The sequence below is a fragment of the uncultured Tenacibaculum sp. genome (assembly GCF_947502995.1).
GTDB lineage: Bacteria > Bacteroidota > Bacteroidia > Flavobacteriales > Flavobacteriaceae > Polaribacter.
Genome location: NZ_CANNBW010000005.1, coordinates 1 through 115343 on the forward strand (window position 1 = coordinate 1; position 115343 = coordinate 115343).

General features: G+C 29.9%; 103 protein-coding genes and 6 tRNA genes (1 of these 109 running past the window's edge). 62 read left to right on the forward strand and 47 right to left on the reverse strand.

Features of this window, described 5'->3' with window-relative positions:
- The 26 genes from Q1A46_RS04965 to Q1A46_RS05090 all read right to left on the reverse strand — a co-directional run.
- The coding region (locus Q1A46_RS04965) for a beta strand repeat-containing protein (RefSeq protein ID WP_373456496.1) at positions 1–4913 on the reverse strand (4913 nt) is incomplete at its 3' end.
- A gap of 592 nt (positions 4914–5505) precedes the next feature.
- Positions 5506–7470 (reverse strand): OmpA family protein, encoded by a 1965-nt coding sequence (locus Q1A46_RS04970; protein ID WP_299674747.1) that lies wholly within the window; start codon positions 7468–7470, stop codon positions 5506–5508.
- A gap of 383 nt (positions 7471–7853) precedes the next feature.
- On the reverse strand, positions 7854–8165 hold the full coding sequence (locus Q1A46_RS04975) for a DUF3467 domain-containing protein (protein WP_299674750.1): 312 nt from the start codon (positions 8163–8165) through the stop codon (positions 7854–7856).
- A gap of 54 nt (positions 8166–8219) precedes the next feature.
- The gene (gene rpoC / locus Q1A46_RS04980) at positions 8220–12491 is read right to left on the reverse strand and encodes a DNA-directed RNA polymerase subunit beta' (protein ID WP_299674753.1); all 4272 of its coding nucleotides are present in this window, start codon (positions 12489–12491) and stop codon (positions 8220–8222) included.
- Positions 12492–12588: 97 nt separating this feature from the next.
- Positions 12589–16398 carry a DNA-directed RNA polymerase subunit beta gene (gene rpoB / locus Q1A46_RS04985; protein ID WP_299674756.1) on the reverse strand — a complete coding sequence of 1270 codons (3810 nt, stop codon included), beginning with the start codon at positions 16396–16398 and terminating at the stop codon, positions 12589–12591.
- A gap of 243 nt (positions 16399–16641) precedes the next feature.
- Positions 16642–17016, reverse strand: a complete 375-nt coding sequence (gene rplL, locus Q1A46_RS04990) for a 50S ribosomal protein L7/L12 (RefSeq protein ID WP_299674759.1) — start codon at positions 17014–17016, stop codon at positions 16642–16644.
- A gap of 45 nt (positions 17017–17061) precedes the next feature.
- On the reverse strand, positions 17062–17580 hold the full coding sequence (gene rplJ, locus Q1A46_RS04995) for a 50S ribosomal protein L10 (RefSeq protein ID WP_299674762.1): 519 nt from the start codon (positions 17578–17580) through the stop codon (positions 17062–17064).
- Between the two features lie 20 nt (positions 17581–17600).
- Entirely contained in the window at positions 17601–18293 is a 693-nt protein-coding gene (gene rplA, locus Q1A46_RS05000) for a 50S ribosomal protein L1 (protein WP_299674765.1), read from the reverse strand.
- Between the two features lie 17 nt (positions 18294–18310).
- A complete protein-coding gene (rplK, locus tag Q1A46_RS05005; RefSeq protein ID WP_299674768.1) occupies positions 18311–18748 on the reverse strand; it encodes a 50S ribosomal protein L11 in 438 nt (145 codons plus the stop codon).
- Between the two features lie 67 nt (positions 18749–18815).
- A complete protein-coding gene (gene nusG / locus Q1A46_RS05010; RefSeq protein WP_299674771.1) occupies positions 18816–19364 on the reverse strand; it encodes a transcription termination/antitermination protein NusG in 549 nt (182 codons plus the stop codon).
- Between the two features lie 2 nt (positions 19365–19366).
- On the reverse strand, positions 19367–19558 hold the full coding sequence (gene secE, locus Q1A46_RS05015) for a preprotein translocase subunit SecE (protein ID WP_299625778.1): 192 nt from the start codon (positions 19556–19558) through the stop codon (positions 19367–19369).
- 15 nt (positions 19559–19573) lie between these two features.
- Positions 19574–19646: transfer RNA gene (locus Q1A46_RS05020), tRNA-Trp, on the reverse strand.
- A 52-nt stretch (positions 19647–19698) separates the two neighbouring features.
- Positions 19699–20886: an elongation factor Tu gene (tuf, locus tag Q1A46_RS05025; protein WP_299674774.1), complete on the reverse strand. Its 1188-nt coding sequence runs from the start codon at positions 20884–20886 to the stop codon at positions 19699–19701.
- Positions 20887–20947: 61 nt separating this feature from the next.
- Positions 20948–21020 (reverse strand) — tRNA-Thr (locus tag Q1A46_RS05030).
- A 68-nt stretch (positions 21021–21088) separates the two neighbouring features.
- Positions 21089–21161, reverse strand: a tRNA-Gly gene (locus tag Q1A46_RS05035).
- A 22-nt stretch (positions 21162–21183) separates the two neighbouring features.
- Positions 21184–21266: transfer RNA gene (locus Q1A46_RS05040), tRNA-Tyr, on the reverse strand.
- 42 nt (positions 21267–21308) lie between these two features.
- Positions 21309–21382: transfer RNA gene (locus tag Q1A46_RS05045), tRNA-Thr, on the reverse strand.
- A 98-nt stretch (positions 21383–21480) separates the two neighbouring features.
- A complete protein-coding gene (hpf, locus tag Q1A46_RS05050) occupies positions 21481–21789 on the reverse strand; it encodes a ribosome hibernation-promoting factor, HPF/YfiA family (protein ID WP_299674777.1) in 309 nt (102 codons plus the stop codon).
- Positions 21790–21794: 5 nt separating this feature from the next.
- A complete protein-coding gene (locus Q1A46_RS05055) occupies positions 21795–22682 on the reverse strand; it encodes a tyrosine-type recombinase/integrase (protein ID WP_299674780.1) in 888 nt (295 codons plus the stop codon).
- Between the two features lie 87 nt (positions 22683–22769).
- Positions 22770–22967 (reverse strand): 30S ribosomal protein S21, encoded by a 198-nt coding sequence (rpsU, locus tag Q1A46_RS05060; RefSeq protein ID WP_095070384.1) that lies wholly within the window; start codon positions 22965–22967, stop codon positions 22770–22772.
- 140 nt (positions 22968–23107) lie between these two features.
- Positions 23108–24493: an alpha-amylase gene (locus Q1A46_RS05065; RefSeq protein ID WP_299674785.1), complete on the reverse strand. Its 1386-nt coding sequence runs from the start codon at positions 24491–24493 to the stop codon at positions 23108–23110.
- 202 nt (positions 24494–24695) lie between these two features.
- On the reverse strand, positions 24696–25853 hold the full coding sequence (locus Q1A46_RS05070) for an acyl-CoA dehydrogenase family protein (protein ID WP_299674788.1): 1158 nt from the start codon (positions 25851–25853) through the stop codon (positions 24696–24698).
- 34 nt (positions 25854–25887) lie between these two features.
- Positions 25888–26784 carry a helix-hairpin-helix domain-containing protein gene (locus Q1A46_RS05075; RefSeq protein WP_299674791.1) on the reverse strand — a complete coding sequence of 299 codons (897 nt, stop codon included), beginning with the start codon at positions 26782–26784 and terminating at the stop codon, positions 25888–25890.
- 16 nt (positions 26785–26800) lie between these two features.
- On the reverse strand, positions 26801–28396 hold the full coding sequence (locus tag Q1A46_RS05080) for a sodium:alanine symporter family protein (RefSeq protein WP_299675221.1): 1596 nt from the start codon (positions 28394–28396) through the stop codon (positions 26801–26803).
- Between the two features lie 131 nt (positions 28397–28527).
- A complete protein-coding gene (locus tag Q1A46_RS05085) occupies positions 28528–29532 on the reverse strand; it encodes a TrkA family potassium uptake protein (RefSeq protein ID WP_299674794.1) in 1005 nt (334 codons plus the stop codon).
- Complete coding sequence (locus Q1A46_RS05090) at positions 29529–29750, reverse strand: PspC family transcriptional regulator (protein WP_095070375.1); 222 nt, start codon at positions 29748–29750, stop codon at positions 29529–29531. The genes Q1A46_RS05085 and Q1A46_RS05090 overlap by 4 nt, the downstream gene beginning before the upstream one ends.
- A 106-nt stretch (positions 29751–29856) precedes the next feature.
- On the opposite strand from Q1A46_RS05090, the gene uvrA reads away from it, so the two are divergent.
- The 6 genes from uvrA (at position 29857) to Q1A46_RS05120 (ending at position 35220) form a co-directional block, all read left to right on the forward strand.
- The gene (gene uvrA, locus Q1A46_RS05095) at positions 29857–32676 is read left to right on the forward strand and encodes an excinuclease ABC subunit UvrA (RefSeq protein WP_299674800.1); all 2820 of its coding nucleotides are present in this window, start codon (positions 29857–29859) and stop codon (positions 32674–32676) included.
- 258 nt (positions 32677–32934) lie between these two features.
- Positions 32935–33135, forward strand: a complete 201-nt coding sequence (locus Q1A46_RS05100) for a hypothetical protein (RefSeq protein ID WP_299674803.1) — start codon at positions 32935–32937, stop codon at positions 33133–33135.
- Between the two features lie 329 nt (positions 33136–33464).
- Positions 33465–33680, forward strand: a complete 216-nt coding sequence (locus Q1A46_RS05105; protein ID WP_299674804.1) for a hypothetical protein — start codon at positions 33465–33467, stop codon at positions 33678–33680.
- A gap of 264 nt (positions 33681–33944) precedes the next feature.
- A complete protein-coding gene (locus Q1A46_RS05110) occupies positions 33945–34217 on the forward strand; it encodes a hypothetical protein (RefSeq protein ID WP_299674807.1) in 273 nt (90 codons plus the stop codon).
- A gap of 270 nt (positions 34218–34487) precedes the next feature.
- On the forward strand, positions 34488–34670 hold the full coding sequence (locus Q1A46_RS05115; protein WP_299674810.1) for a hypothetical protein: 183 nt from the start codon (positions 34488–34490) through the stop codon (positions 34668–34670).
- A gap of 298 nt (positions 34671–34968) precedes the next feature.
- Positions 34969–35220 carry a hypothetical protein gene (locus Q1A46_RS05120; RefSeq protein ID WP_299674813.1) on the forward strand — a complete coding sequence of 84 codons (252 nt, stop codon included), beginning with the start codon at positions 34969–34971 and terminating at the stop codon, positions 35218–35220.
- A 191-nt stretch (positions 35221–35411) separates the two neighbouring features.
- Here the strand turns inward: Q1A46_RS05120 and Q1A46_RS05125 are convergent, their stop codons facing one another.
- Positions 35412–36197, reverse strand: coding sequence for a tetratricopeptide repeat protein (locus Q1A46_RS05125; protein ID WP_299674816.1), 786 nt, complete (start codon positions 36195–36197; stop codon positions 35412–35414).
- Entirely contained in the window at positions 36194–36754 is a 561-nt protein-coding gene (locus Q1A46_RS05130) for an RNA polymerase sigma factor (RefSeq protein ID WP_299674819.1), read from the reverse strand. Before Q1A46_RS05130 ends, Q1A46_RS05125 begins: the two co-directional genes overlap by 4 nt.
- A 106-nt stretch (positions 36755–36860) precedes the next feature.
- On the opposite strand from Q1A46_RS05130, the gene Q1A46_RS05135 reads away from it, so the two are divergent.
- The 20 genes from Q1A46_RS05135 (at position 36861) to Q1A46_RS05230 (ending at position 60364) form a co-directional block, all read left to right on the forward strand.
- The gene (locus Q1A46_RS05135; protein WP_299674822.1) at positions 36861–37265 is read left to right on the forward strand and encodes a hypothetical protein; all 405 of its coding nucleotides are present in this window, start codon (positions 36861–36863) and stop codon (positions 37263–37265) included.
- Between the two features lie 39 nt (positions 37266–37304).
- Complete coding sequence (locus tag Q1A46_RS05140; protein ID WP_299674825.1) at positions 37305–40040, forward strand: CHAT domain-containing protein; 2736 nt, start codon at positions 37305–37307, stop codon at positions 40038–40040.
- Between the two features lie 9 nt (positions 40041–40049).
- Positions 40050–42746 (forward strand): CHAT domain-containing protein, encoded by a 2697-nt coding sequence (locus Q1A46_RS05145; RefSeq protein ID WP_299674828.1) that lies wholly within the window; start codon positions 40050–40052, stop codon positions 42744–42746.
- Between the two features lie 75 nt (positions 42747–42821).
- On the forward strand, positions 42822–43394 hold the full coding sequence (locus Q1A46_RS05150; RefSeq protein WP_299674831.1) for a hypothetical protein: 573 nt from the start codon (positions 42822–42824) through the stop codon (positions 43392–43394).
- Entirely contained in the window at positions 43381–46107 is a 2727-nt protein-coding gene (locus tag Q1A46_RS05155) for a CHAT domain-containing tetratricopeptide repeat protein (protein ID WP_299674835.1), read from the forward strand. The genes Q1A46_RS05150 and Q1A46_RS05155 overlap by 14 nt, the downstream gene beginning before the upstream one ends.
- 575 nt (positions 46108–46682) lie before the next feature.
- Positions 46683–46910: a hypothetical protein gene (locus Q1A46_RS05160; RefSeq protein ID WP_299674837.1), complete on the forward strand. Its 228-nt coding sequence runs from the start codon at positions 46683–46685 to the stop codon at positions 46908–46910.
- A 22-nt stretch (positions 46911–46932) separates the two neighbouring features.
- Complete coding sequence (locus Q1A46_RS05165) at positions 46933–47097, forward strand: hypothetical protein (RefSeq protein ID WP_299674840.1); 165 nt, start codon at positions 46933–46935, stop codon at positions 47095–47097.
- Positions 47098–47191: 94 nt separating this feature from the next.
- Positions 47192–47386 carry a hypothetical protein gene (locus Q1A46_RS05170; protein WP_299674842.1) on the forward strand — a complete coding sequence of 65 codons (195 nt, stop codon included), beginning with the start codon at positions 47192–47194 and terminating at the stop codon, positions 47384–47386.
- Positions 47387–47584: 198 nt separating this feature from the next.
- Positions 47585–47746, forward strand: coding sequence for a hypothetical protein (locus Q1A46_RS05175; RefSeq protein WP_299674844.1), 162 nt, complete (start codon positions 47585–47587; stop codon positions 47744–47746).
- A 143-nt stretch (positions 47747–47889) separates the two neighbouring features.
- Entirely contained in the window at positions 47890–48117 is a 228-nt protein-coding gene (locus Q1A46_RS05180) for a hypothetical protein (protein ID WP_299674847.1), read from the forward strand.
- Positions 48118–48200: 83 nt separating this feature from the next.
- On the forward strand, positions 48201–48350 hold the full coding sequence (locus Q1A46_RS05185; RefSeq protein ID WP_299674850.1) for a hypothetical protein: 150 nt from the start codon (positions 48201–48203) through the stop codon (positions 48348–48350).
- A gap of 737 nt (positions 48351–49087) precedes the next feature.
- Positions 49088–49225: a hypothetical protein gene (locus Q1A46_RS05190; RefSeq protein WP_299674853.1), complete on the forward strand. Its 138-nt coding sequence runs from the start codon at positions 49088–49090 to the stop codon at positions 49223–49225.
- Between the two features lie 84 nt (positions 49226–49309).
- Positions 49310–49546, forward strand: coding sequence for a hypothetical protein (locus tag Q1A46_RS05195; protein WP_299674856.1), 237 nt, complete (start codon positions 49310–49312; stop codon positions 49544–49546).
- Positions 49547–49928: 382 nt separating this feature from the next.
- Positions 49929–50066 (forward strand): hypothetical protein, encoded by a 138-nt coding sequence (locus Q1A46_RS05200; protein WP_299674853.1) that lies wholly within the window; start codon positions 49929–49931, stop codon positions 50064–50066.
- Between the two features lie 84 nt (positions 50067–50150).
- Positions 50151–50378: a hypothetical protein gene (locus Q1A46_RS05205; protein ID WP_299674859.1), complete on the forward strand. Its 228-nt coding sequence runs from the start codon at positions 50151–50153 to the stop codon at positions 50376–50378.
- A gap of 285 nt (positions 50379–50663) precedes the next feature.
- Entirely contained in the window at positions 50664–51470 is an 807-nt protein-coding gene (locus tag Q1A46_RS05210) for a hypothetical protein (RefSeq protein WP_299674862.1), read from the forward strand.
- Positions 51471–51589: 119 nt separating this feature from the next.
- Positions 51590–52297, forward strand: coding sequence for a TIGR00730 family Rossman fold protein (locus tag Q1A46_RS05215; protein WP_095070359.1), 708 nt, complete (start codon positions 51590–51592; stop codon positions 52295–52297).
- A gap of 100 nt (positions 52298–52397) precedes the next feature.
- Entirely contained in the window at positions 52398–55214 is a 2817-nt protein-coding gene (locus tag Q1A46_RS05220; RefSeq protein ID WP_299674867.1) for an aminopeptidase, read from the forward strand.
- A 124-nt stretch (positions 55215–55338) separates the two neighbouring features.
- Complete coding sequence (locus Q1A46_RS05225) at positions 55339–57792, forward strand: thiamine pyrophosphate-dependent enzyme (protein ID WP_299674870.1); 2454 nt, start codon at positions 55339–55341, stop codon at positions 57790–57792.
- A 139-nt stretch (positions 57793–57931) separates the two neighbouring features.
- Positions 57932–60364 carry a zinc-dependent metalloprotease gene (locus Q1A46_RS05230; protein WP_299674873.1) on the forward strand — a complete coding sequence of 811 codons (2433 nt, stop codon included), beginning with the start codon at positions 57932–57934 and terminating at the stop codon, positions 60362–60364.
- 60 nt (positions 60365–60424) lie between these two features.
- Here the strand turns inward: Q1A46_RS05230 and Q1A46_RS05235 are convergent, their stop codons facing one another.
- From Q1A46_RS05235 to Q1A46_RS05245, 3 genes are all read right to left on the reverse strand, one after another.
- The gene (locus tag Q1A46_RS05235) at positions 60425–61177 is read right to left on the reverse strand and encodes an SH3 domain-containing protein (protein WP_299674876.1); all 753 of its coding nucleotides are present in this window, start codon (positions 61175–61177) and stop codon (positions 60425–60427) included.
- A gap of 103 nt (positions 61178–61280) precedes the next feature.
- A complete protein-coding gene (gene ppk1 / locus Q1A46_RS05240; RefSeq protein ID WP_299674879.1) occupies positions 61281–63287 on the reverse strand; it encodes a polyphosphate kinase 1 in 2007 nt (668 codons plus the stop codon).
- A 108-nt stretch (positions 63288–63395) separates the two neighbouring features.
- Positions 63396–64667 carry a DUF2851 family protein gene (locus Q1A46_RS05245; RefSeq protein ID WP_299674882.1) on the reverse strand — a complete coding sequence of 424 codons (1272 nt, stop codon included), beginning with the start codon at positions 64665–64667 and terminating at the stop codon, positions 63396–63398.
- 38 nt (positions 64668–64705) lie between these two features.
- On the opposite strand from Q1A46_RS05245, the gene Q1A46_RS05250 reads away from it, so the two are divergent.
- The 9 genes from Q1A46_RS05250 to Q1A46_RS05290 all read left to right on the forward strand — a co-directional run bounded on the left by Q1A46_RS05250 (position 64706) and on the right by Q1A46_RS05290 (position 70493).
- A complete protein-coding gene (locus tag Q1A46_RS05250) occupies positions 64706–65533 on the forward strand; it encodes a redoxin domain-containing protein (RefSeq protein WP_299674884.1) in 828 nt (275 codons plus the stop codon).
- 95 nt (positions 65534–65628) lie between these two features.
- Positions 65629–66264, forward strand: a complete 636-nt coding sequence (locus Q1A46_RS05255) for an NAD(P)H-dependent oxidoreductase (protein ID WP_299674887.1) — start codon at positions 65629–65631, stop codon at positions 66262–66264.
- A 106-nt stretch (positions 66265–66370) separates the two neighbouring features.
- Entirely contained in the window at positions 66371–67813 is a 1443-nt protein-coding gene (locus Q1A46_RS05260; RefSeq protein WP_299674890.1) for a sodium:solute symporter, read from the forward strand.
- Positions 67806–67988, forward strand: coding sequence for a hypothetical protein (locus Q1A46_RS05265; protein ID WP_299674893.1), 183 nt, complete (start codon positions 67806–67808; stop codon positions 67986–67988). The genes Q1A46_RS05260 and Q1A46_RS05265 overlap by 8 nt, the downstream gene beginning before the upstream one ends.
- Positions 67966–68466, forward strand: a complete 501-nt coding sequence (locus Q1A46_RS05270; RefSeq protein ID WP_299674896.1) for a cupin domain-containing protein — start codon at positions 67966–67968, stop codon at positions 68464–68466. Before Q1A46_RS05265 ends, Q1A46_RS05270 begins: the two co-directional genes overlap by 23 nt.
- 2 nt (positions 68467–68468) lie before the next feature.
- A complete protein-coding gene (locus Q1A46_RS05275) occupies positions 68469–68960 on the forward strand; it encodes a hypothetical protein (protein WP_299674899.1) in 492 nt (163 codons plus the stop codon).
- A gap of 11 nt (positions 68961–68971) precedes the next feature.
- Positions 68972–69538, forward strand: a complete 567-nt coding sequence (locus Q1A46_RS05280) for a Crp/Fnr family transcriptional regulator (RefSeq protein WP_299674901.1) — start codon at positions 68972–68974, stop codon at positions 69536–69538.
- 74 nt (positions 69539–69612) lie between these two features.
- Complete coding sequence (locus Q1A46_RS05285) at positions 69613–69984, forward strand: hypothetical protein (RefSeq protein ID WP_299674903.1); 372 nt, start codon at positions 69613–69615, stop codon at positions 69982–69984.
- Between the two features lie 53 nt (positions 69985–70037).
- A complete protein-coding gene (locus Q1A46_RS05290; RefSeq protein ID WP_299674906.1) occupies positions 70038–70493 on the forward strand; it encodes a hypothetical protein in 456 nt (151 codons plus the stop codon).
- Between the two features lie 36 nt (positions 70494–70529).
- Here the strand turns inward: Q1A46_RS05290 and Q1A46_RS05295 are convergent, their stop codons facing one another.
- From Q1A46_RS05295 to Q1A46_RS05305, 3 genes are all read right to left on the reverse strand, one after another.
- The gene (locus Q1A46_RS05295) at positions 70530–70787 is read right to left on the reverse strand and encodes a hypothetical protein (protein ID WP_299674909.1); all 258 of its coding nucleotides are present in this window, start codon (positions 70785–70787) and stop codon (positions 70530–70532) included.
- A gap of 2 nt (positions 70788–70789) precedes the next feature.
- Entirely contained in the window at positions 70790–71098 is a 309-nt protein-coding gene (locus Q1A46_RS05300) for a co-chaperone YbbN (protein WP_299674912.1), read from the reverse strand.
- Positions 71099–71166: 68 nt separating this feature from the next.
- The gene (locus Q1A46_RS05305; protein ID WP_299625898.1) at positions 71167–71808 is read right to left on the reverse strand and encodes a peroxiredoxin; all 642 of its coding nucleotides are present in this window, start codon (positions 71806–71808) and stop codon (positions 71167–71169) included.
- A 292-nt stretch (positions 71809–72100) separates the two neighbouring features.
- On the opposite strand from Q1A46_RS05305, the gene katG reads away from it, so the two are divergent.
- From katG to Q1A46_RS05340, 7 genes are all read left to right on the forward strand, one after another.
- Positions 72101–74302 (forward strand): catalase/peroxidase HPI, encoded by a 2202-nt coding sequence (gene katG / locus Q1A46_RS05310; protein WP_299674915.1) that lies wholly within the window; start codon positions 72101–72103, stop codon positions 74300–74302.
- Between the two features lie 138 nt (positions 74303–74440).
- The gene (locus Q1A46_RS05315) at positions 74441–74794 is read left to right on the forward strand and encodes a hypothetical protein (protein WP_299674918.1); all 354 of its coding nucleotides are present in this window, start codon (positions 74441–74443) and stop codon (positions 74792–74794) included.
- Between the two features lie 134 nt (positions 74795–74928).
- The gene (locus Q1A46_RS05320) at positions 74929–75624 is read left to right on the forward strand and encodes an ABC transporter ATP-binding protein (protein WP_299674921.1); all 696 of its coding nucleotides are present in this window, start codon (positions 74929–74931) and stop codon (positions 75622–75624) included.
- 19 nt (positions 75625–75643) lie between these two features.
- A complete protein-coding gene (locus tag Q1A46_RS05325) occupies positions 75644–78136 on the forward strand; it encodes a TonB-dependent receptor (protein WP_299674924.1) in 2493 nt (830 codons plus the stop codon).
- Between the two features lie 3 nt (positions 78137–78139).
- Positions 78140–79588: a DUF3526 domain-containing protein gene (locus tag Q1A46_RS05330; protein WP_299674927.1), complete on the forward strand. Its 1449-nt coding sequence runs from the start codon at positions 78140–78142 to the stop codon at positions 79586–79588.
- A gap of 1 nt (position 79589) precedes the next feature.
- A complete protein-coding gene (locus Q1A46_RS05335; protein ID WP_299674930.1) occupies positions 79590–80930 on the forward strand; it encodes a DUF3526 domain-containing protein in 1341 nt (446 codons plus the stop codon).
- Between the two features lie 6 nt (positions 80931–80936).
- A complete protein-coding gene (locus Q1A46_RS05340) occupies positions 80937–81989 on the forward strand; it encodes a M14 family metallopeptidase (protein ID WP_299674933.1) in 1053 nt (350 codons plus the stop codon).
- Positions 81990–81995: 6 nt separating this feature from the next.
- On the opposite strand, the gene Q1A46_RS05345 is transcribed toward Q1A46_RS05340, so the two are convergent.
- Positions 81996–83027 carry an AI-2E family transporter gene (locus Q1A46_RS05345; RefSeq protein ID WP_299674936.1) on the reverse strand — a complete coding sequence of 344 codons (1032 nt, stop codon included), beginning with the start codon at positions 83025–83027 and terminating at the stop codon, positions 81996–81998.
- A gap of 185 nt (positions 83028–83212) precedes the next feature.
- On the opposite strand from Q1A46_RS05345, the gene Q1A46_RS05350 reads away from it, so the two are divergent.
- The 3 genes from Q1A46_RS05350 to Q1A46_RS05360 are packed head-to-tail and all read left to right on the forward strand — an operon-like array spanning position 83213 to position 84124.
- Entirely contained in the window at positions 83213–83575 is a 363-nt protein-coding gene (locus Q1A46_RS05350) for a YtxH domain-containing protein (protein ID WP_299674939.1), read from the forward strand.
- Positions 83575–83937 carry a hypothetical protein gene (locus Q1A46_RS05355; protein WP_299674942.1) on the forward strand — a complete coding sequence of 121 codons (363 nt, stop codon included), beginning with the start codon at positions 83575–83577 and terminating at the stop codon, positions 83935–83937. The genes Q1A46_RS05350 and Q1A46_RS05355 overlap by 1 nt, the downstream gene beginning before the upstream one ends.
- Positions 83921–84124, forward strand: a complete 204-nt coding sequence (locus tag Q1A46_RS05360) for a hypothetical protein (RefSeq protein ID WP_299674945.1) — start codon at positions 83921–83923, stop codon at positions 84122–84124. Before Q1A46_RS05355 ends, Q1A46_RS05360 begins: the two co-directional genes overlap by 17 nt.
- 120 nt (positions 84125–84244) lie before the next feature.
- On the opposite strand, the gene Q1A46_RS05365 is transcribed toward Q1A46_RS05360, so the two are convergent.
- The 6 genes from Q1A46_RS05365 to Q1A46_RS05390 are packed head-to-tail and all read right to left on the reverse strand — an operon-like array spanning position 84245 to position 89686.
- Positions 84245–85408: a sigma-54 dependent transcriptional regulator gene (locus Q1A46_RS05365; protein WP_299674948.1), complete on the reverse strand. Its 1164-nt coding sequence runs from the start codon at positions 85406–85408 to the stop codon at positions 84245–84247.
- Positions 85401–86018, reverse strand: coding sequence for a hypothetical protein (locus tag Q1A46_RS05370; protein ID WP_299674951.1), 618 nt, complete (start codon positions 86016–86018; stop codon positions 85401–85403). The genes Q1A46_RS05365 and Q1A46_RS05370 overlap by 8 nt, the downstream gene beginning before the upstream one ends.
- A gap of 21 nt (positions 86019–86039) precedes the next feature.
- Positions 86040–86564 (reverse strand): hypothetical protein, encoded by a 525-nt coding sequence (locus Q1A46_RS05375; RefSeq protein ID WP_299674954.1) that lies wholly within the window; start codon positions 86562–86564, stop codon positions 86040–86042.
- Between the two features lie 25 nt (positions 86565–86589).
- On the reverse strand, positions 86590–87420 hold the full coding sequence (locus Q1A46_RS05380; protein ID WP_299674956.1) for a mechanosensitive ion channel family protein: 831 nt from the start codon (positions 87418–87420) through the stop codon (positions 86590–86592).
- Between the two features lie 9 nt (positions 87421–87429).
- The gene (locus tag Q1A46_RS05385; protein WP_299674959.1) at positions 87430–88755 is read right to left on the reverse strand and encodes an ABC transporter permease; all 1326 of its coding nucleotides are present in this window, start codon (positions 88753–88755) and stop codon (positions 87430–87432) included.
- 1 nt (position 88756) lies between these two features.
- Complete coding sequence (locus Q1A46_RS05390; protein ID WP_095070286.1) at positions 88757–89686, reverse strand: ABC transporter ATP-binding protein; 930 nt, start codon at positions 89684–89686, stop codon at positions 88757–88759.
- Between the two features lie 410 nt (positions 89687–90096).
- Here Q1A46_RS05390 and Q1A46_RS05395 point away from each other — a divergent pair, with 410 nt between their 5' ends.
- From Q1A46_RS05395 to Q1A46_RS05425, 7 genes are all read left to right on the forward strand, one after another.
- A complete protein-coding gene (locus Q1A46_RS05395; protein WP_095070284.1) occupies positions 90097–90555 on the forward strand; it encodes a MarR family winged helix-turn-helix transcriptional regulator in 459 nt (152 codons plus the stop codon).
- 21 nt (positions 90556–90576) lie between these two features.
- Positions 90577–92985 carry a 3-hydroxyacyl-CoA dehydrogenase/enoyl-CoA hydratase family protein gene (locus Q1A46_RS05400; RefSeq protein WP_299674966.1) on the forward strand — a complete coding sequence of 803 codons (2409 nt, stop codon included), beginning with the start codon at positions 90577–90579 and terminating at the stop codon, positions 92983–92985.
- Positions 92986–92988: 3 nt separating this feature from the next.
- Complete coding sequence (locus Q1A46_RS05405; protein ID WP_299625958.1) at positions 92989–94179, forward strand: acetyl-CoA C-acyltransferase; 1191 nt, start codon at positions 92989–92991, stop codon at positions 94177–94179.
- A gap of 27 nt (positions 94180–94206) precedes the next feature.
- Positions 94207–96018, forward strand: coding sequence for an acyl-CoA dehydrogenase family protein (locus Q1A46_RS05410; protein WP_299674969.1), 1812 nt, complete (start codon positions 94207–94209; stop codon positions 96016–96018).
- Between the two features lie 112 nt (positions 96019–96130).
- Positions 96131–97828, forward strand: coding sequence for an AraC family transcriptional regulator (locus Q1A46_RS05415; RefSeq protein WP_299674972.1), 1698 nt, complete (start codon positions 96131–96133; stop codon positions 97826–97828).
- Between the two features lie 164 nt (positions 97829–97992).
- Positions 97993–98994 (forward strand): AraC family transcriptional regulator, encoded by a 1002-nt coding sequence (locus Q1A46_RS05420; RefSeq protein WP_299674974.1) that lies wholly within the window; start codon positions 97993–97995, stop codon positions 98992–98994.
- A 50-nt stretch (positions 98995–99044) separates the two neighbouring features.
- Entirely contained in the window at positions 99045–99887 is an 843-nt protein-coding gene (locus Q1A46_RS05425) for a CPBP family intramembrane glutamic endopeptidase (RefSeq protein WP_299674977.1), read from the forward strand.
- A gap of 57 nt (positions 99888–99944) precedes the next feature.
- Here the strand turns inward: Q1A46_RS05425 and Q1A46_RS05430 are convergent, their stop codons facing one another.
- Complete coding sequence (locus tag Q1A46_RS05430) at positions 99945–101600, reverse strand: endonuclease/exonuclease/phosphatase family protein (RefSeq protein WP_299674980.1); 1656 nt, start codon at positions 101598–101600, stop codon at positions 99945–99947.
- A 245-nt stretch (positions 101601–101845) separates the two neighbouring features.
- Here Q1A46_RS05430 and Q1A46_RS05435 point away from each other — a divergent pair, with 245 nt between their 5' ends.
- Positions 101846–102964, forward strand: coding sequence for an AraC family transcriptional regulator (locus Q1A46_RS05435; protein WP_299674983.1), 1119 nt, complete (start codon positions 101846–101848; stop codon positions 102962–102964).
- Between the two features lie 47 nt (positions 102965–103011).
- Here Q1A46_RS05435 and Q1A46_RS05440 read toward each other — a convergent pair whose 3' ends face one another.
- From Q1A46_RS05440 to Q1A46_RS05460, 5 genes are all read right to left on the reverse strand, one after another.
- On the reverse strand, positions 103012–103824 hold the full coding sequence (locus tag Q1A46_RS05440) for a DUF4097 family beta strand repeat-containing protein (protein WP_299674986.1): 813 nt from the start codon (positions 103822–103824) through the stop codon (positions 103012–103014).
- Between the two features lie 7 nt (positions 103825–103831).
- Positions 103832–104743 (reverse strand): DUF4097 family beta strand repeat-containing protein, encoded by a 912-nt coding sequence (locus Q1A46_RS05445; protein WP_299674989.1) that lies wholly within the window; start codon positions 104741–104743, stop codon positions 103832–103834.
- A gap of 77 nt (positions 104744–104820) precedes the next feature.
- Complete coding sequence (locus Q1A46_RS05450; protein WP_299674992.1) at positions 104821–105615, reverse strand: HEAT repeat domain-containing protein; 795 nt, start codon at positions 105613–105615, stop codon at positions 104821–104823.
- A gap of 1 nt (position 105616) precedes the next feature.
- A complete protein-coding gene (locus tag Q1A46_RS05455; RefSeq protein WP_299674995.1) occupies positions 105617–106165 on the reverse strand; it encodes an RNA polymerase sigma factor in 549 nt (182 codons plus the stop codon).
- A gap of 71 nt (positions 106166–106236) precedes the next feature.
- Entirely contained in the window at positions 106237–107091 is an 855-nt protein-coding gene (locus Q1A46_RS05460) for an alpha/beta hydrolase (protein WP_299674998.1), read from the reverse strand.
- 148 nt (positions 107092–107239) lie between these two features.
- Here Q1A46_RS05460 and Q1A46_RS05465 point away from each other — a divergent pair, with 148 nt between their 5' ends.
- From Q1A46_RS05465 to ccsA, 9 genes are all read left to right on the forward strand, one after another.
- A complete protein-coding gene (locus Q1A46_RS05465) occupies positions 107240–108088 on the forward strand; it encodes a universal stress protein (protein ID WP_299675001.1) in 849 nt (282 codons plus the stop codon).
- A gap of 67 nt (positions 108089–108155) precedes the next feature.
- A tRNA-Thr gene (locus Q1A46_RS05470) sits at positions 108156–108229 on the forward strand.
- Positions 108230–108316: 87 nt separating this feature from the next.
- Positions 108317–108922, forward strand: a complete 606-nt coding sequence (gene udk / locus Q1A46_RS05475; RefSeq protein ID WP_299675223.1) for a uridine kinase — start codon at positions 108317–108319, stop codon at positions 108920–108922.
- A 1-nt stretch (position 108923) separates the two neighbouring features.
- Positions 108924–109238 carry a septum formation initiator family protein gene (locus Q1A46_RS05480; protein ID WP_299675004.1) on the forward strand — a complete coding sequence of 105 codons (315 nt, stop codon included), beginning with the start codon at positions 108924–108926 and terminating at the stop codon, positions 109236–109238.
- Positions 109238–110587 (forward strand): methylmalonyl-CoA mutase subunit beta, encoded by a 1350-nt coding sequence (locus Q1A46_RS05485; RefSeq protein ID WP_299675007.1) that lies wholly within the window; start codon positions 109238–109240, stop codon positions 110585–110587. Before Q1A46_RS05480 ends, Q1A46_RS05485 begins: the two co-directional genes overlap by 1 nt.
- Complete coding sequence (locus tag Q1A46_RS05490; RefSeq protein WP_299675010.1) at positions 110580–111269, forward strand: hypothetical protein; 690 nt, start codon at positions 110580–110582, stop codon at positions 111267–111269. The genes Q1A46_RS05485 and Q1A46_RS05490 overlap by 8 nt, the downstream gene beginning before the upstream one ends.
- A complete protein-coding gene (gene scpA, locus Q1A46_RS05495; RefSeq protein ID WP_299675013.1) occupies positions 111262–113325 on the forward strand; it encodes a methylmalonyl-CoA mutase in 2064 nt (687 codons plus the stop codon). The genes Q1A46_RS05490 and scpA overlap by 8 nt, the downstream gene beginning before the upstream one ends.
- A 2-nt stretch (positions 113326–113327) precedes the next feature.
- A complete protein-coding gene (locus Q1A46_RS05500) occupies positions 113328–114206 on the forward strand; it encodes a phosphatidylserine decarboxylase (protein WP_299675016.1) in 879 nt (292 codons plus the stop codon).
- A gap of 106 nt (positions 114207–114312) precedes the next feature.
- Positions 114313–115343, forward strand: partial view of a cytochrome c biogenesis protein CcsA gene (gene ccsA, locus Q1A46_RS05505; protein ID WP_299675019.1) — the beginning only. Its footprint extends 2113 nt past the window's final position; the window shows 1031 of its 3144 coding nt (coding positions 1–1031); it begins with the start codon at positions 114313–114315; its stop codon lies off the right edge, out of view.

A 115343-nucleotide genomic window follows, 5' to 3' on the forward strand; every position in this document is an offset into this window, starting at 1 on the left:
GTAGTTCCTGCCTGTTTTGCTGGATCTGTATCGCCTACATAATCATCATTGGTTAAAACATTCGTAGTAACTGGTGTACCTGAAGCTACTGTAGCTGTATCATTGGCAACTGTAGTCGTTGTTGGATTTGGATCTGTAGTATCTGGATTTCCATCGCCATCATCATCTAAATCACATGCATTAGTTAATGAATCTCCATCTAAATCTGGTAAAGGAGTTCCTGCTGTTCCTTCTATATAATCTGCAACAGTATTTGTATCTGTATCAGCTGCTGTAGCTGGATATGACGCTGCTATTACTGTACCATTAAGATTTACTGGTGCAGGGTCTGTGGTTCCGTTTCCATATTGACCGCCACCACCGTCAGCATTACTATCATCGTAATATTCATTTGAATCTGAACATCCATCATCATCAGAATCTAAATCATATGGATTTCCTCTATCTGTACCATCTGTATTGGGCACAGTTAAACCTGTTCCTGCTGAAGAAGGTATACCTGTTGAAGTATTAGGAATTCCATCAGCGAAACCATCGTTATTTATATCTGTTCCATTGGCTTCAACCACATCATAAATTCCATCATTATCAGAATCTAAATCGATGCAATCCGCAAGTCCATCTCCATCAAAATCAGGATCAACAGACAATGAAAGGAAAATTGCGCTATCATCTCCAGTATCATTAGAACTAAAACTGAAATTTGTAACTCCAGCTTTAGTTGACTCCCAAGTAAATCTACTACCATTATTTGCGTTAGTAGTAGTTATATTTTGAATTTCATATTTAAGAGGATTACTAATATCATTAAAATCTCCTGTTAATGTCGTTGTAAAATCATACAAAGTTCCATCTAAACTTTCTACTACATCTGTTGCACTTCCTGCTTGAATCACTCCTCCATGTTCTAATCTTGCACGGACTCTAGAAGCTGCTGTACCTGAAATTGTAAATGTAGATGGAGTACCCGAAAAGGTATCACCTACAAATAAATTTGGATTTGTATCTGGCCTATTTAGACCTGTAGCAGAAATTAAAACACTACCAGGTGCTAAACCTAATCTAGCACTTATGTCTACATCAGTTATAGTATTGTTGGTTGTATTATCTAAAATTCCTAAATCTTCGAATGGGCGAATACTAATAAAATTAATCACACATTCGTCTACATCAAGAATACCATCATTATCATCATCTTCATCACAAAAATCTGGTACTCCATCAGAATCTGCATCTGCACTATCATCTCCTCCTGCACATATATCTAAATTATCTAAAACACCATCTCCATCAGCATCTCCAATTGCAACCGTAATCGTTACAATTGCAGTACTACAAACATCATCTCCTGTTGCTCCATCTCCTGTAATATCATTACAAACTTGATATTCTATAGTTACTGTTGTTCCTCCTTCACTTGATAACGGCAAATAGTTTAACTCACCTGTATCTGCGTCGTAAGTTATAGTCCCTCCTGCTGTAGTATTAACACCTACTACCGTGTTAATAGTCGTAATACTTGCAGGATTTATATTATCTGGATCTCCATTTCCATCTGTATTATCTGTAAAATCGTCATTTGCTAAAATTTGAACAGTTTGTAAAACTCCTGCTGTAGCTGAAGTTGAATCATCAACTGCTGTTGGAGTATTTGGATTAGTAGTGTCTGTTGTATCTGGATTTCCATCATTATCATCATCTAAATCACAAGCATTTGCTAGACTATCTCCATCAGTATTTGGTAATGGGGTACCTGCTGTACCTTCTACATAATCTGCTGTACTGTTAGTATCTGTATCTGCTGCTGTAGCTGGATAACTAGCTGCTATAACTGTACCATTTGCATTTGATGGAGCTGGATCGGTTGTTCCGTTTCCATACTGACCTCCTCCTCCATCTGCATTAGTATCATTATAATATTCATTTGAATCTGAACAACCATCGTTATCTGAATCTAAATCATAAGGATTTCCTCCATCTGTGTCTCCGTCTGTGTTTGGAACTGTTAAACCTGTACTAGCTGAAGAAGGAATACCTGTTGAAGTATTTGGCACACCATCTGCAATACCATCATTATTTACATCTGCTCCATCTGCTTCAACTACATCATAAATTCCATCATTATCAGAATCTAAATCTAATGAGTTTGGTACCGTATCACCATCAAAATCTTGTGAGAAACAATAAGAGAACTCATAGAACTGCATTGTAACATTACCACCACTTCCATTAGCTTTACCTGCAACTATAACTAATGTATCTATTGGATCTAAAGAACTTATTGAAACTGAGTTATTAGGTGCGTTAGAACCTGTAGCTGAACTTATTACAGATTGAGGACTATTTGCTCGAATAAAGCTTGTTCCTAAATTTATATCTGAAACTGTTAAAGCTACATTTGATCCTGATAAAGATGCTGAAAAGTCTGCTCTATCTTGAAAATCTAAACCACCCCATTTAAAATCAGAGATTTGAATTGGTTCATCGAATGTAAATGTATACACTGCTACACTAATTGATCCTGCATCTGCAGGATAAGAAGTTCCTACTGGGAAGTTTGTATTATTCGGTTGAACATTTACATAATCTCCGGTTATCCCTCCATTTGAAGTACTACTAACACCACCAGCCCAAGTAGCTCCATTAATTACCTCGAAACTAAAAGTTCCAGTTACACCTGCATGATTGTAAACATTATTAACTGTTCCAGAAGCAGAAGAACCTGAAGTAGTTCCTGTGCTTGCTTGTGTAAATGTTTGTCCTAAAGCTACCAATCCAGAAGTAGGACAATCAAACTCATCTGTATCTAAAATTCCATCATTATCATCGTCTTGATCACATCCATCAGGAACACCATCGGAATCTGCATCTAAAGCATCATCTCCTCCTGGACAAATATCTGAACCATCAACTACTCCATCACCATCTGAATCACCAAAAGCAATATTTATTGTTACTATTGCTGTATCACAAACATCATCTGTTGTTGTTCCTGGACTATCTCCATTTACATCGTTACAGACTTGGTATTCAATAGTTACAACAGTACCACCCTCGCTTAATAATGGTGTATAATTTAACTCTCCCGTGCCAGCATCATAAGATATTAAACCTGCTGCTGTAGTATTAATTCCTACTACTGTACTTAAAGTAGTAACACTTATAGGATTTATATTATCCGGATCTGAATTTCCATTAGTATTATCCGTAAAATCATCATTTGCTAAAATTGAAATAGTTTCTAAAATACCTGCTGTGGCCGACGCACTATCATTTACTGCTGTAGGTGTGGAAGGATTAGAATCTGTTGTATCTGGATTTCCATCACCATCTGTATCTGGATTAACTACACACCCTGTACTAACAGTGTCATCTGTTACATTACTATTTGTTCCTACGGTATAATCAACCCCAACAAATGTTACTAAACCTGTAGCACTATCAACATTAGTTTGTGGCTCACCTGTTCCAAATGAACCTCCATCACCTCCATCTGCATTGGAATCATTGTAAGCTTCATTTGCATCAGAACATCCATCGTCATCACTATCTGTATCTTGAAAATCAAATAAAGTATCTGGAGTTGGTTCTGAATTTGCTAAAGTATAGTTAATTGTACCACTGTCTTCTTGCCCTGCTGCTTGTACAGCATCAGGAATACCATCTGCTCCTACTGCCCCTAAAATTACACCGTTAGTATGCGCTATTCCATGACCAGCTTCTAAAACATCATATATTCCATCATTATCGGTATCTAAATCTACACAATTGTCTACTCCATCTCCATCACTATCTAAACCAGCAGATTCGATAGTTACAGAACCTTGCGGAAAAAAATTCCAAAGCATGGCTACTGCCGAACCAATATTTCTACTATCAAACAAATATAAAGATACTGTCGTTTGAGGAGTATTAAAGTCAAATTGAGCAGAATGTCCATTTGGATCACCTGTCATATTAAGTAACACATTAGATGGCGTAGTATCTAAAGCTGCTAAGGAATTAAAATTACCTATGAAATTTATATCATTACCACCATCTTTATCATTAACAATAAAACTACCTACATCATCTGCTGCTGCATCGTCAAAACTCACAATCGCCCCCCCAGGATTACCACTTAGAGGATCAGTATCTATTGTCCAAACTCCATCTTCACTCCAAGCATAGGAATCCCTAACATCTGTATTATTAGCAGGAGCTGTTAAACTATTAATATCATTTATAAACAATCTAGGAATATTAAAACTAGTTGCTGAGTTTGAAGTAGTCCAAATTAACTCTACATATTCATTATCTAATATAGGATCATTATTAGATATTAGACCTGTAGTTGTATTAAAAGTTACAGGATCACCAGAGCTTACAGTAGCTGCTCCTTGATAAATATCTATAGAATAATTTCCTGTAATATCAGAAATACGAAGACCTTCTGAACCATCTGGAATTGTTCCTCCTCCTGATACAAATGCAGTTGCTGGTATTGCACTAACATTTGTAAAGGAAATTGTTGTAGGTGCTGGACAACCTTCATCTGTATCAAGAATACCATCGTTATCATCATCTAAATCTGATAAATTTAAAATACCATCATTATCACAATCCGTTGGATTAGCACATTGAGAATTAACATTTATAGTTACAGTTAATGAAAGTATTAAAACTCCTAAGTATTTTAATTTATTTCCAAAAAGCAAAGAACCAATGTATTCTTTCTTTTTAGTTCTATTAAATGTGTAAGAAATACTGTGTAAAACTTTAGCAAAACCGTTAGATTTACTGTAATTTTTTCTAAATTGCGAAGCTGTAAGTTTTCGTGAAAATTCTAATATTTCTACAGATAATTTTGCTTTTATTTTTTTAAGAAATATATCATATAATCTTAAAAAAATAACCTGAAGACATTTTAACATAATGATCAGTGTATTAATTGATTGTTATATTCATGCCCTACTCTTGTTTCCGCTCGCCAAAGTGTAACAATTGTGGGGTTTTTTATTTTACGATATTAACTACTAACCTTATAATCTAAATCATTAGACTATAGGAAAAAGTTGTTTACAAAAAAATTAAATAGTAATTGGTGTTTGGTTTGTGTATCTTTTTCTACAATAAAAACTTACATAATTTATAATTACAAAAAAAGTTGACTGAGGTTTGTTTTTTAAAAGTATTTTTTTGCATAGAATCGGGGGTTACGATTTGTAATAAAATTTATACTAAAATAACTATTTGAAGTTTCTTTAACAAATTTTAACATATTAAAATTCAGTAAAACTTCAAAGAACATTCATCTATAGCCAAAGCATAAGATGATAGATATCAAATTAATATAATTATTTTTAGGGGAGCAAGTTTGTTAACGTCTTTTACTGTTTAAGCTTTAAGACATTACTAATATAATATTTTTTTTAACATACGTTAACTTTTTTTTAGAAAAATTAAAAAAATTAACATTGAAGATAAATAATAAAGGCATATAAAATTTACATGCCTTTATTTGAATTATTGATTTGTAGTAATATTTTTATCTCCTTTAATTATGTAAAAATAAGACCTTCTATTTCGTTGATGCTGTTCTTCTGTACATTTTCTCTGATTAGCATCGTTACAATCATTTAACAATTGATCTTCTCCATAACCTATAGCACTTTGGATTCTATTTGAAGCTATTCCTCGAGATATTAAATAATCTCTTGTAGATTTAGCTCGATTTGTAGATAAAGTTCTATTGTAAGCTTTAGTTCCTCTACTATCTGTATGGGATTCAATTTTAATTACCATATCTGGATGATTATTCATCACTGTAACTATATGCTCTAATTCATACTCTGCATCTTCTCTAATGTTGTATAAATCAAAATCAAAATAAATAGGATTAATTACAATTTGAGCATCTTCTTTAGGTGTTTCTACAATTAATGACTCTAATGTTAAATCTGCTTGAATTGCTTTTTTATCTATATCTTCTGTTGAAGTGTCTTTTTTATCGTTTCTGTAATCTTCTTTAGATGCAGTTACCGTATAATTATTTTCACACGCAATATCTTTAAATGTATATCTACCGTCGTTACTTGTTACTTGCTGACTAATAGGTTCACCTTTCTCATCTATTAAACGAACTGTGGCTCCTTCAATAGGTGTACCAGTTCTTGAGTCTGTAACAACTCCTGTAATTTCCTCTTTACATCTATAAATTACAAAACTGTAAATATCATCATCTCCTTTTCCTCCTTTTCTATTTGAAGAAAAATATCCGTAAGACTTATCTTCACTAATCACAAAACTAAAATCATCTAAAGGACTATTAACTGGTGTACCTAGATTAACTGGTGTTGTAAATTTTTCGTTAGAATCAATTTTAGATTCAAAAATATCTAGAGCGCCAATACCTAAATGACCATCTGATGAAAAATACATTGTATTTTCCTTATCTACATAAGGAAACATTTCTCTTCCTTCTGTATTTATTGTTCTTCCAAGATTTAGTGGAGTACCGTATGTATTATCTTCTCTAATTTCTACAGAATAAATATCTGTAGCTCCAATTCCGCCAGGCATATCTGATACAAAATATAGTGTTTTTCCATCTGCACTTAAAGCTGGATGACCACAAGAGTATAAATCGCTATTGAAAGGTAATTCTGTAAAATTTTTCCATTTATCATTTACTTTTTCTGCTTTGTAAATTTTTAAATGCGTGATCTTTTGCTTGTCACCTCTTAATTTATCACCATCATAATTGTCTCTTGTAAAATAGACAGTATTCCCATCTTCAGTAAGTATAGTATTTGACTCATGGTAACGAGTACTTATTTCATCGAACTTTTTTACTTCTCCTAACTCTAAACCTTCTGCTATATCACTAAACTGTTCTTCTGCTGTATAAACATTTAAAAAAGGTTGATTATTCCATTTATATCTTTTCTTATCGTATTTAGATCCATTAGGTTTAGTTGAAGCAAAGTATAATTTACTTCCGTAGATAAAACCTCCAAAATCTGAGTACTCTGTGTTAATTGATAAATTTTTTACATTTACAAAAGTTTTCTTTCTATTAGAATACTCTACAAAATAATTACGATTATTAACTAATTCTATAGCTCTAGAATCATTAGCGTTCATTTCTTTTAATTTCTCTAACCAAATATCTGATTCCTTAACCTTCCCATTACTTTTTAAAGTTTGAGCATATCTAAATAGGTATTCTGGAGATACTTCATTAGCATACTTATCCATTAAAAGTTTATACCACTTTTCTGCTTCTACAGATTCTGTATTATAGTAATGTGAATCTCCTAGTCTACTTATAACTAATAATGATTCATCACCTTTATCGTATAAAACTTTATATAACTCAGCAGATTTCTTGTAAGCAAATTCATTGTAATAGCGATCTGCTGCGTATCTACGTTGCGAATAACCAATTGCAGTGACTAATAATAAATAAATTAAAATAATTTTCTTCATTAATACTTTAGTTTAAATTTTAAAAGTTTGTCGACTTTTAAAGTTACTATCTATTCTTCCTTTAAAAAAGCTTATGACTGTGATCTGCATGTTTTCTCAGTTTAATTAAGAAAAGCATATGGCAAATAGCTCTTTTACATCTTAAATTAGAATTAGTTAAAAATTTACATTTTTAATCTTCTCTTTTTGGGGGAAGAACATTAAAAATAAAGTAGTATTAGTTTTGGTTTTAGAAGGTATTGCCTTAAGTGTTGCCTTAATTCAATATCATCTTATGCGGCAAATATAATTTTTTTACATAAAATGAAAAAATAATATAAACTTTTAAGTTAAAGTTTTGTGAAATAAAAAGATCGAGAAAATTCTCGATCTTTTTTAATTTGTTATGCTTCACCTGTTGTTCCTCCAAAGTTCATTGGAATCGGTGGTTGTTCATACTCTTTAATTTCACCATGAACTTGTTCGAATTTTCTAACATTATCTGCTAAAGCTTTAGTTAAGCGTTTAGCATGTTGAGGAGTTAAAATAATTCTTGACTTTACTTTAGCCTTAGGTACTCCAGGCATTATGTTTATAAAGTCTACAATGAATTCTGAAACTGAATGATTGATAATGGCTAAATTACTATAAGTTCCTTCAGCAACATCTTGATCTAATTCAATGTTAATTTGTGGGTCTTTATTTTTATCTTCCATATGTGTTTTAAATCAAAAAAGACCTCTTATAGTAAGAGGCCTTTAAGTTTGTTATTATAAACTTTGTTGGATTTCATCTTTTGGTCCAACTATTACTTGCTCATAATGTCTAAGACCTGTACCTGCTGGTATACGTTTACCTACAATTACATTCTCTTTTAATCCTTCAAGTGTATCAATCTTACCATTAACAGCTGCTTCATTTAACACTTTCGTTGTTTCCTGGAACGATGCTGCCGAGATAAATGACTTCGTTTGTAACGAAGCTCTAGTAATTCCTTGTAATACTTGTTCTGCTGTTGCAGGCTGAGCATCTCTTGCAATTACTAATTCTTTATCTGCTCTACGTAAGATAGAATTCTCATCTCTTAGTTCACGTGCTGTAATTAATTGACCTTCTCTTAAATTCTCAGAGTCTCCTGCATTCTCAATTACTTTCATTCCGTAAATTTTATCATTTTCTTCGATAAAATCGTTCTTGTGAGCTAATTGATTCTCTAAGAACAATGTATCTCCAGAATCAATAATCTTAACTTTACGCATCATTTGACGTACTACAACTTCAAAGTGCTTATCGTTAATTTTCACCCCTTGTAAACGGTATACATCTTGTATTTCATTTACTAAGTATTCTTGAACTGCTGAAGGTCCTTTAATTCTTAAGATATCAGCCGGTGTAGTAGCACCATCAGATAATGGCATACCTGCTTTAATAAAGTCATTTTCTTGAACTAAAATTTGGTTCGATAACTTTACTAAATACTTCTTAATATCTCCAGTTTTAGACTCTACAATAATCTCACGATTACCACGCTTGATTTTTCCGAAAGATACAACTCCGTCAATTTCAGCAACTACAGCTGGGTTTGATGGATTACGTGCTTCAAATAATTCTGTTACACGTGGTAAACCTCCTGTAATATCCCCTGCTTTACCAGACTTACGTGGAATTTTAACTAAAGTTTTACCTTCTTCTACATCATCTCCATTCTCTACAATTAAATGAGCTCCTACAGGTAAACTATACGAACGTAAAGCATTACCATCAGCATCTTCAATAATTAAAGAAGGAATGATCTTTTTATTCTTAGAATCTGTAATTACTTTCTCTTGGAATCCTGTTTGTTCATCAACTTCTACAGAGTAGTTAATACCTTGCTCTAAATTGTCAAACTTAACTTTACCTCCAAATTCTGAAACAATAACTCCATTAAATGGATCCCATTGACATACTGCATCTCCTTTTTTGATCGTCTTTCTTTCTTTTTCAAAAATGATAGACCCGTAAGGAATATTATTAGTACTTAAAGTAATTCCAGTTTTCTTATCTATAATTTTAATTTCAGCTGTACGAGAAATAACAATTTCTACAGGGTCTCCATTACTATCCTTCCCATTAACTGTACGTAAATCTTCAATTTTTACGTTACCGTCGAATTTAGAAATTAATTTATTTTCTTCTGAAATGTTTCCTGCTACCCCTCCAACGTGGAATGTACGTAGTGTTAACTGTGTACCTGGCTCTCCAATTGACTGTGCAGCAATTACACCAACAGCTTCTCCTCTTTGTACTTTCTTAGCCGTAGATAAACTCTTACCGTAACACTGAGCACAAATTCCTCTCTTAGACTCACAAGTTAAAGGAGAACGTACTTCTACTCTATCGATACCTGTAGCTTGAATTGCTTTAGCTAAAGGTTCAGTAATAAGTTGACCAGCATTTACTAAAATATCATCTGAATTAGGTTTATAAACATCATGTAAAGATACTCTACCTTCAATTCTATCCGCTAAAGACTCAACGATTTCATCGTTTTTCTTTAATGGCATAATCTCTAATCCACGTAATGTACCACAATCTTCTTCATTTACAATTACATCTTGAGATACATCTACTAAACGACGCGTTAAATATCCAGCATCGGCAGTTTTTAATGCGGTATCGGCTAATCCTTTACGAGCACCGTGCGTAGAGATAAAGTATTCTAAAATTGAAAGACCTTCTTTAAAGTTAGAAAGAATTGGGTTTTCAATAATCTCTCCACCACCAGCAGTCGATTTTTTAGGCTTTGCCATTAATCCACGCATACCTGTTAACTGACGAATCTGCTCTTTAGAACCACGGGCTCCAGAATCTAACATCATAAATACAGAGTTAAATCCTTGTTGATCTTCACGTAAACGTTTCATCGATAATTCTGTTAATCGGTTGTTTGTAGAACCCCAAACATCAATTACCTGATTATAACGTTCTTTTTGAGTTAACATACCCATGTTATAGTTCATTACAATTCCATCCACCTCTTTATTAGCTTCAGCAATCATAGTGTGCTTTTCTTCTGGAATAATGATATCTCCTAATGAGAAAGATAAACCACCTTGGAAGGCAAATTTATATCCCATGTTTTTGATTTCATCTAAGAATTTACCAACAGCAGGAATATCTGTAACTTTTAATATATCACCAATAATTCCTCTTAAAGATTTCTTAGTTAAAACCTGGTTTACATAACCAGCAGCTTCTGGTACAACTTCGTTAAATAAAACTCTACCTACTGTAGTTTCTATAATTTTAGTTACTACTTGACCATCTTCAACATCTTGAGTTCTTACTTTAATACCAGCATTTAAGTCTACTCTCTTTTCATTGTAAGCAATAGTAACTTCTTCTGGAGAATAGAATGTTAAACCTTCTCCTTTGATTACTAACTCTGGAGTAGATTTACGCTCTTTAGTCATGTAATATAACCCTAATACCATATCCTGAGATGGTACAGTAATTGGAGCACCATTTGCAGGGTTTAAGATATTGTGAGAAGCTAACATTAATAACTGAGCTTCTAAGATAGCTTCTGGTCCTAAAGGTAAGTGAACCGCCATTTGATCCCCATCGAAATCGGCGTTAAATGCCGTACATACTAATGGGTGTAAACGGATTGCTTTACCTTCTATTAATTTTGGTTGGAATGCTTGAATACCTAAACGGTGTAACGTAGGAGCACGGTTTAATAAAACTGGATGACCTTTAATTACATTTTCAAGAATATCCCAAACAACTGGTTCTTTTCTATCTATAATTTTCTTTGCAGATTTAACCGTCTTAACAATACCTCTTTCGATTAACTTACGAATTACGAAAGGCTTGTATAATTCAGCTGCCATATCTTTTGGCAATCCACATTCGTATAATTTTAATTCTGGTCCAACAACAATTACAGAACGCGCAGAGTAATCAACACGCTTTCCTAATAAGTTCTGACGGAAACGTCCTTGTTTACCCTTTAACGAATCAGATAATGACTTTAATGGTCTGTTTGATTCTGTCTTAACTGCTGATGATTTACGTGTATTATCAAATAATGAATCTACAGATTCTTGTAACATACGTTTCTCATTTCTTAAGATTACTTCAGGAGCTTTAATCTCCATTAATCTCTTTAAACGATTGTTACGGATAATTACACGACGATATAAATCATTTAAATCTGAAGTAGCGAAACGACCTCCATCTAATGGTACTAATGGACGTAACTCTGGTGGAATTACAGGAACAACTTTCATGATCATCCACTCTGGCTTATTCTCTCTATTCTTTTGAGAATCTCTAAAAGCCTCTACTACATTTAACCTCTTTAAAGCTTCATTTTTACGCTGTTTAGAAGTCTCAGTATTCGCCTTGTGTCTTAATTGGTAAGATAACTCATCTAAATCGATACGAGCTAATAACTCAATTAAACACTCAGCTCCCATTTTAGCTATAAACTTATTAGGATCTGTATCTTCTAAATATTGATTATCTTGTGGTAAAGAATCAGCTATATCTAAATATTCTTCTTCTGTTAAGAAGTCTAATTTCTGTAATGGTTCACCTTCGGCATTTTTAGCAATACCTGGTTGAATTACTACATAACGCTCATAATAGATGATCATATCTAACTTTTTAGATGGTAAACCTAATAAGTATCCCATTTTGTTAGGTAATGATCTAAAGTACCAAATATGAGCAACTGGTACTACCAAATTGATGTGACCTACTCTATCTCTACGAACTTTTTTCTCAGTTACTTCAACTCCACATCGATCACAAACGATTCCTTTGTATCGGATTCTTTTGTATTTACCACAAGCACATTCATAATCTTTAACAGGACCAAAAATTCTTTCACAGAAAAGTCCATCTCTTTCTGGTTTGTGCGTACGGTAATTTATTGTTTCTGGTTTTAAAACCTCTCCTTTAGATGCTTCTAAAATAGATTCAGGAGATGCTAAACCAATTGAAATTTTGTTAAATTTCTTAACAGTGTATTTTTCGTTCTTTCTTGCCATAATAGTTTGCAAAATGCTTTAAGCTATAATGCTTAAATTATAAATTATATAAACACTGAAACCAAGATTGCTAAAAAGCAATCTTGATTATCTTTTTTTACTCTTCTAATTTAACGTCTAATCCTAAACCTTTAAGTTCGTGCATTAATACGTTAAATGATTCTGGTAATCCAGGTTCTGGCATAGCTTCACCTTTAACTATACTTTCGTAAGCTTTAGCTCTACCTAATACATCATCCGATTTTACAGTTAAGATCTCACGTAAGATACTAGAAGCTCCATATGCTTCAAGAGCCCATACCTCCATTTCTCCAAAACGCTGACCTCCAAATTGAGCTTTACCTCCTAATGGCTGTTGCGTAATTAAAGAGTATGGTCCGATAGAACGTGCGTGCATCTTATCTTCAATCATGTGTCCTAACTTAATCATATAAATTACCCCAACTGTTGCTGGCTGATCGAAACGTTGTCCTGTACCTCCATCATATAAATATGTATGACCAAATCTAGGAATTCCTGCCTCGTCTGTTAATTTATTGATTTCATCTAAAGAAGCACCATCGAAAATTGGAGTTGCATATTTCTGACCTAATTTTTGACCTGCCCATCCAAGAACAGTTTCATAAATCTGACCAATATTCATACGAGAAGGTACCCCTAATGGATTTAAAACAATATCTACTGGTGTTCCATCTTCTAAGAAAGGCATATCCTCTTGACGTACAATACGAGCAACAATACCTTTGTTACCGTGACGTCCTGCCATCTTATCTCCAACTTTTAATTTACGCTTTTTAGCAATATAAATCTTAGCTAACTTTAAAATACCTGCTGGTAATTCATCTCCTACAGAAATTGTAAACTTCTCACGACGTAAAACTCCTTGTAAGTCGTTAACTTTAATTTTATAGTTATGAATTAACTCTACAACAAGAGCATTTAACTCTTTATCTGTAGTCCAAACACCACTTAAGTGAGTAAAATCATCTACTGAGTTTAACATCTTTTGAGTGAATTTCTTACCTTTTGGTAAAACTTCTTCACCTAAATCGTTAAATATACCTTGAGATGTTTTTCCACTAATTAGGTGGAATAATTTTTCAATTAACTGATCTTTTAAATCCTCGAACTTAGATACAAAAGAAGCTTCTAAAGTAGCTACTGCTTCTTTATCTCTTGCTCTTTTGTTTTTATCTTTTACAGCTCTCTTAAATAATTTCTTATTAATTACAACACCTTTTAATGATGGAGAAGCTTTTAAAGAAGCATCTTTTACATCTCCTGCTTTATCACCAAAAATTGCTCTTAATAATTTTTCTTCTGGAGTTGGATCACTTTCTCCTTTAGGAGTAATTTTACCAATTAAAATATCTCCAGGCTTCACTTCAGCTCCTATACGGATCATTCCATTTTCATCAAGATCTTTAGTAGCCTCTTCTGAAACGTTTGGAATATCGTTTGTTAATTCTTCTGCTCCTAATTTTGTATCACGAACATCTAAAGAATATTCATCAATATGGATAGAAGTAAATATATCTTCACGAACTACTTTTTCAGAAATTACAATCGCATCCTCAAAGTTATATCCTTTCCAAGGCATGAAGGCAACCTTCATATTTCTACCTAAAGCTAACTCTCCTTGTTGCGTTGCATAACCTTCACAAAGAACTTGTCCCTTTTCAACTCTATCACCTTTTCTTACAATAGGTTTTAAGTTAATATTAGTTCCTTGGTTAGTTTTTCTGAACTTAATTAAGTCATATGATTTATCATCTGAATCAAAACTTACTAAACGCTCTTCGTCAGTTCTATCATACTTAATAGTAACTGTATTTGCATCAACATACTCTACTACTCCATCTCCTTCTGCGTTTATTAAGATTCTAGAATCTTTAGCTACTCTTCTTTCTAATCCAGTTCCTACGATTGGTGCATCAGGTCTTAATAAAGGCACAGCCTGACGCATCATGTTAGATCCCATTAATGCACGGTTTGCATCATCATGCTCTAAGAAAGGAATTAATGAAGCTGATATAGAAGCTATTTGGTTAGGAGCAACGTCCATATAATTTACTACTTCTGGAGTAACTACAGGGAAATCTCCTTCCTCTCTTGCAATTACTTTATCTCTATCAATAGAACCGTCATCAGTAACTTCAATATTAGATTGAGCGAACTTCATTCCTTCTTCTTCTTCAGCACTCAAATAAATAGGTCCTTCGTCTAATACCTTACCTTCATTTACCTTTTTATATGGTGTTTCGATGAATCCCATTGGGTTTACTTTAGCATAAACCGCTAAAGATGAAATAAGACCAATGTTTGGACCTTCTGGTGTTTCAATTGGACATAAACGACCGTAGTGAGTATAGTGAACATCACGAACCTCGAAACCTGCTCTCTCCCTAGATAAACCTCCAGGTCCTAATGCAGATAAACGACGTTTATGTGTAATCTCAGCAAGAGGATTCGTCTGATCCATAAACTGAGATAACTGATTTGTTCCAAAGAAAGAATTAATCACAGAAGATAATGTCTTTGCATTAATTAAATCAATTGGAGTAAACACCTCATTGTCACGAACATTCATTCTTTCACGAATTGTACGAGCCATACGAGCTAAACCTACACCGAACTGACCTGCTAATTGCTCACCTACTGTACGTACACGACGGTTAGATAAGTGATCAATATCATCTACTTCTGCCTTCGAATTAATTAATTCAATTAAGTATTTAACGATAGTGATGATATCGTTCTTCGTTAATACTTTTTGATCAATATCTTCATTTAATTGAAGCTTAGTGTTCATTCTAAAACGACCAACTTCTCCTAAATTATATCTTTGCTCTGAAAAGAATAATTTATCTATAATACCTCTTGCTGTTTCCTCATCTGGTGGTTCAGCATTACGTAATTGACGATAAATATGTTCTACTGCCTCTTTTTCAGAGTTTGTAGGATCTTTTTGTAATGTATTATGAATAATAGCATAATCTGCCATATCATTATCTTCTTTGTGTAATAATATGGTTTTTGCACCTGCTTCAATTATTTCATCTACATGTTCTTTTTCTAAAATAGTATCACGGTCGAAAATGATTTCATTACGCTCAATCGAAACTACCTCTCCTGTATCTTCATCTACGAAATCTTCGTGCCAAGTTTTTAATACCCTAGCTGCTAATTTTCTACCTAATACTTTTTTTAATCCAGCTTTAGAAACTTTTATTTCTTCAGCTAAATCAAAAATTTCAAGAATATCTTTATCTCTTTCGTAACCAATTGCTCGGAATAATGTTGTTACAGGTAATTTTTTCTTTCTATCGATATAAGCATACATCACCTGATTAATATCCGTAGCAAATTCAATCCAAGAACCTTTAAAAGGAATTACCCTTGCTGAATATAATTTTGTTCCATTTGCATGGAAAGACTGACCAAAGAAAACTCCAGGAGATCTGTGTAATTGAGATACTACAACTCTCTCTGCTCCATTTATGATGAATGTTCCTGATCCACTCATGTAAGGTATCGTACCTAAATACACATCTTGAACAATGGTTTCGAAATCTTCATGTTCAGGGTCTGTACAATATAACTTTAACCTTGCTTTAAGAGGTACACTATATGTTAAACCTCTTTCAATACACTCTTGTATACTGTATCTTGGTGGATCAACAAAGTAATCTAAAAATTCTAAAACGAATTGATTTCTTGTATCTGTAATTGGGAAGTTATCCATGAAGGTTTTATATAAACCTTCTTCTCCTCTTTCTTCAGCTTTTGTTTGTAATTGGAAAAAATCTTGGAAAGATTTAATTTGAATATCCAAAAAATCTGGATAATCTGCTCCAATGCGTGAAGATGCGAAGTTGATTCTTTCAGTAGTTTTTATCGTTGCCAAAAGAGAAACTATTTTTGAATTAAAAATATCTTGTTAAACTAATAAAGTTTTTTTCTAACACTCTACAACTAAATTTAAAAATTAATAATTTGATAATCAATAATTAAAAGTTGTAAAAAAACACAAACGATTTGAATGTGATTTTAAGAACAAATATATACACAAAATGGTTTAGGCCTAGAACAAATAGTTCTAGAACCTAAACCTGTATTTTGTTATCCCACTTTATTGTGGGGAGTAAGCTTACTTTAACTCTACTTCAGCTCCTGCTTCTTCTAAAGACTTCTTAAGACCTTCAGCCTCATCTTTAGATACTCCTTCTTTTACTGGAGCTGGTGCGCTATCAACGATTCCTTTAGCTTCTTTTAATCCTAAACCAGTTAATTCCTTAACTAATTTTACTACTGCTAATTTAGAACCTCCTGCTGCTTTTAAGATTACGTCGAACTCAGTTTTCTCTTCAGCTGCATCTCCACCTCCTGCTGGTCCAGCTGCTACTGCTACTGCCGCTGCTGCAGGCTCGATACCATACTCATCTTTTAAGATATCTGCTAATTCATTAACTTCTTTTACTGTTAAGTTAACTAATTGTTCTGCGAATTCTTTTAAATCTGCCATTTTAATTGTTTTAATTTTTTATTATTAGTTTATTAGTGCGCTTAATTATTTATCTGATAAAGTTTTTAAGATACCAGATAACTTACTACCTCCTGATTGTAATGCTGAAACAACATTCTTAGCAGGCGATTGTAATAATGTGATAATATCACCGATAAGTTCTTCTCTAGATTTGATATTTACAAGAGCGTCTAACTGATCGTCTCCAATGTAAACAGCTTCTTCTACAAAAGCTCCTTTTAATAAAGGTCTATCTTTAGATTTCTTTCTAAACTCCTTGATAACTTTTGCAGGCGCATTTGCTGCTTCTGCAATCATCATTGAAGTATTACCTTTTAAAACTTCTGGTAATTCTCCAAAATCTTTATCTGAAGCTTCCATTGCTTTTTCTAGCAATGTATTTTTTACAACAGCCAATGTAACGTTAGCTTTAAAACAAGCTCTACGTAAGTTAGATGTAGTTGTAGCATCTAATCCAGAAATATCTGCTAAATAGATTGTACTTGTATCTGCTAATTGCGCTGTTAAATCTTGTATTACTTGTGATTTTTCCTCTCTAGTCATGATATATAGATTTTAACTGCCTATGAAACAGATTTCACATCTACAGGAACACTAGGACTCATAGTTGAAGACATAAAAATACTCTTAATATAAGTTCCTTTTGCTGCTGTTGGCTTTAATTTTAAAAGTGTTTGAACTAACTCGTTAGCATTTTCGGCAATTTTATCTGCATCGAAAGATGCTTTACCGATTGCAGCGTGAACAATACCAGTTTTATCAACTTTAAAGTCAATTTTACCAGCTTTTACTTCAGTAACTGCTTTTGCAACATCCATAGTAACTGTACCAGTCTTTGGGTTTGGCATTAAACCTCTTGGTCCTAAAATACGACCTAAGGGACCTAATTTACCCATTACGCTAGGCATAGTAATAATAACATCTACGTCTGTCCAACCTCCTTTAATCTTTTGAAGGTATTCGTCTAATCCAACATAATCAGCACCTGCTGCTTGAGCTTCGGCTTCTTTATCTGGAGTAACTAATGCTAAAACTTTTACATCTTTACCAGTTCCGTGAGGTAATGTTACAACTCCACGTACCATTTGATTAGCTTTACGAGGATCTACTCCTAAACGTATTGCTAAATCAACAGATGCATCAAACTTTACGTTTGTAATATCTTTGATTAATGCTGATGCCTCCTTTAAGTCATAAACCTTAGAGTTGTCAATCTTAGCACGAGCTTCTTTTTGCTTTTTTGTTAATCTTGCCATTTTAATTCTCTTTTAGTTTAAGCAGGTGCATCACCTGTTACTGTTAATCCCATAGAGCGAGCAGTTCCTGCGATCATTCTCATTGCTGATTCGATTTCGAAAGCATTTAAATCTGCCATCTTATCCTCAGCAATTGTTCTAACTTGATCCCAAGTAACACTTGCTACTTTCTTTCTATTTGGTTCTCCAGAACCTTTCTTAATTTTGGCCGCTTCTAGTAATTGTACTGCAGCTGGTGGAGTTTTAACAACAAATTCGAATGATTTATCAGTATATACTGTAATCACTACTGGTAATACTTTACCTTGTTTGTCCTGTGTACGAGCATTGAACTGTTTACAGAACTCCATGATGTTAACTCCGGCAGCACCTAAAGCGGGTCCAACTGGTGGCGATGGGTTCGCAGCACCTCCCCTTACTTGTAGTTTAACTAATTTACTTACTTCTTTTGCCATTGTTTAAGTTTTAACGATGCATTAATTATGGAAGCTAATACATCTAAATAAAATATATATGTAACTGTTATATTTTCTCTACTTGCATGTAGCTTAATTCTAATGGAGTTTTTCTTCCGAAAATCTTAACCATTACTTCAAGCTTACGTTTTTCCTCGTTTACATTTTCAACTATTCCGTCAAATCCATTAAATGGACCATCTACAACTTTCACAGTTTCTCCGACAGTATAAGGAATAGCTACATTTTCTTCATTAACAGATAACTCGTCTACTTTACCAAGCATTCTATTAACTTCTGATTTACGCATAGGAACTGGATCACCTCCTTTAGTTTCACCTAAAAAACCTATTACACCTGTAACAGATTTTATTACGTGAGGAACCTCACCAGCTAAGTTAGCTTCAACCATTATGTATCCAGGAAAATAAACTCTTTCTCTATTTATTTTCTTACCATTTCTAATTTGAACAACTTTCTCTGTAGGAACGATAACTTGATTAACATAGTCAGATAATCCATGTCTAGCTATCTCTGTTTCGATGTAAGACTTGACTTTATTCTCCTGCCCACCTATCGCTCTCACGACATACCATTTCATTACTGAATCAGCCATCCTTAAAATAAATTAAAAAATTTATCTAAACTTGATTGAAAAACTTTATCAATAAACGCTACAGCTAAAGCAAAAACAATTGTGAAAACTGCAACTACTACTGTAGATTTCTGTGCTTCTTCACGAGAAATCCAAGTCATGTTAGTACTTAATTCTTCAAAAGAATCTTTAATATATTGTATAAAGTTGTTCATCACTTATAAAATTTGCACGGGTTGAGAGGCTCGAACTCCCGACACCTGGTTTTGGAGACCAGTGCTCTACCAACTGAGCTAAACCCGTATTATAAAGACGTCCCGGCTGGGACGCCTCTAGTCTTATTACTAATTAATTATTAGTCTAAAATTTCAGTTACCTGACCAGCACCTACTGTTCTACCACCTTCACGGATAGCAAACTGTAAACCGATGTTTAATGCAATTGGTTGGATTAAATCAACTGTAATAGTTAAGTTATCACCTGGCATTACCATTTCTACACCATCAGGTAAACCAATGTTACCAGTTACATCTGTAGTACGTACGTAGAACTGTGGACGGTAGTTATTATGGAAAGGAGTGTGACGACCACCTTCTTCTTTCTTTAAGATATAAACCTCAGCTTTAAACTTAGCGTGTGGAGTTACAGAACCTGGCTTAACGATTACCATTCCTCTTTTGATATCAGTCTTATCAATACCTCTTAATAAGATACCTGCATTATCACCAGCCTCACCTCTATCTAAAATCTGACGGAACATTTCGATTCCTGTAACAGTAGAAGTTAACTTTTCAGTTCCCATTCCTATAATCTCTACAGGATCTCCAGAATTGATGATACCAGTTTCGATACGACCAGTAGCAACAGTACCACGACCTGTAATAGAGAATACATCTTCAATCGGCATTAAGAAATCCTTCTCAGTATCTCTTGGTGGCTCCTCAATCCAAGTATCAACAGCTTCCATTAAAGATAATACTGTATCAACCCATTTTTGCTCTCCATTTAAAGCTCCTAAAGCAGAACCTTGGATCACAGGACTATTATCTCCATCATACTCATAGAAAGATAATAATTCTCTAACTTCCATTTCAACTAACTCTAATAACTCCTCATCATCAACCATATCAACTTTGTTTAAGAAAACAACGATACGTGGAATACCTACCTGACGACCTAATAAGATGTGCTCACGAGTTTGAGGCATTGGACCATCTGTAGCAGCAACTACTAAGATAGCACCATCCATTTGTGCAGCACCAGTTACCATGTTCTTTACATAATCGGCGTGACCTGGACAGTCAACGTGTGCATAGTGACGGTTTGCAGTAGCATACTCTACGTGAGAAGAGTTAATTGTAATACCTCTTTCTTTCTCTTCTGGAGCGTTATCGATTTGATCAAATGCTCTCTGCTCAGAAAATCCTGCGTCAGCTAATACTTTAGTGATAGCAGCAGTTAATGTAGTTTTACCGTGATCTACGTGACCGATTGTACCTACGTTTAAGTGCGGTTTCGAACGATCGTAAGTTCCTTTTGCCATGATTATTAATTTTAATTCTTAGTTAAATATATTTAGTGTTATCGTAAACTCTATTTTATTGAGCCAATGACGGGACTTGAACCCGTGACCTCATCCCTACCAAGGATGCGCTCTACCAGCTGAGCTACACCGGCGTCACATTTATAATTATTACTTTGATTTATTACTCAATTTCAAAAACCAAAAATTATAAATGATTTTGAGCGGGAGACCGGGTTCGAACCGGCGACATTCAGCTTGGAAGGCTGACGCTCTACCAACTGAGCTACTCCCGCAATAATACTAATTAAGATTTTGTGGGGAGAGCAGGATTCGAACCTGCGAAGTCGAAAGACAACGGAGTTACAGTCCGTCCCATTTGGCCGCTCTGGAATCTCCCCTTTAAATCTTATCAATATTTTAATGAACTTTTGTTTTTTTTGAGCCGATAGAGGGACTCGAACCCACGACCTGCTGATTACAAATCAGCTGCTCTAGCCAGCTGAGCTATATCGGCTTTTTGTTTAAAAAAACAATCCGTTATTTCTAACGGACTGCAAATTTAAAAAGTAATTTTGAATTTATAAAACTTTTTGCATTTTTTTTATAAACTTTTTATAGTACCAAAGATACTCTTTTTTTTTCTTTTGACTTTCTTAACTGTCTTTTTAATGATTCAACCCCAAGACTGACACCCTCTTCAAAGGTTTTATTCATTTTTTTTACGATTAATTCGTTGCCTGGAATATTTATTTTAATCTCTGTAAATTTATTTTCTTTATCACTAGTTTTTTGAACTTTCAAGAAAACTTCCGCATCAACTATCTTATCGTGGAACTTTTCTAAACCTCCCACTTTCTTCTGAATGAAATTAACTAAATCTCCATCTACTTTAAAATTTACGGATTGCGTGAATACCTTCATAATCTTCAGTCTTTTTTTTTGCTCCTAGGATGAGCTTTGTTAAACACTTGTTTTAATTGTTCCAAGTTATTATGAGTATAAACTTGGGTTGAGGCTAAACTAGAATGTCCTAGTAATTCTTTAACCGAATTCAAATCCGCACCTTGATTGAGTAATTGTGTAGCAAAAGTGTGCCTAAGGATGTGCGGACTTTTTTTAGTCTTTGTCGAGACCTTACTAAAGTAGCGATTTATTACTCGATAAACAAGTGTTTCATAAATTTTATTTCCTTTCTCAGTAACAAATAAGTACTCATTATTTATATTCATTTCAGCTCTAGCAATTATATATTTTCTTATCGTTTGAATTACTGTAGCTAACAAAGGAACTATTCTTTCTTTGTTTCTTTTTCCTAAAATTTTAATCGTACCAGAACTAAAGTTAACATCTGATACTTTAATATTAATTAATTCTATTCTCCTCATACCTGTTGAATAAAATAATTCTACTATCAACTTATTTCTTAGAGAAACAAAATCTTCATCTTTTAATTCTTCAAAAACATTCTGCATTTCTTTTATTGAAAAGGGAACTTCATTCTTCTTCTGTACTTTTAATGATTTATGTTTAGAAAGAGGGTTGGCTGTGATTACATCTATTTTTTGAAGGAACTTATAAAATGTTTTTAAACTACTAACTTTTCTATTTATAGTTTTATTTGAAACACCTCGATCTACTAAAGAAACAATCCAACTTCTTATTTGATTATAATGAATAGATTCTAAATCAATTTGATCAAATTCTACTTCACAAAAATCTTTAAATGCTGTTAAATCTGTTTTATATGCTAAAACAGTATGAGGTGAATATTTTTTTTCAAGAGACAAATAATCTAAAAAAGAATCAATAAACATAAACCAACTTCAATTTTGAATAATATTAATAAAAAAATAAGCCCACACAAAATGTATGGGCTTAAATTCTTATTGTAAAAAATTGGTTTAACCAATTTCTTCTTGTGTTCTTAATCTTTGGATGTAAGAAGCTTTAATCTTTTGAGCTCTTTTAGCAACAGATGGTTTTGTATACTGTTTACGAGCACGTAAGTTTCTCATTGTTTTCGTACGATCGAATTTACGCTTATAACGTTTTAAAGCTCTATCGATATTCTCACCTTCTTTAACTGGAATAATTAACATGTTTTTGCACCTCCTCTCATACGTATCTTTTATATTTTTATATTCAAAATCAACAACTTAACTGATTTCAAAAATTATATTCTTATTTTTTCGGACTGCAAAGATACATATTAAATTATATATTCCAATTAATCAACCGTTTATTTTGGAGACCAAACAGTATAACTTTTAGGTGGTGCTTGGATCTTAACCCATTTGCCTCCTTGAGTTACTGGCTGCCAGCTTGAATTACCTGTGTAATCTTTTATTCTTGTATTAGACCAATTTGTTTCTATCCATCGTTCTTTCCAAGAATTAGAGTTATTTATGTAAACAACTAAACCTGCATTATTATATCCATTTCTTCTTGCTACGTATTCATCATTATCTACATAAAGAATTGATGTACTACCTCCAGCTAGATTATTATGAATCCATATTAAGTTATTTAATTTAGTTTTACTTAACCACTCTTCATAATCTCTATAAAAAATAGTAGGATAACCTTCATGTGTTAAAATGTAAGCATAAGCTAAAAGTTTACCATTAAATATTTCATCTGTATCATGATTAGCTACAAACGTAACTGCTTTACTAGAATTTCTTTTCCAAAGCATATCATCATTCAATCTATTTAAATTATTTCCTTGAAATGCGTCTCTCATTCTATAATAACAAGCAAAATCGAAAGCAGAAACTTGAGCTTCACCAGACCACCAATCTAAAGTTCCGGCATTACCATCCCAATATTCACCTACAGAAAAACCACCTACTGCATTTTTCCATTCTCTTACTACCCAAGGCTCAAAACCTTTTACATAATCGAATCTCCAACCATCAAATCCCATAACGTTCTTATAATATTTAGCTACACTATTAGATCTTTTCCATAACCAATCTTGAACATAAGGCTGACAATGACTCAAATCTGGAAAACCTCCAAACACTCCTGAATCACTATTACAATTAGCATTTGGATGAAAATCACTGTTACTTCTAAAAAACTTTCCTGACTTTGGATTAAAATCAGTGTAATAAGGTGTACCTGTATATGGATTATCTTCTAACTCTCCTCCACTATTATGATTGATTACAATATCAGCAATTACACTTAATTTTGCATTATGTGCTTCACTAATTAAACTTTGAAGTTCTGACTTTGAACCGAAGCGTGTTTCCACACTCCCCATTTGATCGTATTCTCCAAAATCATAATAATCAAATGGATCATATCCCATAGAAAAAGCTCCGTTTTGGGCTTTAGACACAGGAGGTAACCAGATAGCATCGATTCCGGCATCGCTCCAACTTTGAACTTTACTTTCTACTTTTTCCCACCAAGTACCGCCAGCAGGAACATCCCAATAAAAAGCTTGCATCATAACTCCTGTTCCAATTTGTTTTAAACCTTGCCTTGCAACTAAAGAGTTTTCGTTTTCATTTAATTTTGAAGTTTCACCTTCAATTGATGTTACTCCAACTTCGTTATTGGAGCAAGAGTAATTGATAAATAATATAATTATCAAAAATTTAAAAAGGGTTTTCATTTTGAATAGGTTTATTTGTTTTTTTCAAGTTATTTAATGAAAACCAAACTACGAAATCGGTGTAGATGCGAAATCGATTTCGTGTTAATAAATTGAACAATTAATAATAGATAGGCGCTAAAAAAACAATTTTATCGAAAATTAATCATAAAAAAAGAGGATGTGTAAACATCCTCTTCTATATATATTAAAGTCAACAAAATTATGTTGCTGGCTTATATTCTTTCTTGTCAATAATCATTTTTGCAATAATTTCTTTTAAGATTTCAGAAGTTCCACCTCCAATAGGTCCTAACCTACTATCTCTAAACATTCTTGCTAAAGGATAATCTTCCATATAACCATAACCACCTAACAGTTGTAGCGCATCATAAATTACTTCATCTGCAATTTTTGTAGATAATAATTTACTCATACTCGCTTCTTTTACTACATAAGTACCGTCATTTAATCTTTTAGTAATAGAGTAATTATATTCTTTACACATATCAACTTTAGATGCCATTTCTGCAACTTTATGTCTTAATGCCTGAAATTCATTAATTTTTTTACCAAAAGCTTCACGTTCATTCATATACTCTAATGCATATTCTAAAGCATAATCTGCTCTTGCATGAGCATTAACTCCCATAATTAATCGTTCTAACGCAAAATGCTGCATGATGTAAGGAAAACCTTTTCCTTCTTCACCCATTAAGTTTTCTTTAGGAATAACTACATTATCGAAAGCTATTTCACCAGTGTCTGATGCTCTCCATCCTAATTTATTTAATTTCGTAGATGAAACCCCTTTTGTATCTCTATCTACAAGGAAAATGCTCATTCCTTTATATTTGTCATCAGGATTAGTTTTGGCAGCAACTATTAGATAATCTGAATAAACTCCATTCGTGATAAATGTTTTAGAACCATTTAAAACATAATTATCACCATCTTTCACTGCGCTAGTTCTCATACCTGCAACATCACTTCCTCCAAAAGGTTCTGTGATACATAAACAACCTATTTTTTTTCCTTCTATACTTGGAGTTAAATATTCTGTTTTTATTCTATGATCACCTTCTTTTTTAAGATGTGTCATTGCTAAATAAGCATGAGCCCACATAGCAGCTGCGAAACCACCAGAATTAATTCTTTGTAATTCTTCTAAAAATATAATTGTATAAAATAAATCAAGATCTAATCCGCCATACTCTTCAGGTTGATACAAACCGAAATATCCCATCTCACCAAATTTTTCCCAAATAAAGCGATCTATAGTACCGGTTTCCTCCCATTTTTCTATATGAGGAACTACTTCTTTCTGTAAAAAGTCTCTGAAACTTTTACGAAATGATTCATGTTCTTCAGTAAAATACATACTGTAAATAAGTTTTAATTAAGTTTGTTGTTTGTTATTCTGCTTTCAAATATAAGACTATTCTGTCGTATTTGTTTTGAGGGAAATCTTTAATATTTCTTAATTCTTTTATATCTTGAAGTTCAGCAACCTCGTCTCGATAATCAAAAATCTTCTTGCACAAGTTATAATCTATATAAGGTAAATTGAGTATTTCCTTAAAAGACGCAGTGTTAACATTGATTTTCTCAATGTTAGGTTTTTCTTTAATTATAAAAGTTTTTAATATTTCATCAGCAAGTTCTTTTTCTAAACCCCAAATTTCATAAAGTTGATCTTTAAAACTAAATCCTTTTAATTTAGAACGATACTTAATAATTCTTTTAGAAATTACTTCTCCTACTCCATTTACAATAGTAAAATCATTAACATTAGCTTTATTGATATCGTTTGTAGAAATCTCTTTCTCTGCAGTCTCATTATCTTCAACAATAACAGATGTAGTTAAAGTTTGTTTTGATTTGTGTTTTTGCTTTTTAACAACCCAATCTGGAAATTTAAAGTATGGTGAAATTACATTTAATAGACTATCAGAAACTTTAGTAACACTTTGAAATTCTGATGCAGAATTCACAAACTTATTCTGTTTACGAAATGCATGTAATCTATCAATTTCTTGTAAAGACATACCTAATTTTTCTCCTTTAAAATCTGAGATATAATTTGGATTAAACGGATAGATTTTATTAAGTCTCTCTTCTTTTTCTTTTCTTAAACTATCTATTTCTGACTGTAACCTTACTATCTCTTCTGTATTTATTGGAAGTTCTGATTCAGGAGAGACATCAATAAAAAAGTATAATAATTGAAATAATATGATTAATAAAGCCAAAAATAAAATCCCATTTCTTTGGCTTTTAGAATACCAGAAATGGGATTTGAAATTTTTCATATGATAATTTTATTCACTATCCTTTGATAGCGTCTAAATATCTTTTTAATTGTTTCTTAACAACAGGCATTAAGAAATATAATCCTACCATATTAGGGAATACCATTGCAAAGATCATTGCATCTGAGAATGCCCAAATAGATCCCATACTTGCAGCTGCTCCAATTACTACGAAAGTTAAGAATAAAACCTTGTATGTTAAATCAGCTTTCTTTCCCCTACCAAATAAGAATTTCCAAGATTGTAATCCATAGTAAGACCAAGAAATCATAGTTGATACAGCAAATAATACTACTGCGACAGTTAAGAAAACATTAGAATAAGGAATATATTCTGCGAAAGCTTTAGATGTAATCCCTGCACCTTCATAGGCTACTCCATCAATTAATACAGCTCCAGTTCCATCTCCTCCATATTCGAATACTCCACCTGTATTAAATATAATAATTACTAAAGCAGTCATTGTACAAATTACAACCGTATCAATAAATGGTTCTAATAATGCTACTAAACCTTCAGATGCAGAATATTTAGTTTTTACTGCAGAGTGTGCAATAGAAGCTGAACCTGCTCCTGCTTCATTTGAGAAAGCCGCTCTTTTAAATCCTTGCAATAAAACTCCTATAAAACCTCCAACTGCTATAGATTTAGGACTGAATGCTTCGCTAAAAATCAATCCAAACGCATCATCAACTAAAGAGAAGTTACTAAAAATAATATATAAACATGCAAGAATATAAACTACAGCCATAAGAGGAACAACTTTTTCTGTTACAGTAGCAATACGTTTAATACCTCCAATAATAATGATACCAACAACAAAAGCTAATACTAAACCAATAATTGCTCCTGCACTAGTACTCTGTAATCCTAATAAATCTTTAATTACTACTGTTGCTTGATTCGATTGTGCGGCATTACCTCCACCAAAAGAACCTCCAATACAGAAAATCGCAAATAATACAGCTGAAATTTTACCTAACATTTCAAAACCTCTCTCTTTTAAACCTTTCGAAAGGTAATACATAGGTCCTCCGTAAACAGTACCTTCTTCATCTACATCTCTATACTGTACACCTAAAGTACATTCAACAAACTTTGTTGACATTCCTAACAAACCACAAACGATCATCCAAAATGTAGCACCTGGACCACCCAAAGCGATTGCTAATGCAACACCAGCAATATTTCCATTACCCACAGTTCCTGATACTGCAGTTGCTAGAGCTTGGAAGTGAGTTACCTCTCCTTCTTTACTTTCATCTCTAATCGTTTCTATAGAATCTCCTCCTGGAGTTGAATCACCATAAGCTGTTTCAACCACAGCTTTATCTAAATCGTCATATTTTCCTCTTACTACATTTATAGAAGTTAGAAAGTGACGAATATTTGGAAAACCAAAATAAATTGTAAAAAACGCTGCACTAAAAACTAATAGTACTAATACGAATGGAATATTAGGATCTTTCCAAACAGGAAAGAAAATTACTTCACTAAAGAAATTAGAAATTGGTTGAAACGCCTCATCTATTTTTTGATCTAAACCTTTCTCCTGGGCGAAAGTTAGCATCGGCATCAACCCCAATAGTAATGCCGTTAGTTTTTTATTCATCATGTGTAAATAATAGTTTTGTTGAATTAGTAGCTCGCAATATCTTAAAAAACTGAACTTTTAACAAGTTTTTCTCGTTAAAACTATTTTTTATTGCTTTAATCAAAAAGAAATAATGATTTTTTTATGAGTTAAAATAGCGCTCTTAACTTATTAATTTGTTCAGGTCTTCCTAATACAATTAAATTCCCATCTGTTTCTAACTTTAAAGAAGCATCTGGATTTATTATGTATTCGTTTTTTAAAGTTTTATAGCCTATTACAGTACAACCTGTTTTTTTTCTAAGATCTAAATCTAAGATTGTTTTATTTAAATATTCTTTAGGTAAATCATTTATAGCAATTTCTTCTAAGTTTGCTGTTGTATCGCCTTCAATTGTTAATCGATCTACAAATTCAATAACATCTGGAGTTACCACTAAAGAAGCCATATGTGCTCCTCCCAGTTTATCTGGCATTATTACATTATGAGCTCCTGCGATTTTCAGTTTACTATATGTAGTTTCTTTGGACGCTCTACTAATAATCTTACATTCTTTATTTAATTGACTTGCAGTTAAAACGACAAACAAATTATCTGCATCTGAAGGTAATGCTGTTATTAAATACTTCGCTTTTTTTATTCCTGCTTTAAGTAAAGTTTCGTCTGAAGTTGCATCTCCTTCTACATTTAAAACACGGTTTTCATCTAAATGTTTAATAAGCTCTTTATCTTTTTCAATAATAACAACCTTTCTCTTATAACTTTTTAGTTTTGCTAAAGCCTGCTTTCCATTTCTTCCAAAACCACAGACAATCGTATGCCCTTCTAATTGTTCAATTTGTTTTTGCACTCTTTTTATTTTTAGTTGTTGAAAAAAATCGCCACTTATTAAATATTCAGAAAAAGAAGATACTGCGTATCCAAAAGTAAATAAACTCGATAAAATTAAAAATGTGGTAAATACTTTTTCTTCTGTAGAAAATGGATGAACTTCTCCAAACCCAACAGTTGTAACTGTTATTACAGTCATGTAGAAAGCATCGATGAAAGAATAATTAAAAAGGAATAAATATCCTAAAACTCCGATAGAGAAAATCAATCCTGTAAAAAAGAAAGCTTTATAAAGACGAGATTTTAAAACTATTCGAATCATAAATCAAAAACAGAAGTTCGCTTAGTGTATATTTTATCTTTTAGTTTTAAAATGAAAGCTAAAATTAAATATAATCCAAAAGATAATCCTACGGTTACAAATGAAAAGTAAATAAAAAACAAACGCACATTTACCACTCGCATTCCTAGTCTGTCTCCTAATCTAGAAGACACATCAAAACCATTTCGTTCAAAAAAATGTCGTATTGAATCAACCATTACATTTATAATTTAACGCAAGATACATCGAATTTTATTTGTTATCAATATCAATTTAAAAATCAGAATGTATTCAGTAAATTTGCTCTTTGTCAAATATATTACTTTGAAAGAACAAGAATTCATTGAAGTTTACGGAGCCAGAGCTCATAACTTAAAGAATATAGATATTAAAATTCCTCGTGAAAAACTCGTAGTAATCACTGGTTTAAGCGGTAGTGGAAAATCTTCATTAGCTTTTGATACCATTTATGCTGAAGGACAACGAAGATACATTGAAACATTTTCTGCCTATGCACGACAATTCTTAGGCGGATTAGAACGACCTGATGTTGATAAAATTGATGGCTTATCTCCTGTAATTTCCATAGAACAAAAGACCACAAATAAAAGTCCGCGTTCTACCGTTGGAACAATTACAGAAATTTATGATTTCTTACGTCTTTTATTCTCGAGAGCTTCAGACGCATACTCTTATAATACAGGAGAAAAAATGGTTAGTTATTCTGATGATCAAATCAAGGAATTAATTCTAAAAGATTTTGAGAATAAACGAATTGCTGTTCTTGCTCCCTTGATTAAATCTAGAAAAGGACATTATCGTGAATTGTTTGAACAAATATCTAAACAAGGTTTTGTTAGAGTTCGTGTTGATGGAGAAATCAGAGAAATAGAAAAAGGCATGAAACTCGATCGTTATAAAACTCACGATATAGAAGTAGTTATAGATCGACTTGTTGTTAATAATGAAGCTGAAAAAAGATTAGAAGAAACCATTAAAACTGCTCTATATACAGGAAATAATATTTTAATGGTTATTGATGTTGATAATGTAAAACCAAGATATTTTAGTAGAGAGTTGATGTGTCCTACTACTGGAATTGCATACCCAAATCCAGAACCAAATACTTTTTCTTTTAACTCCCCAAAAGGAGCTTGTAAAAAATGTAACGGACTTGGTATTAACAACGAAGTTAATCTTAAAAAAGTAATACCTGACGATTCTATTTCCATTAAAAATGGAGGAATTGTTCCATTAGGTGAACAAAAAAACAGTTGGATTTTTAAACAACTTCAGAATATTGCAGAACGCTACAAGTTTAAACTTACAGACCCTATTCATAAAATTCCAGAAGAAGCATTAGATGTAATTTTAAATGGAGGAAAAGAGAGTTTTAAAATCCAATCTAAAACAGCTGGAGTTACACGTAGTTACGATATCGACTTTGAAGGAATTATTTCATTCATTACAAATCAATATAAAAATTCCGACAGTTCATCTATCAAAAGATGGGCGAAAGGGTTTATGGATGAAGTAAAATGTACAAGTTGTGAAGGAAAACGATTAAAAAAAGAAGCTTTAAACTTTAAAATCACAGATAAAAACATCAGTGATTTAGCACAAATGGATGTTAGCGAGTTAGCTAATTGGTTTGCTAATATTGAAGAAAAATTAAGTGCTAAGCAATTAAAAATCGCTTCAGAGATTTTAAAAGAAATTCGTACTCGAATTCAGTTTTTATTAGATGTTGGTTTAGATTATTTAACCTTAGATCGAACTTCAAAATCTTTATCTGGTGGTGAAGCGCAACGTATTCGTTTAGCAACTCAAATCGGATCTCAACTAGTAGGCGTACTTTATATTTTAGATGAACCAAGTATTGGTTTACACCAACGTGATAATCAGAAGTTAATTGATTCTTTAATAAAACTTAGAGATGTTGGTAACTCTGTTTTAGTTGTAGAACATGATGAAGACATGATAAAACATGCTGATTATGTTTTAGATATTGGCCCAGGTGCAGGTAGACATGGTGGAGAAATTGTAAGTAAAGGATCTTTTGAAGATTTAACCAAACAACAAACACTAACTGCAGATTATATAGCAAAGCGAAAAGCTATTGAAGTTCCTAAACAACGTAGAAAAGGGAATGGAAAAAAGATAAAATTAACAGGTGCTTCTGGAAACAACTTAAAAAATGTTTCTGTAGAATTTCCTTTAGGAAAAATGATTTGTGTTACTGGAGTTTCAGGAAGTGGAAAATCTACTTTAATTAACGAAACCCTTTATCCTATTTTAAATGCACACATATATAGAGGTGTAAAAAAACCGATGCCTTACAAAAGCATTAAAGGATTAGAACATGTAGATAAAGTAATTGATATTGATCAATCTCCAATTGGTAGAACGCCACGTTCAAACCCTGCAACTTACACAGGAGTATTTAGTGAAATTCGTAGTTTATTTGCTAAAACACCAGAGGCTTCAATTCGTGGTTATAAACCAGGACGTTTTAGTTTTAATGTAAAAGGTGGAAGATGTGAAACTTGCCAAGGAGGTGGTTTACGCGTAATTGAAATGAACTTTTTACCCGATGTTCATGTAGAATGTGAAACTTGTCAAGGAAAACGTTTCAATAGAGAAACTTTAGAAATTCGTTATAAAGGAAAATCAATTTCCGATGTATTAGAAATGACGATCAATGAAGCGGTTGCTTTTTTCGAACACATTCCTAAAATTTACAGAAAGTTAAAAACCATTCAAGATGTTGGTCTTGGTTATATAACACTCGGACAACAATCCACTACTTTATCTGGTGGAGAAGCTCAACGTATTAAACTAGCTTCCGAACTTTCTAAACGAGATACAGGAAACACCTTTTATATTTTAGATGAGCCCACTACTGGTTTACATTTTGAAGACATTCGTGTTTTAATGGAAGTTTTAAATAAACTTGTAGAAAAAGGAAATACCGTTTTAATTATTGAACATAATTTAGATGTTATAAAATTAGCCGATCATATTATAGATGTCGGTATGGAAGGTGGAAAAGGTGGCGGACAAATTCTTGTTACCGGAACTCCTGAAAAAGTAGTAAAACACAAAGAAAGTTACACTGCTAAATTTTTAAAGAAAGAGTTATAACTCTAGAAATAAAGCACATCGAAAAAAATAAAAAAACCACTAATGAAAACAATATCATTAGTGGTTTTTATCGTTATATTTACGTCATATGAAAAAGTAAAAAATTGTAGTTGCTATCCAATCTTTTATTTTAACAACATTGTATCAAACGAGATAATTTTAACGAATATCTCTCATAATATTTTTCGCGAAGAAAGACACAAACCTTGAGTGTCTATAAATGTTCAAGGATTTAATCAATTTTAAATCTTAATTATTATGAAAAAATCAATCTTAAATCTAGGTAAAACTTTAAGCAAAAACCAACAAAAAACTATTAACGGAGGTAACACTTGCGCTTCTTACCCTATTTGTTATGGAATAACTAGTTTAGGATCGCCTCAATGTGCTCCTTGTGAAGAATACAAAAACTTACCTTTACACTGCCAAAATCAGGTATTCACAACTTGTCCTTTTTAACACTCTATATAGTATAGAAACTATGTAATTAATTATTAATTCATATTATTTTTTCTTTTTAGTCTTTCCACAAGCTAAGTTTTAAAACAAACTCATTAATTATTCATAAAGATTGAATTTTATATGGAGTTTAGCCTAATTGATAGTAGATAATATAAAACTGATGATTTTTTATTACTAAAATGTTTCTTAATACATATGTTAAATAAAGTAATTTTTTAATTACATCAACCTTAGAAATATTATAAAAATATTTTTCGCGAAGAAAGACACAAACCTTGAGTGTCTATAAATGTTCAAGGATTTGATCATTTTAAATCTTAATTATTATGAAAAAATCAATCTTAAATCTAGGTAAAACTTTAAATAAAACTAAACAACAAGAAATTTTTGGAGGAGTTTCTCCTACTCCAGAACTAATTGGATGCGACTGTATAGAAGTTCCAGACCCAACTAGTTTAATTGGTGTAAGGTATGTTTTTGTAAACTTTCCATGTGATATAAATGCAGCTCCTTTGCGTTGCTTTGGAATTCTTGCAGAATAAAATTAAATAAATAAAACCTACTATAAACCTTGAATATTTGATAAATATTCAAGGTTTTCTTTTTACGATTATCATTAATTAAAAAATAAGCCGCTTTGTGTTTTAAGTTTTTTTTAACATTTAAAATAATTTCGAAGCATTTTTCAATTTATATATTTGATAAAGAAATTGCAATTCCATATGATTTTAGCTAAAATTTTAAGACTTACACTTGAGAGTCTTTAAATGTTCAAGCTTTTACAAAAAGAAAAAACACTAATTATTATGAAAAAATCAATTTTAAACTTAGGTAGGGCTTTAAACAAAGCAGATCAAATCAGAGTCAAAGGTGGAGATGATGAAATAATTTCTGCAGGTCCTTCTTCTAAATGTCATTACTCTTCTTTAAAAAAATGTACTGAAGGCTCAAATGCAGGGTGTAATCCTGGTGAAGTTTGTGTTGCAGATTCTAAAAGAATTGAAATATCTGTTAAAGATGGGAATTTTAAAGATTTTGGATTTGGACACATACATAAATTCATATGTGTATGCCAATAATATTTAATCAAATACTAGAAAAGTAGTAAAATAAAAATTTAAAAAAGAGAGCTGTTATTTTTAACAGCTCTTTTTTTATTAAAATTTATTCTTATATTCACAGTGAATATTTTCATTTACAAATTGCTTGAATCTAATAGCTATGAATTTAGTTTCAAATTACATCTTAAAGATTGCTGAATTAAAATAAAAATATTTATCGCGAAAATAGACATGAACCTTGAGTGTCTTAAAATGTTCGAGGATTTAATTATTTTTAATTTTAATATTATGAAAAAATCAATTTTAAATCTAGGTAAAGCTTTAAACAAAGTAGAACAAAAAACTATTAACGGTGGTTTCGGACCAATTAGATATTGTAGAAACATTGGAAGTTTATGTGACCCAATGCATATTTGTGAATTTAGAGGACCTGGTCTTCTTGGTGTATGTGTTAGTGTAGACTTACAATAAACATTATATTAATAATACTAGAGCCAAAATGTTATCATTTTGGCTCTTTTTATTTTTAAATCGTCTAACCTTTATTTACTTGTTTTAAAATATTATTTTAACATTAAAACAATATTCTAAAAGTAAAAATGAACTTACATTTACTTTCGTATTGCTATTCATAAAAATTTGCTAGAAAACTTCCTTTTTAGGGACTTCTTTCTTTTTAAAAACATTCTATATAAATAATTAAAAGACACAAATCTTGCGTGTCTATAAAAATTGCAAGTTGAAAATTAATCTTAAATTATAATCAATCATGAAAAAAACAATTTTAGACTTAGGAAAGGTTTTGAAAAGAGCTGATCAAAAATTAATTAAAGGAGGAAACACTCCTATTGGACCTCAGGGACCTATCGGACCTACTGGACCACAACCAATTGATAATAATTGTGGTGAACATATATGTTATGCGCCATCATCTAGTTTCTGCGGTACTTGTGCTGAATTCGCAATGCTTTCTGATGCATGTAAATTATCTGTTATTTCCCATATTGATTGCGCTATTTAAGACAATAAAAAATTGAAAGTAAAAAAATTGTTAAGCTTAAAATACTATTTCATGGTTTTTAAAGTTATCAATAAAAGAAAAATTAGATTGCAATTAACGACCAGCTCAATAAAAAGCTGAAATGCAATTTAATATTACTTTCAAAGGAGATACTATAAATAAAAAAGGAGAGTTTAAAACTCTCCTTTTTTTTACATTTTATCTAAAATTTCTTCGGCTTCTTTTGCTTTATATAATTTCTCTTTCGTTATTTTCTTGAATACTTTCTTAGCTTCTTTTTTATTATTAGATTTTAAATATAACAAACCTAAATACCATTGTCCTTTTTCCGCATCTATTAAATCACTATTAATTAATGTTTTTAAAGTGCTTTTGGCTTCATCGAACTTTTTCAATTCGATTTCAGAAAGTGCTTTATAAATAAAAACAGCACTCTTTTTATTTTCTTCTAGTTCAATAGAAAAAATTGCTAGAGCATCTTCATATCGTTTCGCTTTAAACAACTTCTCTGCATCAACTAATTTTGAGTTCTCAGTTCCACTTCTAGTAACAAATGATGGTAATTTTTCTAGTTGAATATGATTAGCATATAAAGTTTCTGCATCTACGGTTTCTTTAAGAAAGATATTTGATGCTAAAATGAAAATAATTGCAGCAGCAAAACCAGAAACTAATGCTATAACTTTACTTCTATTATTTGTCGTTTTCGTTTTAGCAGCTCCTTTAATTGCTTCTCGAATCGCTTTTACTTCTGCACTATTATATAATTCTTCGTACTCTTTAACTTCAGCATCATCGACATTATCAATAAAACTCCAACTTTCTTCATTTAAAGATTCGAACAATTGTTTTTCTAGAAGATAATGCTCTTTAAAATTGAGATCGTCTTCTAAACGTTTTAAGAAACTCAACTTTTCTTCTTCTGAAAGTTCATTTCTTAAAAAACGTTCTATTAGTATATCGTCTTCTAAATTCATAATTCTTGTAACGTGAGATATCTTTTATCTCCTTTAATTAGGTCGGTTAATTTCTTTTTGCACTTAAATACTCGTTGTCTTACTACTGTTTCAGAATTGTATTCTGTACTTTCAACAATCTCTGCATATGGTACTTTAGCAAAGAAAAGTGATAGTATTTTCTTACAATTATCTGAAATTAGATTTAGTTTTTCTAAAAACAACTCGTGTCGTTTTTGTTCCACTAAAGCACTTGCATTTTCTTTAGCTTCACTTACCAGTTCAATAACCTCCTTATTTGTTACCCTATTTTTTTTACTATTTAATTCTCTACGCCATAAATTTTTACAAACAGTAAACAAATAAGCATCGAAACTACTATTAATTTCTATACCTTCTTTTTTATGACGAACTGCGATTTGTAACAACGCTTTTTGGAAAACATCTTCAGCATCTTCTACTCCTCCTCTATTTTGAAGTATAAATCGTTTTACTTGGGTAAAGTTAGTACTATAAATTTTTGAGATAATTCTTGAATTTCCTTCAACTAGCGCATTTAAATATAAACTACTATCCATTTTTACAATCTGATACGCAAAAATAAAATTTTTATACTTTTGCGCGGGTAACATTTTAAAGTTTTATAAACAAGGGGACAACGAATATATATAAAAACAAAATATTATGAAATTATTACAATTAGTTAATCGAACAATTTTAGCTTTATTAGTGTTTGCTTGTTTTAGTTTTACTCAAACAAATTTTAATAAAACTTCAAATAAAAATAATTATTCATCAAATAATACTACTCTACAAATCAAGTATTATAATATGCATATTTATCCTAATTCGCATGCTAATTCTGAAGAAATAAGAGAATGTCTAAGTGAAAAATTTATTTTTATTAGTTTATTAAATAGCACTAATACGATAGGAGAAATTTGGAAAGTTAGGTATAAACATCACACTACAACAGGTGTATCATCTAACGATCCAGAAGAGGCAGAAATACCTTGTCATTTTCCTTATCACTTGACTCCTTATACCGATCCCGATTTTGGCACTCCTACTTTGAGATTTATTAAATAAAAATATAATCACCACAAATAACTAAAAATAAAAACCAGGATGATTTCACCTATAAATTCATTGAAAGATAGAGTAATAATCATCCTTTTTACTTTATTTATTAATACTTTATCTTTTACTCAAGAAACTTTATCTATAGAAGACATAAAAAATCTAAGCTATAATAAAAAGATAGATAACAAGCTAGTTGATTCTCTAATATCAAAAGAAAAAAACTTTAACGATAAGAAAAATTTATATCATAATTTTTCAAGGTTTTTTAGAGTGACAGGAAATAATAAACTAGCTATAAAGTATGGTAATAAAGAATTAGATTATTTTGAAAAACTCAAATTAAAAAATAAAAAATATCATATAGCACTACATTTAATTGGGTGTTATTATCATGATAACGGGCAGTATGAAAAAGCAATTGAAGCTTTGAAAAAATCAACCAATTTAAACATCTATCCTAAAAAATCAGCCCAATCATTGTGTATGCTAGGAAGTTGCTTTAGAGCTAAAGGTGATATAAAAAAATCATTAGACTACTATAAAAAAGGGATTAACTCATTAAAAAAATTAAACAACAAAAAAAGTATTATAACACATTCTATTAATCTAGCTTTAACCTGTAATTTCAGTAATAATACCTCTGAGATAAAAGATGGGGTTAATTATCTATTAAAAGCAGATTCACTAATAAAAAACTATTCAAATTCTATTGTTTTTCTAGATATTTTCAATATTAACAACTCTTTAGGAAATTTATATAGTAAATCTCAAATATTTAATTTTCAAAAATCAAAACACCATTATTTAAAAAGCTTAAAAATCTCAGAAAAAGAGAAAAATCCTTTTTTTATTTCCCTTGCAAGTATGAATTATGGTGAACTTTTATTAAAAACAAAAAGTGACAGTTCAATTTTCTACCTAAAAAAAAGCTTAAATCAAAACATTAAAAAAAATCAAAACTATACAATTTTAAGCTCGGAAATCCACAGAAATATCAGCAATTACTTTTTTTGGAAAAACGATTTAATTAAAGCTTTAGAGAGCATAAATACATCTTTAAAAATTAGCTTAGATTTAAATAAAAATGACACTTACCCTTCAAGGATACAATTATTAAAAACTACCGACAGATTAAATATTTCCAAAGCTTTAAACACAAAAATTAAAGTTTTAAATCAACTGTACTTAAAAAACAAAGATTCAAAATACTTAACACAGATTATTGAAACGGTTAATATTAGTGATCAACTTATAGAAATCATCTTAGAAGACAGTACAGAAGCTAGCACTCAATTTTCTTGGCGTAATGATGTATCAAAAATTTATAATTATGGTGTATATGCAGCAAAATTATTAGGTGATGATAATTTACAGTTTCAGTATTTAGAGAAAAATAAAGCCTTTTTACTTACCCAAAGTATAAATGATAATAACTATTCTTTAAACTTACCGAATCATATTGTTAATGAAGAATTACGCTATAAAAAGCAAATTTTACAGTTAGAAAATCAAGTTTCAAACACTGAAACAAAACAACTAAAAGATTCTTTGTTTGATATAAAATTTGCTTATCAAAACTTTAAAGATTCTATACAAAAAGTTTATCCGCAACATTTTGAAAGTAAGGCCAAAGTAAAACTAACTTCTTTACAAAATGTACGACAACAAATAGATGATAAAACTGTTGTTGTTTCTTATGCTATTCAAGATGACGAAACCACAACTATTAATATTTCTTCTGGTTTACTCATCACAAAAGATAAAACCATTCCTTTTTCTATTGCAAATGTCAAGAAATTAAAAGACGATTTACATGTTTATCGTCAACTCATTTCTAAACCTTTAAGTAGTAAAAAAGAAATTCAACAATATAATACGATTGCTAATTCTTTGTACAATAGTTTATTCCCTAGTGAAGAAGTCAAAAATTTAATTCAAAATAAAAAAGTTGTTATTATTCCAGATGATAATCTTCAGAATATTCCTTTTGAAGCTTTTATTACTGATACAACTTCAAATAGATTTTTAATTGAAGACACTGATATTAGCTACGCTTATTCTATGTCTTTCTTAAATGTAAATAACAACATCTCTAGAGTTTCTGAAAAAGATTTTGCTGGTTTTGCTCCTATTGAATTCCAGAATAAAAATCTTGCTACGTTACAATATTCCGCAGAGGAAATCAATTCAATTAATGCTAATTTAAACGGAACAACCTTTACAGGTGCAGATGTTACAAAAGATAGTTTTTTCACCAATGCCTCTAATGCTAAAATTATTCATTTAGCAACTCATGCAGATGTTTCCCAAAAACCTGTGATTCATTTTAGCAAAGATTCTTTAAATCTACACGAATTATACACTTATAAAAATAATGCGGATTTAGTTGTTTTAAGTGCTTGTGAAACCAATGTTGGAGAACTAAAAAAAGGAGAAGGTATTTTAAACTTGGCTCGTGGATTCTTTTATTCTGGTTCTAAATCGGTGGTTTCTTCTTTATGGAAAGTTAATGATGCTGCCACTACAGAGTTAATGACAGATTTTTACACCAACTTAAAAGATCATCAATCTAAATCAGAAGCTTTAAATAATGCCAAAAGAAAGTATTTAAAAACTCATTCTCTTTCAGAAAAATCTCCGTATTACTGGGCGTCTTTTATTTTAATTGGAGATACAGCTCCTACTTTTGAAAATAGTAATTTAATTTATTGGGGGTTAATTAGTGTTGCTATTTTTTCCTTGTTTTTAATTTTGTTCTTCAAAAAAATTAAGTCTAAATAGTTTTGTTATATGAATTTAAGAATATTTTTTTTCTTACTTATTTATTTTTTGAATTTTTCTTCATTTTCGCAAAACAATCTTAATATTGAAAAGATTCTTATTCAAAAAGATTTTAATGAAATTAAAACAGATAGTATTCTGAATACATTAAAGATCAGTTATGAAAAATCAAAAGTTGCTCATAATTTTTCACGTTTCTTTTATAAAAAACAAAATTATCATTTAGCATTAAAGTATGGCAAAATTGAATTAAATATTTTAAATGAATTAAATCTCATAAATAAAGACTATCATAATGCTCTTCATTTATTAGGTAAATACCTTGCTTTAAATAACGAAAGAGATAAAGCCAAAAGCATATTAAAAGAATCCTCTAACTTAAATATTTATCCTAAAAAAGCGGCTCAATCTTTATGTGAAATTGGGAAACTTCTTCGAGCAGAAGGCAACTATAGTGAATCAATTAATTACTTAATCAAAGGGATTGAATTGTTAAAAATACATGGAAAAAAAACAAGTATCTTAACCCATTGCATTAACTTATCATTTAGCAGTAATTTTTCTAATATTAAAAGCGAAATATATTTAGGTATTAAATATTTAAATTTAGCTAAACAAATAATACTTGATGACAAAATTGATCAACATAAACTAAATTTAGTTTATACTGGATTAGCTAATCATTATTCAAAAAAGCAAATATACGATTTCAAAAAAGCAAGATACTTCTACAATAAAGTAATTTCTAAATCTAAAAAAGAATCTAATATTTTTTTTCTTTCTTTAAATTACATGAATTTAGGTGAACTTTTTTTATCTAAACAAAGTGACAGTTCTATTTTTTTCTTACAAAAAAGTCTAGAGAAAAATAGAACACTAAATAACAAACCTCTAAATACTGAAATACACAGAAATATTGCTAATTATCATTTATTAAAAAACAACCTATTCGAATCTCTGAAAAACATAAACACATCTTTAAAAGCTAGTTTTCAACTTAATAAAAAAAATACAGTTCCAACTAAATTTCAACTGCTAAAAACCAATAACAGATTAAATATTTCTAAAGCTCTAAATACAAAAATCAGGATTCTTAACCAACTGTACTTAAAAAACAAAGATTCAAAATACTTAACACAGATTATTGAAACGGTTAATATTAGTGATCAACTTATAGAAATCATCTTAGAAGATAGTACAGAAGCTAGCACACAATTTTCTTGGCGTAATGATGTATCAAAAATTTATAATTATGGTGTATATGCAGCAAAATTATTAGATGATGATAATTTACAGTTTCAGTATTTAGAGAAAAATAAAGCCTTTTTACTTACCCAAAGTATAAATGATAATAACTATTCTTTAAACTTACCGAATCATATTGTTAATGAACAATTAAGTTATAAAAAGCAAATTTTACAGTTAGAAAATCAAGTTTTAAATACTGAAACAAAAAAACTAAAAGATTCTTTGTTTGATCTAAAATTTGCTTACCAAAACTTTAAAGATTCTATACAAAAAGTTTATCCGCAACATTTTGAAAGTAAGGCTAAAGTAAAACTAACTTCTTTACAAAATGTCCGACAACAAATAAATGATAAAACTGTAATTGTTTCTTATGCTATTCAAGATAACGAAACCACAGCTATTAATATTTCTTCTGGTTTACTCATCGGAAAAGATAAAACTATTCCTTTTTCTATTGCAAATATCAAGAAATTAAAAGAGGATTTACATGTTTATCGTAAACTTATTTCTAAACCTTTAAATAGCAAAAAAGAAATTCAACAATACAATACGATTGCAAATTCTTTGTACAATAGTTTATTCCCAAGTGAAGAAATCAAGAATTTAATTCAAAATAAAAAAATTGTGATTATTCCTGATGATAATCTTCAGAATATTCCTTTTGAAGCTTTTGTTACTGATACGACTTCAAATAGATTTTTAATTGAAGACACTGATATTAGCTACGCTTATTCTATGTCTTTCTTAAATGTAAATAACAACATCTCTAGAGTTTCTAAAAAAGATTTTGCTGGTTTTGCTCCTATTGAATTCCAGAATAAAAACCTTGCTACATTACAATATTCAGCAGAAGAAATCAATTCAATTAATAATAATTTAAACGGAACAACCTATACAGGTACAGATGTTACAAAAGATAGTTTTTTCACCAATGCTTCTAATGCTAAAATTATTCATTTAGCAACTCATGCAGATGTTTCCAAAAAACCTGTGATTCATTTTAGCAAAGATTCCTTAAATCTACATGAATTATACACTTATAAAAACAATGCAGATTTAGTTGTTTTAAGTGCTTGTGAAACCAATGTTGGCGAATTAAAAAAAGGAGAAGGTATTTTAAACTTAGCTCGTGGATTCTTTTATTCTGGTTCTAAATCGGTAGTTTCTTCTTTATGGAAAGTTAATGATGCAGCCACTACAGAATTAATGACAGATTTTTACAGTAACTTAAAAGATCATCAATCCAAATCAGAAGCTTTAAATAATGCCAAAAGAAAGTATTTAAACACTCATTCACTTTCAGAAAAATCTCCGTATTACTGGGCGTCTTTTATTTTAATCGGAGATACTGCTCCTACTTTTGAAAATAGTAATTTAATTTATTGGATTTTCCTAGGATTTATAGGTTTATTACTTCTTGTTTTTATCTCTAAAAAACTAATAAATAGAGGGAAATAAAATTTTTATACTTTTGCGCGGGTAACAATTTTATGTTTTTTAAACAAAGGGGAAATATATAAAAACAAAAACACAATGAAATTATTTAATTATTTAAAGTTAACTGTAGTATTTTCTATTTTAATATTTGCTTTTAGCTGTAATGATAATGAAAATTTAGACGAAATTATTGAGCCAGAACTTGAGTTAATGGGTAGAGAAAATAGTTTTACTACTGATGGTATTATTGTAAAAGATGAAAATAACAATGATGATAATAATGAAACTAGTGAAAACACAAAAGAAAAGTTTATTCAATTTTGCTTTTCTTCAAAATTAACAAGAGAACAGAAAGATGAAGCTATAAAGTGCTGGTTTTTTAATCCTAATATCCCTAAACCAAAAATTCTTTTATTAAACAGAATAAATACATTTAATAATTGTGAAGTATGGGCATATATAGAAATACGAAATCCTAGAGATGGTGATGGTTCAGATATTGTTAAAGACGATGACTTATTAGTTGGTAAAAATATTAATTTAACACCTCCTCAAAACTGTGATGACTCAATAAATATAACGCATTATTATTTGGATGATTACTACACATATGATAATAGTAATAATGATTTAAATGATAAAATCCTTTCTGAAAATGAAATTTTCTAAATTAAAGAAAATACCTTTATTTTTTTTAATTGTCCTTTTATCTAATTTGGTAAAAGGACAATCTCCTTTAAAACAAATCACTCAAAATAAGAAAATAGAATTATCAGAAAAATATGCTGATAGTCTTATTAATTCAATAAAGAACGACAAAAAAGAACTCAAAAAAACTGTATCTTCATTCGTAAAATATTTTTACAAAAAGAAAAATATTTCTTTAGCTATAAAGTATTCATTACTTGAGATAGAAACAATAGAAAAACTAAAAAAGAAAGACCCTCATTATCAACATCTAATTCTTCAATTAGGATATTTTTATTATAAAAACAAAAATTTAGAATTAGCTATCGAAACATTAAATCGAGCATCTAACCTTAACTTTGATAAAAAAAGGAAAGGTCAAGCTTTTTGTTTATTGGGAAAATGTTTTTACAATAAAGGAGATTATAGTAAATCTTTAATTTATTATGAAAAAGGAGTTAATCTTTTAAAAAGTTATGGAAAACCTACAAGTATTATTGCTCATTCATTAGATGCTTCTCTAAACTCTAACTTTACTCTAAATATAAAACATATAAAAAAATCACTTCTTTTTTTGAAACTAGCCGATTCTGTATTTGAAAAAAACAAAAAAAAATTGAATGATAATAATTTAATAACCATAATTAAACTATACACAGCTAATACTTATTCCCATAAAGTCATGAATAATTTTAGTAAAGCCAATTATTATTATAATGAAGCTTTGAAATATGCTGCATTAAATCATAACATTGGTAACTCTGCTACAATACTAAGAAATATAGGGGAACATTACTTAGAAAACAAAAATGACAGTAGCATTTATTTTCTTAATAAGAGTCTAGAGTATTGTAAAAAATTAAGTTATGAGGATTCAAGATTAACTAAAGCAAATGCTTATTTAGATTTAAGTGATTATTATTATTCTAAGAACAAATTTCAAAAAGCTTTAGAAAACTCGTATTTGGCTTTTGATTTTTTTTACACTTCAAATAATAAACAGTTTAAGAAAATATATCCGGATGTTTTACATCAAAAAAACAACAGAAAAAATAGTTCTTTAATCACTTATAAATTCAATTTAAAAGCATTAATTGCTCTAATAGAACAATCAAATCAAAAAGAAAAATATATTAATGAAGCTATTATCTCTATCAAAAACTTTAACAATTTAATCTCTGTTATACTTGATAATGATACGAATACAGAATCTCAGTTTCAATGGAGAAAAGATGCTTCTGAAATTTATAATTACGCGGCTTATATTTATTATTTAAAACAAGATTATCAATCTGCTTTTAACTATTTAGAAAAAAACAAGGCTTTTTTATTAGCTCAAAATATAGATCATAACAATGTAAATAAAGAGCTTCCTAAAGTAATTTTAGATAAAGACAAAAGCTTTAAAAAAGATATATTAAACTTAGAATATAAACTTGTTGACAAAGAAATTCAATCCACAAAAGATTCTCTATTTGATCTTAGGTTTTCTTACCAACAATTTAAAGATTCCATCCGAACTGTTTTTCCTAAATATTTTCAATTGAAAAGTAAAACGGACTTAATTTCTCTTCAGGAGGTTCAAAAAAACTTAGACGATCATACTGTTATTATTTCCTACTCTATTCAAAATAATATTGAAGAAAATTCTGTAGATACTTCTATTGGTTTATGTATCAGCAAAAACAATAGTATTCCTTTTTCTTTAAAAAGTAGTGCTATAAAAAACAAACTACAAATATTCTCTAAACTTATTTCTAAACCTTTAAATAGCAAAAAAGAAGTTCAACAATACAATTCGATTGCAAATTCTTTGTACAATAGTTTATTCCCAAGTGAAGAAATAAAGAATTTAATTCAAAATAAAAAAGTTGTTATTATTCCAGATGATAATCTTCAGAATATTCCTTTTGAAGCTTTTATTACTGATACGACTTCAAATAGATTTTTAATTGAAGACACTGATATTAGCTACGCTTATTCTATGTCTTTCTTAAATGTAAATAACAACATCTCTAGAGTTTCTGAAAAAGATTTTGCTGGGTTTGCTCCTATTGAATTTCAGAATAAAAATCTTGCTACATTACAATATTCCGCAGAGGAAATCAATTCAATTAATAATAATTTAAACGGAACAACCTTTACAGGTGCAGACGTTACAAAAGATAATTTTTTCACCAATGCCTCTAATGCTAAAATTATTCATTTAGCAACTCATGCAGATGTTTCCCAAAAACCTGTGATTCATTTTAGCAAAGATTCTTTAAATCTACACGAATTATACACTTATAAAAACAATGCAGATTTAGTTGTTTTAAGTGCTTGCGAAACTAATGTTGGCGAATTAAAAAAAGGAGAAGGGATTTTAAACTTGGCTCGTGGATTCTTTTATTCTGGTTCTAAATCGGTGGTTTCTTCTTTATGGAAAGTTAATGATGCGGCCACTACAAAGTTAATGACAGATTTTTACACCAACTTAAAAGATCATCAATCCAAATCAGAAGCGTTAAACAATGCCAAAAGAAAGTATTTAAACACTCATTCACTTTCAGAAAAATCTCCGTATTACTGGGCGTCTTTTATTTTAATCGGAGATACAACTCCTACTTTTGAAATGAACTATACAATACACTATATCATAGCTTTTTCCATATTACTTATACTTTTTTTTATTTTTTTTAAAAAAAGAGGGTAACAATTTCAAACAAGATGAACATAAGGGTGTAAATAACAAATTTCAAGAGTTATTTCTCATAACATATACATTTTGTTTGGTTTAATCAATAATTGCTAGAAAAAGAAAATAAATTGTTATGAATGTTATTCGCGGAAATTACGATGGAAAAAAGTTATGAAAAGGAAAACGTAAAAAAGTTAGTACTGAAAAAGAAGCCTTTTTTACAAAACACAAGGGGAAACAAATGTTTCCCCTTTGTTTGTTTTAACTAGCACTTTTCTTAATTATTCAAATTACTATAAATCAACTCTTCTTAATAAATTTATTAATAAAAAATATTTTTTTTAAAAAAACAGGTTAACATTTTGTTTGCCTGAGGAACGTCTTTATAAAGACGTATACTAACTATACAAAATGAGATGAAAAGAAAATTTATTGCTATGACGGTTTTCCTAATTTTTAAATAATTATGATAAACAAATTGCTTAACGAGTTAACTCCTATTTCAATAATATTTTTTCGCGAAAAGTAGACATATACCTTGAATGTCTTAAAATGCTCAAGGATTTAATTATTTAAATCATACAAAAATTATGAAAAAATCAATCTTAAGCTTAGGTAAAACTTTAGCTAAATCAGAACAAAAAAAAGTGACTGGAGGAAAAAGCTTAAATAAAGTATTTCCTGGACCTTGTAACGAATATTGTAATTCTCCAAAATTACAAGAATTATATTGGCAGCCTTTATACTGTATCTGTACAGTAATTATTGGCCCTGGAAATGGAGGAGGTGATGATGATTCTAATCCTGGACCAGTATAGTTAATTATAAACCTTCTTAATTATGAAAAAATCAATTTTAAAATCAGGTAAAATTTTAAATAAAGTAGAACAGAGAAGTATTAACGGAGGAAGATCTGGTTGTTATTCTTACCCTGATGCTAGTGTAAACTGTATAAGTCCATGGGTAATTATTCATGGATGTTACACTTGCAAAACAGCATCTTAATCATGTAATTTTTACATACTTTTTTAATATAAACTGAGTATAAACCCTGAGTATTTTAAATATTCAGGGTAACTCAATTTTAAATTTATTTACTATGAAAAAATCAGTTATAAGCTTAGGGAAAACTTTAACTAACGCAGAACAGAAACAAATTAACGGAAGTGGTCTTAATAATTGTTCAAACTATTTTGGTCCATTTTCTTTTGATGAAAATTCTTGTAACGATTATCATCAATTACCAGAAAAATATAAAGCTTGTGTTTTAGTAGACTTTTCTTGTTTTCTTTAAATCACAAAAAATTAATTAAAAAAAGTATGAATAAGATATTTTAATTAAAGCTATGAAAATTAAGAGCAATCACCATAATCGGTTAGTCGATCAAATTGAACTAACTGAGTACTAAAATATTTTTCGCGAAGAATAGACATAAAACCTCAAGTGTCTTAAAATGTTTGGGGATTTAATCGATTTTAAATCTTTTTAATTATGAAAAAATCAATCTTAAAACTAGGTACAGTTTTAAATAAGACTGAACAAAAAAGTGTTAACGGTGGAGTATATTACCGTTGTCCAGGAAGTAGTAATCCTTCAAATCAAACTTTACCTCCATGTCCAGCTTTTTGTATAGAAGGACATTGCTTATTCTAGAATAAGTATCGTTATGAAAGGATATTTTAAAAGATATCCTTTCTAAAAAGTTAAAATATCAATAATAAGTTCAATAAAAAGAAGAGAAGTTTAGATACTTAAATATCTATAAATACTGTCTTTTTAAAAAACCACAAATAATTATGAAAAAATCAATTTTAAACTTAGGTAAAGAATTAAATAAAAAAGAGCAAAAAAAAATTAATGGAGGATTATCGGATGGGTTTCCTGTTATTAGTCCTTGTTGGCATACACTAGATTTTTGTAAAATGATATTAGATTCAGCAGGACCAAACGGACCTCAACCCGTAAAATGTGAACCTTGTAAAACACATAATGGTTACCCAGGATACAGAGTAAGATATATTTAAAATCAATTCAATAAAAAAACAGACACAAACCTTGAGTGTCTTTAAATGATCGAGGTTTTTTTAAATTAAACAATATAAATTTTATGAAAAATTCAATTTTAAACTTAGGAAAAGAATTAAAAAAAGCAGAACAGCAAAAAGTGAACGGAGGAAGCCAAAGAATTTGTGGTGAATTAGAATGTAGAGAGCAAAAAAATTGGTACATCCGTCGTTGTAGCAACTGTGACTCATAAATTACAAATATTTTAAATATTTAAAATTTCTAACCCAGTATATAGTACTGGGTTTTTTCATTATAAAAACACCTAAACAAATAAAAAACAAAAACTTAACCCTAAAATAATATTTTTTAATAGCTGACTTTATTAAATCTTTTTTCTCTTTTTTTTATTTTTTTCAAAAAAAGAGGGTAACAATTTACAATCTAATGAACGTAAGGGTGTAAATAACATATTTCAAGAGTTATTTCTCATAACAATAGTGTTGGTTAAGTTTGATCATTATTGCTAGAAAAAGAAAACAAAATTGCTATGTAACGTCTTACGGGGAAATTGCGACGGGAAAAAGTTATGAAAAGGGAAATGTAAAAAAGTTAGTGATGAAAAAGAAATCTTTTTTACAAAACAAAAGGGGAAACAATTGTTTCTCCTTTGTTTGTTTTTACAGCCATATAATTCACTCATTATTATACAAACTTCAATATTTTAAAAATTTTTCAAAAAACAGGTTAACATTTCATTTATGCAAGGAACGTTATTGTAAAGATGAATATCAATCTTGCTATAATAAAATGAAGAAATGAAGATTACACATCTAGTTGCAATCGCCTATCTATTAAAAAAATCATGAATAATAAGTTGCTTAACAAACTAACTTCCATTTCAATAATATTTTTTTCGCGAAAAATAGACATACACCTTGAATGTCTTTAAATGCTCAAGGGTTTAATTATTTAAATCATACAAAAATTATGAAAAAATCAATTTTAAACTTAGGAAAACCATTAGACAAAACTCAACAAAGACATGTTACAGGTGGGCGTATGCCTATTTGTTTAATCGACAATAGTTTACCAGAATGTGATGATAACGAAGGTGCTAGATTATAATGTAATTTAAAACAGGTTATCTGGATTTAACTTCCAGATAACTTTTTTAATCATCAAAATATTAATTATAAAAACATAAAAATCATGAAAAAATCGATTTTAAACTTTGGAAAATTATTAGATAAAACACAACAACAACAAATTAAAGGAGGAAATCATTCCTTTTTTGATTTAACTGGAGGAACATCAACAGGTGCTAATCCAGTTAATAATTGTGTATGTAATTATGCAACTGGAACATGGAATGATCCACATTGTGGAAGCGGTAGCTGTTATGATGAGGAAGCTATTGAAGAAGATTTAAATGAATATAGAGAATAACCTCCATATCTTATTATTTCTAAAAAATTAATTTAAAAGGAGAAACCTAATGTTTCTCCTTTCTTTGTTCTTATAAAAAATAAGTAATCTGGTTATTTCTTTTCAAACTTCAATATTTTAAAAATTTTTCAAAAAACAGGTTAACATTTCATTTATGCAAGGAACGTTATTGTAAAGATGAATATCAATCTTGCTATAATAAAATGAAAAATAAAGATTACACATCTATTTGTAATCGCCTATCTATTAAAAAAATCATGAATAATAAGTTGCTTAACAAACAAACTTCTATTTCAATAATATTTTTTTCGCGAAAAATAGACATACACCTTGAATGTCTTAAAATGCTCAAGGATTTAATTATTTAAATCATACAAAAATTATGAAAAAATCAATTTTAAACTTAGGAAAACCATTAGACAAAACTCAACAAAGACATGTTACAGGTGGGCGTATGCCTATTTGTTTAATTGACAATAGTTTACCAGAATGTGATGATAACGAAGGTGCTAGATTATAATGTAATTTAAAACAGGTTATCTGGATTTAACTTCCAGATAACTTTTTTAATCATCAAAATATTAATTATAAAAACATAAAAATCATGAAAAAATCGATTTTAAACTTTGGAAAATTATTAGATAAAACACAACAACAACAAATTAAAGGAGGAAATCATTCCTTTTTTGATTTAACTGGAGGAACATCAACAGGTGCTAATCCTGTTAATAATTGTATATGTAATTATGCTACTGGAACATGGAATGATCCACATTGTGGAAGCGGTAGCTGTTATGAAATAAAAGCTCCAGACGCGCCAGTTCCAGCTTAGTTATAAAATGAGGGTAAAACAAGCCTTTCTTTCTCTAAAAAAACAAACTTCTTTCTAATATTTTTTGGGGAAATTAATATGAAAAGTAAAAATTGAGGGGATTAACTTTTCTATTAATGCAAAGGAGAAACATGAGTTTCTCCTTTTGTTTGTTTTAAAGCATTTTTTATCTAAAAAAAGTATATATTTGTACTAAATAAAAATTGCAATTTAATATTATTTTTAGCTAAAAAAGACATAAACCAAAAGTGTCTTTAAATTTTTTGGTATTTAATAATATTTAAAATGAAAAAAACATCCTATTTATCTATTCTATTAATATTCATCCTTTTATTATCTTGTAATTCTGAATCTGATGATATAATAATTGATTCAAATACTAAAATTTCAAATACAGTATTATTTGAGGGAGAAATTAATAGTTCGCTAACTAAAAATAAATCTATAGCATTACCAAGTGGTTGTGGTGTGATAGGTGAAAACTGTGCCAACAGAAATCAAATACTTTCATACACATATTTTTCAAGTTCACCTAGCACAAACACTATTTGGAGTATAGTCAGTGGTGATATAACTATAATAAGAGGACAAAACACCAATACAGTCACTTTAAATTTCGGAAATAATTTTTCTGGTGGTTCTGTCATGGTTTCAGGAAATGGTGTTTTAAACTGTGCTGTAATTCTTCAAATTAATAACTGTGGAAATGGTGGAACAGGATCTATCTGTGATACTTACTCCCCTGGAATAAGTGATAATTATTTAGATGGAACATTAAGTGGCGCTAATTTTATTCATCTTGAAGCTAGTGGTAACTTTCCTAGTGGAACAACATATACATGGGCCATAAAATATAAAAATGGAAATACAAGATATTACCCAGCTTCTACAGATAAATCAAGAAGAATTTTTGCTGCTATAAAGACTGATAGAATTGAAAAGGCAACAGTTACTGCCAAATACAATAATTGTGAAAAAACTTTTTCAAAAACTTATGATTGTCCTATACCAGAACATGATGAACATGGTAATTTACTTCCAGAATGTGGTGGTAATGACGGTGGTTCAGGTTTTATAGGTTTCGTGAAATAGTTAATTTTATAACGAATCAACTACAAAGGAGAAACATGAGTTTCTCCTTTTGTTTGTTTTAAAGCATTTTTAATCTAAAAAAAAGCACTAAATTAGCAAGTCCTTTAAAAATTGATAAAATGACAAACGACGATAGAAAAATCCGTGAGAAACTTCAACAAAAAACATGGAATGAGATAAAAACAAACGATTCTTGGGCTATCTTTAAAATTATGGCCGAGTTTGTAGATGGGTATGAGAGATTAAGTAAAATCGGACCTTGTGTTTCTATTTTTGGTTCTGCAAGAACAAAACCAGATCATAAATATTATAAGTTAGCTGAAGAAGTTGCTTATCAACTTACTCAAAGTGGGTTTGGTGTAATTACAGGTGGTGGACCAGGTATTATGGAAGCTGGTAATAAAGGAGCTAATAGAGGAAAAGGAACTTCTGTAGGTTTAAATATTGAATTGCCTTTTGAACAACATGACAATCCTTGGATTGATCCTGGTAAAAGTTTAGATTTTGATTATTTCTTTGTTCGTAAAGTAATGTTTGTAAAATATTCTCAAGGTTTTGTTGTAATGCCAGGAGGTTTTGGAACAATGGACGAACTTTTTGAAGCAATTACTTTAATTCAGACACATAAAATTGGACGTTTTCCGATTGTTTTAGTTGGTAAAAAATTCTGGAGTGGTTTATTAGATTGGATAGAAAATACTCTTTTAGAAGAAGGAAATATTAGTCCTGGTGATTTAAAATTATTTAGAGTTGTAGATACTGCTGAAGAAGCTGTTGAACACTTCAATAAATTCTATGCTAAATATCAATTAAAACCAAATTTCTAATCTGATTTTCTGTTAAAAAAACAGAACTGATTTCAAATTAAAAAATAAACTCTATCTTCAACTCGTTGTTTAAAAACAACGAGTTTTTTATTTAATGTAAGTGATCAAAAAAATACTACATATTATTCTTATACTATGCTCTTTCTATGCAATAGCTCAAGAAAACTCTCATTATATTTCTGCTAAATTAGATACGATACAACATACACTTACTGTACATCAAAAACTCACTTATATTAACACTTCTAACACTTATTTAGAAGAAATTTACTTACACAATTGGGGCAATAGTTTTAAAGATAACACTACTCCATTAGGAAAAAGATTAATTAAAGATTATAAGAAAGATTTTTACTTTTCTAAAAAAAATGAACGTGGTTTTTCTAAAGTACATAGTATTACCTCTAATAATCAGGAATTAGATTTTCAAGAATTACGAAAAAAAGATGATATTATTCAAATTCAATTGAATGATGCACTTGCGATTAATGATAGTATTACTTTAACTGCTAAATACACTTTAAAATTACCTAAAGCTCGTTATACAGGTTATGGTAGAACTGGAGACGGTTACCATTTAAGGTTTTGGTATTTAACTCCAGCTGTTTATAACAATAGATGGGAGTTAATGAGCAATTTAAATATGGACGATCTTTATGAAGATATTGCTGACTATACTTTAGAAATTGATATTCCTAAAACATTAAATCTAGAAAGTAATTTATATCAATATAAAACAGAAAAGGAAAATTTTAATCATTACTACCTTGTTGGCAAAAAAAAGAAAGACATTATACTAAGTATTAGTAATCGTAAGAAGTTTAGAGTTTTTAAAACTAAAAACACTCAAATAAAAACAGATATTTTCGATAAACGTATTGAATTAATACAAGCAAATGAAATTGTAAATAAACAAATAGCTTTTATAGAAGATTTTATTGGTTCTCATCCACATACAGAAATTTTAGTAGATGGAAATACAGTAAACAAAAACTCTTTAAAAGATATTTATGGTATTCCTAATTGGTTACGTCCTTATCCAGAAAATTTTAAATGGGAAATTCGATTTTTTAAAGCTCTAACTAGTAAATATATTGATGATGTTCTTTTATTAAACAATAGAAAAGATTATTGGCTTTGCGATGGTATTGAAACATTTTTAATGATGGAATACATCAATAAATATTATCCCGATGTAACTGTTTTCGGACGATTTTCAAAGATTTGGGGTTTTAAAAATTATAATCTTGCTAAACTAAAACAAAATGATAAACAAGCATTCTTTTATCAATTTAGTGCAAGACGTTTCTTCGATCAATCGTTAACAACACCTGCAGATTCTCTATCTAATTTTAATAGAAAAATCGTCAGTCCATACAAAGCTGGATTAGGATTTAAATATTTACAAGATTTTTTAGGTAATAATGTACTCAAAAAATCTTTTAAAGAATTTTATAAAAATCAATCATTACGATTAACAAATTCAGGAAGTTTTAAAAAGATTTTACAACGAAATACCGATAAAAATTTAGATTGGTTTTTTGGTGATTACGTAAAAACTACTAAAAAAATTGACTATAAAATCAAAAAAGTAACACAAATAAAATCTGAAGATTCTTTAGAAGTTACCATAAAAAACAAACGTAATATCACTGCTCCCGTTTCATTGTATGGAATTAAAGATGATTCTATAAAATATAAAACTTGGATTACAAATGTTGATAGTATAAAAACGGTAAAAATTAAAGCGGGTGATTTTGATAAGCTAGCTTTAAACTATGAACAAATTTACCCAGAATACAACTTCTTAAATAATTACAAGAAAACGAATAATGCTATAATTAGTAAACCTATCCAATTTCGATTTTTAAAAGACATCGAAGATCCAAACTTCAATCAAGTTTTCTTTAATCCGAATGTAAAATTTAATTTATACGACGGAATGATTTTAGGAGTTAACTTTAATAACAGAGCTATTATTCGACATAATTTCGATTTTAGTATTACTCCGAATTACGCTTTTAGAAGTGAAAACTTAACGGGTTCTTTTTCTTTAGGATATGATCACTTTTTCGAAAAATCTAAGATCTATAAAATTCGTTACGGAATTAGTGGTAGTAACTTTCATTACGCTCCAGAATTAAGTTATAATACAATCTCTCCATTTGTAAATATTCAATTCAGAAGAAATACACTTAGAGATGTTGGAACCAAATTTTTATTATCAAGAATTGTTAATGTCGATCGAGAAATTAACCCAACAGATACAGAAATTGAAAGCGACAAATATCAAATTGTAAACTTTAGATATATATACAGTAAACCAGATGTTGTAAAAAGATTTCAGTATGCTATTAATGGAGAATTTGCCGATAATTTCACTAAGTTCTCTACAGACATTCGTTATTTAAGATTCTTTTCTGAAAAACAGAGTTTTAATTTAAGGTTTTTTGGAGGATTCTTTTTATACAATCATTCACAAGGAGATTTCTTTAGTTTCGGATTAAACAGAAGTTCAGATTATTTATTTGAGCAAAATTTATTTGGAAGATCAGAACGTTCGGGATTATTTAGTCAACAATTTGTAGTTTCCGATGGAGGTTTTAAATCTTTTTATAAAGAACATTCTTTTGCTAATCAATTAATGCTTTCTGGGAATACAAGTGTTAGTGTATGGAGATGGGCAGAAATTTATAATGACTTTGCCATGTTGAAAAGTAAAAACACAAAAGCACGATTTTTCTATGAAAACGGAATTCGTTTAAATTTTGTACCAAACATCTTCGAATTTTACTTTCCTATTTACACAAACGAAGGATTTCAAATTAACCAACCTGGATATCCAACTAAGATTCGTTTTGTGATTACAACAAGTTTAGATCGTGTTTATAACTTTTTACGACGCGGATTATTATAGATAATTCAACAAAACACTACTTTTTTTGCTTTTTTTACGATTTATTCAAACTCTAAGGCCGATTTTTAAATTTCATTTAAAAAACCTATCTTTGCAACAATAGCCAAAACAAAACTTTTTATTTATGACTGTAAAAGTAGCTGTACCAAACTCACAACAGATATCATTCGAAGATTTTAAAAAAGAAGTATTAAATGATTATCGAATCGCCAAAATGAGTCGAGAATGCAGTTTACTCGGTCGACGAGAAGTATTAACCGGAAAAGCTAAATTCGGAATTTTTGGTGATGGTAAAGAAGTACCTCAGCTTGCTTTAGCTAAAGCTTTTAAAAATGGAGACTTTAGATCGGGGTATTATCGTGACCAAACTTTCATGATGGCCATCGGTGAATTAAGCGCTCAACAATTCTTTGCTGGTTTATATGCTCACACAGATATTGTACAAGAACCAATGTCTGCTGGTCGTCAAATGGGTGGACACTTTGCTACGCATTCTATAGATGAGAATGGAAAGTGGAAAAACTTAACACAACAAAAAAACTCATCTTCAGATATCTCTCCTACTGCAGGACAAATGCCTAGATTATTAGGTTTAGCGCAAGCTTCAAAAATATATAGAAATGTAAAAGGACTTGAAGGATTTACTAATTTTTCAAATGAAGGAAATGAAGTTGCTTGGGGAACAATAGGTAATGCAAGTACTAGTGAAGGTTTATTCTTTGAAGCAATTAATGCTGCTGGAGTTTTACAAGTGCCAATGGTAATGAGTGTTTGGGATGATGAATATGGAATTTCTGTTCACGCTAAACACCAAACAACTAAAGAAAGTATCTCTGAAATTTTAAAAGGTTTCCAAAGAGAAAACGAAAGTAACGGATATGAAATTTTCGTTGTTAATGGTTGGGATTATGTAAAATTAGTAGATGTATACAACAAAGCTGGAGAAATTGCTAGAGAAAAGCATATTCCTGTTTTAATTCATGTTAAAGAATTAACACAACCACAAGGGCATTCTACTTCTGGTTCTCACGAAAGATATAAATCTAAAGAGCGTTTACAATGGGAGCAAGAGTTCGATTGTATTGCTAAAATGAGAGCTTGGATTTTAGACTTTGAGCTTACAGATGAGTCTGGTAATATTTTACGTTTTGTAGAAGACGAAGAAGAACTTACTAGTTTAGATAAAGAAATTAAAAGAGAAGTAAGTACAGCTAAACGTAATGCTTGGAGTGCTTTCGTAAATGAAATAAAAGCTGAATTAAGTAACGCTACTAAAATTTTAGAAAGAGTTGCTGCTAAAAGTAAAAACGGTTCTTTTATTACCAAATACAAAAATGATTTAGAAGCTTTAATTGAGCCAATTAGAAAAGATATTTTAGTTGCTTGTAGAAAAACTTTACAGCTGATTGTTGATGAGAATTTCCCTGAAAAAGTTGAACTTCAAAACTTTATTAAGGAAAGAATTGACGATGCAGCAAACAAATATTCTACACACTTATACAGTGAAACTGAAAAATCTACAGTTAAAGTTCAGAAAGTTGAACCAACTTACGACGCTGAGAAAAAAATAGTAGATGCACGTATTATTATGCGTGATAATTTTGAAGCTATTTTTAATAAATATCCAGAAACCTTAGTATTTGGTGAAGATTCAGGATATATCGGAGATGTAAATCAAGGTTTAGAAGGTTTACAAGAAAAATTCGGTGAATTAAGAGTATCTGATACTGGAATTAGAGAAGCTACAATATTAGGTCAAGGAATTGGAATGGCAATGCGTGGATTACGTCCGATTGCTGAAATTCAATACTTAGATTATTTATTGTATGCTTTACAAATAATGAGTGATGATTTAGCAACACTTCGTTACAGAACTTACGGAAAACAAAAAGCTCCTTTAATTATTAGAACTCGTGGTCACCGTTTAGAAGGTATTTGGCATGCTGGTTCTCCAATGGGAGGAATTATTAATAATGTTCGTGGTATTCATGTATTAGTTCCTAGAAATATGACTAAAGCTGCTGGTTTCTATAACACTGCTTTAGAAGGAGATGATCCTACTTTAATCATAGAATGCTTGAATGGATATCGTTTAAAAGAAGCGTTACCAAATAACTTAGGTGAGTTTAAAACACCAATTGGTGTTGTGGAAACAATTAAAGAAGGAACAGATATGACTGTTATTTCTTATGGTTCTACGTTAAGATTGGTAGAAGAAGCTGCTAAAGACTTAGCTCAAGTTGGTATTAGTATTGAAATTATTGATGCACAGAGTTTACTACCTTTTGATATTAATCATGACACTGTAAAATCTCTAGCGAAAACAAATCGTTTATTAGTAGTAGACGAAGATGTTCCTGGTGGTGCTTCTGCTTATTTATTACAAGAAATTGTAGAAAACCAAAACGGATATGTACACTTAGATAGTAAACCTCAAACGTTAACAGCTAAGGCACATAGACCAGCTTATGGTACTGATGGAGATTATTTCTCTAAACCTTCAGTAGAAGATATCTTCGAAAAGGTTTATGAAATTATGCATGAAGTAAATCCTACTAAATTTAAAAGTTTATACTAATAATTTTATATATAAGATTTAAAAACCGATGAAATTTCATCGGTTTTTTTATGCTTCATTTTTTTAAAATACTAGATTAATAAGCTATTTCGTAAGTTTTTAATAATTTAGTTCCCTTATCAACTAATTTTTAAAAACCATGCGAAAAGTAGTATTGCTTCTACTCTTAATGAGTTTAGCTATTCCTAGCCAAATAGAAGCACAAAGAAAAAAAGCTAAAAGCGATAAAAAAGAAATTGCTAAAAAAACTCCCAAGAAAAAGAAACCTAAGTACACTGATTTTGTAACAAAAAAAACAAAAACTGACAATGGATTGTTTAAAGTCCATGAAACTAATGGTAAATATTACTATGAAATTCCTAAATCTTTATTAGGAAAAGAAATGTTATTAGTTAGTAGAATAAAAGCATTACCTTCTGGTTTTGGAGGCGGGTTTATGAACGCTGGTTCTAAAACTAACGAACAAGTTGTTGTTTGGGAGCATTACAAAAAGAAAATTTTATTAAAAATAAAATCCTACCAAGCTACAGCTAACGATTCTCTTCCTATCTACAAATCTGTAAAATCAAATAATTTAGAACCTATAATTCATGCTTTTGATATTAAAGTTCAGAATAATGACTCTACTGCAGTTCTTATTGATGTTTCTAAATTTTTTACTTCAGATATAAAAGCAATTAGCGGAATTGGTGCTAGAGCAAGAAGACAATACAAAGTAAGAAGATTAGACCCTAAACGTAGTTTTATCAACGCTATTAAAAGTTATCCAAAAAACATAGAAGTAGTTCAAGACTTTACTTATGATGCTGCTACTCCTCCATCACAAAGAGCTGCTGGAAGTATTAGTATTAGAATGAATCAATCTATGATTTTACTTCCTGAAAAACCTATGATGCCTCGTATATTTGACAAACGTGTTGGTTATTTTTCAGTTGGTACAGTAGATTACGGCTCTGAAGCTTTAAAAGCAGACTATAAAACATACATCAGAAGATGGAGATTAGAACCTAAAGATAAAGCTGCGTATAACAGAGGAGAATTAGTAGAACCTATAAAACCTATTGTTTATTACTTAGATCCTGCTACTCCCAAAAAACTAAGAAAATACATTAAACAAGGTGTTGAAGATTGGCAACAAGCTTTTGAAACCGCTGGATTTAAAAATGCAATTATTGCTAAATATCCTCCTACGAAAGAAGAAGATCCTGAATTTAGCATGGAAGATATTCGTTATTCTTCTATCAGATATGTAGCTAGTACCACAAGAAATGCAATGGGACCAAGTGTTTCCGATCCTCGTTCTGGTGAAATTATAGAAAGTGATATTGTATGGTATCATAATCATTTACGTTCCTACAGAAATAGATATTTATTAGAAACCGGAGCTGCTAATCCTTCAGCTAGAACTTTAAAAACTCCAGACGAAGAAATTGGAGAAATGATGCGAATGGTTATTGCACATGAAATTGGTCATGCTTTAGGATTACCTCATAATATGGCAGCGAGTTACGCTTATCCTGTAGACTCGTTACGTTCAGGAAAGTTCACTCAAAAGTATGGTATTGCTGCTACTATTATGGATTATGCACGTTATAATTATGTAGCGCAACCTGGTGACAAGAACATTCGTTTCATTCGTCAAATTGGTCCGTACGATCATTATTCTATTAATTGGGGATATCGTTATTTACCTTTTGCTGGTAAACCTGAAGATGAAGTAAAAACTTTAGATAAATGGATTACTGATAAAGCTAAAGATCCTATTTACAAATTCGGAATTCAGCGTTTTAATGGTTTTGATCCGGCTTCTCAAACTGAAGGTATAGGAAATGATCAAGTAAAAGCTAGTACTTATGGAATTAAAAACTTAAAAATAGTTGCTAAAAACTTACAAAAATGGACTTCTGATCAAACTAATAATTATGATGATTTAAATGAATTATATCGTGAATTACTTGGTGTTTGGAGTAGATATTCTGGTCATGTTGTTGGTAATGTAGGTGGTGTTTTTGAAGACAATAAAAAACCTGAACAAACAGGAAATGTATATACTGTACTTCCAAAAGCAAAACAGAAAGAATCTTTAAACTGGTTACTTAAAAATGTATTTGCTACTCAAAATTGGTTGTTAGACAAAAATATTCTGGCAAAAATTAATCATACAAAATATACTAATACAATGCTTTCTTTACAAAACAGACAACTTTCTAGTTTACTAAATACAAGCAGGTTAGAACGTATGATTAACACCGAAGTAATTAGCTCTGATTTCTACAGTGCTTCAGAGTTTATAAGAGATTTAAGAAAAGGATTATTTTCTGAAGCTAACGCTTTAAGAAATGTAGATGTTTACCGAAGAAATTTACAGAAAAGTTTTATAGGTAGAATGGAAAAATTATTAAAGAACGATAAAATTACTAATACAGATATTCCTTCTATCGTGAGAGGAGAAATTAATTCTTTAAAATATCAAGTGAACTTAGCTAGCAAAAGAGCTACAAACAAAATCACAAAATATCACTACAAAGATTGTTTAAATAGAATTAATTCAATTTTAAATCCTAAAAAATAACAAAAAAAAATCCCGATGAATTTCATCGGGATTTTTTATATCTATTATATTCTAAAAATATTATTCATCTACTTTTACATCTTGTACATCTACTGGCACATTTTTAGACTCGTAATCTTTAATTTTTTCTTGAATTAAATCAATAAATATAGACTCAGAAAAATCACTATTTCCCACAACTTCTTGTAAAGCTTTAATTCTATCTGTCATTGTTGGTTTCGTTATTGCAATACTAGCATATTTTGCAGCTGCAATATCTACTGATTTATCTGAAATATTATTTGATTTTACCCAAACCTCTTCGATATACTTTCCTGTAGCTCTTTTTCCTTTTACTTGAATCCAATCGTCTTGATTTCCAATAACAGCGATAATATCCATTGGACTAAATTCATTCTCAGTCTTGGTTAATAAATCTGGTCTTTTGTATACACTTGCATTTTTAACCATTACTCCTACTTTACCATTAACTGCTAAAAACGGAGCTCTAGACCAACCTTGTTTACCATCGATCAACTTTACTTTAAAGTAATCTTTCTTAGTTACAGAATCAATATGTTTTTCACCTGTAAAGTATACTTTTTCACCTAAACTCATAGAAGTAATCCACTTTCCTTTAGCCGTAGGAGTTTCTCTAACAGATAATTTATCTAATAAGCAAATTGCATCTCCAGATCCGTCATCTACAGAAGTACTTTCAGTTTCAGAATTGTTATTTGTTTTTACAGTTGTGTTTTTTGAAGTTCCATTCTCAGTTTTACATCCAACTACTAATAAAGAAATTGAAATAACAGCAATAAATATTTTTTTCATTTTAATTGATTTTAACTACAAATATATAATTATAACTAACATTATCTTTTTTAAGTTATTGTAAAATACTATTCAGTTCATTTTCGCTAGCAATGAAACTATTTTAGTAATAACTTTTTAAATACTCATAAATTTTATGTTGAGCACTTTCTGAGTAACTCTCGTGATGTTCTTGAACATAATTATTTTTTTGATTTTCATCAATAATTCTAGCTTTTACAGCATCATTTAATTGTAAATTAATAATCTGTTTAATTTTAAATTGAATTTCATTATCTGTAATAGGAGTTACTACTTCTATTCTATGATCTAAATTTCTAGTCATATAATCTGCTGAACCAATATATATTTTCTCTTTTCCTTTGTTAGAAAAAATAAAAACACGTGCATGCTCTAAAAAACGATCAACAATACTAATTACTTCTATGTTTTCACTTTGTAATTTTACCCCAGGAACTAAACAACAAATACCTCTACAAATAATTTTAATTTGTACTCCTTTATTACTTGCTTTATATAATTGTGTTATTAATTTTTCATCTTGTAGGCTATTCAATTTTAAAACAATGCTTGCCTCATCACCAGACTCTACAGCTTCAATTTCATTTTGAATTAATTCAGTAAAACCAATTCGTGTTGTAAATGGCGAAACTAAAATCTTTTTAGTTTTAGGAATAATTAAATTTCCTTCTAACACCGAAAAAACGTTTGCTATATCTGTTGTAATTTTCTTCTTTGAAGTTAAGAGCCCGAAATCTGTATAAATTTTTGCTGTTTTCTCATTAAAATTCCCTGTGCCTATGTAAGCAAAGTTTTGTTCTTCTCCATCTAAACTTCTTTTCACATATAAAATCTTAGAATGTACTTTTATTCCAGGATAGCTGTAATGAACTTTTACTCCTTTTTCTTCTAAAATCTTTCCCCATTTAATATTATTCTCTTCATCAAATCTCGCTTTAGTTTCAATAAAGATTGTCACTTTAATATTATTTTCTACTGCTTTTATTAATACTTGGGCAACTTTAGAATCACTAGACATACGATATAATGTCATTTTAATCTCAGTAACCGTTGTATCTGAAGCGGCTTCATTTATAAATCTTAAAAAACTATCAAACGATTCATAAGGATAAGAAAAAAGTCTATCTTTTTCTAAAACAGCATCAAACATAGAACTATACTGGTCAAGCTCTTTGATTTGAATTGGTGGTAAATCAACAAAACTTAAATCTTGATCTGTAGGATTTGGAAATGAAAAGAAATCTTTAAAGTTATGATACCTTCCTCCTACTACAATATCTGTTTCATTTACATCTAAACTTTTTTTAAGTTGTTTTAAATATGTTTCAGGAATAACTTCATCAACTAAAATTCTTGTAACTTGTCCTACATCTCTCTTAGGCAAAGACTCTTGAATTTTTTCTAATAAATTTCCAGAAAACTCATTATCTATATATAGCTCAGCATCTCGTGAAACTTTAACTTCATAAAAATTTACCTCATAATGTTTTTGAAGATTCAAACGAATAATATCATCAACAAACATAATGTAATGCTGATCTTCTTCTTTTTCTTCTGGAAGCACAACAAACCTTGAAACCCCATCAATTTTCATCCATAATTCCTGTTCTTCTTTTACAGCAAATAAATATAGTTTTTCGTTCTCTACAAAAACTTCTTCTTTAATTTCTATTTGTTTATTTTCTAGAAGTTTTTCATAAAAATTCACACAAAATTTTTCTTGAGAAGGAGTTAAGTTTTTTTCATCTATTAAATGAATACGATGACTTTTCAACTCTGGTAAAATCTGAGTTCTAAATATTTTACCGAACTCATTTTGCTGTTTATCTACTTCTTTCTTAATCTGCTTTAATAACTTATTAGGTTTAGAAACTAACTTTTTTCGTAGCCATTTATCTAACTGTTTTATTTGCCTAATATCTGAAACTCTAACTTTAAAAAACTCATCTAAATTCGATGAAAATATTGCTAAGAATTTTATCCTCTCATACAAAGGATTTCTAGCATCCTGCGCTTCTTGTAGTACTCTGTGATTAAATCGTAACCAAGATAAATCTCTATTGTAGTATTGTTTAGTATTTAAGCTCAATGAATAAGTTTTTAGTTAAAGTGAACACCTATTTCTCAGGTAAATATTTTATAAATGTATAACATTACAAATTACTGTTTTTTAACTAATTGTAAACTTTCTATTACTTTAACCTCTCAACATCGCATTTCCAAAACTGCAGGATAAACATTTTTTGTGATTACAATAGTTTGTTTTTAACTGGATTAAAGCTTGACTCTCTAAAGCATTTTTGGAGCTAATTTTTAATGATTCAAACTTTTGAATAATAGTATTTTTCTCTGGTTGAATACTTTCAAGTAATTTGAAAAAGTTAGTTTCATCAAATTCGTCTCTGTGTTTTAAATACACAAATTTTAAGGGTAAAATAGTATTGATTAAAAGTAAATCTATAAATGACTTTGTTAATTGTTTTTTATTCTTCTTTGATGATTTCAAAAACGTATAATGCTCTTCCCAAAATTCATTTACACCGGTAGAAAGTAATTCATAAAAATCATCAACATTGTCTAAATGAATCAGTTTAGAAAATAAACTTCTGTAGCTCGAATACAAAGTAGCTATTTGTGCCAATCGTATCGTTGGGAAATTATTAGGTCGCATTCTAAAAAATTGAAATTCATTTTTACCTAATGAATTTAGTTGATATTTATGTTTTAAATATTCATATTCTTTTTTAAGTTCATTTTGATATTCACTTTCCTCTATTTCATTTAAAAACCCTGCTTGACCGAATAACAAAGCTGATAATTGAAATTCATTTGCTCCAATTTTTCTAATTAAAGAAAAATCGAATGAGGTTGCTAATTTAAAAAAAGAATCTCCATTAACTTTAAGTCCGAAATTTTTGACTAACAATTGAAACAATACAGCTTCAAAATCATAATTCGTATTCTCTAGTAAAGTGAAAATAAACTTAGATTTACTTTCTAATCGTTCTAAATACAGCCGTTCTGTAAAGTTTTGATATATAAAACTATTAATCGTGTGAATTTCTTTTTCGCAAGAAATCCAATTTATTTGTTGTTGAAATATTGATGCATATTTTTCTACAATAGAATTATCTATAAATTCTTTTAACTCTAAAGTGGGAATTTGTTTGTTTCCTTTCCTATAAATATCTACATCATGTTCATAAACAACATGTAAAATTACGGCATCGTAATTTTTATCTTCCTCATGTTGATGCTGATACCAATCTGATGATTTCACATGAATTTCCACATGACCATACCATAAAATTTCATCAATAATTGCTTTTGCATTAAAAAAATCTGGACCAGAATTTTTATTAGATAATCCAGAATGTAATATTTGAAGTGTTTCTCCTGATGTCAGTTTTAAGTTAAGCGTGTTAAATAACTTGTACTGCCATACATAATGAAGGAAATTTTCTTTCATAGCTTGTAATTTCTTTTTCTTTTTTCGACAATAAATTTATGAAAAATCTACTTAAGTCAATTTTTATAAGTGCATTACCTGTTTTTGCTTTAATCATTTTTGTGAAAACACTTGTACAGTTCGATAGTAATCTTACTAATATTGGACTTTTACTTAATGCATTACCAATTATAATTTTCTTTAGCTCTTTATTTATAAAACCTGTAGCAAGAACAAGTACAACATTAACTTCTTTTACCGTTCCAGTAATAATTGGAACAGCTGTGACTTTATTTACATTAAATTTAAATGCAATCGTAATTAGTATAGCATTAGCTTTAGGATGGTTTTTATATTTGACTTGGTATTCTAAATTTGAAAAGAGAGATCAAAATACTATTCAAGTAGGAAAAAGATTACCATCATTAACTTTCGAAAATACTCAGAAACAAAAAGTGAATCTTTCAGAATTTGATAGTGATTATAAAGTTTTGCTTTTTTTCAGAGGAAATTGGTGTCCGCTTTGTATGGCACAAATCAAAGAAATAGCAAATCAATATCAAGAACTTTCCAAGAGAAATACTGATGTATTTTTAATTAGTTCACAACCTCATGAATTTACAGAAAGTTTAGCTAAAAAACATAATGTTCCTTTTCATTATTTGACTGATATAAACAACGAGAATGCAAGAAATTTAAATATTCTTCATGAAAATGGATTACCTATGGGATTTCAAGTTTTTGGATATGAATCTGATGTTGTAATGCCTACTGTAATTATTACCAATAAAGAAAATGAAGTCGTTTTTGCAGACCTTACAGATAACTATAGAGTTAGACCGGAACCAGCTACTTTCCTGAAAATCATTGATAAAAATTCACTATAAAATTCATCATTTTAACTATAGTTTTTTTCAATATTCATTTTCATTTTCAAGTAAAAGTTAATTGTAATTTTGCAATGCATTTATAAAACAAAGCAATGAGTACAACTATTGAAAGTTTAAAATGGCGCTATGCTGTAAAGAAATTTGACGATAATAAATATATATCTGATGAACAGATACAAACTATAAAAGAAGCTTTTAATTTAACTGCAACATCTTACGGTTTACAACCAGTAACTTTAGTAGTAATTAAAAATAAAGAATTACAAAAACAGTTAGTGGAACATTCTTGGAACCAACAACAAGTAGCACAAGCTTCACATGTTTTAGTTTTATGTGTACCTAAAGAACAAACAACAAAAGATGTTGAAAATTACTTCAAATTAGTAAAAAACATCAGAAATACACCAGATGAAATTTTAAATCCTTTCAAAGATTATTTAATAGATTCTTTTTCAAAAAAAACTCAAGAAGAATTACTAACCTGGAACAAAAACCAAGCCTATATTACTCTTGGTAATTTACTAACTGTTTGTGCTTTAGAAAAAATAGATTCATGTCCTATGGAAGGTTTTATTCCGGAGAAATATGATGAAATTTTAAAACTAAATGAAAAAAACTTACAATCTGTTTTAGTTTTACCGTTAGGTTTTAGAGCTGAAGACGACTATATGAAAGATTTAAAGAAGGTCCGCAAAAATATTGACCAAGTAACCTTGGACTTCAACTAACTAGAAAAATTTTAATTGGGGACTATTTTTTAAAAGTGCTGGCAATTTTATAATTGTTGGCACTTTTTATTTATTCCTATCTTAGTCTTCTAATAAATTTAAAGTAATGCAACCAATACATATTGTACTCTTAATTGTATCCTATTTTAGTGTACTTATACTAATTGCCTATTTAACAGGAAAATCCGCAAACAATCAAACATTTTTTAAAGCAAATAACTCCTCTCCTTGGTATTTAGTTGCTTTTGGAATGATTGGAGCTTCTTTATCTGGAGTAACATTTATTTCTGTTCCTGGTTGGGTAGAGAATCAACAAATGGGATATATGCAAATGGTTCTGGGTTATATATTAGGTTATGCTATAATAGGTCTTATTTTATTGCCACTGTATTACAAACTCAATTTAACTTCCATTTACACGTATTTGGAAGAACGTTTTGGAAAAATGAGTTATAAAACCGGAGCTTCATTTTTCTTAATATCTAGAACTATAGGAGCTGCTTTCCGATTATTTTTAGTTGCTAATGTTTTACAATTAATTTTATTTGATGCATATGGAATTCCTTTCTGGGTAACTGTTACTATTACCATTTTATTAATTTGGTTGTACACTTTTAAAGGAGGAATAAAAACTATTGTTTGGACAGATACTTTACAGACCTTATTTATGTTGATTGCGGTTGGTGTTTGTATCGTAGCTATTAAAGATGCGTTACAAATTGAAAGTTTATTCAGTTATGTTTCTGAAAGTAAACTCTCAAAAATCTTCTTTTTCGATGATGTAAAAGCTGGAAATTACTTTTGGAAACAATTCTTTTCTGGAGCTTTTATTGCTGTTGTAATGACTGGTCTTGATCAAGACATGATGCAAAAAAATCTTACTTGTAGAAGTTTAAAGGATGCTCAAAAAAACATGTTTTGGTTTACTTTGGTTTTAGTTATAGTTAACTTCTTTTTCCTTGCCTTAGGAATTTTACTTACAGATTTTGCAACTCTAAATGGTATCGATGCTCATAAAGATCAGTTATTTCCAACTATTGCAATGAGTGGTGAATTAGGAATTGCTGCTTCTTTATTCTTTCTATTAGGTTTAATTGCCGCAGCATATTCTAGTGCCGATAGTGCTTTAACTTCTTTAACTACATCATTTAGTATCGATATTTTAGAAATCGATAAAAAAGAAGACGAAGCTGAAAAAGAAAAAACTAGAAAAAAAATTCATGTATTATTTTCTTTTATTTTGGTAATTACTATTTTAATTTTCAAATATTTTATTGCAGATGAAAGTGTAATTGCGAAAATATTTCAGTTTGCTGGTTATACTTACGGTCCGCTTTTAGGATTATATGCATTCGGGTTATTTACCAAACTTAAAGTAAAAGATAAATTAGTTCCTTTTGTTTGTGTTATAGCTCCTGTAGCTACTTTTTTAATTAGTAATTACAGTAAAAATAGTTTAGGATTCGATTTCAGTTTTGCTATTTTAATTCTAAACGGATTCTTAACTTTTCTAGGATTATTATTCATTAAAACTAAAGAGAATGTCTAAAAAAGGAAAAGCTAAAAACACAGTAAATAAGGCTAAACATAGTCGATTAATGAAGCAAAAAGAGAATAAGCTTCGACTAGAAAAACAAAAAACTAAAGAACGTTTAAAAGCAATTATAAAAAAAGCAAACGAAGCTAAAGCAGAAGAAAACAATGACAGCACAACAGATAGTTAATAAATTTGATCTTACAAAACATCCTGAAGGTGGATATTTTAAAGAAACCTATAGAAGTAACGGAGTTATAAAAAATGAGAATTTATCAAAGAATTTTATTGGTGATAGAAATCACAGTACTGGTATTTACTTCTTATTAACTTCAGATAGTTTTTCTGCATTTCATAAAATAAATCAAGATGAAATGTGGCATTTTTATTTAGGAACAACCTTAAAACTGCATATGATTTCTCCTGAAGGTGAATATTCTTTCGTACTTATTGGGAATGATATTGTAAATAACGAGATTCCGCAATTTGTAGTTCCTGCTCAATATTGGTTTGCTGCTGAAGTTGTAGATGAAAACAGTTTTTCATTTACAGGATGCACTGTTGCTCCTGGTTTTGATTTTAATGATTTTGTATTGCCTGAACGAAAGGTATTAATAGAATTATTTCCACAACATGAGGAAATAATTACACGACTTACACATCATTAAAAATGAAAAAATCAATTCTTTTTCTATTTATTATTACCTTCTTAATTAACTGTTCTAGAAGCATTGAAAAAAAAGATGCAATTCTAAATAGTATTGAAATTAAATTAGAAAGAGGAGCTTTTCATTACGATACTTTTATTTTAAAAGACACTTTACTTTCTTTTTACCCAGAGAAACTAAGTAATAATGCTCTTGGAAATGAATCAGAATTAGCTAAATATTATCAAAAGTCTGAGCAATATATTTCCAAAACACAATTGATGAATTTAATTCAAAAAATTGAAACTAGTAATATTTGGAATCTCAGTGAGAACTATTCTTGTGAAAGTTCTTGTACAAGTAATTTAACTGTTCATATTAAATATAAAGAACAACAAAAAACAATTACCTGCGAAGATTATAAATGTGATTGTCCTGAATTACTTCAATACTTAGAAAATGAATTGATAAAACTCCACGGAAAAGATTTAAAAAGAATTGATTTACCTGGTTAAAACATTATACTATGAAATTACTTAAAAACTGTATTTCTAGCCATATTAGTGTAACTAATGAAACTCTAAATAATATTACTAATGTTTTTGAAACTGTAGATTTAAAAAAGGGTGAATACTTTTTAAAGTCAGGAACTGTATGTAAAAAAATGGCTTTTATTGAATCTGGTTATATTAGAATGTTTAGCATTGCCGATGGAAAAGAAATTACACTTTGGATAGGTAGTACTGGAAGATTTATAACTTCTGTAGCTAGTTTTGTATTTCAAACCAGTAATTTCTGGAATATTCAGGCTATTACAGATTGTACACTTCAAACCATATCAAGAGAGCAACATTTTACATTATGTAAACAAGAAACTAAATGGTTAGAATTTGATAATCTTTTACTGGCACACTCTTTTGCTTTATTAGAAAAAAACATGTTTTCTCAACTACACACCACAGCTCAAGAACGCTATAATTTATTAATAAAAGAAGAACCTAACTTATTTAAAGACGTTCCTTTACAATATATAGCTTCTATGATTGGAGTTACCCCAGAATCTTTAAGTCGACTTCGAAAAAATGTAAGTTAATTTGATTTCTTACCATTTGTCAAGAGAGAATTCAAAGAAATGATCAAATTTTGTGTAAATCTAAATTTCACATTATGAATCGTCTTCAAAAATCTCTTTTAATAAATGCTATCTTCTCTGGAGTTTCTGGCTTTATCTTAATCTTATTTTATAACTCAACAGCAAAAGTTTTTCAACTAAATAACAACAATGTTTTTTGGATTATCGGACTCATTCTACTCTATTTTATGACAACTATTTTTTATGAAATAAAAAAGCAAAGAAAGATTGCTGTTTTATGGATTATAATTCAAGATTTTCTTTGGGTAATTGCTAGTTGCATTATTCTAATCACTAACCTTTTTCAAATCTCCAACACTGGTAACATTATCATATCTGTAATTGCACTTATTGTTCTTTTCATGGGTTTAAACCAATTCTTTGCTTTAAAAACAAGTTGTAAATAAAACGCAACCTTTTTTATTTTTAAATATCTATAGAGTATAAACTTTATATGAACATGAGAAAACAAATTAAAACTATCGTATCAATTACTTTATTTACTCTTTTAATAGGACTAACAAGTTGTTCTAAAGATGAAGTCAATAGCATTCAACCTAACGAGGTAGAAGGAAGCTGGAAAGTTGTATATTATTTAGAAAATGGTAATAAAATTACCAAAACTGAAAAACCTACTTGGCCTAATGTTAATGATGGAGAAATTACTCTTAAATTAACTGAAATAAATGAAGAAGGTGAAAGATTTGCTTCTGGACATACTGTTAGTAATCTTTATAACGGCGAATATGAATTCAAAGAAAATAAAAGCATCTCTTTTTCTGTGATATCTACATTAATAAATGAACCTGAATGGACAAAACTATATCAATTACATAAAGTAAATCGATACGACATTATAGAAGGAAATTTAATTTTATATTATGATAACGTATCTATAGTATTGGAAAGAAATTAATTAAAATAAAAAATCCTAAGCTAAGGCTTAGGATTTTTATTTATCTATTGAACCAAGAACTCGTTTCATAAAGTTATTTAAAGCTTCTTTCTTTGGAGTTCCTTCTTTTATCATTTTATCAACTTCTATTGCTCCATACATATTAGAAATTAACTCTCCAATAACATCTAATTCTTCATCTTTTAATGATGGAACTTCTGTTAAAGCTTCTAAAGTTTCAATTGTTTCAATAATATAATCCTGATCATTTTCTTCTATAAAAGAAGTTAAATGCTTAATTACTGGTAATTTCATAACTATAATACTTCCTCTACTAATTCTTTCAACACCTCAAACTTATTTGTTTGAACTTGATTTACAAATTTACCATCAACAAAAGTTGCAAATGTAGGTAAGTTATCAACTGTAGCTAATTGTCTACTTTCAGGGAATTTCTCAGCATCAGCAATTACAAAAGAAACATTTTCATTCTCGTTTGCTAATTTTTTGAACTTTGGTTTCATTATTCTGCAGTTACCACACCAAGTTGCAGAGTATTGTACTACTACAGTTTTATTTTCTGAAACGATATTCGTTAAATTATCGCTATTTAATTCTTGTACCATTTTTGTATTCTTTAAAAAAAAGAGAGTTCAGGAAACCTGAAACTCTCCTTTGATATATTATTATAATATTAGTTTACAGCTAAGTATTCAGCAGTAGCTTTAGCATTTGGTTGCATAGCAGCTTTTCCTTCTTCCCAGTTAGCTGGACAAACCTCACCTTTTTCTTGTACGTGAGTATAAGCATCGATTAAACGTAAATATTCGTTTACATTTCTACCGATTGGCATGTGATTTACACCTTCGTGTACAACAGTTCCTTCTTCATCGATAATATATGTAGCTCTATAAGTTACATTATCTCCTTCTACTTGTACAGTTCCTGTAGCTTCGTCATATACTTCGTTAGTAATATCTAAAATTCCTAATATAGAAGATAAGTTACGGTTGCTATCTGCTAATAATGGGTAAGTAACACCTTCAATTCCTCCGTTATCTTTAGATTGGTTTAACCAAGCGAAGTGTACTTCAGGAGTATCACAAGAAGCTCCAATTACGATAGTATTTCTTTTCTCAAACTCTGGTAAAGCAGCTTGGAAAGCATGTAATTCAGTAGGACATACAAAAGTGAAGTCTTTTGGGTACCAAAATAATACCACTTTCTTCTTGTTGTTTACTGCTTCTTCTAAAACGTTTAATTTGAACGTGTCTCCCATTTCGTTCATTGCATCTACGTTTAAGTTTGGGAACTTTTTTCCAACTAATGTTGCCATTCTATTATTTTTAAAATTGAATTATTATTTACATTGTTTTTCAAAAACAGGTGCAAAATTACATTCTTATTAGCCCGAAACAAATCAAATTCTAAATGAAAATCTTATTCAATCATAAGAAAATTCAATACTAACCAAATCGCTTTTATTGTATCTTTATAAAACACTATAAAACAAATAAATAAACAATTAAATAGCTAAAACTTATTTTAATATAAAATTTATAGATAAAAATAATACTTGCTTTTATTGTAGTTTTGAACTCGAACTAACTTAAAAAAGTCTTATAATAATGAACGATAGTAACAAACACTCTGGAGACATTTCAAAATGCCCTTTTCATAGCGCTCAAAAAAAGCCTGCTGGTGGAGGAACAACCAATAGAGATTGGTGGCCAAATGAATTAAAATTAAACATTTTACGCCAAAATGCTACAAAGTCTAATCCTATGGGAGAAGATTTCGATTATGCCGAAGCGTTTAACAGTATAGATTATGCTGCATTGAAACAAGATGTTATTGATTTAATGACAGATTCTCAAGATTGGTGGCCTGCAGATTATGGACATTATGGAGGATTTATGATTCGTATGGCTTGGCATAGTGCTGGTACATATCGTGTTGGTGACGGAAGAGGTGGCGCTGGAACTGGTACACATCGTTTTGCTCCATTAAATAGCTGGCCAGATAATGGAAATTTAGATAAAGCTCGTTTATTACTTTGGCCTGTAAAAAAGAAATATGGGAATAAAATTTCTTGGGCAGATTTAATGATTTTAGCAGGAAATTGTGCTTTAGAATCTATGGGGTTTAAAACCTTTGGATTTGCAGGAGGAAGAGAAGATGTTTGGGAACCAGAACAAGATATATACTGGGGAAGCGAAAACCAATGGTTAGGTAACGACGAACGTTACGATACTAGTGATGGTGAATTAGAAGGACACTTAGGAGCTGTACACATGGGATTAATTTATGTAAATCCTGAAGGACCAAATGGAGAGCCAGATCCTTTGAAGTCTGCTCATGATATTAAAATCACTTTTGGTCGTATGGCAATGAATGATGAAGAAACTGTTGCTTTAGTTGCTGGTGGTCATACTTTTGGAAAAGCACATGGTGCTGCTGATCCTGATAAATACGTTGGTGCAGAACCACACGGAGCCTCAATAGATCAAATGAGTACAGGTTGGAAAAATTCTTATGGAACTGGAGTATTAGACGATACAATTACTAGTGGTTTAGAAGGTGCTTGGACTCCAAACCCAATTCAATGGGATCATGATTATTTTGATGTTTTATTAAATTACGAATGGGAATTAACTAAGAGTCCAGCAGGAGCTCATCAATGGACACCAACTGCCGCTTCTAATGCTAAAATGGCTCCAAAAGCTGGAAATCCGAATGAGAAACAAGCTTTAATGATGTCTACAGCAGATATGGCTTTAAAGATGGATCCTGTGTATAGAGAAATATCAGAACGTTTTCATAAAGATCATGCTGCTTTTGAAGATGCATTTGCTCGTGCTTGGTTTAAATTAACACACCGTGATATGGGACCAATCGATCGTTATTTAGGTCCTGAAGTTCCATCTGAAGAATTAATTTGGCAAGATCCAATTCCTAAAGTTGATTATACATTGACTGGAGAAGATATCGCTTCTCTTAAGAAAATGATTTTAGCTTCAGGATTATCAATTTCTGAATTAGTAAAAACAGCTTGGGCTTCTGCTTCGACGTATAGAGGTTCAGATAAACGTGGTGGCGCTAACGGAGCTAGAATTCGTTTAGAGCCTCAAAGAAATTGGGAAGTAAACAATCCAGAAGAATTAAATAAAGTATTATCAGTTTTAGAAGGAATTCAAAAAGAATTTAATGGAACAATTTCATTTTCAGATTTAATTGTTTTAGCTGGTAATACAGGTGTGGAAGAAGCTGCTAAGAATGCAGGGCACGATGTTAGTGTTCCTTTTTTTCAAGGAAGAGGTGACGCTACTCAAGAACAAACAGATTTAGAATCTTTCAGCCATTTAGAACCTCTAGCAGACGGATTTAGAAATTATATCAATCCGAAACTAAAAAACGCTGCAGATGAAGATTTACTTGTAGATCGTGCTAATTTGTTAACGCTTTCTATTCCTGAAATGACAGTTTTAGTTGGAGGTTTACGTGTGTTAGGAGCTAATTACGACAACTCAAAACATGGAGTATTTACAAATACTGTAGGAAGTTTAACTAACGATTTCTTTACTAACATTTTAGATTTTGCTTTGACTTGGAAAGCTACCTCATCTGATGATAAAGAATTTGCTGGTAGTGATCGTAGAACTGGTGCTACTAAATTCACTGGAACTAGAGCTGATTTAATTTTTGGTTCAAATACAGAATTAAGAGCAGTTTGTGAAGTTTACGGTGCTAATGATGGTCAAGAAAAATTCGTTAACGATTTTGTAAAAGCATGGACTAAAGTTATGAATTTAGACAGATTTGATTTATAATCTTTTTTAATATTTATTACTCAAAAAGGCCAGATTTGATTCTGGTCTTTTTTTATTTCAAGCTTTTAACACTCGTAATTATTCAGAATAATTTTAATTTACATTATATTTGCAACTTTGATGCAATAAACCTTTAAATTGAAAAAACTAAAAAGCATAACAAGTTTCTTTATGTCTTGTGTTATACTATTAACACATTTTGTAGTTTTTTTCCATACAGTTGCTCATGAAATACATGACTCTCATCATAACGATACAACCATTACTTCTGCAGATGTAGAATTTAAACAAAATAACAGTTTAAATGAGGACTGTAAACTTTGTGATGTTTATTTAGATTTAGATCTAGAAAAATCTTTTTTACAATCAACTTATTCATTTATTCCTCATCTCTTTTCAAAAGATATATTTCAACTAGACAATAGTCTAGACTCAATAATACTTTACCTTAAACAATCTAGGTCGCCACCTAATTTTATAAAATACATTTAATCTTTTTTTAAAATTTAAAACAATTGATTTTTAATCAATATTGTTGAATGTATTACATCTATCTAGCAAATTATCTGCTAAAAAATGTTCTTAATTCTTAAGAACTTATTTATCACATTTTAAACACAATCGTTATGTTACAAGCAAAAAAGCTTAGCATGCGCTATAATGAAAAAATAGCGTTAAAAGATTTAAGTTTTTCTGTAGCTCCTGGGGAAATTTTTTGTCTACTTGGACAAAATGGAGCAGGTAAAACCACCACTATTAATATTTTCTTAGGTTTATTGGAACCTTCATCTGGAGAAGCTCTTATTGATGAAATCCCTGTAAACAAAAACAATAACTCAACAAGAAATTCAATAGCATATATTCCTGAAATTGTTCAATTATATGGAAACTTAACAGGATTAGAAAACCTAGATTTCTTTAGTCGTTTAGCTGGATTTTCTTACAGTGAAGAAGAATTAAAACAATACTTAACCAAAGCTAATTTAGAACCTGATGCTTTTAAGAAAAAGCTAAAAAAATATTCTAAAGGTATGCGACAGAAAGTAGGAATAGCTATAGCCTTAGCTAAAAATGCTTCATATATTTTAATGGATGAACCTACTTCTGGTTTAGATCCAAAAGCTTCAGTTGAATTTGCTAATACCTGTAAAGAATTATCTGCCAATGGTGTGGGGATACTAATGGCTACTCACGACATATTTAATGCTGTTAATATTTGTGCTCGAATAGGAATAATGAAAGAGGGAACACTAGTTCATATCGAGGAAACAGAAAATATTTCAGCTCAACAATTACAAGAACTATATATCAAAACAATTTAACCAATATAAATACGTAAAAATGAAGTTTAGAAAGTTGGTACTAGGAATTTTCATATTTCTGGTACATGTAAGTTTTTCACAATCTAGAATCACGGGGACGGTTTTAGATACAGACAACAACCCTATATTTGGAGCCAATGTTATTTTAACAAAAGGATCTAAAAATGTAAAAGGGGTAGTAACAGATTACGATGGGAAATTCATTTTAGAAACTAATAAAAATGATGATTATCTAATTCGTATAACATTTGTAGGTTTTGAAACTCAAACAAAAGCCGTAACTATTTCTAATAATAATATCGATTTAGGTACAATTATTTTAAAAGAATCTGCAGAATTACTTCAATCTGTAGAAATTATAGGAAGAAAACGAGATGACTACAATAGTGATTATTCTTTTTCAGCAACAAAAATTGCTATCAAAAACAAAGAATTACCACAAGCAGTTTCTACCGTTACAAAAGAATTAATTGCAGATCGTCAAGCATTTCAATTAACAGATGCTGTAAAAACCGTAAGTAATGTTTCTATTACAGGGCTTTATAACCACTATAATATTCGTGGTATTACTCAAGCAGATGATGGTCAAGTAGTAAATGGAATGCGTACTCGTCAGTATTACTTTATCCAACCAATTACTTCTCATTTAGAACGTGTAGAAGTTATAAAAGGACCTTCTTCTGTTACTTTTTCTAGTGCCGATCCAGGAGGAACTGTAAATATGGTTACTAAAAAACCTTTAAAAGAAAACTACAGAGAAATATCCATGTCTACTGGAAGTTTTGGTACTTTAAGAGCTACTGGAGATTTTACTGGGCCTTTAAACGAAGAAAAAACTTTATTATATCGTTTTAATACTGCTTACCAAGAAGCAGACTCTTTTAGAGATATCGTAAATAGTAATACCTTTTTAGTTGCTCCATCTCTTAGTTATGTTCCTAATGAGAATACTGCTCTTAATGTTGAAATGGTTTATACAAATGGAGAAGGTAACTTAGATAGAGGACAACCTATATTTACAGCTGTTGGTGCTAATTATGATCCAAACAGTACACCTATTAGTTTAAATCCAGGTGCTGCTAATGATTTTTACAAAACTAAAGAAATCATGTTTATGACAAGCTTTAGTAAAAAGTTTACTGAAGACTTTGGTTTTAATGCTCAGTACATGAAACAAACATGGGATGAAGATTTACAAGAACATCGAATCGATGCTTTTAATCAAGCATATGATATTAATGGAAATGTAGTTCCGAATTTAGCAGCAATGCGATATGCTGAAAGACAACAATCTTGGAATACAAATAACTTTAGTACATATTTTAATTACGATATTAAAAGTGATAACATTACGAACAAAATTTTAGTTGGTTATGATGCAACACGCTGGGAAAGAAAAATAGGCGGGCAAAATTCTGCTAGAAGATATTTATTAAATGATGGTTCTATTGGTAGATTTAGACCAGGAACGAGTGATCCAAATGATTTCCAACAAGAAAATGGTTTATTAGTTCCAGCCGTACCACACTTCGATTTAACAAACCCTTTTAATGGAATAAGAAATACTAGTAATTATCCATTATCTCAATTTGAAATTCCTGCAAACTTAACATCTTCAGATGGTATTTATCTTCAAAACCAATTTAAAATAGGAAAGTTTTCAGCTTTAATTAACCTAAGATACGAATGGTTTTCAGACATTTTTGATTATGAAGGCGATGAGCAAAAATTCACACAACAGGCTTTTATTCCTAGACTTGGAGCTACATATGAAGTTACAAACGACATTAGTTTATACACTACATATTTAGAAGGTTTTCAACCACATACAAATACTGTATCATTATCTCCTTCAGCTGAAGGATTCTTTTGGGCAGGTTCTCCTGGAAGATTTGATCCTTTAGAAAGTAGTTTACTTGAATTTGGTGCAAAAGGATCATTTTTCAATGGTAAATTAAATGCAAATTTTGCTTTATTTGAAGTTACTCAGAAAAACATTTTATTAGGAGATACTTTTGATACAGATAACTTAACTACAAGAGGAGAACAACGTAGTACAGGTTTTGAAATGGACATTTCTGGTTATGTTGTTCCGAATTTTCAGGTTACAGCATCATACGGTTATACAGATGCTAAAATCATAGATGATTCAATATTAGAATTCATTGGAGAACGAATTGGTGGAGCTCCTAAACATAATGCTAATTTCTGGGGACGTTACGACTTCTCTAATAAAACTTTAAAAGGTATAGGAATTGGTTTAGGTGCACAATATGTAGATGAAAGATACACTTGGTACAACCCAGCTTATCTTCCAGATAGAGTTTTATTACCAAGTTACACTGTATTTGATGCTGCTGTGTATTATAAACCAAACAATACCAATATTCAATTAACTTTAAAGGTAAATAACTTATTAGATAATAAATATTGGTTAGGTGGTTTAAACCCTTCAAGATTAGCACCTGGAGCACCTAGAAATGTATTATTAAACGCTACTTACAAATTTTAATAGATGAAGAAGTCAGTTGTTATTTTAATAGCAAAGCAATTCTTTAAAAAGACCTTTAACTCTAAAGGTCTTTTAGCTCTATTAATGATTTTCTTACTTGTACTTGTTTATGTTACTGTAGATGGATGGAATGCTTTTGAAGCAAATCATCATACCATAGAACATCATCAAGATAAAGCAAGAAAAAGTTGGGAAGATAATCCAGACAAACATCCACATCGTATGGCACATTTCGGAACTTTCGCTTTCCGAACTCAACATCCGTTACGAATTTTTGATTCTGGAATTGAAAGCTATACTGGTAATTCTATTTTTTTAGAAGCCCACAGACAAAATACAGCAAATTTCTCAGAAGCAAGTTTATCAACCGGGTTAGTTCGTTTTGGAGATTTAAACATAGCTATGCTTCTACAGTTAATTTTACCTTTAATAATTTTTTTTATTGGTTATGCAGCTATTTCTTCTGAAAAAGAAAGCGGAACTCTTAAAATTTATTACACTCAGGGTGTAACCATGAAAGAATTATTATTAGGTAAATCTTTTGGTCTATTTTTAATTACTGCTCTATTTTTTATTCCTGCTTTATTAGCACTTTGGAGTATCGCTTTGGTAGATGATTTTCATCTTGAAAACGCTGCTGTTTTAGTACGTATAATTTTAATAAGCATTTGTTACATATTATTTTATGCTATATTATGTAGCCTTACCATAATTATCTCAGGACGAAGTGCTAATTCAAATAAAGCTTTATTAAGTTTATTAGGTGGTTGGTTGTTGTTCTTTGTTATTATTCCAAAAACTTCACAAGTAGTTGGTAACTCTATTTACCCAAATTTATCTAAAATTGAATTCAGAGCAGAAGTTGAAGAAGAGGTTTCTAAAAAAGGTGATAGTCATGATCCGAACGATCCACATTTTAATAGACTTCGCGATTCAATTTTAAAAGTTCACAATGTTACCGACGTTAAAGACTTACCATTCAATTATAGTGGATTCTTAATGAGTAAAGGAGAAGAACAAACAGCTTTAATTTACAATCAAGAACAAGATAAATTAATTCAATCATACAAAAACCAGAATAGTATAACCAATGGTTTAGTAATTTTTAATCCTTATTTAGCTATTAAAAACTTATCTATGAGTTTATCTGGAACAGATTTCACTACCTACGTAGGTTTTTTAAATCAGACTGAAAAATACAGATATAAACAATCTCAATACATGAATGAACTTCAAATGAAGTTTATAAGTAATAAAGCAACAAGTAGCGAAGGAAAAGTTCATGTCGTTGGACAAGAATACTGGAAATCTGCTCCAAAGTTTGAATATCAGTTTTTATCTGTAAGTAAAACAATTAAAAATCAACCTTTTGCCTTTGTTAGTCTTTTTGTTTGGTTCATCGTTTCTTGTGTTATTATGATAAAATTTTCTAATCGTTTTAAAATCATCTAAAGTGTATACATTATTAATAAAACAGTTTTTTAGATCGAAAACCGTACTACTTGCCTTTGGAATTTTAATGCTTTTGGGAATCCTAGGAATTAGTACAGGAAAACAGTTTCTTAATCAGAAGCAAACTGCAATAGAAAAAACTACAGAACAACAACGAAAACATATAGAAAATCAAGTTCATTTACATAAAGATGATATTGGTTTATTATTGTATTATTTAAAATTTTCGTTTATCAATAATTTACAACCTACTGCTGGAATAGCGATTGGACAAAGCGATGTAAATTCTCATATTCAAAATGTCAAGATTTTAAACCTAGAAGGTCAGAAATATGATACAGACTTAGTAAACCCAATGCGTTTGCAAGTCGGAAATTTAGATCTTAGTTTTCTTATTATTTTCCTGTTTCCTTTAGTTATTATTGCTTTAAATTTCAATATTCTATCTGAAGAAGAAGAAAATGGAACTTGGAAAATGGTGACACTACAAGGAAAGTCTACTTTTCAATATTTAATAATGAAATTATCTATTCGATTAGTATTCGTTTCTATTGTTTTAGCTGTACTATTCATTCTAGCAAAAGTAATATTAAGCATCCCTTTTTCTAGTGACTTTATAAACATGATTATCATAAGTTACATTTATATCTTTTTTTGGTTTGCACTTTGCTTCTTTGTCATCACTTTAAGAAATTCATCTAATACAAATGCAATTACACTTTTAACAAGTTGGCTTGTATTGGTTGTATTTTTACCAGTATTGGTAAATAATTACATCACTAATAAATATCCAGTTGGTGAAGCTTTAAGCATGACAATTAAACAGCGTGATGAATATCATAAAAGATGGGATACTGATAAGCAAGAAACTATGAAAAAGTTTTACGCACATTATCCTCAATTTTCTAAATACAAAGTTGAAGACAAGGGTTTTTCGTGGATTTGGTATTATGCAATGCAACAAATGGGAGATGATGAATCGAAACTAGAACGTTCACAGATGTATGATAAAATTGAAAAAAGAGCTGAATTGAGTAAACAAATAGCTCAGTTTTTTCCTCCTTTACAAATTCAATTGTCTATGAACACTATAACCAATACAAGTTTAGCTCAACATGTAAAATTTTTAAACGCTACTTCTGATTTTCATGAAAGAAAACGTTTGGATTTCTATCCTAGAATTTTTGAAAATGAAAGTGTGAATTCTGTAGATTGGAAAAACTATAAGCCAGAGTTTTTTAAAGCAGAAAACAACTTTAGCTTAATTAAAACAATTATTCCAATCCTTTTATTAACCCTAATTTTGCTTGTCTCAAGTCTTTTGATACACTTTAGAAAATAATTTAAGATGAAATATTTAATTGGTATTCTGTGTTTTTTATTTGCAAATGCATCTTTTAGTCAATTTTCCTTTCAAGGAGAAACTATAGCGGCTGGAACAAAAAAACATTTTAAAGTTCCTATTTCTGATAAAAATCATACAACCTTTATTCCTATAACTGTTTTCTGTGGTATAGAAAAAGGACCAACTTTAGGAGTTACTGCTGGTGTTCATGGTTATGAATACCCGCCAATTATGGCAGGACAACGTTTAATTAAAAGTATTAATCCTAAAAGATTAAAAGGAGTCGTTATTTTAGTTCAAATTGCTAATGTTGGAAGTTTTTCAAACAGATCTCCATTTGTAAATGCTTTAGACAAAAAGAACTTAAACAGAACTTTCCCTGGAAATTCTAACGGAACAGTTACCGAAAAAATCGCAGATTTTATTACCAATTCTATAATTTCAAAATCAGATTTTTTTCTTGATGTTCATGCTGGAGATGCTTCTGAAGATTTAATGCCATATGCTGCATATTATTCAAATACTACAATGCCCTCTGCTTCTTCTAAAGGACGAAAAATGGCAGAAGCTTTACTTTTTGATCATATCGTTATTTTTAAAACAGACGGAAAAGATTATCTAAAAAAAAACAAACCAAGTTTATATTGCTCTGCTGAAGCTTTTAAAAGAAATATTCCTTCTGTAGATATTGAATGTGGTCGATTAGGAATGGTTGAAAATGAAGCTGTTCTTAAAATAGAAAAAGGAATATTGAATATGCTTATTCATTTAAATATGAAAATTAGTTTGGAAAAAGCTATTCAGAAAAACGCTTATTTATTTATTGAAAATCGAACTTATCAAAGTAGTGCTTTTGATGGTATTTATTACCCTTTCAAAAAATCTGGAGATTATATTACTAAAGGAATGAAAATTGGTGAAATCACAGATTACTTTGGCAATACACTAGAAACAGTTTATGCTAAAGCTGATGGAATTATACTTTTAACTATTGGAACTCCTCCAATAAAAAAAGGAGAAACTTTACTGGTTATTGGAGATGTAAATAATCACTAAAAAGCCTTAATCAATTAAGGCTTTTTTATTTCTCTCTAAATATCCATTTACATAAATCTCTTTTACAAGAAACAACAGTATTGCCATAACTGGTGTAGCTAGTATTAAACCTAAATAACCCGTGAATATTCCTAGAACTATTTGAGCAATTAAAATTAAAGCCATTGGAAAAGATATAGCTTCTCTTTGTATTAACGGTGTGATTATATTACTCTCTAAAATTTGTATTCCTGCATATAATACAAAAACGTATAATACATATTCTTCACCTTTCACAAATGCGATTAACAATGCTGGTATTAACGCTATTATCGGTCCAATATTAGGAATGAAAGCTGATAAAGTTGCTATTATTGCTAACGATAAAGCCAGTGGTATTTTTAATAAATACAAACCAATTCCTGTAAAAACACCTACTATTAACATTGACAAAATTTTACCTACCAACCATCTTTGTAAAATAGTTCCAATTTTATTTATATGTTTAGATACTGTTCTTCTTTTTTCTACAGGAAACAATACTGTTATTCCTTTAACATACACTGAAGGCTCCATAGAAAAAAACAGTCCTAAAATAATTATGATGTAAAAATCACCAAAGAATCCAAAAATAGAATTAAAGAAGAACTTTATATTTTTTGTAAAATCTTTATTCTTGGTAGTTTGATTAATTGTATCAGCTATAAAACTTAAAGCTTCATTGGACTTTACTTTTTCTTTTACTTTATTTATTGCTTGTGGCAATTCTATTTTTAAATCTAAAATTTGTTCTGCAACTCTAGGATAAAGTAAATACAGTAAAAAACTAATCGAAATAAAACTTACGATAATTACTATTGATGTAATAATTGATTTTTTAACTCTTGGTATATATTTTTTTATTCCATTACTAACACCATTAAATATTAACGCTATTAATACACCACCTAAAATCAAAAACAAAATCCTAAAGGAAAAAATCAGAAACAACACTAGTAATAATATTAATACTATAATACTTGTTGTTTTTATTGTTTTTGATAAAGGATTGGAATTCATATATAAATCGATTAATTGTTATTCAAAAGTAATCTCTCGAATTAAAATAGTTTACCCCTAATCATTTTTTGATTAGCTCATTTAACAATTGTAATTGAGTTAATGTTAATACGTATTGAGCTAAGAGTAAACATATTCTAGTTATAATTTTGTGACAGTAATTATTAACATTAAAAACAATAAATATGAGTAACAACAATAATAATATTTTAGGAATACTTTTAGGTGTTGCAGCAGGAGCTGGCTTAGGTATTTTATTTGCTCCTAATAAAGGAAGTAAAACAAGAAAAAAAATAGTTGATAGCGCTATAGCTACTAAAGATATAGTTATCGATGAAGCTAATTCTATAAGTGACGAATTAAATAATAAAGTAGAAAATTTATCCAATAATATTTCTGATTCATTTCACTCAAAAAAGAGTAGTTTAGAAGATAAAATCGAGGAGATTATAAAAGATGCTAGTTACAAAACTGATGACATTATTACGAACTTAGAAGAGAAATTAAAAGTTTTAAAAGCTAAGAACAAAAAATTACAATCAAAGTAATGTCTATTTTAAAATCTATAGATACTACATCAGAAAAAGCAGTTCATAAGACTGAAGAGTTTTTAAATCATTCTAAAAAATATTATGAGTTAAAGATTTTTCAAATATTGACATCATCTATTAGCTTAATTTTCAGATTTGCCATTGTAGGTATTTTCTTACTTATCGCTTTTATTTTTTTAGCAGTTTTTGCATCATCTGCTATTGGAAACTATCTTAATAGTGAGGTTTTAGGATATATAGTTGTAGCTCTTATTTTTATTCTTTTTGCTTTTGTAGGATATCTAGGAAAGAATTATATCGAGAATAAAGTAATAAAAAGTTTATCTAAAAAATATTTCGACGATGAAGAAATCTTATAGAAATCAAAAAGAAATAGCGAAAGAACTAAAAAAATTAAAATTGCAACGTAAAATAGCCTTTGAAGAAATAAAATTAATCAAGTATGAATTTAAAGAAAATATATCTATAAATAATTGGATGACTACAGTTGTAAAAACAATAACTAGATTAGGAATGTATAATTTAGCAAAAAAATTAGTGCGATAATTTCTTTTAAAATTATTATAAATAAAAAAAGAAGAGCAAAACTCTTCTTTTTTGTTTTTATGTTCTGCTAGAATTTAAAACTCATCTAAGGGTCATAAAAACTCTTAAATGCACATTTTATTATTTACTTGCAAATAATTTAATATCGTTTGCTGATACTGTTTTTTCTCCAAGAATAATTAAACGTTCAACTACATTTCGTAACTCACGAATATTACCTGTCCAATCGTATTCTTGTAATAATTTAATCGCTTCTTTAGCAAACTCTTTCTTAGGTGTACCTTGTTCATTTGCAATTTTATTTGCAAAAAATTCTACTAATGAAGGAATATCTTCTCTCCTATCATTTAATGCTGGAACCTTAATTAAAATTACAGCTAATCGATGATATAAATCTTCTCGAAAACGTCCTTCTGCAATTTCCCTTTTTAAATCTTTATTGGTTGCTGCTAATACTCGTACATTAACTTTTATGTCTTTATCTGAACCAACTCTTGAAATTCTATTTTCCTGTAAAGCTCTTAATACTTTTGCTTGAGCAGACAAACTCATATCTCCAATCTCATCTAAGAAAATAGTTCCTCCATTTGCTGCCTCAAATTTACCTGCTCTATCTTTATTTGCTCCTGTAAAACTTCCTTTTACATGACCGAATAATTCACTTTCTATCAACTCAGATGGTATAGCCGCACAGTTGACTTCTATCATTGGTGCTTTCGATCTATCTGATTTTTCGTGTAACCAATGTGCAACTAATTCTTTTCCTGTTCCATTCGGACCAGTAATTAAAACTCTAGCATCTGTAGCGGCTACTTTTTCAATGATATCTTTAATATGGGTAATTGCATCACTCTCCCCTATCATTTCATAGTTTTTGCTCACCTTTTTCTTTAAACGCTTGTTTTCTACAACAAGTTCTTTTCTGTCTAGAGCATTACGAACTGTATTTAACAAACGATTTAAATCTGGTGGTTTTGAGATATAATCGAAAGCGCCTAAACGCATCGTATTTACGGCTGTATCTAGATCTCCATGACCAGAGATCATCACCATTGGAATTTCTGGTTTAATCTTTTTTGCTTTCTCTAATACCTCTACTCCATCCATCTTTGGCATTTTAATATCACAAAGTACAAGATCATAATCGTTGTTCTTAATTAGCTCGATTCCTGCTAATCCATCTTCTGCTTCTTCTACTTGGTAACTATCATTTTCTTCTGAAATAATTTTTTTCAGTACACGACGAATAGCTGCTTCGTCTTCTATGATTAATATTTTAGACATATGGTATGTTTTTATTCAACACGTTTAAAATCTCTGTTTTGTTTTCTTGAAAATACGACTCTTCGTACTTAACAAAAAGAAATTTATCATTTTTATTTGTAAACCTAATCAAAGACTGTTCCTCAATTAATGTATAGGCTTTAAAATCCTCCCAAAGATAGTCTTCAAAGTAATTTGCCTTGCTAACCAAACCTTGCTTTGTAAAATAAAAAATGCGCTTATCATTTATTATAAAACTAATAAGATAAATTAAAGAAATTATATAATAAGCAAAATGATTCGCTGTAGAGTCAAAAAAGAAATTGACAAAAGTATTAGGTTTAAATTCTATCAAATAGCCATACCTTATTGTTAAATACAAAAGAACAATTGCTAGGATAGAAATTAAATAATCCCAAATTTTTGATCTAAACAATTCAATTTTGCCTAATAGTATTCTATTACTACTTCCGAAATAAATCATGAATAATTCATATAGTTTAACTACAACTAGAGTTATAACTAAGAATAAAACTATTTCAATAGATAATTGAACATCAATTACGCTGAACAAAAAAAATAATCCGAAACAAATAAATAATGATGTTTTTAATACTTTTCTTATTTTCATTAACTTTTAGCAATTAATATTTTAATAGTTAGTCATTTCTAACGTCTTATTTTCTCCATCTTTAAGTTCAAAATGTCTCATAATTCCTCCTCCTCCATCAAAAATCATGAAAGCTACTATGTAGTATTTCCCTGGTGGTAAATTTACATACTCGAATGTTCCATCAGCATTACAAGTTACCTTTATTGTATCATGATATCCTTTAGGGTCTGGAGTAAACTTTGGCACTCCGTCTGCTATAAATACAAAATCTGCTTTTTTGTCTTTATAAATATGAGATAACCGTTCTTCTGAATAAGCAGTATAAGGCATTAATTCAACAGAAAACTCTTCACCAAAACGTATATTTCCTTTTTTAGGCTTAAACTTTGCTACGCCTTTTATTGTAGCTGTTCCTTTATTTTTAAACCACTTAACTTCTTCTTCATTAAAGATATTTTTAATCTCGATTATTTCTGTTTTCACCTCTTCTTTTTCTTCTTTCTTTATCTGATCACATCCTATAATAAAAATTGAAAAAATTAAAAGGTAAAGCTGAAATTTCATCTTGCTGAATTTTTGAGATTAGTTGCTATTCGTTTTTGGTATATAGATGAATATCTCGTTGTGGAAAAGGAATACTAATTTGATGCTCTCTGAATAATTCATCTATTCTAAAGCGTAAATCACTTTGTATAACTGCCAACTGGAAACTATTATGAATGGTAAAAATAAGTTCAAAATCTAAAGAACTGTCTCCAAAATTTTTAAATAAAACCATTGGCTCAGGTGTTTTTAAAATTTGCTTGTGCTCATCAGCTGTTTGAAGTAATATTTTCTTCACCAACTGAACATCTGTTCCATAAGCAACACCTACTTCTACCGAACTTTTAGTCTTACTTCCGTTTTGTGTCCAATTGTATAAACTATTTTTTAAATACATGTGATTTGGAATCACCAGTACTTTATTTTCGATGGTTACAGCTCTTGTTGTTCGTAATTTTATTTCGACAACTCTACCTACTTTACCATCTATTTCGATATAATCTCCAACATGAACACTTTGATCCATAATAATAAAGATTCCAGAGATAATATCTTGAAAGAAAGTCTGGAGTGCCAAACCAACACCAATTAATAAGGCAGTAGATGCCGCAAAAACTGCTGTAATTTGAACTCCAGAACTTTGTAATGTAATTAAGAAGATAATAATGTATAACAACCACTTTCCAAAAGAAAAAACTGTATCGAATTTGTTTTTATCTTGAGCCTGTAATTTACCTTTTATATATCTTTTAAATAATTTTAAAAGAAATGAAGCTAGCATAATTACAGCTACTAATATTAGTATTGATTTTACACTGATACTAATATGATCATTGTAATGAAAAGTGTAGTTTAATACATTATTAATTTCTTCCATTATTTTTTCTTATGAACTATAACGAATCCACTTCCATAGATCTTTATAGTTTGGTTTCTTTCCGTACATTAAAATACCTACTCTATATATTTTAGCGGCAATCCATACTGCACTTATAAAAGTAAGAATTAATATTAATAACGAGATTAAAATTTCCCACCAAGCTACACCAAATGGAATACGCATTAACATAACAATTGGTGATGTAAATGGTATATAGGAAAATATCACAGAAATTGGTCCGTGTGGATCATTTATTACTGTAAAGAATCCAACATAAACTCCTAATATTAAAGGTAACATTATTGGAGTCATGAATTGTTGTGAATCTGTTTCGTTATCTACTGCTGCCCCAATAGCTGCAAACAAAGAACTATATAACATATAACCTCCAAAGAAATAGAAGATAAATAGTATAAACATTTTAAGTAATGGTAAATCTAAAACACCTTGAATTATCTTTTCAAACTTACTCATATCTGCTGCTTGTTTTATCGTTTCCATTTGTTCTGCAGAAACTTGAGCTGTTTGCATTTCAGAAATACTTACACCAAATATTGCTGGTAAAATCATACTTAAAGCAAATAGTATAATTCCCCAAATAAAGAATTGTAACAAACCTGCTGATGCATTACCTATAATTTTACCTAACATTAACTGAAAGGGTTTTACTGAAGAAACGATTACTTCGATAATTCTACTTGTTTTCTCTTCAATAACGCTACGCATTACAGAAGTCCCGTAAATTAAAACAAACATAAACAGTAGATAACCTGCAGCACCTCCAGCAATAATACTAGCTACATTCTTTGCTTTAGATGATTCTTCTCCTGAAAAGTTATACATTTTTACATCTGAAGAAATTTTAGAAGCTTTTATTTTTGCTAAATCTATCCCGAAATCAGTTAATTTAAGATTTCGTAAACGTGAATCTATCTTTCTTTCTATGTTATCCATTACAGTTAATCCTGGAGAGTCTTTAGAATAAAACTCTATTGATTTTGCCAGAATTTCTAAACTATCTTTTTTAGGTACATATAATGCTCCGTAGTAATCTCCTTCTTCTACTTTTTTCTTAGTTTCTTCTATACCTAACTTTGTGTAATCTTCAAATTGTAATGTTTTAGAATCTTTAAATACATCTTTAGAAAAGATTCCAGATTCATCAACAAACACTATTTTTTTCACTTTCTCTTTATTTTTCTTAGTTAAGAAAAATACTAAAGCTCCCATACCTACCATTAATAATGGACTTAAAAAGGTCATTATTATAAATGATTTATTTTTAACCTTTGCAATAAACTCGCGTTGAATAATTAACTTTAACTTGTTCATCTTAAATTGTTTTGTTTATTGATTGAATAAAAATATCGTTTGCACTAGGCACTAATTCTACAAAGTGATTTACCTGACCATTTGAAGTTAAAAATGATAATAAATCATTTGCATTATTTCCTCCTGCTAATTTTACATTTAACTTTAATCCTTCATTTAGCGATTTAAAATCTGCTGGAGAAACTTCAAAATTCTGACTTAATTTTTGTTGTACTTCTTCAGGTGAATCTGTTTTTAATCCAACTTCAAAAACATTAGTTCTATACTGACGCTTAATATCATCTAACTTACCATCTAAAATTTTATTAGACTTATTTATTAATGCAATATAATCACACATTTCCTCAACACTTTCCATTCTATGTGTTGAAAAAATAATAGTTGCACCTTCGTCTCTTAATTGTAATATTTCTTTGGCGATTAACTGAGCATTAATTGGATCGAAACCAGAAAATGGTTCATCAAAAATTAATAATTTAGGTTGATGAAGAACAGTTACGATAAACTGCACTTTTTGAGCCATACCTTTAGATAATTCCTCTATCTTTTTGTTCCACCAAGCTGTAATATCAAATTTCTCAAACCAATATTTCAATCTTTTTTTAGCTTCAGATTTACTCATTCCTTTCAGTTGGGCTAAGTACAAAGCCTGATCTCCTACTTTCATTGATTTGTACAATCCTCTTTCTTCCGGTAAATAACCAATCTGTTCGATATGATGAGGTGCTAATTTTTCTCCATCTAAAATTACTTCTCCACTATCTGGCATTGTAATTTGATTGATAATTCTAATTAATGAAGTTTTTCCTGCACCATTAGGACCAAGAAGCCCAAATACACTTCCTTTAGGAATATGCATCGATACATTATTTAATGCAGTATAATCTCCATAGCTTTTTACTACATTATTAATTTCTAATAAATTACTCATTGATTTTGGTTGTTTGATTATAGCTTGATCAAGTTTTATGACAAACTTACACACTTTTGTGAGTATTAGTAATATTATATTAAGATATGTTACATTTTTTTGACTTTTTATTCAAAAAGCAAACTCTTTATTTGATTTTGACTAAGAAAAAAACACTAAAAAAAAAAGAATAGATATTTTTATAATTAATGATTTTACGTATAATCTTTACTATAAATCAATCAAGAGAACTACTCTGTTAAAATTCTAGCTTTATCTAAAAAACTGATAATCTCTTAAAAATATTGAAGTTATAATCCCATAATCTCAATTTTTCATATTAATTAATCGTTAAAATTTATTATGCATGCATAATTTTTTCCTGATTTATTATGCATGCATAATAAATTTTTATATCTTTGAAATGTTATATGGATAAAAGTAAATCAATAGATCATCAATTAAGAGCTACATGGCAAGCTGTAGCAAAGATGTATAATGAACAAGCATCAAAACATGATAGTACTATGGCCATGGCTTTTGTATTATTAAATATTGATTACGAGAACGGGACTCCTTCTACTTCATTAGGTCCTTTAATGGGAATGGAACCAACAAGTCTTTCTAGAATTTTAAAATCTATGGAAGATAAAGGTTTAATCTTAAGAGAAAAAAACCCTGAGGATGGTAGAAGCGTGATTATTAAGCTTACTGAATTTGGTAAAGAAAAACGTGAGATTTCTAAAGGTCACGTTTATCAATTTAATAATAAAGTCCGCGAACGTTTAACAGATAAAGAAATTCAAAGTTTTTTTAAAGTAACAGAAATTATAAACAAGCTTATAGCTGAAAAAAAGATATACGGAGATATATCTTCTCAAGCTGTATAAAAATTCAAACCTATATAAGTAATGAGCAAAAGAAGAATTAAAAAGGTAGCGATTATTGGATCAGGTATTATGGGATCTGGTATCGCTTGTCACTTTGCTAACATCGGTGTTGATGTATTACTTTTGGACATTGTACCAAGAGAACTAACAGACAAAGAGAAAGCAAAAGGATTAACTCTAGAAGACAAAGTTGTTCGTAATCGTTTAGTAAACGATGCTTTAACGGCTTCTTTAAAATCTAAACCGTCCCCTATCTACAACAAAAAGTTTGCTGATAGAATTACTACAGGTAATATTGATGATGATTTACACCTAATTAAAGATGTTGATTGGGTAATGGAAGTTGTTGTTGAACGTTTAGATATTAAACAAAATGTTTTTGAAAAAGTAGAAAAATATCGTACTCCTGGTACTATCATTTCTTCTAATACTTCTGGTATTCCAATCAAATTTATGAATGAAGGAAGAAGCGAAGACTTCAGAAAACATTTTGCTGTAACTCACTTCTTTAATCCACCTCGTTACTTAAAATTATTCGAAGTTGTTCCTGGACCAGACTGTAAGCAAGAAGTTACTGACTTCTTAATGGAATATGGAGATAAGTTCTTAGGAAAAACTTCTGTATTAGCTAAAGATACTCCTGCTTTTATTGGAAACCGTATTGGTATTTTTGGAATCCAATCGTTATTCCACCAAGTAAAAGAATTAGGTTTAACAGTTGAAGAAGTTGATAAATTAACTGGACCAGTAATTGGTCGTCCAAAATCAGCTACTTTCCGTACTGTAGATGTTGTAGGTTTGGATACATTAGTACATGTAGCTAACGGAATTTATGACAATTGTCCAGACGACGAAGCTCACGACTTATTTAAATTACCAGATTTCATCAACACAATGATGGAAAACAAATGGTTAGGTAGTAAAACAAAGCAAGGTTTCTATAAGAAGTCAGTAAATGCTGAAGGAAAGAAAGAAATCTTAACGTTAGATTTAGATACGATGGAATATCGTTCTAAAAAGCGTGCTAAGTTTGCTACTCTTGAATTAACTAAAACTATAGATAAGCCAATTGATCGTTTTAAAGTATTAGTTGGTGGTAAAGATAAAGCTGGAGAATTCTACCGTAAGAACTTTGCTGCCATGTTTGCTTATGTTCAAAATAGAATTCCAGAAATTTCTGACGAATTATATAGAATTGATGATGCCATGAAAGCTGGTTTCGGTTGGGAAAATGGACCATTCGAAATTTGGGATGCTGTTGGAGTTGAGAAAGGTATCGAATTAATGAAAGCTGAAGGAAAAGAGCCTGCTGCTTGGGTTACTGAAATGGTAGCAAAAGGAGAAACTGCTTTCTATACAGTAAAAGATGGAGCTACATATTATTATGATGTAAATGAAAAAGCTCAGGTTAAAAAGCCTGGTCAAGATGCATTTATCATCTTAGATAACATCAGAAAATCTAAAGAAGTATTCAAAAACTCTGGAGTTGTAATTGAAGATTTAGGAGACGGTATCTTAAACTGTGAATTCCAATCTAAAATGAACACAATCGGTGGAGATGTTTTAGCTGGATTAAACAAAGCTGTTGATTTAGCTGAAAAAGACTTCGAAGGATTAGTTGTTGGTAACCAAGGAGCAAACTTCTCTGTAGGTGCAAACATTGGAATGATCTTTATGATGGCTGTTGAGCAAGAGTACGATGAGTTAAACATGGCCATTAAGTATTTCCAAGATACGATGATGCGTATGCGTTATTCATCTATTCCTGTTATCGCTGCTCCTCATGGAATGGCTTTAGGTGGAGGATGTGAATTATCATTACATGCTGACAAAGTTGTTGCTGCTGCTGAAACATACATGGGATTAGTTGAATTCGGTGTTGGAGTTATTCCTGGTGGTGGTGGTTCTAAGGAAATGGCCTTAAGAGCTTCTGATACGTTCCGCAAAGGAGATGTTCAGTTAAATGTTCTTCAAGAGTATTTCTTAACTATCGGTATGGCTAAAGTATCTACTTCTGCTTACGAAGCATTTGATTTAGGTTTATTACAACAAGGAAAAGATGTTGTGGTTGTAAACAGAGATCGTCAAATTGCTGAAGCTAAGAAACATGCATTATTATTAGCTGATGCAGGATATACACAACCAGTACACCGTAACGATGTATTAGTTCTTGGTAAACAAGCATTAGGTGCATTTATGGTAGCTACTGATTCTATGCAAGCAAGTAGATTCATTTCAGAACACGATCAAAAGATTGCAAACAAACTAGCTTATGTAATGGCTGGTGGAGATTTATCAGAACCAACAAAAGTTTCTGAACAGTATTTATTAGACATCGAACGTGAAGCATTCTTAAGTCTAACTACAGAACGTAAAACATTAGAGCGTATTCAGCACATGTTAAAAACTGGTAAACCATTAAGAAACTAAACAATGAAAACAGCATATATAGTAAAAGGATATAGAACTGCCGTAGGAAAGTCAAAAAGAGGTGGTTTTAGATTTAAAAGAGCAGATGAATTAGCTGCTGAAACAATTCAACACCTAATGAAAAACCTTCCTGAGTTTGACGTTAAGCGTATTGATGATGTAATTGTGGGAAATGCTATGCCAGAAGGATCTCAAGGATTAAACATGGCACGTATCATTTCATTAATAGGATTAAATTCTGTTGATGTACCAGGTGTTACTGTAAACCGTTTTTGTTCTTCAGGATTAGAAACGATTGGTATGGCTGTAGCAAAAATTCAATCAGGAATGGCTGAGTGTATTATTGCTGGTGGTGCTGAAAGCATGACTTCTGTACCGATGACTGGTTTTAAACCTGAATTAAACTATAATATTGTGAACGCTGGTCACGAAGATTATTACTGGGGAATGGGAAATACGGCTGAAGCTGTAGCTCAAGAGTATAAAATTTCTCGTGAAGATCAAGATGAGTTTGCTTTAAATTCTCATTTAAAAGCATTAAAAGCACAATCTGAAGATCGTTTTCAAGATCAAATCGTTCCTATTGAAGTAGAAGAAACATATATCGATGGTAAAGGAAAAAAAGCGACACGTAAATTTACTGTAACTAAAGATGAAGGTCCTCGTAAAGGTTCTACTATCGAAGGTTTACAAAGATTACGTCCAGTATTTGCTGCTAACGGATCTGTTACTGCAGGTAACTCTTCTCAAACAAGTGATGGAGCTGCTTTCGTAATGGTTATGAGTGAAGACATGGTAAAAGAATTAAACCTTGAACCAATTGCTCGTATGGTAAGTTATGCTGCTGCTGGTGTTCCTCCAAGAATCATGGGAATCGGACCTGTTGCTGCTATTCCAAAGGCATTAAAACAAGCTGGTTTACAACAAAACGACATTGACTTAATTGAGTTAAATGAAGCATTTGCTTCTCAATCATTAGCTGTAATTAGAGAATTAGGATTAAATCCGGATATAATCAACGTAAATGGTGGAGCTATTGCTTTAGGTCATCCGTTAGGATGTACGGGAGCGAAGTTATCTGTTCAATTATTCGACGAAATGCGTAAGCGTGAAATGAAGAATAAATACGGAATGGTAACTATGTGTGTAGGTACTGGACAGGGAGCTGCTGGTATTTTTGAATTCTTAAACTAACGTAACAAAAAATTATAATACAAAAAGATGGCTGAAACATTAAATAAAGACATTTTACGAGGAGGACAATTCTTAGTAAAAGAAACTAATTGCGAAGATATATTTACTCCTGAAGATTTTACTGAGGAGCAAACAATGATGAGAGACGCGGTTATCGAATTTAACGACCGTGAAATTATTCCTCATAAAACTCGTTTCGAGGCTAAAGATTATGCATTAACTGAAGAAACTATGCGTAAAGCAGGTGAATTAGGTTTCTTAGGTGTTGCTGTTCCTGAAGCATATGGAGGATTAGGAATGGGATTTGTTTCTACAATGTTAACTTGTGATTACATTTCTAGTGGAACAGGTTCTTTCAGTACTGCTTTTGGTGCGCATACAGGTATTGGTACTATGCCAATTACTTTATATGGTACTGAAGAGCAAAAGAAAAAATATGTACCTGCTTTAGCTATGGGTGAGCGTTTTGGAGCTTACTGTTTAACTGAGCCAGGTGCAGGATCTGATGCTAACTCTGGTAAAACTACTGCTGAGTTAACTGAAGACGGAAAGCATTATAAAATTAACGGACAAAAAATGTGGATCTCTAATGCAGGATTTGCTGAGATTTTCATCGTTTTTGCTCGTATCGAAGATGATAAAAATATTACTGGATTTATCTTAGAATACGATAAAGACAATCCTAATGGAGTAACTTTAGGTGAAGAAGAGCACAAATTAGGTATTAGAGCTTCTTCTACACGTCAGGTATTCTTTAACGATACTTTAATTCCAGTTGAAAACATGTTATCTGAGCGTGGTGGTGGATTTAAAATTGCGATGAACGCATTAAACGTTGGTCGTATCAAATTAGCTGCTGCTTGTTTAGATTCTCAAAGAAGAGTAATTACAGATGCTGTAAAATATGCTAACGAGCGTAAACAGTTTAAAACTTCAATTTCTGAATTTGGAGCTATCAAATCTAAATTAGCTGAAATGGCTACTAGCGCTTATGTTGGTGAGTCTGCTTCTTATAGAGCTGCTAAAAATATTGAAGACAGAATCGCTATCCGTGAATCTGAAGGAAATACACATCAAGAAGCTGAATTAAAAGGTGTTGAAGAGTATGCTATCGAATGTTCTATCTTAAAAGTTGCAGTTTCTGAAGATATTCAAAACTGTGCTGACGAAGGAATCCAAATCTTTGGTGGTATGGGATTCTCAGAGGAAACTCCAATGGAAGCTGCATGGAGAGATGCTCGTATTGCTCGTATTTATGAAGGTACTAACGAAATTAACAGATTACTTTCTGTAGGAATGTTAGTTAAGAAAGCAATGAAAGGTCACGTTGATTTATTAGGACCAGCAACTGCTGTTGGAAATGAATTAATGGGTATTCCTTCTTTTGATGTTCCTGATTTTTCTGAGTTATTCTCTGAAGAAAAAGATCTTATTGGAAGATTAAAGAAAGTATTCTTAATGGTTGCTGGAGCTGCATTACAAAAGTTCGGTCCAGATTTAGAAAAGCACCAACAGTTATTAACTGCTGCTTCGAACATCTTAATCGAGATTTACATGGCAGAATCTGGTATCTTAAGAACTGAGAAAAACGTTAAGCGTTTTGGTGAAGAAGCACAAAAAGAAAAAATCGCTATGGCTAAATTATATTTATATAACGCTGTAGAAATTATTACTCAAAGTGCTAGAGAAGGAATCGTTTCTTTCGCTGAAGGTGATGAGCAACGTATGATGTTAATGGGACTTAAGCGTTTCACTAAATATACAAACTACCCTAACGTAGTTGAGTTACGCAATACTATTGCAGAAAAATTAAAAGCAGAAAACAAATACTGCTTCTAACAATATTAGCCTTCGGGCTTAACAATTTCTTCAACTTTTATAGGTTTTAGAATTTAGTTGTTTGTTTAAAGATCACTAATTTTACTTAGTGATCTTTTTTTATGTTTAAAATATGCTAAAAATAAAACTTGCTATATTCTTAATTATTGAAATATTGCTAACTAGTAATACTTTTATATATTCTCAAAATGATATTGATTCTTTATCGAAACTTAATTATGAAGACTTAAAAGTTAATTTTCAAAAAACACAAATAGATTCTATTATTGCTTTTAAACATGCTAAAGCATATTTATTAAAAGCGAAGAAAAAAAAAGATACTTTAAAAATGTGTAATGCTTACTATTTCCTATCTAGACTTTACTCAAGTAAAAAAGAAATAGGAATAGCTTATTCTGATAGTATTTTAAACATTAGTAAAAAGATAAAAAATCATCCTAAATACCCTGCTGTAGCCTACGAACGTATCGGTCTAATTTATCATATCTTTGGTGAGTTTAATGAAGCTTTAGAATATTATCTAAAAGCTTTAAAGTATTCTTTACCTAATACTTTTGAACGTGCAAGTATAAAATTTGATATTGCTGCTTTAAAATACAGGTTAGGCCTTCGTGAAGAAGCAAAAGAGTTGTTCAAAAAACATATAGACGATATTAAAAAACTTCAATTTCCTAGAAAGGAACACTACTATTATTTAGGTTTGTATGCATATTGCGACGCTTTAATTTACACTAAAAAACATGATTCTGCACAGATAATTATTAATCAAGGTATAGAAGGCTTGAAAAATAGTAATAATGATATTATTAGAATACGATTTATAATGAACTCTGGTATAAACAATTACTATTTAAAGAATTACAACAAAGCTTTAAGTTTACTTTTAAAAAGTAAAGAAATTATAAAAAATCAGCAAGATAACTTAACTACGGCTATTAATAATTCTTACATCGGAAAAACTTATTATGTGTTAGGAGAAAAAGAAAAAGGAATTAAATACTTAAAAGAATCTCATGAATTTCTTTCAGAAACTAATGATGTTGCTCTAGAAATATTAGAAGGGTATGATTTTATTATTGATTATTATAAAAATAAACAAGATTATAAAAATCAGCTCTTTTACATCAATGCCCTAATGAATTTTGACTCTGTTTATAATAAAAAATACAGAACTGTTTCTAAACAAATCACTAAAGGTTATGAGATACCGAACTTAATGAAAGAGAAAGAAAATATTATCTCTAATTTAAAAGATAATCAGAAAAAAAATACAGTTTTCAAAGGAGTTTTTACATCTGTAATTTCAATACTCACATTAGTTACTATATTTTTAATAAAACGTAACAGAGACTATAAAAAAAGATTTGAAGATATTTTGAATTCTGAAGAAAACACCAAACCTGAAATAATTCAGAAAAAAACTTCAGGAATATCAGAAGAATTAACCAAAGAAATCCTTCAAAAATTAAATGACTATGAAAACACTAAATTTTATTTAAATAAAAGAGCTACACTTAGTTCATTAGCTAAGAAATTAAATACCAATAGCACTTATTTATCTAAAGTTATTAACTCAAAAAAAGGAACAAATTTTTCTACTTATCTTAATAATTTAAGAATCGATTATGCTATAAAAAAATTAAAAAAGGATCCTCAACTTAGAGCATATACAATAAAATCGATAGCGTTAGAATGTGGATTTAATAATCAAGAAACATTTTCTTTAGCTTTCAAAAAGAGAACAAAACTATACCCTTCTTATTTCATAAAAGAACTTCAAAAAAAGGATAAAAACACAAATTTATATTAATACTTTTACAGCTAATTAAGATAAACAAATTGCAAGATTTCTTCCTATTCATTATTTATTCTGGAATTACACTAAATCTTTTATTGATTTTTCTTGTTATAAACAGATTTAAAAAGCAATTTTCAAATCAGATATTAGTATACATATTAGTATGTTTACTTGTTTTGTTTTTAACTTATGCTTCTTCATACATCCAAAGTGATACTATTAGTTCTATAATACTTCCGTTAGGAGCAATTATCTATATGGCTTTAGGTCCATTATTGTTAAATTATGTACAAGCTATTTATAGTAAAATCACAATTCAGAAAATAATTAAAAATTTAATCCCTTTTTTTATTGGGTTACTAACGTTTACGTTACCTAGTTATATTTTTAAAACCCCAACAAATGAACAAGGATTTAATTATAATACTCTAATCTACATTATTCCATTTTTAGGTTCAGTTTACTTTATTTACTGTTTGTACAATTGTTATAGAACTTTAAAAAAATATAGAACTACTCTTAAAAAAAATTACTCTTTTACAAAAAATATTGATTTAAAATGGTTTTCGATATGGGTAAATGGTTTAATTGCTTTGTTAATAATTGATATGATTTGCGGCGGCATCTTAATTGCTTATCCTTCCCTTCAATTGGTACTTTTTATTAATCTTTTATACTTAACTGGATTAATTTGGTATATGGGATATTATGGATTAAATCAATCTCAAGTTTTTTTGACAACTCAAGAAGTAGAAAAAACAGAAACCAAACTATATAATCAACCTACCTCTCTAATTCAATCTGATGAGTTTTTAGATTTAGAGAAGAAATTGAAAGAATTATTTGAAAACAGACAGTTATTTAAACAACAAATTCTAACATTAAGAGAAACAGCAGATGCTCTTGAGATTTCAGATAAAAAACTTTCTAATTTCATTAATCAACATTTGAAAACTAGCTTTTATGATTATGTAAATTCATATCGAATTCAAAATTTTAAAGAAAGTATTCGAAAAGGTGATTCTAATCAATTAACCTTACTTGCCATTGCTTTCGATTCTGGATTCAATTCCAAAGCAACTTTTAATAGAGTTTTTAAAAATAGTGAAGGTATTACACCTCTTCAATATAAAAAAAGTATAGAAAAAGGTATCATTGCTTCCAATGAGTCGATTTGATTCTTGTTTATCAGTTGATTTGCTCAAAATTTAAAATGAGTCTCAACATTATGAACACTACAATTCAGACAAAAACAAAACAAAAATCAGACCTTAAAAAGTCTTTAAATTACATTCTTTTAGTTCTTATTATTTCTTGGGCAATTGGTTTTACGACATATAATTTATTAGATACATCAACAAGTATTATTATTAGAGCTGTATCAGAATTATCGTTAGCTATTATGCCTGCTATATTGGCCATAATTATCAATAAACGAGAAGGTGGAAATTGGAAATCGTTAAATTTTTCCAAACCCTCTGTAAAAGGAATATTTCTAGCAATCTTAATTCCTTTAGTTTATGTTAGTATTGATTTCTTTATTCAAATTTCACTAGGATTTCGAACTAGTCCTGATTGGTCTATTTTAGGAACTTTCCCTAAAAACGCTGCTCTATTATTATTTGGTTACTTAGCTATGACAATATTAGTAATGGGTGAAGAAATTGGCTGGAGAGGTTATTTACAAGACAAACTTTTTAATTCATACGGAAAATTCAAAGGTGTTTTTATACTCGGATTTGTATGGGGAATTTGGCATTTACCTGCAGCTTTACAAGGATACAACTTTCAACATTATCCTTATATAGAAGCTTTTATTACATATCCTCTTATTTGTATCGCTTCATCTATAATTATTGCTTATATCGGTTTCAACAAACATTCAATATTTATTGCTGCTTTTTTTCACGCCGCTAACAACCACTTCAAGGTAACAGTATTATCAACCACAGAAGTAATCGATAACTTTAACTTTATGCTAATTAGTAATTTCGTTTGTATTGATTTAATTTTAATTTTCGGATTTCTTTACTGGAAAAAAATTAAAAAACAAGAACGATTAGAAAAATAAAAACGTAAAAAAGCTCAATGAATTCTTTTTCATTGAGCTTTAACTTTTATCTCTTTTTTATCTAACAATTAAAGATTTGGTTTTTACAATTCCTTTATCATTTACGAATCTAACGATATATAATCCTTTAGATAAGTCTGAAATAGAAACCTCGGCATTAGATTTTGTAAGTTCCACTCTTTTCTGAATAACACCTAAAACATTTACAATAAAAACCTCTCCTCTATCTCTATTATTTATACTGATTACATTTGTTGCTGGATTAGGCCATACTTTAAATTCATTATCTGCTTCTTTAATTTCTTCTTCTTTGAGAACGTTACTTCTTCGAGACAACTTATTTTCTTTTGTTCTTAAACTTAACGCATCTAAATACCCATCATTTGAAGTTCCACTATTTCTTTCACTCAATAAAATCACTCTTATTTTTCGTGTTCCTGTTGGAGCAATTCTTTCATCAATAACTTCTTCCCAACTACTACTTCTATTTTTCCAATTACTATCAAAACTTGCTAATACAGTATTGTTTGCATTTCTATATTCTAACTCAATTCTTACTCTATCTCTTCCGCTATAAGACCTAATAAATCCTTCTAGATAAAAAGATTGCAAACCATTATCAATAGCATTTGCATAAGCTTCAACATTTACATCTTGATAAATTTCTCCAGTACTAGAATTCCCAAACCAAAAAATATAATTTCCTTGTTTAGCTGTCGGATATCCATTACGTCCACCACGAACTCTAATACTATTTCCAGAAACTTGATTCCAACTATTCAAATTACTTTCCTCTGCACTATACTGTTGCAATAGGTTTTCACCATAACTTGAATCACTTCCATTATCGCCTCCTCCATTTTCTTCAGGAATAGTATAAGTAACCATCATAGCACGATGATCACTCGCATAATTATTTAACTTAACCTCTGCTTCATCATTTGTTGGTCCGTATCGAACTGCATTAATAGCTTCAACATTATTTCCTTTATGATAAATGATATCGATTCTATCATAAACCTCATTCGATGATCTTCTTGGCGTCCATGTATCTCCAGGATTTAATACTTCATTCGGATAAACTTCTCGCCAAGAATCTTTCAATCCTATGTTTATTGCTTTTCTACTAGCTGGCCAAGCCACTTTTAGCGCGTGAACGTTTGCATTTGTAGCTCTTGTAGTCCAATCTAAATGACTTGGTTCGTTAAAATCTCCAGTAAAAAATACAGGAGCTCCAGCAGGAACCCAACTTTGTATGGTATTTACAATATTAGTCATTTCTCTTCCTCTTGTTCTATTTGCCGAATTAATAGCCGCAGACTCTGATCTTATACTTCTATCTCTTATTTCATAAGGTTCATAAGGATATGAAGTTAAATGTGCATTGAATACATAAATTTTTAAACCATCAGGTAACGTGATTTGAACTCCTGAAGAATTTGTGGAAGTAATAGGATAACGAGAAATAATTGTTACACTACTATTTACAGCATGATAATAAAACCCAAGTGAGTTTGCAATACTTCGAGCTGCTCCGTATGATTCTTGTAAACCAATGACATCTGCACCTGAAGCTCTTACTACGTTTAAGGCTGAATTACTACTTGTTGAATACAACTTATTAAAAGTCATTACTTTTAAGTTATTTTGTGAGTTCGAAATACTCAAAAAAGTAAAAAACATTACAATACATAAAAAGTAGATTTGTTTCATTTTTAGTGATTTTAAATTTAGAAGGTTATAATTGTTTTAATTAATTGATGCTCGAAATTAAACCACTAAAATGTTGAGAACACTAAGCTTGAATTAACTTTTTGTTAAGTTGACTGAATTAAAATAGAACTGTAACAATTCATAATTTAAATTGTTATTAATGTTACATGTTCTCTTTAACTGATATATTTTAGAGAATTGAAATTTAAAGAAAATAACATCTTTTATACTCTTAATGTTAAGATATGCGCATAGAATTATCTTTTTTTGATTTATCTGTACTAATAGGAATTACAACCGGAATCGTTTGTAGTATCATTTTACTAAAAAAATCAACCATTAAAAAGTCTAATAAATTTCTTGCTTTAGGAATTTTAGCCTTTGTGTGGTTAAACTCAAAAATGTTATTGCTTTCTCTAAATCTTTGGGAAGTTCATGGGTTTGGATATTTTCCTAATAGTGTTGAAATAGCAATACCTCCACTATTCTACTTTTATTTTTTATCAATAAAAAATATCGACTTTAAATTTAGAAAGAAAGATTGGCTGCACTTTACTCCCTTTTTCGTTTCTCAAATGTATTCTGTAATCATGTATATCGCTGCTATGCAAACTCAGGTATACTCAGAAAAAAGAATAATTACAGATGCTTTATTTTTTAATGAAGCAAAAAATCTAGATGAATATATTTTAATGATTATGAGTGGTTGTTATTTATATTTTGGCGGATTAGAACTTAAAAGTTTTATTAAAGGACTTCCAAAAACAAACACAAAACAAGATTCTGAAATTAAATTTCTAAATATTTTATTCTTTTTACTCTGTACATTATCTACACTTCATATTATTAATTTTACTTTAAATGCTGTTTTAGATCACAGTTACAACTGGCGTTGGGATCTTCATCATTCTTTAATAGCAGCTATTGTTTATTACATAGCTATAATTGGATTTAAAAATGCTGAAGTTATCTTACCTCAAAAAAATAATAACAAAGAGAATGATGTAGATATTTCTATAATTGAAAAATTAAATACGGCTATTATTTCTAATAAAGTTTATTTAAATCCTAAATTGACTTTAAAGTCTTTGGCCAAACAATTAGATATTAGTGACACTTTATTGTCTAGCACTATAAACGCTCATTATCAAAAAAACTTTAGATCGTTAATTAATGAAGCTCGGGTTGAAGAAGTAAAAAAACGATTACTTAATGGAGAGCTAGATAATTTATCTCTTTTAGGAATTGCCAAAGAATGTGGTTTTAACTCTGAAGCTAGTTTTTATAGAATTTTTAAATCAGAAACTCAAATTACACCTAAAAAATTTATCAGCAACAACTTAGAATTATCTAATTCTATTTGATAGAACAATAAATAAAAAAGATCACTTTTTCAGTGATCTTTTTTCTATTAGTTAGAACGAATAATTACATCGCCATTATAATTTTTGAATAATATTTCTGGACCTCCACCATTAATTGCTCCTTCTATCCATTTTTCTATTTTTACTTTATAACCATTACCTGTTCTTTCACTTTTAGATGTTTTACTTTTAACAGGCTTCGATTTTAAATCGTAATCGGTAAAAATATCGCCTCGTTCAGATTTAATTCTTACATCTGCTTTTAAACTTTTAGGAAAAGTAATATCTATATCTCCATTTAAACTACTAAACGCCATAGGTGTATCTGGAGTAACTTTAAGAAAATTCACTGTAATATCTTTATTTAAAGCATCTGCACTAACAGCTCCGCTAATATCTTTTAATGTGATTTTTCCGTTCGCATTACTTACATCCATAATACCATTTACATTTTCTACATAAATTTCTCCACTATTATAGGTTGATAGTTTTAAAGAAAAGTTTTTTGGAACCTCTATTTCAAAATCTGTAATACCATTTCTATCAGAATCTACATCAATAGCATTATTATATTCTTTCACACTGAAATCTAATCCCACATTAGAAATCTGTTTTAAACCTTGTAAATCTTTTCGATTTTTCTTTTTTCTACTCCTGTATTTATTTCCTTCCCTAACGGAAGCTTTTATAATTACTTCTTTAGTATTAGAACCTTTTACTTTTATAGCACCATTAAGAATCTTCACTTTCAAAAATCCTGGTTTAGTTGGATCTGTTAATGGCACTTTTACAGTTTCTTGAGCTGAAAGTTGAAAAACAACTAAGAAAACAATGCTAATTATTATTTTAATAAATCTCATACTTCTTTTATTTTTTTACAATGGCATCTCCATTCAACTGATCGAAATGAAAAGGAATTTTACCATTTCCTATTTTAAAATTCTTTCTTATATTAAGTTTATATTTTACTCCTCTTTTTGAGTTCTGTTTTATTTTGGAAACTTGAGGCTCTGTTTTCTCAACATCAAAATTTGTATAAAAGTTTCCATTCATTGTTTTGTAACTAATTTCTGCATTTAATCCATTTTTAAACAACACATTAATATCTCCGTTTAGTGATTTAAACCAGCTTTCTTTAGTTGGATTTTTAGCATAGGTGATATTAATATCTTTATTCAAAGCATTTACATCTGTTTGTCCAGAAACATTGGTCATATCAATTGCTCCATTCACATTATGCACGATTAATAATTTTCCATGAACATTATCTACCGTAATATTGCCTTTATTAATTGCTTTAACATCTATACTTACATTTTTAGGAACTTTCACTTTAAAATCTAAACGATATTTATACATTCTTTTCTTACGATGTTTGTAATTTCTTCTACTTCCGAAATTAAACTCATGATGTTGAAAATTTCCTGTTTCTAAATCAAACTTAGAATATGGTGAATCCATATAGATATATACTGCATCTCCTTTTTTTGCAGATTTCACTCCGATTTCTTGCATACCTTCAGCAACATCTTGTTTTGTATCTGCTGAAACTTTCTTTACTACTTCAATTTTGATGGTTTTTCCGTTGTAACCTTCCACATCTATAGAACCGTAAACATTATCGATTACCACAATATTGTCTGGCGATTGTTCTAAAAATTGATATTCTTCTTTTATTGTCTCTACTTGATTGTATTTCTTTTCTCCTTTAAGATATTGTGCATTTATAAATAAGGTATTTAAAAATAGTATTAATAAACTGATTTTAATTGTTTTCATGTTTTTTGGTTTTGATGAATGACTATATGTATCTCTGTAAAAAGCGACCTAGGATTTACCATTTACATCAAATTCTTTTAGTATATGTTAGATATACTTTCTTCTATTTTTTGTTTTGCGCTAGAATTTATTCCTTCTTGATCTATTAATTCTTTAAATGGTTTTACAGCTTCTTTTTCCTGTAATAAAACCATCACATCTGCTAATTCTATTTGTACTAATGGTGATTTCTGATGTACTATCGAAGCAACCAATCCTTCTCTTACAATAGGCATGTCTGTGTATTTTTTTAAAGATTCTATTGCAGATAAACGAACATTTACATTTTCATCGTTATTTAATGTTGCGAATAAAGCCTTTATAATTGTTTCTGTTACTTCACTTAATTTACTCACTTCATTAACAGCTTGTAATCTTTGATTTGCAGAAGGTTGATCTAATAATGTTAATACCAACTGAGATCGTACTTGCTCTGTTTCTTTTTGAGCTACTCTTACTTCTTCAGGAATATGTATTTCTTTTACATTATTCATTTCTTTTCCTAAAAAGAAACCAATAGTTAAAATACCAAATGCATAAAACACTTTTCTAAATGGTAATACTTCTATACGTTTTACAAATCGCACTAATGATGAATCTTTTTGTTCTTCCTTCACTTCTTCATTCAGCATTTCATAAAACTTGCGATCCATTTCCATAGTAGGTTCTGGAATTTCTATATTTTCTGCTTCCCAGAAAAAACTCATTTCTAAAAATTCTTCTTTTAAAACAGGATCTTTTTCCAATTGTATTTCAAAATCTCTTTCTTCTGTTTCAGATAAATTACCTGACAAGTAATCTATCATCATTGCTTTAACATCTAAATTTTCCATACTATCTCTTGTCTAATGTTAAATAAATCTTTTTTAAATCGTGCAATGCCCTATGAACTCTAATTCTAGCATTACCTTCAGAACATCCTATGATTTCTCCCAACTCTTTATATTTCAATTCTTTCATTTTACTTAGAATGATTAACTCTTTTTTTGCTTCAGGTAATTGATTTATCGCTTTCTTTAAAAGCATTATTCTTTCTGTCTGCTCTATTGTATTTTCTGCATTTTCGAAAGAACAAACATCATATTGTTCTTCTATATCATAGGTTTTATTTTTGTTTTTCCCTTTGAAATGATCGTAATACACATTTCTTGCGATTTTAAAAATCCATGATAAGAAATTACTTTCCTCTGTATATGTGTGTTTATACTTAATAACTCGTATAAATACGTTTTGTACTAAATCTTCACATAAATTAGCATCTTTACTCATCTGAAAGAAGAAACCAAACAAACGTTTCTTGTAACGCTCATATAAAAGCCCCAACGTATGCCTTTCACCTGATTTTACTTTCAGCATTAATGCACTATCTGATAATGAATCCAAACTTTTAAAATAATGTTAGTTAGTTGTTTGATAGGAAGAACTGCAATTTTTTTAAAACGTTACAAACTTTTTTAATTTTTATTTAAAAAAGATTCGATTTTAAGGAAAGTATCAAGAATATTGGGCTCTCCCCAACCATGACCTTCAGTAGGATATATGTATAATTCATTTACTACTTGAAGTTCATCTAAAGCTTTATGTAATATTTCACCTTGTTGTTCAGGAACTAGAGGGTCGTTTCCTCCATAAAAAGAAATTGTAGCTGGTGATTCTGAAGTAATATGAAAAACAGGACTAATAGATTCATAAAAAGACGGATTATTTTCTATAGTTTCATTATGTAAAACCTGAACATTATTTAATAATTCTGCAGTTTCGTTATTTGTAGTTTGCGTGTAAGATGTATCTAAAAAATTAGTTGGACCTACAACATTTATAATTCCTCTAATATCTTTATCTATATCAAATTTATAACCATACATCATCGATAAATGTCCTCCAGCACTCGATCCTAATAAAAAGAATTCATCTCCTATATTATATGCATCTTTCATTTCTTTAAGATGAGAAATGAACTTTTTTATATCGTTAGTTTGTAAAGGAATAGGCTTAGTATTTAGATCTGCCAATGTGTAATTGAAATTTACAATTGCGAAATTACTGCCTAACTTTTTAAAATAATTATAAATAAAAGTCAATTCACTCTTATCACCAGAAGTCCATCCTCCTCCATGAATAACTATCAATACTTTTGTATTTTCTATACTTCTATCTTCTGGTAAAAAAATATCATATTTCTGTAGTTCACCTACTCCATAAGATTGATTTAAAAATTCCTGTTCTTTAAAAATGGTACGCTCTTCTTTTTCTGAAGAACAAGAAAAAACAACAAAAAACAACAAAAAAACAACATCAAATTTCTTCATAAAATATGCTTTCATACGAATTTACAAAAACATTTCAACCATTCAAAAAACACATTAACCCCATAAAACCAACCCTTTAACCTATACAACTAATTAAAAATCACTTTTTTTTCGTAATTTAAAGGGTACAACTTCAAACACACACTTTATGAAAAGAATATTAGTCCCCGTAGATTTTTCTATTCAATCGGAAAATGCACTAAGAACTGCCGCTTATTACGGAAAAACTTTTGATTATGAAATAGTTGCCGTACACATGCTTGAATTATCTACAGCAATGATGAATAATTCAAACACAACAAAAGAAACTGTACTTTATCTGAAATTAGCTGAAAATAAATTCAAAGAGTTTTTAGATAAGGATTATTTAAAAGATGTAAAAGTTATACCTATTTTAAAACATTATAAAGTTTTTACAGAATTAAACACCCTTTATCAAGAAGAAAAAATAGACCTTGTAATGATGGGATCTAAAGGAGCAACAGGTTTCAAAGAATTTTTAATTGGATCTAATGCTCAAAAAGTAATTAGACACTCAAACGTTCCTGTTCTTGTAATAAAAGATGAACCATTAGATAATGGATTTAAAAAAGCAATTTTTGCTTGTGATTTTACAGATGATTCTATCGGTCCTTATAAAAGAATTAAAAAGTTTTGTGATTTTATCGGTTTAAAAACAAAAATGATTTACGTAAATACACCTGGAAAATCATTCTTAAGTTCGGCTGAAATGAGAACTACAGTTAAAAATTTCTTTGATAAAGCAAATAATAACTCAGATCATTTAGAAGATGTTTCTTACATATCTGACTACACAATTGAAGCCGGAATTACCAATTATGCAAAGAGTTACGATGCTGATATCATAATTATGACCACACATGGCAGGAGTAGTTTCTCTCAAATCTTCGATCACAGTATCACTGAAGACGTAGTAAATCATGTAGACATCCCAGTTATTTCTTTTAAAATTCTACCGAAAACAGAAAGAAAATAATTTTTTTTAAAAAAAGTTTGCCAGTTTCAAAAAACGTTATATATTTGCCACGCTTTTAAAGGCAACAGCCGATATAGCTCAGCTGGCTAGAGCAGCTGATTTGTAATCAGCAGGTCGTGGGTTCGAGTCCCTCTATCGGCTCAAATTAAAAAAGACATCTGAAAAGATGTCTTTTTTTATGCCCTATTTTTTCTAAATTTGCTTATATTTTAACTACAAATGAAAAACATTTTTATCATAGGAATTGCTGGAGGAACAGGAAGTGGAAAAACTACTGTAGTAAATCAAATAATCAATGAGTTACCACCTGATGAAGTTTGTGTAATCTCACAAGACTCTTACTATAACGCTACAGATAACTTAACCTATGATCAAAGATCTAAGATTAATTTTGATCATCCTAGAGCTATAGATTTCGAATTATTAGTAAATCATTTAACTGAATTAAAGGAAAATAAAATTATAGAGCAACCTGTTTATTCATTTGTAACTCATAATCGTACAAAAGACACAGTAAAAACACACCCTCGTAAAGTTATTATCGTAGAAGGTATATTAATTTTCAACAACAAAGCGCTTCGAGATTTATGTGATATTAAAATATTTGTACATGCCGATGCTGATGAACGTTTAATCAGAAGAGTTCGTAGAGATATTACTGAACGAGGAAGAGATATTAACGAAGTTTTATCTCGCTATCAAGATACTCTTAAACCAATGCATCAAGAATTTATAGAACCTACAAAAAATTATGCTGATATTATTATTCCTAATGACAGGTATAATACTGTAGCAATTGATATTGTTAGAACAGTAATTAGCGAACGTTTATAATATGAAATTCAACAGAAACATAAAAGTAATAGGTATCAGCATAGGTATTACTTATGTTTTAATACTGACTTTATTTGTTGGTTGGATGCTTTTTTTCGATGAAAACTCTTACTTAAGACACAAAGAATTTAATCGTGATATTAAAGAACTTGAAACTTGGATTGAGTATCATGAAAAGAGAATAGCTAAGGATAAAGAAACGATACAAAAACTACAAGATTCTTTGGAATTAGAACGATTTGCTCGAGAAAAATATTTAATGAAAAAGAAAAACGAAGATATTTACATAATTGAATTTGATACTATAAAAAAATAATGGATAATTTTTTATTTGATGAATTTGAAGGGGTTTCTGGAAAAGCTTGGAAACAAAAAATACAAGTTGACTTAAAAGGACTTGATTATAATGAAACTCTACTTTGGCACACTAATGAAAGAATTACAGTAAAACCCTTTTACAGTAAAGAAGATCAAACCCATCAAAAAATCCAACTTCCAAAAACAGATTTTTTCATTTGTGAATCTATTTTTGTTGATGATGTAAATATTGCCAACAAATTAGCCCTAGACGCATTACAAAGAGGTGCTAATGCTATTGAATTTATTGTAAACTCAGAGTTTGACACACAAAAACTTTTAAACAGCATTACACCTACTTCCAATACAAGGTTTTATTTTAAGTTTAATTTCTTAGATGCAAATTATCAAAAAGAATTAGCTAATTTCATTAATAACGAAAACGTTTACTTTAACAACGATATAATTGGAAACTTAGCAAAAACAGGGAATTGGTTTTCTAACTTACAATCAGATCATGAACAGCTAGAAAAACTGAGTTCTATTAACAACAGCATTGCTATAAACGCATCAATTTATCAAAATGCTGGTGCAAATTGCACTCAACAATTAGCATATGCTTTAGCTCATGCTAATGAATACTTAAATCATTTCGGAGGTGAAATTGCAAATAAAATTCACTTTAATTTCTCTGTAGGAAGTAATTACTTTTTTGAAATTTCTAAACTTAGAGCTTTCCGTATTTTATGGAGTTCATTGTTAAAAGAATATGGAGTTGAAAATACTGAAACCCATATTTTCACTCAACCTTCACTTCGTAATAAAACATTATACGATTATAATGTAAATATGTTAAGAACAACTTCAGAAAGTATGAGTGCTGTTCTTGGCGGTGCAAATACTGTTTCTAATATTTCTTATGACGAAATTTTTCACAAATCAAATGAATTTGGCGAACGAATTTCTAGAAATCAACTTTTAGTGTTAAAAGAAGAAAGTGGATTTGAAGATGCACAATATTTTGCTGATGGTAGTTATTATATTGAAGCTATCACTGAGCAATTGACTGAAAATGCTTTAGAAATTTTCAAATTAATTGAACAGGGTGGTGGATTTTTAAAGCAATTGAAAGAAGGTGTAATTCAAAGAAAAATAGAAGAATCAGCTCAAAAAGAACAAGAACTTTTTGACAATGGAGATCTAGTTTTATTGGGAACTAATAAAATTCAAAATGAAAAAGATCAAATGAAAAATGATTTAGAATTATTTCCTTTTGTAAAGAAACGTTCAGAGAAAACCTTAATTCAACCTATAATTCAAAAACGTTTAGCTGAAAAATTAGAGCAACAAAGATTAGACAATGAATAAACTTTTTCTTCTTTTTATTGTATTCTTCTGTTCTAATTTATTAGTAACAGCACAGTCGGACTTTTACGGCACTTTTGGCAATACATATCAAGATGAATTAGTTTTTGAAATGTTAACTAATTTTGAAGAAAATATATGCAACTATTATAAAGTTAAAAAAGAAAATTCTTCTATCGCATATAAAAAATATGTAGATGATATTTCTCAAGAGAACATTAAGTTTCCAGCTTTACTTTCAAAATTAACCACAGAAAAAAGTTTAAAACTTTTAAAAGAATCTCATGAAGAACTTTTAGATTACGTTTGGATTAAAAGCTCTCAAATAAAACATAAGCTAGCTTATTTAAGTTATACAGAGTTTACTCCCGAACAAATGAAAGCTTTTAAAGATGAAGATTATTTTGATGATTTTATTGAAAAAATTAAAGCTCAAAATTTTGCTTACATTATAAATTATGAAGGCAACTTTTCAAAAAAAATAATTTTTCAAAGTAAGAATAATAACATTAGAGATTTCATCATTACATTCAGAGAAAATTACGCAAATACTCCTTTACTTATAGCTCCTTTATTAGAGCTAAAGGAACTCGATTATAAAAATAAAGCTGTTCAAATATTCATAGCTTTTGAACTATTTTACACATGCCTAAATTCTAAAGTAGAAACAACAGAAAATGAGTAGAAAAGACATATCCAACATAAAAATAGACCATAAAAAATCTTCCGAAATTAAAAGTTTTGAACACGAAAAATTTGTTGCAGGAATAGCTCCGAATTTACGTGGTCCTTATTCCACAATGTATGTTAGAAGACCTTGGACTATTCGTCAATATGCAGGTTTTTCTACTGCTGAAGAAAGTAATGCTTTTTACAGGAGAAACTTAGCTGCCGGACAAAAAGGTTTATCTGTAGCTTTCGATTTAGCTACACATAGAGGTTACGACTCAGATCACGAAAGAGTTCAAGGTGATGTTGGAAAAGCTGGTGTTGCTATAGATTCTGTTGAAGACATGAAGGTATTATTTGATCAAATACCCCTAGATAAAATGTCGGTTTCTATGACAATGAACGGAGCCGTATTACCTATTCTTGCTTTTTATATTATTGCTGCTGAAGAACAAGGTGTGAAACCAGAACAACTAGCAGGAACTATTCAAAATGATATTTTAAAGGAGTTTATGGTTAGAAATACTTATATCTATCCTCCTATTCCTTCAATGAAAATTATTGCAGATATTTTCGAATATACTAGTAATAATATGCCAAAATTCAATTCAATTTCTATTTCTGGTTATCATATGCAAGAAGCCGGAGCAACTCCAGAAATTGAATTAGCTTACACATTAGCAGATGGATTGGAATATATTAAAACTGGTTTAGCTGCCGGAATGGATATCGACGCTTTTGCTCCAAGGTTATCTTTTTTCTGGGCTATTGGAATGAATCATTTTACTGAAATTGCAAAAATGCGTGCTGGTAGAATGTTATGGGCGAAACTAGTTAAACAGTTCAATCCTAAAAACCCAAAATCTTTAGCACTAAGAACACATTGTCAAACAAGTGGATGGAGTTTAACAGAACAAGATCCTTTTAATAACGTAGCGAGAACTGCAATTGAAGCAATGGCTGCTGCTTTTGGTGGAACACAAAGTTTACACACTAATGCATTAGATGAAGCTATTGCATTACCTACAGATTTCTCTGCTCGTATTGCAAGAAATACTCAGATTTATTTACAACAAGAAACTCATATTACAAAAACTGTTGATCCTTGGGCTGGAAGTTATCACTTAGAACAACTTACTGAAGAAATCACTAATAAAGCTTGGAAATTAATTCAAGAAGTTGATGAATTGGGAGGAATGACAAAAGCTATCGAAAAAGGAATTCCTAAAATGAGAATTGAAGAAGCTGCTGCAATTAAGCAAGCTCGAATTGATAGCGGTCAGGATGTAATTGTTGGTGTAAATAAATATCAATTAGAACAAGAAGATCCTTTACATATTTTAGAGGTAGACAACGAAGCTGTTCGTAAATCTCAAATTGATCGTTTAGACGATTTGAAAGCGAAGAGAAATCAAGCTGAAGTTGATCAATGCCTTGCAGATTTAACAAAATGCGCAGAAACTGGTAACGGAAATTTATTAGACTTAGCTGTTAAAGCTGCTAGAAAAAGAGCTACATTAGGCGAAATTTCAGATGCTTTAGAATCTATTTTTGGTAGACATAAAGCAGTACATAAAACCATATCTGGCGTGTATAGTAAAGAAATAAAAGACGATTCGTTATTCAAAAAAGCTAGTGAACTAGCTGATAACTTTGCTGAACTTGAAGGTAGAAGACCAAGGATAATGATTGCCAAATTAGGTCAAGATGGTCATGATCGTGGTGCAAAAGTTGTTGCTACTGGTTATGCTGACTTAGGATTTGATGTAGATGTTGGACCACTTTTCCAAACACCAAAAGAAGCTGCAAAGCAAGCTATTGAGAATGATGTTCATATTTTAGGAATTTCATCGTTAGCTGCTGGACATAAAACATTAGTTCCTCAAGTAATTGGAGAATTGAAAAATTATGGTCGTGAAGATATTATGGTAATTGTTGGAGGTGTAATTCCTGCTCAAGATTATCAGTTTTTATTTGATGCTGGTGCTGTTGGAGTTTTCGGACCAGGAACAAAAATTGCACAAGCTGCAATTGACATGTTAGAAATTTTAATTGATAGCGTAGAAGAATAATCATGCAAATAAAATTCATCAATAGAAAAACAGGTAAAACAGAAATTGAAACTCCTCCTGGAGAAGGTTTTTTAAAACTTTTATATAACAATCCGTTTGGAAAAATGTTATTTCTTCCTATAGTAAAACGTAAGTTTTTATCTGAATGGTACGGAAGAAAAATGAATAAAAAGTCTTCTACAAAAAAAATAGAAGGTTTTGTTTCCGATCTAAACATTGATATTTCTGAAGCCAAAAAATCTATTGATGAGTTTACATCTTTTAATGACTTTTTCTATCGTGAATTAAATCCTGAAGCTAGACCAATAGAAAACGGATTTATATCTCCTGGTGATGGAAAGTTATTAGCATTTGAAAATATCAAAGATGTACATAACTTCTTTGTTAAAGGAAGAAAATTTACATTAAGTGAATTTTTAAATGACAAAACATTAGCAGAAAAATATAAAAATGCTTCTTTATTAATTTTACGATTAGCTCCAAATGATTATCACAGATATCATTTTCCGTATGAAGGAACTCCTTCTTCTTCAACAAAAATAAAAGGAGATTACCTGTCTGTTTCTCCTTACGCTTTAGCATCTAACTTCACTACTGTATTTTGCGAAAACAAACGTGAGTATTGTATTTTAAAAACTGAGGATAAAGGCGATATCTTATTAGCCCCTGTTGGAGCAACCATGGTAGGAAGCATTTTAGAAACCTACACAGCAAATTCTCCTGTTAAAAAAGGTGATGAAATGGGCTATTTTGCTTTCGGTGGATCTACAATTGTAGCCTTGGTTGATAAAGATAAAATTCAAATTGATAATGATATTTTAGAAAACACTAAAAATCAGATTGAAACCTTTGTCAAAATGGGTGAAAAAATTGGACTTTAAATTGTTATAATTTTAACTAATTCTAAACATTAAAAATCACATCAGCTTACAAGCTAATTCCTATAACTTTCCGTAACTTTGCGCAGTTTTATCTACGCAAGTTACAATGAAGAAAATCTTAAATATATTATACTCTACTCGTTTAATGGCTGTATTATTTTTTGTTTTTGCAGCCGCAATGGGAATTGCTACATTTATTGAAAACGACTTTGGAACTCAAACAGCAAAAAAACTAGTATACAATACTTGGTGGTTTGAGGTTATTATGTTGTTCTTTATCATTAATTTCTTTGGAAATATTTTCAGATATAAATTATTAAGAAAAGAAAAATGGACCGTTTTTATGTTTCACATTGCTTTCTTATTCATAATAATTGGAGCTGGAATTACAAGATATATCGGGTATGAAGGAATGATGATTATTGATGAAGGAGAATCTACCAATGTTTTCTTGTCAGATGTAAATTATCTTAATGCTACTATTGATGATAATGCTTCTCAAAAAACATATAATGAAAAATTATTATTATCAGCTTGGGGTAAAAACAGCAAAAACTTTACTTTTAAATTTCAACCAAACAAGAGTAAACCAGCCAATGAAGTTAACTTCAAACTTATTGATTATATTCCTTGGTCTGAGAAAAAATTAGTTTTAGATGAAAACGGAGTTGAACATTTATTCTTTGTAGAAAGTTCTAGCGGTAGTCGTCACGAACATTATATCAAAAGAGGAACTATTCAAAATATTCATAATATTCTAGTTGGATTTGATGCTCCAAATAGAAACGCTAACATTAATTTCTTTTACGAAGGAAAAAGTTTAAAATTTACTTCTAAAGTAGATGGAAATTGGTTGCGTATGGCAGATCAAAAACGTGGTCAAATAGTTAAAGATAGTGCTCAGCATTTTCAATTCTTAACACTTCATAATGTAGACGGACTTCAATTTGTAATTCCGCGTCCTGCTGAAAAAGGTGAAGTAAAAACTGTTCGTGGTAAAAAAGACGATAAAAAATTTGACACTGTGGTTTTCGATATTTCATGTAATGGCGAAACGAAACAAGTAGAATTTGTTGGAGGTCAATTTAACACTAGTAACAAACAAGATTTAACTATCGGAGGTTTAAATATTAGAGC

Bases quoted from the DNA above. Each gene is read 5' to 3' on its own strand.
- Q1A46_RS04970 (WP_299674747.1), bottom strand. From the start codon at position 7,470: ATGAAGAAAATTATTTTAATTTATTTATTATTAGTCACTGCAATTGGT.
- Q1A46_RS04975 (WP_299674750.1), bottom strand. From the start codon at position 8,165: ATGGAAGATAAAAATAAAGACCCACAAATTAACATTGAATTAGATCAA.
- rpoC (WP_299674753.1), bottom strand. From the start codon at position 12,491: ATGGCAAGAAAGAACGAAAAATACACTGTTAAGAAATTTAACAAAATT.
- rplL (WP_299674759.1), bottom strand. From the start codon at position 17,016: ATGGCAGATTTAAAAGAATTCGCAGAACAATTAGTTAACTTAACAGTA.
- rplJ (WP_299674762.1), bottom strand. From the start codon at position 17,580: ATGACTAGAGAGGAAAAATCACAAGTAATACAAGATTTAACAGCGCAA.
- rplA (WP_299674765.1), bottom strand. From the start codon at position 18,293: ATGGCAAGATTAACAAAAAAGCAAAAAGAAGCTCGTGCTAAGATTGAC.
- rplK (WP_299674768.1), bottom strand. From the start codon at position 18,748: ATGGCAAAAGAAGTAAGTAAATTAGTTAAACTACAAGTAAGGGGAGGT.
- nusG (WP_299674771.1), bottom strand. From the start codon at position 19,364: ATGGCTGATTCAGTAATGAAATGGTATGTCGTGAGAGCGATAGGTGGG.
- secE (WP_299625778.1), bottom strand. From the start codon at position 19,558: ATGAACAACTTTATACAATATATTAAAGATTCTTTTGAAGAATTAAGT.
- tuf (WP_299674774.1), bottom strand. From the start codon at position 20,886: ATGGCAAAAGGAACTTACGATCGTTCGAAACCGCACTTAAACGTAGGT.
- hpf (WP_299674777.1), bottom strand. From the start codon at position 21,789: ATGAAGGTATTCACGCAATCCGTAAATTTTAAAGTAGATGGAGATTTA.
- Q1A46_RS05055 (WP_299674780.1), bottom strand. From the start codon at position 22,682: ATGTTTATTGATTCTTTTTTAGATTATTTGTCTCTTGAAAAAAAATAT.
- rpsU (WP_095070384.1), bottom strand. From the start codon at position 22,967: ATGTTAATTATTCCAGTTAAAGAAGGTGAGAATATCGATAGAGCTTTA.
- Q1A46_RS05065 (WP_299674785.1), bottom strand. From the start codon at position 24,493: ATGAAAACCCTTTTTAAATTTTTGATAATTATATTATTTATCAATTAC.
- Q1A46_RS05070 (WP_299674788.1), bottom strand. From the start codon at position 25,853: ATGTATTTTACTGAAGAACATGAATCATTTCGTAAAAGTTTCAGAGAC.
- Q1A46_RS05075 (WP_299674791.1), bottom strand. From the start codon at position 26,784: ATGAAAAATTTCAAATCCCATTTCTGGTATTCTAAAAGCCAAAGAAAT.
- Q1A46_RS05080 (WP_299675221.1), bottom strand. From the start codon at position 28,396: ATGAATAAAAAACTAACGGCATTACTATTGGGGTTGATGCCGATGCTA.
- Q1A46_RS05085 (WP_299674794.1), bottom strand. From the start codon at position 29,532: ATGATTCGAATAGTTTTAAAATCTCGTCTTTATAAAGCTTTCTTTTTT.
- Q1A46_RS05090 (WP_095070375.1), bottom strand. From the start codon at position 29,750: ATGGTTGATTCAATACGACATTTTTTTGAACGAAATGGTTTTGATGTG.
- Q1A46_RS05100 (WP_299674803.1), top strand. From the start codon at position 32,935: ATGAAAAAATCAATCTTAAATCTAGGTAAAACTTTAAGCAAAAACCAA.
- Q1A46_RS05105 (WP_299674804.1), top strand. From the start codon at position 33,465: ATGAAAAAATCAATCTTAAATCTAGGTAAAACTTTAAATAAAACTAAA.
- Q1A46_RS05110 (WP_299674807.1), top strand. From the start codon at position 33,945: ATGAAAAAATCAATTTTAAACTTAGGTAGGGCTTTAAACAAAGCAGAT.
- Q1A46_RS05115 (WP_299674810.1), top strand. From the start codon at position 34,488: ATGAAAAAATCAATTTTAAATCTAGGTAAAGCTTTAAACAAAGTAGAA.
- Q1A46_RS05120 (WP_299674813.1), top strand. From the start codon at position 34,969: ATGAAAAAAACAATTTTAGACTTAGGAAAGGTTTTGAAAAGAGCTGAT.
- Q1A46_RS05125 (WP_299674816.1), bottom strand. From the start codon at position 36,197: ATGAATTTAGAAGACGATATACTAATAGAACGTTTTTTAAGAAATGAA.
- Q1A46_RS05130 (WP_299674819.1), bottom strand. From the start codon at position 36,754: ATGGATAGTAGTTTATATTTAAATGCGCTAGTTGAAGGAAATTCAAGA.
- Q1A46_RS05135 (WP_299674822.1), top strand. From the start codon at position 36,861: ATGAAATTATTACAATTAGTTAATCGAACAATTTTAGCTTTATTAGTG.
- Q1A46_RS05140 (WP_299674825.1), top strand. From the start codon at position 37,305: ATGATTTCACCTATAAATTCATTGAAAGATAGAGTAATAATCATCCTT.
- Q1A46_RS05145 (WP_299674828.1), top strand. From the start codon at position 40,050: ATGAATTTAAGAATATTTTTTTTCTTACTTATTTATTTTTTGAATTTT.
- Q1A46_RS05150 (WP_299674831.1), top strand. From the start codon at position 42,822: ATGAAATTATTTAATTATTTAAAGTTAACTGTAGTATTTTCTATTTTA.
- Q1A46_RS05155 (WP_299674835.1), top strand. From the start codon at position 43,381: ATGAAATTTTCTAAATTAAAGAAAATACCTTTATTTTTTTTAATTGTC.
- Q1A46_RS05160 (WP_299674837.1), top strand. From the start codon at position 46,683: ATGAAAAAATCAATCTTAAGCTTAGGTAAAACTTTAGCTAAATCAGAA.
- Q1A46_RS05165 (WP_299674840.1), top strand. From the start codon at position 46,933: ATGAAAAAATCAATTTTAAAATCAGGTAAAATTTTAAATAAAGTAGAA.
- Q1A46_RS05170 (WP_299674842.1), top strand. From the start codon at position 47,192: ATGAAAAAATCAGTTATAAGCTTAGGGAAAACTTTAACTAACGCAGAA.
- Q1A46_RS05175 (WP_299674844.1), top strand. From the start codon at position 47,585: ATGAAAAAATCAATCTTAAAACTAGGTACAGTTTTAAATAAGACTGAA.
- Q1A46_RS05180 (WP_299674847.1), top strand. From the start codon at position 47,890: ATGAAAAAATCAATTTTAAACTTAGGTAAAGAATTAAATAAAAAAGAG.
- Q1A46_RS05185 (WP_299674850.1), top strand. From the start codon at position 48,201: ATGAAAAATTCAATTTTAAACTTAGGAAAAGAATTAAAAAAAGCAGAA.
- Q1A46_RS05190 (WP_299674853.1), top strand. From the start codon at position 49,088: ATGAAAAAATCAATTTTAAACTTAGGAAAACCATTAGACAAAACTCAA.
- Q1A46_RS05195 (WP_299674856.1), top strand. From the start codon at position 49,310: ATGAAAAAATCGATTTTAAACTTTGGAAAATTATTAGATAAAACACAA.
- Q1A46_RS05200 (WP_299674853.1), top strand. From the start codon at position 49,929: ATGAAAAAATCAATTTTAAACTTAGGAAAACCATTAGACAAAACTCAA.
- Q1A46_RS05205 (WP_299674859.1), top strand. From the start codon at position 50,151: ATGAAAAAATCGATTTTAAACTTTGGAAAATTATTAGATAAAACACAA.
- Q1A46_RS05210 (WP_299674862.1), top strand. From the start codon at position 50,664: ATGAAAAAAACATCCTATTTATCTATTCTATTAATATTCATCCTTTTA.
- Q1A46_RS05215 (WP_095070359.1), top strand. From the start codon at position 51,590: ATGACAAACGACGATAGAAAAATCCGTGAGAAACTTCAACAAAAAACA.
- Q1A46_RS05225 (WP_299674870.1), top strand. From the start codon at position 55,339: ATGACTGTAAAAGTAGCTGTACCAAACTCACAACAGATATCATTCGAA.
- Q1A46_RS05230 (WP_299674873.1), top strand. From the start codon at position 57,932: ATGCGAAAAGTAGTATTGCTTCTACTCTTAATGAGTTTAGCTATTCCT.
- Q1A46_RS05235 (WP_299674876.1), bottom strand. From the start codon at position 61,177: ATGAAAAAAATATTTATTGCTGTTATTTCAATTTCTTTATTAGTAGTT.
- Q1A46_RS05245 (WP_299674882.1), bottom strand. From the start codon at position 64,667: ATGAAAGAAAATTTCCTTCATTATGTATGGCAGTACAAGTTATTTAAC.
- Q1A46_RS05250 (WP_299674884.1), top strand. From the start codon at position 64,706: ATGAAAAATCTACTTAAGTCAATTTTTATAAGTGCATTACCTGTTTTT.
- Q1A46_RS05255 (WP_299674887.1), top strand. From the start codon at position 65,629: ATGAGTACAACTATTGAAAGTTTAAAATGGCGCTATGCTGTAAAGAAA.
- Q1A46_RS05260 (WP_299674890.1), top strand. From the start codon at position 66,371: ATGCAACCAATACATATTGTACTCTTAATTGTATCCTATTTTAGTGTA.
- Q1A46_RS05265 (WP_299674893.1), top strand. From the start codon at position 67,806: ATGTCTAAAAAAGGAAAAGCTAAAAACACAGTAAATAAGGCTAAACAT.
- Q1A46_RS05270 (WP_299674896.1), top strand. From the start codon at position 67,966: ATGACAGCACAACAGATAGTTAATAAATTTGATCTTACAAAACATCCT.
- Q1A46_RS05275 (WP_299674899.1), top strand. From the start codon at position 68,469: ATGAAAAAATCAATTCTTTTTCTATTTATTATTACCTTCTTAATTAAC.
- Q1A46_RS05280 (WP_299674901.1), top strand. From the start codon at position 68,972: ATGAAATTACTTAAAAACTGTATTTCTAGCCATATTAGTGTAACTAAT.
- Q1A46_RS05285 (WP_299674903.1), top strand. From the start codon at position 69,613: ATGAATCGTCTTCAAAAATCTCTTTTAATAAATGCTATCTTCTCTGGA.
- Q1A46_RS05290 (WP_299674906.1), top strand. From the start codon at position 70,038: ATGAGAAAACAAATTAAAACTATCGTATCAATTACTTTATTTACTCTT.
- Q1A46_RS05295 (WP_299674909.1), bottom strand. From the start codon at position 70,787: ATGAAATTACCAGTAATTAAGCATTTAACTTCTTTTATAGAAGAAAAT.
- Q1A46_RS05300 (WP_299674912.1), bottom strand. From the start codon at position 71,098: ATGGTACAAGAATTAAATAGCGATAATTTAACGAATATCGTTTCAGAA.
- Q1A46_RS05305 (WP_299625898.1), bottom strand. From the start codon at position 71,808: ATGGCAACATTAGTTGGAAAAAAGTTCCCAAACTTAAACGTAGATGCA.
- katG (WP_299674915.1), top strand. From the start codon at position 72,101: ATGAACGATAGTAACAAACACTCTGGAGACATTTCAAAATGCCCTTTT.
- Q1A46_RS05320 (WP_299674921.1), top strand. From the start codon at position 74,929: ATGTTACAAGCAAAAAAGCTTAGCATGCGCTATAATGAAAAAATAGCG.
- Q1A46_RS05325 (WP_299674924.1), top strand. From the start codon at position 75,644: ATGAAGTTTAGAAAGTTGGTACTAGGAATTTTCATATTTCTGGTACAT.
- Q1A46_RS05330 (WP_299674927.1), top strand. From the start codon at position 78,140: ATGAAGAAGTCAGTTGTTATTTTAATAGCAAAGCAATTCTTTAAAAAG.
- Q1A46_RS05340 (WP_299674933.1), top strand. From the start codon at position 80,937: ATGAAATATTTAATTGGTATTCTGTGTTTTTTATTTGCAAATGCATCT.
- Q1A46_RS05345 (WP_299674936.1), bottom strand. From the start codon at position 83,027: ATGAATTCCAATCCTTTATCAAAAACAATAAAAACAACAAGTATTATA.
- Q1A46_RS05350 (WP_299674939.1), top strand. From the start codon at position 83,213: ATGAGTAACAACAATAATAATATTTTAGGAATACTTTTAGGTGTTGCA.
- Q1A46_RS05355 (WP_299674942.1), top strand. From the start codon at position 83,575: ATGTCTATTTTAAAATCTATAGATACTACATCAGAAAAAGCAGTTCAT.
- Q1A46_RS05360 (WP_299674945.1), top strand. From the start codon at position 83,921: ATGAAGAAATCTTATAGAAATCAAAAAGAAATAGCGAAAGAACTAAAA.
- Q1A46_RS05365 (WP_299674948.1), bottom strand. From the start codon at position 85,408: ATGTCTAAAATATTAATCATAGAAGACGAAGCAGCTATTCGTCGTGTA.
- Q1A46_RS05370 (WP_299674951.1), bottom strand. From the start codon at position 86,018: ATGAAAATAAGAAAAGTATTAAAAACATCATTATTTATTTGTTTCGGA.
- Q1A46_RS05375 (WP_299674954.1), bottom strand. From the start codon at position 86,564: ATGAAATTTCAGCTTTACCTTTTAATTTTTTCAATTTTTATTATAGGA.
- Q1A46_RS05380 (WP_299674956.1), bottom strand. From the start codon at position 87,420: ATGGAAGAAATTAATAATGTATTAAACTACACTTTTCATTACAATGAT.
- Q1A46_RS05385 (WP_299674959.1), bottom strand. From the start codon at position 88,755: ATGAACAAGTTAAAGTTAATTATTCAACGCGAGTTTATTGCAAAGGTT.
- Q1A46_RS05390 (WP_095070286.1), bottom strand. From the start codon at position 89,686: ATGAGTAATTTATTAGAAATTAATAATGTAGTAAAAAGCTATGGAGAT.
- Q1A46_RS05395 (WP_095070284.1), top strand. From the start codon at position 90,097: ATGGATAAAAGTAAATCAATAGATCATCAATTAAGAGCTACATGGCAA.
- Q1A46_RS05400 (WP_299674966.1), top strand. From the start codon at position 90,577: ATGAGCAAAAGAAGAATTAAAAAGGTAGCGATTATTGGATCAGGTATT.
- Q1A46_RS05405 (WP_299625958.1), top strand. From the start codon at position 92,989: ATGAAAACAGCATATATAGTAAAAGGATATAGAACTGCCGTAGGAAAG.
- Q1A46_RS05410 (WP_299674969.1), top strand. From the start codon at position 94,207: ATGGCTGAAACATTAAATAAAGACATTTTACGAGGAGGACAATTCTTA.
- Q1A46_RS05415 (WP_299674972.1), top strand. From the start codon at position 96,131: ATGCTAAAAATAAAACTTGCTATATTCTTAATTATTGAAATATTGCTA.
- Q1A46_RS05425 (WP_299674977.1), top strand. From the start codon at position 99,045: ATGAACACTACAATTCAGACAAAAACAAAACAAAAATCAGACCTTAAA.
- Q1A46_RS05430 (WP_299674980.1), bottom strand. From the start codon at position 101,600: ATGAAACAAATCTACTTTTTATGTATTGTAATGTTTTTTACTTTTTTG.
- Q1A46_RS05435 (WP_299674983.1), top strand. From the start codon at position 101,846: ATGCGCATAGAATTATCTTTTTTTGATTTATCTGTACTAATAGGAATT.
- Q1A46_RS05440 (WP_299674986.1), bottom strand. From the start codon at position 103,824: ATGAGATTTATTAAAATAATAATTAGCATTGTTTTCTTAGTTGTTTTT.
- Q1A46_RS05445 (WP_299674989.1), bottom strand. From the start codon at position 104,743: ATGAAAACAATTAAAATCAGTTTATTAATACTATTTTTAAATACCTTA.
- Q1A46_RS05450 (WP_299674992.1), bottom strand. From the start codon at position 105,615: ATGGAAAATTTAGATGTTAAAGCAATGATGATAGATTACTTGTCAGGT.
- Q1A46_RS05460 (WP_299674998.1), bottom strand. From the start codon at position 107,091: ATGAAGAAATTTGATGTTGTTTTTTTGTTGTTTTTTGTTGTTTTTTCT.
- Q1A46_RS05465 (WP_299675001.1), top strand. From the start codon at position 107,240: ATGAAAAGAATATTAGTCCCCGTAGATTTTTCTATTCAATCGGAAAAT.
- Q1A46_RS05480 (WP_299675004.1), top strand. From the start codon at position 108,924: ATGAAATTCAACAGAAACATAAAAGTAATAGGTATCAGCATAGGTATT.
- Q1A46_RS05485 (WP_299675007.1), top strand. From the start codon at position 109,238: ATGGATAATTTTTTATTTGATGAATTTGAAGGGGTTTCTGGAAAAGCT.
- Q1A46_RS05490 (WP_299675010.1), top strand. From the start codon at position 110,580: ATGAATAAACTTTTTCTTCTTTTTATTGTATTCTTCTGTTCTAATTTA.
- scpA (WP_299675013.1), top strand. From the start codon at position 111,262: ATGAGTAGAAAAGACATATCCAACATAAAAATAGACCATAAAAAATCT.
- Q1A46_RS05500 (WP_299675016.1), top strand. From the start codon at position 113,328: ATGCAAATAAAATTCATCAATAGAAAAACAGGTAAAACAGAAATTGAA.